General features: G+C 69.6%; 119 protein-coding genes and 1 riboswitch (2 of these 120 only partly in view). Of the genes, 64 read left to right on the top strand and 55 right to left on the bottom strand.

Annotation, left to right across the window (positions count from 1 at the left end):
• On the top strand, window positions 1-489 hold the end of the coding sequence (locus B7438_RS01715; RefSeq protein WP_256921829.1) for an MATE family efflux transporter. Its footprint begins 846 nt before the window's first position; the window shows 489 of its 1,335 coding nt (coding positions 847-1,335); the start codon falls outside the window, past its left edge; the stop codon is at window positions 487-489.
• A gap of 21 nt (window positions 490-510) precedes the next feature.
• Here the strand turns inward: B7438_RS01715 and B7438_RS01710 are convergent, their stop codons facing one another.
• Both B7438_RS01710 and B7438_RS01705 read right to left on the bottom strand, forming a co-directional pair.
• Complete coding sequence (locus tag B7438_RS01710; RefSeq protein ID WP_085367592.1) at window positions 511-1,719, bottom strand: amidohydrolase; 1,209 nt, start codon at window positions 1,717-1,719, stop codon at window positions 511-513.
• An 81-nt stretch (window positions 1,720-1,800) separates the two neighbouring features.
• Window positions 1,801-2,886 (bottom strand): LacI family DNA-binding transcriptional regulator, encoded by a 1,086-nt coding sequence (locus B7438_RS01705; protein ID WP_085367591.1) that lies wholly within the window; start codon window positions 2,884-2,886, stop codon window positions 1,801-1,803.
• Between the two features lie 78 nt (window positions 2,887-2,964).
• Here B7438_RS01705 and B7438_RS01700 point away from each other — a divergent pair, with 78 nt between their 5' ends.
• Entirely contained in the window at window positions 2,965-4,221 is a 1,257-nt protein-coding gene (locus tag B7438_RS01700) for an MFS transporter (protein ID WP_085367590.1), read from the top strand.
• Window positions 4,222-4,243: 22 nt separating this feature from the next.
• On the opposite strand, the gene B7438_RS01695 is transcribed toward B7438_RS01700, so the two are convergent.
• Complete coding sequence (locus B7438_RS01695; RefSeq protein WP_085367589.1) at window positions 4,244-5,296, bottom strand: lactonase family protein; 1,053 nt, start codon at window positions 5,294-5,296, stop codon at window positions 4,244-4,246.
• Window positions 5,297-5,329: 33 nt separating this feature from the next.
• On the opposite strand from B7438_RS01695, the gene nucS reads away from it, so the two are divergent.
• From nucS to B7438_RS01675, 4 genes are all read left to right on the top strand, one after another.
• Window positions 5,330-6,025, top strand: a complete 696-nt coding sequence (gene nucS, locus B7438_RS01690) for an endonuclease NucS (protein ID WP_085367588.1) — start codon at window positions 5,330-5,332, stop codon at window positions 6,023-6,025.
• Window positions 6,025-6,444 carry an SseB family protein gene (locus B7438_RS01685; RefSeq protein WP_085367587.1) on the top strand — a complete coding sequence of 140 codons (420 nt, stop codon included), beginning with the start codon at window positions 6,025-6,027 and terminating at the stop codon, window positions 6,442-6,444. The genes nucS and B7438_RS01685 overlap by 1 nt, the downstream gene beginning before the upstream one ends.
• 37 nt (window positions 6,445-6,481) lie before the next feature.
• On the top strand, window positions 6,482-7,162 hold the full coding sequence (locus B7438_RS01680) for an HAD hydrolase-like protein (RefSeq protein ID WP_085367586.1): 681 nt from the start codon (window positions 6,482-6,484) through the stop codon (window positions 7,160-7,162).
• Between the two features lie 98 nt (window positions 7,163-7,260).
• Window positions 7,261-7,671, top strand: a complete 411-nt coding sequence (locus tag B7438_RS01675; protein ID WP_085367585.1) for a hypothetical protein — start codon at window positions 7,261-7,263, stop codon at window positions 7,669-7,671.
• Between the two features lie 91 nt (window positions 7,672-7,762).
• Here B7438_RS01675 and B7438_RS01670 read toward each other — a convergent pair whose 3' ends face one another.
• The gene (locus B7438_RS01670; RefSeq protein ID WP_085367670.1) at window positions 7,763-9,673 is read right to left on the bottom strand and encodes a transcription antiterminator; all 1,911 of its coding nucleotides are present in this window, start codon (window positions 9,671-9,673) and stop codon (window positions 7,763-7,765) included.
• Between the two features lie 164 nt (window positions 9,674-9,837).
• Here B7438_RS01670 and B7438_RS01665 point away from each other — a divergent pair, with 164 nt between their 5' ends.
• From B7438_RS01665 to B7438_RS01640, 6 genes are all read left to right on the top strand, one after another.
• On the top strand, window positions 9,838-10,146 hold the full coding sequence (locus B7438_RS01665; protein WP_085367584.1) for a PTS sugar transporter subunit IIB: 309 nt from the start codon (window positions 9,838-9,840) through the stop codon (window positions 10,144-10,146).
• Window positions 10,147-10,212: 66 nt separating this feature from the next.
• Window positions 10,213-10,479: an HPr family phosphocarrier protein gene (locus B7438_RS01660; protein WP_085367583.1), complete on the top strand. Its 267-nt coding sequence runs from the start codon at window positions 10,213-10,215 to the stop codon at window positions 10,477-10,479.
• A 2-nt stretch (window positions 10,480-10,481) separates the two neighbouring features.
• A complete protein-coding gene (ptsP, locus tag B7438_RS01655) occupies window positions 10,482-12,167 on the top strand; it encodes a phosphoenolpyruvate--protein phosphotransferase (RefSeq protein WP_085367582.1) in 1,686 nt (561 codons plus the stop codon).
• A gap of 25 nt (window positions 12,168-12,192) precedes the next feature.
• Window positions 12,193-13,806, top strand: a complete 1,614-nt coding sequence (locus tag B7438_RS01650) for a PTS mannitol transporter subunit IICB (RefSeq protein WP_085367581.1) — start codon at window positions 12,193-12,195, stop codon at window positions 13,804-13,806.
• Complete coding sequence (locus B7438_RS01645; RefSeq protein ID WP_085367580.1) at window positions 13,803-14,240, top strand: PTS sugar transporter subunit IIA; 438 nt, start codon at window positions 13,803-13,805, stop codon at window positions 14,238-14,240. Before B7438_RS01650 ends, B7438_RS01645 begins: the two co-directional genes overlap by 4 nt.
• Before the next feature lie 16 nt (window positions 14,241-14,256).
• Window positions 14,257-15,417, top strand: a complete 1,161-nt coding sequence (locus B7438_RS01640; RefSeq protein ID WP_085367579.1) for a mannitol-1-phosphate 5-dehydrogenase — start codon at window positions 14,257-14,259, stop codon at window positions 15,415-15,417.
• 76 nt (window positions 15,418-15,493) lie between these two features.
• On the opposite strand, the gene B7438_RS01635 is transcribed toward B7438_RS01640, so the two are convergent.
• From B7438_RS01635 to B7438_RS01600, 8 genes are all read right to left on the bottom strand, one after another.
• Complete coding sequence (locus B7438_RS01635) at window positions 15,494-16,564, bottom strand: hypothetical protein (protein ID WP_085367578.1); 1,071 nt, start codon at window positions 16,562-16,564, stop codon at window positions 15,494-15,496.
• On the bottom strand, window positions 16,564-17,163 hold the full coding sequence (locus tag B7438_RS01630; RefSeq protein WP_085367577.1) for an ATP-binding cassette domain-containing protein: 600 nt from the start codon (window positions 17,161-17,163) through the stop codon (window positions 16,564-16,566). The genes B7438_RS01635 and B7438_RS01630 overlap by 1 nt, the downstream gene beginning before the upstream one ends.
• Window positions 17,154-18,260, bottom strand: a complete 1,107-nt coding sequence (locus B7438_RS01625; RefSeq protein WP_085367576.1) for a peptidoglycan-binding protein — start codon at window positions 18,258-18,260, stop codon at window positions 17,154-17,156. Before B7438_RS01625 ends, B7438_RS01630 begins: the two co-directional genes overlap by 10 nt.
• A 2-nt stretch (window positions 18,261-18,262) precedes the next feature.
• Window positions 18,263-18,883 (bottom strand): hypothetical protein, encoded by a 621-nt coding sequence (locus tag B7438_RS01620; RefSeq protein WP_143465510.1) that lies wholly within the window; start codon window positions 18,881-18,883, stop codon window positions 18,263-18,265.
• 9 nt (window positions 18,884-18,892) lie between these two features.
• The gene (locus B7438_RS01615) at window positions 18,893-19,171 is read right to left on the bottom strand and encodes a hypothetical protein (RefSeq protein ID WP_085367574.1); all 279 of its coding nucleotides are present in this window, start codon (window positions 19,169-19,171) and stop codon (window positions 18,893-18,895) included.
• Window positions 19,172-19,236: 65 nt separating this feature from the next.
• Window positions 19,237-20,874, bottom strand: a complete 1,638-nt coding sequence (locus B7438_RS01610) for an amidohydrolase family protein (RefSeq protein WP_085367573.1) — start codon at window positions 20,872-20,874, stop codon at window positions 19,237-19,239.
• Window positions 20,871-21,518 carry a bifunctional 4-hydroxy-2-oxoglutarate aldolase/2-dehydro-3-deoxy-phosphogluconate aldolase gene (locus tag B7438_RS01605; RefSeq protein ID WP_085367572.1) on the bottom strand — a complete coding sequence of 216 codons (648 nt, stop codon included), beginning with the start codon at window positions 21,516-21,518 and terminating at the stop codon, window positions 20,871-20,873. The genes B7438_RS01610 and B7438_RS01605 overlap by 4 nt, the downstream gene beginning before the upstream one ends.
• Before the next feature lie 92 nt (window positions 21,519-21,610).
• Complete coding sequence (locus B7438_RS01600; RefSeq protein ID WP_256921828.1) at window positions 21,611-22,861, bottom strand: alanine racemase; 1,251 nt, start codon at window positions 22,859-22,861, stop codon at window positions 21,611-21,613.
• Between the two features lie 142 nt (window positions 22,862-23,003).
• Between B7438_RS01600 and B7438_RS20760 the strand changes: the two genes are divergently transcribed.
• The 9 genes from B7438_RS20760 (at window position 23,004) to B7438_RS20450 (ending at window position 31,117) form a co-directional block, all read left to right on the top strand.
• The gene (locus B7438_RS20760; RefSeq protein ID WP_256921827.1) at window positions 23,004-24,011 is read left to right on the top strand and encodes a sugar kinase; all 1,008 of its coding nucleotides are present in this window, start codon (window positions 23,004-23,006) and stop codon (window positions 24,009-24,011) included.
• Window positions 24,008-24,811, top strand: coding sequence for an IclR family transcriptional regulator (locus B7438_RS20755; protein WP_143465508.1), 804 nt, complete (start codon window positions 24,008-24,010; stop codon window positions 24,809-24,811). Before B7438_RS20760 ends, B7438_RS20755 begins: the two co-directional genes overlap by 4 nt.
• Window positions 24,804-25,208, top strand: a complete 405-nt coding sequence (locus tag B7438_RS01590; protein ID WP_085367571.1) for a RidA family protein — start codon at window positions 24,804-24,806, stop codon at window positions 25,206-25,208. Before B7438_RS20755 ends, B7438_RS01590 begins: the two co-directional genes overlap by 8 nt.
• Window positions 25,209-25,309: 101 nt before the next feature.
• The gene (locus tag B7438_RS01585) at window positions 25,310-27,115 is read left to right on the top strand and encodes an SLC13 family permease (protein ID WP_085367570.1); all 1,806 of its coding nucleotides are present in this window, start codon (window positions 25,310-25,312) and stop codon (window positions 27,113-27,115) included.
• 26 nt (window positions 27,116-27,141) lie between these two features.
• Window positions 27,142-27,951: an ABC transporter ATP-binding protein gene (locus tag B7438_RS01580; protein WP_256921826.1), complete on the top strand. Its 810-nt coding sequence runs from the start codon at window positions 27,142-27,144 to the stop codon at window positions 27,949-27,951.
• 67 nt (window positions 27,952-28,018) lie between these two features.
• Window positions 28,019-29,137 (top strand): type III polyketide synthase, encoded by a 1,119-nt coding sequence (locus B7438_RS01575; RefSeq protein ID WP_085367569.1) that lies wholly within the window; start codon window positions 28,019-28,021, stop codon window positions 29,135-29,137.
• A complete protein-coding gene (locus tag B7438_RS01570; protein ID WP_085367568.1) occupies window positions 29,134-29,658 on the top strand; it encodes an isoprenylcysteine carboxyl methyltransferase family protein in 525 nt (174 codons plus the stop codon). Before B7438_RS01575 ends, B7438_RS01570 begins: the two co-directional genes overlap by 4 nt.
• The gene (locus B7438_RS01565) at window positions 29,655-30,719 is read left to right on the top strand and encodes an NAD(P)/FAD-dependent oxidoreductase (RefSeq protein WP_085367567.1); all 1,065 of its coding nucleotides are present in this window, start codon (window positions 29,655-29,657) and stop codon (window positions 30,717-30,719) included. Before B7438_RS01570 ends, B7438_RS01565 begins: the two co-directional genes overlap by 4 nt.
• A gap of 65 nt (window positions 30,720-30,784) precedes the next feature.
• Window positions 30,785-31,117, top strand: a complete 333-nt coding sequence (locus B7438_RS20450) for a hypothetical protein (protein ID WP_247597232.1) — start codon at window positions 30,785-30,787, stop codon at window positions 31,115-31,117.
• On the opposite strand, the gene B7438_RS01555 is transcribed toward B7438_RS20450, so the two are convergent.
• Window positions 31,114-31,482 (bottom strand): META domain-containing protein, encoded by a 369-nt coding sequence (locus B7438_RS01555; RefSeq protein ID WP_085367566.1) that lies wholly within the window; start codon window positions 31,480-31,482, stop codon window positions 31,114-31,116. The genes B7438_RS20450 and B7438_RS01555 overlap by 4 nt on opposite strands.
• 98 nt (window positions 31,483-31,580) lie before the next feature.
• Here B7438_RS01555 and B7438_RS01550 point away from each other — a divergent pair, with 98 nt between their 5' ends.
• From B7438_RS01550 to B7438_RS01530, 6 genes are all read left to right on the top strand, one after another.
• Window positions 31,581-32,078, top strand: coding sequence for a pyridoxamine 5'-phosphate oxidase family protein (locus tag B7438_RS01550; RefSeq protein WP_085367565.1), 498 nt, complete (start codon window positions 31,581-31,583; stop codon window positions 32,076-32,078).
• Window positions 32,079-32,177: 99 nt separating this feature from the next.
• Window positions 32,178-32,510 (top strand): hypothetical protein, encoded by a 333-nt coding sequence (locus tag B7438_RS20150; RefSeq protein ID WP_143465505.1) that lies wholly within the window; start codon window positions 32,178-32,180, stop codon window positions 32,508-32,510.
• Between the two features lie 68 nt (window positions 32,511-32,578).
• The gene (locus tag B7438_RS01545; RefSeq protein WP_085367564.1) at window positions 32,579-33,178 is read left to right on the top strand and encodes a hypothetical protein; all 600 of its coding nucleotides are present in this window, start codon (window positions 32,579-32,581) and stop codon (window positions 33,176-33,178) included.
• 44 nt (window positions 33,179-33,222) lie between these two features.
• The gene (locus B7438_RS01540) at window positions 33,223-34,218 is read left to right on the top strand and encodes a hypothetical protein (RefSeq protein WP_143465503.1); all 996 of its coding nucleotides are present in this window, start codon (window positions 33,223-33,225) and stop codon (window positions 34,216-34,218) included.
• On the top strand, window positions 34,209-34,814 hold the full coding sequence (locus B7438_RS01535; RefSeq protein WP_085367562.1) for an ABC transporter ATP-binding protein: 606 nt from the start codon (window positions 34,209-34,211) through the stop codon (window positions 34,812-34,814). Before B7438_RS01540 ends, B7438_RS01535 begins: the two co-directional genes overlap by 10 nt.
• A complete protein-coding gene (locus B7438_RS01530; protein WP_143465501.1) occupies window positions 34,775-35,884 on the top strand; it encodes a hypothetical protein in 1,110 nt (369 codons plus the stop codon). The genes B7438_RS01535 and B7438_RS01530 overlap by 40 nt, the downstream gene beginning before the upstream one ends.
• A 28-nt stretch (window positions 35,885-35,912) precedes the next feature.
• On the opposite strand, the gene B7438_RS01525 is transcribed toward B7438_RS01530, so the two are convergent.
• Together B7438_RS01525 and B7438_RS01520 are read right to left on the bottom strand one after the other, a co-directional pair.
• Window positions 35,913-36,854 carry a Gfo/Idh/MocA family protein gene (locus B7438_RS01525; protein WP_256921824.1) on the bottom strand — a complete coding sequence of 314 codons (942 nt, stop codon included), beginning with the start codon at window positions 36,852-36,854 and terminating at the stop codon, window positions 35,913-35,915.
• The gene (locus B7438_RS01520; RefSeq protein WP_085367560.1) at window positions 36,851-38,050 is read right to left on the bottom strand and encodes an ROK family transcriptional regulator; all 1,200 of its coding nucleotides are present in this window, start codon (window positions 38,048-38,050) and stop codon (window positions 36,851-36,853) included. The genes B7438_RS01525 and B7438_RS01520 overlap by 4 nt, the downstream gene beginning before the upstream one ends.
• Before the next feature lie 204 nt (window positions 38,051-38,254).
• Here B7438_RS01520 and B7438_RS01515 point away from each other — a divergent pair, with 204 nt between their 5' ends.
• From B7438_RS01515 to B7438_RS01485, 7 genes are all read left to right on the top strand, one after another.
• Window positions 38,255-38,983, top strand: coding sequence for an amino acid ABC transporter ATP-binding protein (locus tag B7438_RS01515; protein ID WP_179150697.1), 729 nt, complete (start codon window positions 38,255-38,257; stop codon window positions 38,981-38,983).
• Window positions 38,984-39,052: 69 nt separating this feature from the next.
• Window positions 39,053-40,000, top strand: coding sequence for a glutamate ABC transporter substrate-binding protein (locus B7438_RS01510; RefSeq protein WP_085367558.1), 948 nt, complete (start codon window positions 39,053-39,055; stop codon window positions 39,998-40,000).
• Between the two features lie 120 nt (window positions 40,001-40,120).
• Window positions 40,121-40,765, top strand: a complete 645-nt coding sequence (locus tag B7438_RS01505; RefSeq protein ID WP_085367557.1) for an amino acid ABC transporter permease — start codon at window positions 40,121-40,123, stop codon at window positions 40,763-40,765.
• Window positions 40,762-41,691, top strand: coding sequence for an amino acid ABC transporter permease (locus B7438_RS01500; protein WP_085367556.1), 930 nt, complete (start codon window positions 40,762-40,764; stop codon window positions 41,689-41,691). The genes B7438_RS01505 and B7438_RS01500 overlap by 4 nt, the downstream gene beginning before the upstream one ends.
• A complete protein-coding gene (locus B7438_RS01495) occupies window positions 41,684-42,697 on the top strand; it encodes an asparaginase (protein ID WP_085367555.1) in 1,014 nt (337 codons plus the stop codon). Before B7438_RS01500 ends, B7438_RS01495 begins: the two co-directional genes overlap by 8 nt.
• The gene (locus B7438_RS01490) at window positions 42,694-43,446 is read left to right on the top strand and encodes a copper homeostasis protein CutC (protein WP_085367554.1); all 753 of its coding nucleotides are present in this window, start codon (window positions 42,694-42,696) and stop codon (window positions 43,444-43,446) included. The genes B7438_RS01495 and B7438_RS01490 overlap by 4 nt, the downstream gene beginning before the upstream one ends.
• Window positions 43,443-44,435 carry an ROK family protein gene (locus B7438_RS01485; RefSeq protein WP_085367553.1) on the top strand — a complete coding sequence of 331 codons (993 nt, stop codon included), beginning with the start codon at window positions 43,443-43,445 and terminating at the stop codon, window positions 44,433-44,435. Before B7438_RS01490 ends, B7438_RS01485 begins: the two co-directional genes overlap by 4 nt.
• Before the next feature lie 54 nt (window positions 44,436-44,489).
• Here the strand turns inward: B7438_RS01485 and B7438_RS01480 are convergent, their stop codons facing one another.
• From B7438_RS01480 to B7438_RS01470, 3 genes are all read right to left on the bottom strand, one after another.
• A complete protein-coding gene (locus B7438_RS01480; protein ID WP_247597230.1) occupies window positions 44,490-46,232 on the bottom strand; it encodes a hypothetical protein in 1,743 nt (580 codons plus the stop codon).
• A gap of 83 nt (window positions 46,233-46,315) precedes the next feature.
• Window positions 46,316-47,362, bottom strand: coding sequence for a hypothetical protein (locus tag B7438_RS01475; RefSeq protein ID WP_247597229.1), 1,047 nt, complete (start codon window positions 47,360-47,362; stop codon window positions 46,316-46,318).
• Between the two features lie 40 nt (window positions 47,363-47,402).
• Window positions 47,403-48,635 (bottom strand): MFS transporter, encoded by a 1,233-nt coding sequence (locus tag B7438_RS01470; protein WP_085367552.1) that lies wholly within the window; start codon window positions 48,633-48,635, stop codon window positions 47,403-47,405.
• Window positions 48,636-48,754: 119 nt separating this feature from the next.
• On the opposite strand from B7438_RS01470, the gene B7438_RS01465 reads away from it, so the two are divergent.
• Both B7438_RS01465 and panD read left to right on the top strand, forming a co-directional pair.
• Window positions 48,755-49,204: a MarR family winged helix-turn-helix transcriptional regulator gene (locus tag B7438_RS01465; RefSeq protein WP_085367551.1), complete on the top strand. Its 450-nt coding sequence runs from the start codon at window positions 48,755-48,757 to the stop codon at window positions 49,202-49,204.
• Between the two features lie 95 nt (window positions 49,205-49,299).
• On the top strand, window positions 49,300-49,713 hold the full coding sequence (gene panD / locus B7438_RS01460) for an aspartate 1-decarboxylase (RefSeq protein WP_085367550.1): 414 nt from the start codon (window positions 49,300-49,302) through the stop codon (window positions 49,711-49,713).
• A gap of 15 nt (window positions 49,714-49,728) precedes the next feature.
• Here panD and B7438_RS01455 read toward each other — a convergent pair whose 3' ends face one another.
• A complete protein-coding gene (locus tag B7438_RS01455; protein ID WP_085367549.1) occupies window positions 49,729-50,226 on the bottom strand; it encodes a hypothetical protein in 498 nt (165 codons plus the stop codon).
• Between the two features lie 46 nt (window positions 50,227-50,272).
• On the opposite strand from B7438_RS01455, the gene B7438_RS01450 reads away from it, so the two are divergent.
• Window positions 50,273-50,635 (top strand): nuclear transport factor 2 family protein, encoded by a 363-nt coding sequence (locus tag B7438_RS01450; protein ID WP_085367548.1) that lies wholly within the window; start codon window positions 50,273-50,275, stop codon window positions 50,633-50,635.
• Window positions 50,636-50,956: 321 nt separating this feature from the next.
• Here the strand turns inward: B7438_RS01450 and crcB (B7438_RS01445) are convergent, their stop codons facing one another.
• The 3 genes from crcB (B7438_RS01445) to B7438_RS01435 form a co-directional block, all read right to left on the bottom strand.
• Window positions 50,957-51,331: a fluoride efflux transporter CrcB gene (gene crcB, locus B7438_RS01445; RefSeq protein WP_085367547.1), complete on the bottom strand. Its 375-nt coding sequence runs from the start codon at window positions 51,329-51,331 to the stop codon at window positions 50,957-50,959.
• Window positions 51,328-51,753: a fluoride efflux transporter CrcB gene (gene crcB / locus B7438_RS01440; RefSeq protein WP_085367546.1), complete on the bottom strand. Its 426-nt coding sequence runs from the start codon at window positions 51,751-51,753 to the stop codon at window positions 51,328-51,330. Before crcB (B7438_RS01440) ends, crcB (B7438_RS01445) begins: the two co-directional genes overlap by 4 nt.
• Window positions 51,754-51,774: 21 nt before the next feature.
• Window positions 51,775-51,857, bottom strand: a riboswitch (Fluoride riboswitch).
• A 31-nt stretch (window positions 51,858-51,888) separates the two neighbouring features.
• On the bottom strand, window positions 51,889-52,413 hold the full coding sequence (locus tag B7438_RS01435; RefSeq protein ID WP_085367545.1) for a universal stress protein: 525 nt from the start codon (window positions 52,411-52,413) through the stop codon (window positions 51,889-51,891).
• A gap of 104 nt (window positions 52,414-52,517) precedes the next feature.
• On the opposite strand from B7438_RS01435, the gene B7438_RS01430 reads away from it, so the two are divergent.
• From B7438_RS01430 to B7438_RS01415, 4 genes are read left to right on the top strand one after another with little or no spacing between them, the layout of a single operon-like run.
• A complete protein-coding gene (locus B7438_RS01430) occupies window positions 52,518-52,949 on the top strand; it encodes a phage holin family protein (protein WP_085367544.1) in 432 nt (143 codons plus the stop codon).
• On the top strand, window positions 52,946-53,191 hold the full coding sequence (locus B7438_RS01425; RefSeq protein WP_085367543.1) for a DUF3618 domain-containing protein: 246 nt from the start codon (window positions 52,946-52,948) through the stop codon (window positions 53,189-53,191). Before B7438_RS01430 ends, B7438_RS01425 begins: the two co-directional genes overlap by 4 nt.
• A complete protein-coding gene (locus B7438_RS01420) occupies window positions 53,181-54,233 on the top strand; it encodes a YihY/virulence factor BrkB family protein (protein ID WP_085367542.1) in 1,053 nt (350 codons plus the stop codon). The genes B7438_RS01425 and B7438_RS01420 overlap by 11 nt, the downstream gene beginning before the upstream one ends.
• Window positions 54,234-54,242: 9 nt before the next feature.
• Entirely contained in the window at window positions 54,243-54,932 is a 690-nt protein-coding gene (locus tag B7438_RS01415; protein ID WP_085367541.1) for an NUDIX domain-containing protein, read from the top strand.
• Window positions 54,933-54,938: 6 nt separating this feature from the next.
• Here B7438_RS01415 and B7438_RS01410 read toward each other — a convergent pair whose 3' ends face one another.
• The 12 genes from B7438_RS01410 to B7438_RS01355 form a co-directional block, all read right to left on the bottom strand.
• Window positions 54,939-56,360, bottom strand: coding sequence for a glutamate decarboxylase (locus tag B7438_RS01410; protein WP_085367540.1), 1,422 nt, complete (start codon window positions 56,358-56,360; stop codon window positions 54,939-54,941).
• 55 nt (window positions 56,361-56,415) lie between these two features.
• Window positions 56,416-57,915 (bottom strand): arylsulfotransferase family protein, encoded by a 1,500-nt coding sequence (locus B7438_RS01405; RefSeq protein ID WP_085367539.1) that lies wholly within the window; start codon window positions 57,913-57,915, stop codon window positions 56,416-56,418.
• Between the two features lie 85 nt (window positions 57,916-58,000).
• Entirely contained in the window at window positions 58,001-58,444 is a 444-nt protein-coding gene (locus B7438_RS01400) for a YdeI/OmpD-associated family protein (RefSeq protein ID WP_085367538.1), read from the bottom strand.
• A 105-nt stretch (window positions 58,445-58,549) separates the two neighbouring features.
• Complete coding sequence (locus B7438_RS01395; protein WP_256921823.1) at window positions 58,550-59,569, bottom strand: hypothetical protein; 1,020 nt, start codon at window positions 59,567-59,569, stop codon at window positions 58,550-58,552.
• 268 nt (window positions 59,570-59,837) lie between these two features.
• Complete coding sequence (lepB, locus tag B7438_RS01390) at window positions 59,838-60,575, bottom strand: signal peptidase I (protein WP_085367537.1); 738 nt, start codon at window positions 60,573-60,575, stop codon at window positions 59,838-59,840.
• A gap of 42 nt (window positions 60,576-60,617) precedes the next feature.
• Window positions 60,618-62,351 (bottom strand): hypothetical protein, encoded by a 1,734-nt coding sequence (locus tag B7438_RS01385; RefSeq protein WP_085367536.1) that lies wholly within the window; start codon window positions 62,349-62,351, stop codon window positions 60,618-60,620.
• Between the two features lie 17 nt (window positions 62,352-62,368).
• Window positions 62,369-63,031 (bottom strand): response regulator transcription factor, encoded by a 663-nt coding sequence (locus B7438_RS01380; protein WP_085367535.1) that lies wholly within the window; start codon window positions 63,029-63,031, stop codon window positions 62,369-62,371.
• Between the two features lie 115 nt (window positions 63,032-63,146).
• Window positions 63,147-66,215, bottom strand: a complete 3,069-nt coding sequence (locus B7438_RS01375) for a glycoside hydrolase family 38 C-terminal domain-containing protein (protein ID WP_085367534.1) — start codon at window positions 66,213-66,215, stop codon at window positions 63,147-63,149.
• 26 nt (window positions 66,216-66,241) lie between these two features.
• Complete coding sequence (locus B7438_RS01370) at window positions 66,242-67,078, bottom strand: carbohydrate ABC transporter permease (RefSeq protein ID WP_085367533.1); 837 nt, start codon at window positions 67,076-67,078, stop codon at window positions 66,242-66,244.
• Window positions 67,078-68,037, bottom strand: coding sequence for a carbohydrate ABC transporter permease (locus B7438_RS01365; RefSeq protein ID WP_085367532.1), 960 nt, complete (start codon window positions 68,035-68,037; stop codon window positions 67,078-67,080). The genes B7438_RS01370 and B7438_RS01365 overlap by 1 nt, the downstream gene beginning before the upstream one ends.
• Before the next feature lie 7 nt (window positions 68,038-68,044).
• A complete protein-coding gene (locus B7438_RS01360) occupies window positions 68,045-69,394 on the bottom strand; it encodes an extracellular solute-binding protein (protein ID WP_085367531.1) in 1,350 nt (449 codons plus the stop codon).
• A gap of 177 nt (window positions 69,395-69,571) precedes the next feature.
• Window positions 69,572-70,813, bottom strand: a complete 1,242-nt coding sequence (locus B7438_RS01355) for an ROK family transcriptional regulator (protein WP_085367530.1) — start codon at window positions 70,811-70,813, stop codon at window positions 69,572-69,574.
• Window positions 70,814-70,965: 152 nt separating this feature from the next.
• Here B7438_RS01355 and B7438_RS01350 point away from each other — a divergent pair, with 152 nt between their 5' ends.
• From B7438_RS01350 to B7438_RS01340, 3 genes are all read left to right on the top strand, one after another.
• Window positions 70,966-71,619 (top strand): hypothetical protein, encoded by a 654-nt coding sequence (locus tag B7438_RS01350; RefSeq protein ID WP_085367529.1) that lies wholly within the window; start codon window positions 70,966-70,968, stop codon window positions 71,617-71,619.
• Window positions 71,620-71,706: 87 nt separating this feature from the next.
• A complete protein-coding gene (locus B7438_RS01345) occupies window positions 71,707-72,432 on the top strand; it encodes a YcnI family protein (protein WP_085367528.1) in 726 nt (241 codons plus the stop codon).
• Window positions 72,429-73,112, top strand: coding sequence for a copper resistance protein CopC (locus B7438_RS01340; protein WP_085367527.1), 684 nt, complete (start codon window positions 72,429-72,431; stop codon window positions 73,110-73,112). Before B7438_RS01345 ends, B7438_RS01340 begins: the two co-directional genes overlap by 4 nt.
• Window positions 73,113-73,199: 87 nt before the next feature.
• Here the strand turns inward: B7438_RS01340 and B7438_RS01335 are convergent, their stop codons facing one another.
• Entirely contained in the window at window positions 73,200-74,093 is an 894-nt protein-coding gene (locus B7438_RS01335; RefSeq protein ID WP_085367526.1) for an SDR family oxidoreductase, read from the bottom strand.
• A gap of 77 nt (window positions 74,094-74,170) precedes the next feature.
• Here B7438_RS01335 and B7438_RS20750 point away from each other — a divergent pair, with 77 nt between their 5' ends.
• The gene (locus B7438_RS20750; RefSeq protein ID WP_256921822.1) at window positions 74,171-74,299 is read left to right on the top strand and encodes a hypothetical protein; all 129 of its coding nucleotides are present in this window, start codon (window positions 74,171-74,173) and stop codon (window positions 74,297-74,299) included.
• 36 nt (window positions 74,300-74,335) lie between these two features.
• Here the strand turns inward: B7438_RS20750 and B7438_RS20445 are convergent, their stop codons facing one another.
• Window positions 74,336-74,506, bottom strand: a complete 171-nt coding sequence (locus tag B7438_RS20445; protein WP_168688287.1) for a hypothetical protein — start codon at window positions 74,504-74,506, stop codon at window positions 74,336-74,338.
• Window positions 74,507-74,660: 154 nt separating this feature from the next.
• Here B7438_RS20445 and B7438_RS01330 point away from each other — a divergent pair, with 154 nt between their 5' ends.
• The gene (locus B7438_RS01330) at window positions 74,661-75,848 is read left to right on the top strand and encodes a MarP family serine protease (RefSeq protein WP_085367525.1); all 1,188 of its coding nucleotides are present in this window, start codon (window positions 74,661-74,663) and stop codon (window positions 75,846-75,848) included.
• Between the two features lie 71 nt (window positions 75,849-75,919).
• The gene (locus tag B7438_RS01325; RefSeq protein WP_085367524.1) at window positions 75,920-76,939 is read left to right on the top strand and encodes an NADPH:quinone reductase; all 1,020 of its coding nucleotides are present in this window, start codon (window positions 75,920-75,922) and stop codon (window positions 76,937-76,939) included.
• Here the strand turns inward: B7438_RS01325 and B7438_RS01320 are convergent.
• Window positions 76,923-78,179, bottom strand: a complete 1,257-nt coding sequence (locus B7438_RS01320) for an MFS transporter (protein WP_085367663.1) — start codon at window positions 78,177-78,179, stop codon at window positions 76,923-76,925. The two genes, B7438_RS01325 and B7438_RS01320, sit on opposite strands and share 17 nt — an antisense overlap.
• A gap of 89 nt (window positions 78,180-78,268) precedes the next feature.
• On the opposite strand from B7438_RS01320, the gene B7438_RS01315 reads away from it, so the two are divergent.
• The 5 genes from B7438_RS01315 to B7438_RS01295 all read left to right on the top strand — a co-directional run bounded on the left by B7438_RS01315 (window position 78,269) and on the right by B7438_RS01295 (window position 80,915).
• Window positions 78,269-78,823 carry a TetR/AcrR family transcriptional regulator gene (locus tag B7438_RS01315; protein WP_085367523.1) on the top strand — a complete coding sequence of 185 codons (555 nt, stop codon included), beginning with the start codon at window positions 78,269-78,271 and terminating at the stop codon, window positions 78,821-78,823.
• Between the two features lie 66 nt (window positions 78,824-78,889).
• Window positions 78,890-79,630, top strand: a complete 741-nt coding sequence (locus tag B7438_RS01310) for an AzlC family ABC transporter permease (protein ID WP_085367522.1) — start codon at window positions 78,890-78,892, stop codon at window positions 79,628-79,630.
• Window positions 79,627-79,932 (top strand): AzlD domain-containing protein, encoded by a 306-nt coding sequence (locus B7438_RS01305; RefSeq protein WP_085367521.1) that lies wholly within the window; start codon window positions 79,627-79,629, stop codon window positions 79,930-79,932. The genes B7438_RS01310 and B7438_RS01305 overlap by 4 nt, the downstream gene beginning before the upstream one ends.
• Before the next feature lie 81 nt (window positions 79,933-80,013).
• A complete protein-coding gene (locus B7438_RS01300; RefSeq protein WP_085367520.1) occupies window positions 80,014-80,412 on the top strand; it encodes a hypothetical protein in 399 nt (132 codons plus the stop codon).
• Window positions 80,409-80,915: a DUF6328 family protein gene (locus B7438_RS01295; RefSeq protein WP_085367519.1), complete on the top strand. Its 507-nt coding sequence runs from the start codon at window positions 80,409-80,411 to the stop codon at window positions 80,913-80,915. The genes B7438_RS01300 and B7438_RS01295 overlap by 4 nt, the downstream gene beginning before the upstream one ends.
• On the opposite strand, the gene B7438_RS01290 is transcribed toward B7438_RS01295, so the two are convergent.
• Window positions 80,890-81,648, bottom strand: coding sequence for a GntR family transcriptional regulator (locus B7438_RS01290; protein WP_085367518.1), 759 nt, complete (start codon window positions 81,646-81,648; stop codon window positions 80,890-80,892). The genes B7438_RS01295 and B7438_RS01290 overlap by 26 nt on opposite strands.
• A 260-nt stretch (window positions 81,649-81,908) precedes the next feature.
• On the opposite strand from B7438_RS01290, the gene B7438_RS01285 reads away from it, so the two are divergent.
• A complete protein-coding gene (locus B7438_RS01285) occupies window positions 81,909-82,565 on the top strand; it encodes a GntR family transcriptional regulator (protein WP_085367517.1) in 657 nt (218 codons plus the stop codon).
• A gap of 169 nt (window positions 82,566-82,734) precedes the next feature.
• Here the strand turns inward: B7438_RS01285 and B7438_RS01280 are convergent, their stop codons facing one another.
• The 6 genes from B7438_RS01280 to B7438_RS01255 all read right to left on the bottom strand — a co-directional run bounded on the left by B7438_RS01280 (window position 82,735) and on the right by B7438_RS01255 (window position 89,293).
• Complete coding sequence (locus B7438_RS01280; protein ID WP_143465499.1) at window positions 82,735-83,370, bottom strand: hypothetical protein; 636 nt, start codon at window positions 83,368-83,370, stop codon at window positions 82,735-82,737.
• A gap of 109 nt (window positions 83,371-83,479) precedes the next feature.
• Window positions 83,480-84,571 (bottom strand): sugar-binding protein, encoded by a 1,092-nt coding sequence (locus B7438_RS01275; protein WP_085367515.1) that lies wholly within the window; start codon window positions 84,569-84,571, stop codon window positions 83,480-83,482.
• A gap of 72 nt (window positions 84,572-84,643) precedes the next feature.
• Entirely contained in the window at window positions 84,644-85,984 is a 1,341-nt protein-coding gene (gene mmsB / locus B7438_RS01270) for a multiple monosaccharide ABC transporter permease (protein WP_085367514.1), read from the bottom strand.
• Window positions 85,984-87,531, bottom strand: a complete 1,548-nt coding sequence (mmsA, locus tag B7438_RS01265; protein ID WP_085367513.1) for a multiple monosaccharide ABC transporter ATP-binding protein — start codon at window positions 87,529-87,531, stop codon at window positions 85,984-85,986. The genes mmsB and mmsA overlap by 1 nt, the downstream gene beginning before the upstream one ends.
• Window positions 87,532-87,671: 140 nt before the next feature.
• Complete coding sequence (locus B7438_RS01260; RefSeq protein WP_085367512.1) at window positions 87,672-88,862, bottom strand: ROK family transcriptional regulator; 1,191 nt, start codon at window positions 88,860-88,862, stop codon at window positions 87,672-87,674.
• Window positions 88,863-88,945: 83 nt separating this feature from the next.
• On the bottom strand, window positions 88,946-89,293 hold the full coding sequence (locus tag B7438_RS01255; RefSeq protein WP_085367511.1) for an L-rhamnose mutarotase: 348 nt from the start codon (window positions 89,291-89,293) through the stop codon (window positions 88,946-88,948).
• Between the two features lie 105 nt (window positions 89,294-89,398).
• On the opposite strand from B7438_RS01255, the gene B7438_RS01250 reads away from it, so the two are divergent.
• Together B7438_RS01250 and B7438_RS01245 are read left to right on the top strand one after the other, a co-directional pair.
• Window positions 89,399-90,250: a fumarylacetoacetate hydrolase family protein gene (locus tag B7438_RS01250; protein ID WP_085367662.1), complete on the top strand. Its 852-nt coding sequence runs from the start codon at window positions 89,399-89,401 to the stop codon at window positions 90,248-90,250.
• Between the two features lie 17 nt (window positions 90,251-90,267).
• Window positions 90,268-91,017 carry an SDR family NAD(P)-dependent oxidoreductase gene (locus tag B7438_RS01245; RefSeq protein WP_085367510.1) on the top strand — a complete coding sequence of 250 codons (750 nt, stop codon included), beginning with the start codon at window positions 90,268-90,270 and terminating at the stop codon, window positions 91,015-91,017.
• A 28-nt stretch (window positions 91,018-91,045) separates the two neighbouring features.
• Here the strand turns inward: B7438_RS01245 and B7438_RS01240 are convergent, their stop codons facing one another.
• The 8 genes from B7438_RS01240 to B7438_RS01205 all read right to left on the bottom strand — a co-directional run bounded on the left by B7438_RS01240 (window position 91,046) and on the right by B7438_RS01205 (window position 100,215).
• On the bottom strand, window positions 91,046-92,338 hold the full coding sequence (locus tag B7438_RS01240; RefSeq protein WP_085367661.1) for an enolase C-terminal domain-like protein: 1,293 nt from the start codon (window positions 92,336-92,338) through the stop codon (window positions 91,046-91,048).
• A 263-nt stretch (window positions 92,339-92,601) separates the two neighbouring features.
• Complete coding sequence (locus B7438_RS01235) at window positions 92,602-93,315, bottom strand: GntR family transcriptional regulator (RefSeq protein ID WP_085367509.1); 714 nt, start codon at window positions 93,313-93,315, stop codon at window positions 92,602-92,604.
• A 55-nt stretch (window positions 93,316-93,370) separates the two neighbouring features.
• Window positions 93,371-94,357 (bottom strand): aldo/keto reductase, encoded by a 987-nt coding sequence (locus B7438_RS01230; protein WP_256921821.1) that lies wholly within the window; start codon window positions 94,355-94,357, stop codon window positions 93,371-93,373.
• A gap of 14 nt (window positions 94,358-94,371) precedes the next feature.
• Window positions 94,372-95,571, bottom strand: coding sequence for a mandelate racemase/muconate lactonizing enzyme family protein (locus B7438_RS01225; protein ID WP_247597222.1), 1,200 nt, complete (start codon window positions 95,569-95,571; stop codon window positions 94,372-94,374).
• Window positions 95,571-96,443 (bottom strand): carbohydrate ABC transporter permease, encoded by an 873-nt coding sequence (locus B7438_RS01220; RefSeq protein WP_085367507.1) that lies wholly within the window; start codon window positions 96,441-96,443, stop codon window positions 95,571-95,573. The genes B7438_RS01225 and B7438_RS01220 overlap by 1 nt, the downstream gene beginning before the upstream one ends.
• The gene (locus B7438_RS01215) at window positions 96,433-97,425 is read right to left on the bottom strand and encodes a carbohydrate ABC transporter permease (RefSeq protein WP_085367506.1); all 993 of its coding nucleotides are present in this window, start codon (window positions 97,423-97,425) and stop codon (window positions 96,433-96,435) included. The genes B7438_RS01220 and B7438_RS01215 overlap by 11 nt, the downstream gene beginning before the upstream one ends.
• Window positions 97,426-97,429: 4 nt before the next feature.
• On the bottom strand, window positions 97,430-98,677 hold the full coding sequence (locus B7438_RS01210; protein WP_256921820.1) for an ABC transporter substrate-binding protein: 1,248 nt from the start codon (window positions 98,675-98,677) through the stop codon (window positions 97,430-97,432).
• A gap of 173 nt (window positions 98,678-98,850) precedes the next feature.
• Window positions 98,851-100,215: an alpha-L-fucosidase gene (locus tag B7438_RS01205; RefSeq protein WP_085367504.1), complete on the bottom strand. Its 1,365-nt coding sequence runs from the start codon at window positions 100,213-100,215 to the stop codon at window positions 98,851-98,853.
• 103 nt (window positions 100,216-100,318) lie between these two features.
• Here B7438_RS01205 and B7438_RS01200 point away from each other — a divergent pair, with 103 nt between their 5' ends.
• From B7438_RS01200 to B7438_RS01180, 5 genes are all read left to right on the top strand, one after another.
• On the top strand, window positions 100,319-101,662 hold the full coding sequence (locus tag B7438_RS01200) for an alpha-L-fucosidase (protein ID WP_256921832.1): 1,344 nt from the start codon (window positions 100,319-100,321) through the stop codon (window positions 101,660-101,662).
• 2 nt (window positions 101,663-101,664) lie between these two features.
• Window positions 101,665-102,492, top strand: coding sequence for an amidohydrolase (locus B7438_RS01195; RefSeq protein ID WP_085367502.1), 828 nt, complete (start codon window positions 101,665-101,667; stop codon window positions 102,490-102,492).
• Window positions 102,493-102,509: 17 nt separating this feature from the next.
• Window positions 102,510-103,325 carry a shikimate 5-dehydrogenase gene (locus B7438_RS01190; RefSeq protein WP_085367501.1) on the top strand — a complete coding sequence of 272 codons (816 nt, stop codon included), beginning with the start codon at window positions 102,510-102,512 and terminating at the stop codon, window positions 103,323-103,325.
• Between the two features lie 65 nt (window positions 103,326-103,390).
• On the top strand, window positions 103,391-103,642 hold the full coding sequence (locus B7438_RS01185; protein WP_085367500.1) for a DUF6458 family protein: 252 nt from the start codon (window positions 103,391-103,393) through the stop codon (window positions 103,640-103,642).
• A gap of 47 nt (window positions 103,643-103,689) precedes the next feature.
• The gene (locus B7438_RS01180) at window positions 103,690-104,127 is read left to right on the top strand and encodes a MarR family winged helix-turn-helix transcriptional regulator (protein WP_085367499.1); all 438 of its coding nucleotides are present in this window, start codon (window positions 103,690-103,692) and stop codon (window positions 104,125-104,127) included.
• Window positions 104,128-104,161: 34 nt separating this feature from the next.
• On the opposite strand, the gene B7438_RS01175 is transcribed toward B7438_RS01180, so the two are convergent.
• A complete protein-coding gene (locus tag B7438_RS01175) occupies window positions 104,162-104,371 on the bottom strand; it encodes a hypothetical protein (RefSeq protein WP_055897053.1) in 210 nt (69 codons plus the stop codon).
• 101 nt (window positions 104,372-104,472) lie between these two features.
• Between B7438_RS01175 and B7438_RS01170 the strand changes: the two genes are divergently transcribed.
• Entirely contained in the window at window positions 104,473-104,841 is a 369-nt protein-coding gene (locus tag B7438_RS01170) for a MerR family transcriptional regulator (RefSeq protein ID WP_085367498.1), read from the top strand.
• 23 nt (window positions 104,842-104,864) lie between these two features.
• Here the strand turns inward: B7438_RS01170 and B7438_RS01165 are convergent, their stop codons facing one another.
• The gene (locus tag B7438_RS01165; RefSeq protein ID WP_085367659.1) at window positions 104,865-106,688 is read right to left on the bottom strand and encodes a glycoside hydrolase family 2 protein; all 1,824 of its coding nucleotides are present in this window, start codon (window positions 106,686-106,688) and stop codon (window positions 104,865-104,867) included.
• Window positions 106,689-106,768: 80 nt separating this feature from the next.
• Window positions 106,769-107,779: a LacI family DNA-binding transcriptional regulator gene (locus B7438_RS01160; RefSeq protein ID WP_143465497.1), complete on the bottom strand. Its 1,011-nt coding sequence runs from the start codon at window positions 107,777-107,779 to the stop codon at window positions 106,769-106,771.
• A 154-nt stretch (window positions 107,780-107,933) separates the two neighbouring features.
• Here B7438_RS01160 and B7438_RS01155 point away from each other — a divergent pair, with 154 nt between their 5' ends.
• The 3 genes in view from B7438_RS01155 to B7438_RS01145 are tightly spaced (each overlapping or abutting the next) and all read left to right on the top strand, a layout consistent with a single transcriptional unit that may run on beyond the window.
• Entirely contained in the window at window positions 107,934-109,244 is a 1,311-nt protein-coding gene (locus B7438_RS01155) for an ABC transporter substrate-binding protein (protein WP_085367497.1), read from the top strand.
• Window positions 109,234-110,214: a carbohydrate ABC transporter permease gene (locus B7438_RS01150; protein WP_085367496.1), complete on the top strand. Its 981-nt coding sequence runs from the start codon at window positions 109,234-109,236 to the stop codon at window positions 110,212-110,214. Before B7438_RS01155 ends, B7438_RS01150 begins: the two co-directional genes overlap by 11 nt.
• On the top strand, window positions 110,211-111,060 hold the 5' portion of the coding sequence (locus tag B7438_RS01145; protein WP_085367495.1) for a carbohydrate ABC transporter permease. 62 nt of this gene lie beyond the right edge of the window; the window shows 850 of its 912 coding nt (coding positions 1-850); it begins with the start codon at window positions 110,211-110,213; the stop codon falls past the right edge of the window. The genes B7438_RS01150 and B7438_RS01145 overlap by 4 nt, the downstream gene beginning before the upstream one ends.

The raw sequence follows: 111,060 nt of genomic DNA, 5'->3' as shown, positions 1-111,060 counted from the left end.
GCGCTCGCCATCGCCGCGCAGGCCCTGGTCGGCAAAGGACTCGGCGCCGGTGACCTCGACGGGGTGCGTGCGGTGCTGCGGCGGTGCATCCAGTGGGGAATCGGGGCAGGCGTGGTGCTCGGCGCCGTGGTGCTGCTCACCAGCCCGGTCGCGGCCGGGCTCTTCACCGGCGACGCGACGGTCGCCGCGCTGCTGCCGCCCGCGCTCGCGATCGTGGGCATCGGCGCACCGCTCGGCGGGTACGTGTTCGTGCTCGACGGCGTGCTGATCGGCGCGGGCGACGCGCGCTACCTGGCGCTCACCGGCCTGGCGAACGTGGCGGTGTTCGTGCCGCTCGCGGTGGCCGTGGTCGTCTGGGGAAGCCACGACGCCGCCGGGCTGGCGTGGCTCACGGCGGCGTTCGCGTTCGGGTACATCGGCGCCCGCGCCGTGACGCTCGGACTCAGGGCGCGCACCACCCGATGGATGCGCGCCGGAGCGGTGGTGTAGCGGAGGCCGCTCCGTCCGCTGCTACGCCAGCCACTCCCGCGCAGCCACGACCAGGGCGCGCACGCCGGTGTCGATGGTCGGCTGGGCGAGCGGCGCGAAGTGCGGGGAGTGGTTGGACGGGATGTCCGTCTCCGCCGTGCCCGCCGCCATCGCCGCCGCGACCTTCTGGGGGTCGCCGCCGCCGAGCATCCAGTAGACCAGCGGGACGCCGACCGCGGTCGCGAGGTTGCCGACGTCCTCGCTGCCGGAGATCGCGCCGGGGTCGAAGATGCGGTCCTCGCCGAACTCCGCGGCGAACGCGCCGTTGGTGCGGGCGGTGGCCTCCGGGTCGTTCACGGTGACCGGGTAGCGCTCCCCGTACTCGATGTCAGGCGGCACGTCGGCACCGGATGCGGTGGCCTCCGCCCGGATGATGCGCTCCACCGACGAGAGCACACGGCCGCGCACCTCCTCGCTGAAGCTGCGGATGCTGATGCCGAGGGCGGCCTCGGCGGCGATGATGTTGTTCGCCGTGCCGGCGTGCAGCGAGCCGACCGTGACCACCGAGGTGTCCTGGGCGGCGACCTCGCGCGACACCACCGTCTGCAAGCGCATCACGGTCGCCGCGGCCATGACGACCGGGTCGATGGTGGTCTCCGGGCGCGAGCCGTGGCCGCCGCGGCCGTGCAGGACGACCTGCATCGTGTCGACCGCCGCCATCGCCGGGCCGGAGTGGGCTCCGAGCATCCCGGCGGGAAGGGGGGTGACGTGCTGGCCGAGCACGATGTCGGGCGTCGGGACCTTGTCGTAGAGGCCGTCCTCGACCATCACCTGCGCGCCGCCGCCGTGCTCCTCGGCCGGCTGGAAGACGGCGACCAGCGTTCCCGACCAGTCCGCGCGGTCGGCGACCAGGCGCTCGACGGCTCCGAGGAGGCAGGTGATGTGGATGTCGTGGCCGCACGCGTGCATGACGGGGACGGTCGCGCCGGTGTGGTCGACGCCGGTCTGGGTGGACGCCCACTCGAGGCCGGTGTCCTCCAGCACGGGCAGCGCATCCATGTCGGCGCGCAGCAGCACGGTGGGGCCGTCGCCGTTGCGGAACACCCCGGCCACGCCGGTGACGCCGATGCCGGTGACGACCTCGACCCCCAGGTCGGTGAGCGCGTCGGCGACGACACCGGAGGTGCGGTGCTCGGCGAAGGAGAGCTCAGGGTGGCTGTGCAGGTCGCGGTACAGGGCTTCGAGATCCATGAGGCTCAGCCTAGGCGGGGAGGGCGGCTGCGCAGGAGGTTCGACGCGCGATGGGTGCGCCCGGTTCGGGATGCGCGCCCATCAGTGCGCGCGCGGAGCCGCCGTGGTGTTGCCCAGGTGGAAGACGCTCGTGAACGTGGCGGGGTGGGCGACGCCGCCCTCCAGCATCTCCACGATCGCCGCCCCCGCCGCCCTGCCCTTGTCGATGGCGGGCTGGACGAGGGTGGTCAGGTCGTACGGCCAGAGTCCGTCGACGCGGACACCGTCGAAGCCCACCACGCTGAGGTCGGCGGGCACAGCCAGCCCGACCTCCTCCGCCGCGCGGATCACCCCGGCGGCGAGCAGGTCGCTCTGGGCAATGATCGCGGTGGGGCGGCCGGCGGGATCGTCGAGCAGTGCGTGCCCGGCGATGCGGCCCTCCTCCACGAAGGAGCCGCGGGTGACGTAGCCGCCAGCATCCGGGAACACGTCGCGGACGCCGGACAGACGCTCCAGGGTGGTGTTCGAGCTTCCGGCGGCGAGACGCTCGTCGGTGAGCGGGCCGCGGGCGCGGTCGCGGGTGAGCGAGAGTGTGACCACGGCGACGTCGGTGTGGCCGAGGTCGGCGAGGTGCTGTGCGGCCACGCGGGTGGCCTCGCGGTTGTCCTGCGCGATGGTGAGGACGTCGTCGGCCGGATCGCCCTCGATCGCGACCAGCGGGATGCCGCGCTGGCGGAGCATCGCGACCGACTCGTCGAGCCGGGGGCTGCAGCCGATGAGGACCACAGCATCCATCGGGGCGTCCTCGATGCGCTGGGCGGCCTCGCCGGCGTCGGTGAGGATGAGGAGTCCGGCGTCGATGGCGGCGATCTCGTCGGAGATGCCATCGAGGAGGGCGATCTTGATCGGGTCGCGGAAGGCGTCGCCGACGCGCTCCTCCATCACCACGCCGACGATGCCGGAGCGACCCCGCCGCAGGGAGCGGGCGCGCGGGTCGGGGCCCGCGTAGTTGAGCTCTTTGGCGGCGGAGAGGACGCGCTCCCTGGTGGCGTCGGAGACCGGGCCGGTGCCGCTGAAGGCGAGGGAGGCCGTCGAGTTGGAGACGCCGGCCAGCCTGGCGACGGCGGCGAGCGTCGGACGGACGGTGCCGGCCGCTCCTGCTTCGGGGGTCGTGCTCGTGTCGTTCACGTGTGGTAGCTTAGTCGAATCGTTTCGATCGAAACGATTCGAGCACCATTTCGCCCCTCTCACCCGCAGGATAAGCCGATGTCGCAGACGACCCCGACCAGCACCAGAAGCCGCCGCGAACTGCTCGCCTGGCGCAATGCAGTGTTCGTGATCTTCATCCTCAGCGGCCTGTCGCTGGCCAGCTGGGTCGCCCGCATCCCGGGAGTGCGCGACGGCCTCGAACTCGGCAAGGACCCCTCGGCGGTCGGGCTGCTCATCCTCGGGATGTCCATCGGCGCGATCGTCGGCCTCGCCGCGTCGTCGCCCATCCTGATCCGCTTCGGCCCGCACAAGGGCATGGTGGCCGGCCTGTTCATCGTCTCGGTGGGACTCGTGCTCGTCGGCGTCGGCGCATCCGTCGCCCACTCGGTGCCCGTGGTGGCCATCGGGCTGATCCTGCTCGGCTTCGGCAACGGGATGGTCGACGTGATGATGAACGTCGAAGGCACGGCCGTCGAGCGCGAGATCGGCAAGACGCTGATGCCGCTGATGCACGCCTGCTTCAGCCTCGGCACGGTCATCGGCGCTGGCGTGGGAGCCGCGGCCGCCGCGCTCGGCATCGACGTGTCCTGGCACCTCGCCGTCATCGCCGTGGTGGTCGCCGTGTCCATCGTGATCGCCGTGCGCTACGTGCCGCGCGAGGCCGATCTCGGCGACGAAGTGGCGGAGAAGCCCGCCGTGCCGTTCCGTCAGCGGATGCGCGACGGGCTCGCCGTGTGGGCGGACTGGCGGCTCATCCTGATCGGCGTCGTGATGCTCGGCATGGCCTTCGGCGAAGGATCGGCCAACGACTGGATCTCGCTCGCCGTGGTCGACGGACACGACCAGAGCAACTCGACCGGTGCCCTCGTCTTCGGGTTCTTCGTGGCGGCCATGACGCTCGGCCGCGTGCTCGGCGGACCGATCGTCGACCGCATCGGCCGCGTCCTCGCCATCCGCATCACCGCGGGCCTCGGTGCGGCGGGGCTGCTCATCTTCATCCTCGGCGGGCCGCTCTGGCTGGTCGTGATCGGCACGGTGCTGTGGGGCTTCGGCGTCTCGCTCGGCTTCCCGCTCGGGATGTCCGCCGCGGCCGACGGCGCAGCCAACCCGGCCGCCCGCGTCTCCGCCGTGGCGATCATCGGCTACTGCGCGTTCCTGGTCGGGCCGCCGGTGATCGGCTTCCTCGGCAAGGAGTTCGGGCTGCTCAACGCGCTCTACCTGGTGCTGGTGCTGCTCGTGGCGGCGTTCGTCGCCGCGGGCGCCGTGCGCCCCTCCACGACCGCGGCGCCCGCCGCCGCAGACCCCGCCGCCTGACCCTCTCCGCCGCCCCGCTCGACTATGCGGGGAGGACGTGGAGGGAGACGGGGGTGGGGACGGGCGTGGTCGCGAGGTGCGTGAGGGCCCGGGAGTCGGGGTCGTAGGCGAAGACGGAGACGTCGCTGCTGTCCTGGTTGGCGACCAGGATGCGCGACCCGCCGGGGGCGACCACGAGGTCGCGCGGGGCGCGGCCTGCGGTGGAGACCACATCCACGAGGGCGAGGGTTGCCGTCTGCTCGTCGAAGGCCAGCACGGCGATCGTGTCGTCTCCGCGGTTGCTGACGAACACCGTGCGGCCGTCCTCCGCCACGCGCACGGCTGCCGGGCTGTTGGCACCGGATCCGCCGTCCGCCCGAGTGGATGCGCTCGAGGCCACCTCGAACCGGTCGCCGGCGCGACGCAGCACGGCGACGGTGCTGTCGAGCTCGTTCACCACGAACGCGTGCCGCGCATCCGGCGCGAACGCCAGGTGACGCGGCCCGGACGAGCCGAGAACGATCGTCGCGTCCGCGCGGAGGGTCAGCGTGCCGTCGTCGCCGAACGCGTACCAGCGCACGTCGCCCAGCCCGAGGTCGACCACCACGAGATCGCCGGTCACCGGGTCGAAGCTCAGCTGGTGCACGTGCGGGCCCTCCTGGCGGGAGGCGTTCGGTCCGTTGCCCTCGTGCTGCACGAAGGCGGTGCGGGCGCCGAGCGACCCGTCGGCGGCGAGCGCGAACACCGACACCGACCCGCCGCCGTACGTCCCGGCCACCAGGTAACGGCCGGACGGGTGCAGCGCGAGGTGGGCGGGCGTCGCCCCTCCCGACGACGCGGACGAGAGCAGCGTCAGCGCGCCGTCCGCTCCGCGCGCGAAGGCCTCGACCGCGCCATCCGGCTCCGTCTCCCGCACCGCGTACACGCGCGTGCCGTCGGTGGACGCCGTGACCCAGGACGGGTTCGTGCACTCGCCGACGAGCCGCGCATCCCGCACCGTGGTCCCGTCGAAGTCCGCCTGCAGGATGCCGCGGGCGCTCCCGGAGACGTGCGGGAGGATTTCGGTATACGTGCCGATGAGGAGTTGGCGGGTCATGTGCCCATCCTGCCAGCGCCGTAGGATGATCCGGTGCGTCTCGTCATTGCCCATTGCTCCGTCGATTACGCCGGTCGCTTGAGCGCTCACCTGCCGCTCGCGAACCGGCTCCTCATGCTCAAATCCGACGGCAGCCTCCTCGTCCACTCCGACGGCGGCTCGTACAAGCCGCTCAACTGGATGAGCCCGCCCTGCACCCTCAGCGTCCTCGAGCCGGACGACGCGCAACGGGATGCGGGTGTCACCGAGGTCTGGAAGGTCACCCAGGCGAAAACGGCGGACATGCTCGTCGTCTCCATCCACGAGGTGCTGCACGACTCCGCGCACGACCTCGGCGTCGACCCCGGCCTGCAGAAGGACGGCGTCGAAGCCCACCTGCAGAAGCTGCTGGCCGAGCAGATCCACCTCCTCGGCGACGGGCACACCCTCGTGCGCCGTGAGTACATGACGGCGATCGGCCCCGTCGACATCCTGGCCAGGGATGCGGCGGGCGGCTCCGTCGCCGTCGAGCTGAAGCGCCGGGGAGACATCGACGGCGTCGAGCAGCTCACCCGCTACCTGGAGCTGATGAACCGCGATCCGCACCTCGCCCCGGTGCAGGGCGTGTTCGCCGCGCAGGAGATCAAACCGCAGGCGCGCACCCTCGCAGAGGACCGCGGCATCCGCTGCCTGGTGCTCGACTACGACGCCATGCGCGGCCTCGACGACAGCGACAGCAGGCTGTTCTGATGAAGCAGCCCCGCTTTCCGCAGAGCTACGAGAACGTCGCCGTCCGCACGGCGCTGGCCGCCATCGCAGCGGAGCCGACCCTCGAGAACCTGGATGCACTGCTCGCCGCCGCGGTGAAGGGCGGCCTGGTCGTCGACGTCACCGGCTCCACCCCGCAGGACACCCGCCTGCGCACGCTCACGTCCACGAACGGCGAGCCCGTGCTGCCGCTGTTCACGTCGATGAAAGCTCTGCGGGATGCGGTGGGCGCCACGGAGGAGGGCGCGGGCACGCAGGTGCAGGCCGTGATCGTGCCGGCGACCGAGGCGCTGGGCTTCATCCGGTCGGCCGAGTTCGTGGCCGTGCAGTTCAACCCGGGCACCGAGCAGACGATGGTCGTCGCCCGCTCCCACATCGAGTCAGCTCTCAGCGAGCACTGAGACGTTTCTGAAACACCTCACATACCATAGGACAGCTATGACCAACCCGACCCCCACCACCGTCACCCGCACCTGGACCTGCGTCCTGTTCGACCTCGACGGCACCCTCACAGACTCGGCACCCGGCATCACCTCCTCGCTCGTCACCACCTTCGAGACCCTCGGCCTGCCCGTGCCATCCCCCGCCAAGCTCGTCGAGTACGTCGGCCCTCCCCTCCTCGAATCCCTCCAGGAGTTCGCCGGGATGACCGAGCAGGAGGCGCGTGACGCCCTCACGGTCTACCGTGCCGACTACCACGAGAACGGCGCGTTCGACTCTGCAGTCTTCCCGGGCATCCGGGGGCTGCTCACCCGGCTGCAGGCCGCGGGCATCCCGCTGGCCGTCGCGACGAGCAAGCCCGAGCTGCAGGCCAAGCGCATCCTGGAGCACTTCGACCTCGCACAGTACTTCGACGTGATCACCGGCGCATCGGAGGACGAGACGCTGAGCGCGAAGGCCGACGTCGTCGCCGAGGCGCTGCGCCGCCTGACCGCGCAGGGCGTGGACCTGGCGCACACCGTGATGGTGGGCGACCGGTCGTTCGACGTGGAGGGCGCAGGCGAGAACGGACTGCCGACCATCCTGGTGGAGTGGGGATACGGCTCCCCCGCCGAGGCTGCCGGCGCCATCGCGGTCGTGCACTCGAGCGACCAGCTGAGCGCGCTCCTGCTCGGCTGATCCCCTTTCCTTCTGCTGTGGGCAGACCAGCTGTCAGCCCTCGCGAGTAAGCTGAATGTTTGCAATTCCGGACACACATACAGCACTAGGAAACAAACATGCAGTCACGTAAGAAAATGCTCGTTCCGGCCGTCATCGCGGCGGCCCTCACCATCGGTTCCCTCGCAGGCTGCGCCAGCGGCAGCGGGAACGACACGTCATCCAGCCCCTCGGCTTCCGAGACCGCCGCAGCTTCGGCCACGCTCCCCGCGAGCTTCCCGAAGAAGGACGTCCCGCTCGTCGACGGGATCCTGCTCGTCGCCCGCGGCGACGAGGCCAACGGCTGGTCGGTCACGGTCCAGCCGAAGAACACGACAGGCTTCGCCGACGCGAAGTCCGCCCTCGAGAAGGCCGGATACACCATCCAGTCCGGCGCAACCGACTCGAAGGCCGTCTTCACCAACGACAAGTACACCGTCGCCGTCGGCACCCCCGGCGTCTCGGTGACCTACGCGGTCACCGCCAACTAGCGACACCATCGAGTCCGGACTTGTTCACGGGCGCGCTCGGCGCGTCGCGTGAACAGGTCCGGACTCGATTCTTTGCGAGGCGGGGCGGCGCTCACGAGTCGATGATGCGGACGAGCTCGTCGATGAAGGTGGGGAACGTCGCGGTGCGGCGGATGAGGGAGAGCACCGTCTCGCGGTCGGAGAAGACCTCGACGAACTGGTCGAAGACCGTCTGGAAGGATGCCCGGCCGCCCGCGTCGAACGCGATGTATGCGATGACGTTGACCCGCGCATCCCCCCAGTCCATCGCGGTGTCGTTGACCACGATGGCGATGGCCGTGCGCTTGGCGCTCATCGTCATCGCGTGCGGCACCGCCAGCGAGTCGGTGAACGCCGTCGACGACATGTGCTCGCGCTCGATGGTCTGGTCGACGTAGTCCTGGTCGATCGCGCCGGCCGCGATCATCCTGTCGCCGAGCGCCCTGATCATCGAGTCGGGGTCGCGGGCGTAGAAGTTCCGCAGGAAGAGCCGCTCGTCGAAGTACTCCAGCAGGTCGTTCTTGATCCGCGCCCGGCGACGCTGACGACGGATGCGCGCGATGGCCTGGCGTGTGTGCTCGATGTCCGCCTCGGTCAGGAACGGCTGCACGATCACCGTGTTCTCCCTGCGCCCGCGCGGCTCGATCGTGCTCAGCACGAGGTCGGCGTCGATCGCATCCCAGTCGGCCTCCGTCGAGGTGATCACGCTCGTCACGTCGAGTTCGTCGCCGAGCGCGCTCTCCAGCCGCTCCCTGAGCAGGATGTGCATGTCGTAATAGTTGGGGCAGATGACCGCGCAGGTGACCGCATCCCTCCGGCGTGACTGCTGCTCCAGGTATGCGCCGACGTGCATCGCGATGTACGCGATCTCGTCGTCGTTGACCACGATGTCCTCCGCGGCCTGCAACCGGCTCGCGATGTAGACGGCCAGCTCGTAGATCATCGGGTACGAGCTCTTGATCGAGCGGGTCAGCGGGTTGCGCGAGTACGTCTTCTCGTGGGCGCGCGCCACCAGGTTCTGCACGTGCAGCGTGAGGCGCACGATGAAGTTCTCGTCCCGCAGGTCCACCAGGTACTCGGTGGATGCGCGTGCCACGATCCCGCGCACCACCTCCAGATCGTCGTCGCTCACGAACTCGGCGACCGTGTCGGATCCCGCCCCTGGCGCGATCACCCTGGTGCGCAGCAGGATCGCCAGGTACCGCAGCTCCGTGGGGTCGAGCACCACGTCGAAGTGCGTGGTGACGAGCGTGCCGAGGTCGTCGGCGAGGGTGCGGATGGTCTCGCTCACCTCCGGATCGGCTGCGGCGGGGAGCACCCGGTTCTTGGCGACGCGGTCGAGCGCGACCGCCATGTGCAGCAGCACGTCGTTGATGCCGTACTCGTTGACGAAGAAGCCCCGGGCATCCAGCATCTCGACCAGGTCGGACTTGAAGCTCGCCAGCCCCTCGGACGCGAACGCCTCCTGGATGCGCGCGATGTCGACCACCCCCTGGCGCATCTCGTCACGGAACAGGCGGCTCAACAGCTTGCGCCGGGCGATCTCCGGGCCGGCCAGTTGCACGACGGGGCCCCTGCGCGTGAGCGTGAGCTCGGTGTCCGCGAGGAGGCCGCGCATCCTGGTCAGGTCGGACTCGATGGTGGAGTCGCTGACGAACAGGCTCTCCGCCGTCTCGAACACGTCGATGCCGTCCGGCTCGTCGAGCAGGCGGCGCACGAGGAAGACGAGCCGCTCCTGCGGCGAGTCCGCGGTCTCGCCGCTGCCCGCTCCCGCTGCCGCGTCGGCGAGGAAGGCGTCGTATGCCTCCCGGTCGAGCCGATAGCCGCTTGCGCCGGACTCGACCAACTCCTTGAGCGCGGCGGTGTAGCTGCGGATGCTGCGGGTGGTCACACCGAGTTCGCTCGCGAGGTCGGCGGCCGTCACCCAGGCAGCACGGCGCGCGAGAATGTCCAGCATTCTCGTCTGCTTCGCCGAGAGGGCCACCGCGACCACCTTTCTCCCCGAGTCAACCACCTCCTGACCGCACGGTGGCCGCTCCCCGACGATCTTTCCGCACAGGAGGAAGAAACGCTGCTGGCACGACCGGTGGATGCGGACAAGCATCGAAGAGGCTCCATCCGCACCATCTCGAAAGGCAAGGCAGGTCAATGAAGATCCTGGTCGTCTGTGGCGCCGGCGCGTCGAGCACGTTCGTCGCCCTGAAGCTGCGCACAGCAGCAGCCGCTCGTGGTGTCGACGCGAACGTCGTCGCAGGGAGCGCCAGCCAGCTCGAGTCGTACGCGGGCGTCGACGTCGTCCTCGTCGGTGCGCACCTCTCGCCGCAGCTCCCCGCCCTGCAGGAACTGGCGGCATCGTCCGGCGCCGCCGTCGCCGTGCTGCCCGCCGTCTCCCCCGCTGCGATCGACGGGTCCGCGGCCCTCGACCTGGCTCTCGACGCACAGGCTGCGGCCCTGTGAGCAGCGAGACTATGAATATGGGAAGCCGGGAAACGTTCCCGAGCGACACCGAAGGAGCACAGAATCATGGCTGAGCGGATCATCACCGTCGGATCGACCCACGGGCTGCACGCGCGCCCGGCGAAGCTGTTCGTCGAGGCCGTCGGCAAATCCGGCGCGCAGGTGAAGCTGACCAAGGAGGGCGGCAAGACCGTCGACGCGGGAAGCATCCTGGGCGTCATCTCCCTGGGCATCGACCACGGGGACAAGATCGTTCTCACCACGGACGCGCCGGGCGGTGAGGCCGTGCTCGACGACCTCGCCGAGATCCTCGCGACGGATCACGACGCCTGATCATGTCCGACACCACCGCAACCGACATCCTCACCGGGGCAGGCATCGGCCAGGGCATCGCCATCGGCCCCGTGCTCCGGATGTCCGACCCGCTTCCCGAGCCCGCTGACACCCCGAGCACCAGCACCCCGGACGAGGAGCGCGCACGCTTCGCGTCCGCGGTCGCCGCCGTCGCAGACGACCTGCGCGCCCGCGCCGCGAAGGTGGATGGCACCGCGGCCGACGTGCTCGAAGCCCAGTCGATGATGGCGGAGGACTCCACCCTCGCCTCCGACGTCTCCGACCGCATCGATTCCGGCAAGACCGCGGAACGCGCCGTGTTCGAGGGTTTCGCCGTCTTCCGCGACATGCTCATCGGCCTCGGCGGATACATGGGAGAGCGCGCGACCGACCTGGACGATGTCGCCCAGCGCGTGATCTCCGCACTGTCCGGCCGCCCGGCGCCCGGCGTGCCGCAGTCCGACACCCCGTACATCCTGGTCGCGCAGGACCTCGCGCCGGCCGACACCGCCCTGCTCGACCTGACCAAGGTGCTCGGCCTGGTCACCCGCGAGGGCGGACCGACGTCGCACACCGCGATCCTGGCGCGCGAGAAGGCCATCGTCGCCATCGTCGGCGTGGCAGGGGCGGACGCCATCGCCGACGGCACCGAGATCGTGGTGGACGCCGCATCCGGAACCGTCACGGTCGCACCGGACGCCGAACGCCGCGCCGATGCAGAGCGCCGCATCGCCGACCGCGAGGCCGCCCTCAGCGGGGGAACCGAACCGGGCACGCTCGCCGACGGCACCGCCATCCCGCTGCTCGCCAACCTCGGTTCGGCAGACGGCGCACAGAAGGCAGTGGATGCGGGTGCCGAGGGCGTCGGCCTGTTCCGCACCGAGTTCCTCTTCCTCGACCAGCGCATGGCCCCGACCGTCGAGCAGCAGCGGGCGGAGTACATCCGGCTGCTGTCGGCGTTCCCCGGCCAGAAGGTGGTCGCGCGTGTGCTGGACGCGGGCGCGGACAAGCCGCTCGAATTCCTGAACGACGCTCACGAGGACAACCCGGCGCTCGGCCTGCGCGGCCTGCGCGCGCTCCGCGCCAACGAGGACCTGCTGCGCGAGCAGCTGACGGCCCTCGCCGAAGCCGACGCCGCGACGGACGCCGACCTCTGGGTGATGGCGCCGATGGTCGCGACGGTCGAGGAGACCCGCTACTTCGTGCAGCTGGCGTCCGAGTTCGGGCTGAAGACCGTCGGCGTGATGGTGGAGATCCCGTCGGCAGCGCTGACAGCGGACCGCATCCTGCGCGAGGCGGCGTTCGCCTCCATCGGCACCAACGACCTCACCCAGTACACGCTCGCCGCCGACCGCCTGCTCGGCTCCGTCGCCGGGTTCCAGGACCCGTGGCACCCGGCCGTCCTCCGCCTGATCGGCGAGGTCGGCAAGGCGGGAAGCGACCTCGGCAAGCCGGTCGGCATCTGCGGAGAGGCCGCGGCCGACCCGCTGCTCGCCGTCGTGCTCGTCGGCCTCGGCGCGACGACCCTCTCGATGTCGCCGGCGGCGATCGCCGACGTGCGCATGTCCATCAAGCGCTTCACCCTCGACCAGGCGAAGAACCTGGCCGGGATCGCACTGGCCGCCGATGGCGCGGCAGAGGCCCGGGATGCGGTTCGCGCCGCCATCTCCGGGCGCCCCCCACAGTAACCCCGACAAGAAACGAGGCACCACAATGTCCACGGCGTCAGAGACGACGACACGGAAGCCGAACGGCGCGCGCGTTCACGTGCAGCGCTTCGGAACCTTCCTCTCGAACATGGTCATGCCGAACATCCCTGCGTTCATCGCCTGGGGGTTCATCACGGCACTCTTCATCGCGACCGGCTGGCTGCAGAGCACCAACTGGGCGATCAGCGGCATCCTCGGCGGTTTCGGGGACCAGGCGAAGATCGGCTGGGAAGGCGCCGCCACCGTGCTGGCGCAGGACCCGAGTGGTCACACTTTCAACCAGTACGTGGGCCTCGTCGGCCCGATGATCACCTACCTGCTGCCCCTGCTGATCGCGAACACCGGTGGCCGCATGGTCTACGGCGTGCGTGGCGGCGTGGTCGGCTCCATCGCCACGATGGGTGTGATCGTCGGCAGCAACATCCCGATGTTCATCGGCGCGATGATCATGGGCCCGCTCGGTGCATACGTGATCAAGCAGGTGGACCGCATCTGGGACGGCAAGATCAAGGCCGGCTTCGAGATGCTGGTGAACAACTTCTCGGCCGGCATCGCCGGCATGCTGTTGTCGATCGGTGCGTTCTTCGGCATCGCACCGATCGTTGAATGGCTGAGCAGCGTGCTCGGCGGTGCGGTGAACTGGCTGGTGTCCCTGCACCTGCTGCCGCTCGCGAGCATCCTGATCGAGCCGGGCAAGGTGCTGTTCCTCAACAACGCGATCAACCACGGCGTGCTCACCCCGCTCGGCATCGAGCAGGCGCAGCAGACCGGCAAGTCGATCCTGTTCCTCCTCGAGGCGAACCCCGGCCCCGGTCTCGGCATCCTGGCCGCGTACTCGTTCTTCGGCCTCGGCGTCGCCCGGGCGAGCGCACCCGGCGCGATCATCATCCAGTTCTTCGGTGGCATCCACGAGATCTACTTCCCGTACGTGCTGATGAAGCCGATCCTGATCATCGGCGCCATCGCCGGCGGTATGACCGGTGTCGCGATCAACGCCGCGTTCCAGACCGGCCTCCGCGCTCCGGCCTCCCCCGGCTCGATCATCGCCGTGCTGCTGCAGACCCCCGGCCCGAGCCTCGTCGGCGTGGTGCTCTCGGTGATCGGAGCGGCCGCCGTTTCGTTCATCGTCTGCTCCGTCATCCTGCGTGCGAGCCGCAAGCGCGACCTCGCTGCGGGCAACGCCGGTGACATGACGGCGGCCGTCGCCGCGACCCAGGCCAACAAGGGCAAGGAGTCGAGCGTGCTGCAGAGCCTCGTCAACGAGGGAGAGCACGACACCGGTGACGCCCAGGGCGACGCGACGTCGCGGCTCGTGCGCAACATCGTGTTCGCGTGCGACGCTGGGATGGGGTCGAGCGCGATGGGCGCCTCCGTCCTCCGCAACAAGATCAAGAAGGCGGGCATCGACGGGGTGACGGTGACGAACCAGGCCATCAGCAACCTCGACGGCACCGCCGACCTCGTGATCACCCAGCGCGAGCTGACCGACCGCGCGAAGGGCCAGTCCCCCGCGTCGCAGCACGTCTCGGTGGACAACTTCATGAACAGCCCGCGCTACGACGAGGTGGTCGACCTCGTGAAGGCGCAGCAGAACACTCCGGAGGACGCGAACCGATGACAGACACAATTCTCGACAGGGCCAACGTGGTGGCGGCGGGGACCGCATCCACCAGGGAGGACGCCATCCGCGAGGCCGGCGCCCTGCTGGTGGCCGCCGGAGCGGTGGAGCCCGCGTACGTCGACTCGATGCAGGACCGCGAGAACACCGTCTCGACCTTCATGGGCAACGGCCTCGCGATCCCGCACGGCACCAATGAGTCCAAGGACGAGATCAAGCGGTCCGCCCTGTCGTTCATCCGGTACTCCTCCCCGCTCGACTGGGGCGGCGAGGAGGTGCGGTTCGTCGTCGGCATCGCCGGGCAGAACAACGAGCACCTGGAGATCCTGTCCAAGATCGCGATCCTCTTCTCGGAGGAGGACGACGTGCAGAAACTGCTCGACGCACCGGATGCGGACGCCCTGTTCGCGCTCCTCGGCGACGTGAACGAATAGGACGGGTGAGGAACGCATGAAAGCCGTCCACTTCGGTGCGGGCAACATCGGCCGCGGCTTCGTGGGGCTCCTGCTCCACGAAGCCGGATACGAGGTGGTGTTCGCGGATGTCAACGCCGAGCTGATCGACGCCCTGGCCGCTGCGGACTCGTACAGCGTCCACGAGGTCGGCGAGCAGTCGAAGACCACCGTGGTGGACGGCTTCCGTGCGATCAACAGCGCGACGGACGAGGCGGCACTGGTCGAGGAGATCGCGTCGGCCGACATCGTCACGACTGCGGTGGGCCCGCGCATCCTGCGCTTCGTCGCGCCGGTGATCGCCGCCGGGCTCGCCGCCCGCCCCGACGACGCCCCGCGGCTCGCGGTGATGGCGTGCGAGAACGCGATCGGCGCGACCGACCTGCTCGCCGCCGAGCTGTTCGACGGCCTGCCGGACGACGAGACCCGGGATGAGCTGGCCGCGAAGGCGATCTTCGCCAACACCGCCGTCGACCGCATCGTGCCCGCCCAGGCGCCCGATGCCGGGATCGACGTGACGGTCGAGGCGTTCTACGAGTGGGTGGTCGACCGCAGCCCGTTCGCGGGGGCGGAGCCGAGCATCCCCGGCGCACACTTCGTCGACTCGCTCGCGCCGTACATCGAGCGCAAGCTGTTCACGGTGAACACCGGGCACGCGACCGTGGCGTACACCGGCTTCCTGGCGGGAGCGACGACGATCAGCGAGGCCATCGCGATCCCCGCCGTGCGCTCCGCGGCCGAGGCGGCACTGGAGGAGACGTCGGCGGCGCTGGCGGCCAAACACGGCCTCGACGCAGCCGACCTGGCAGCGTACCGGGCGAAGATCCTGGACAGGTTCACGAACCCGTACCTGGTCGACGAGGTGACCCGCGTCGGCCGCGAGCCGCTGCGCAAGCTCGGCCGCGACGACCGCTTCATCGGCCCGGCCGCCGACTACGTGCAGTACACGGGAGGGATCCCGGATGCGCTGCTCACGGCCGTCGGCGCCGCCCTGCGGTTCGACGTTCCGGAGGACACCCAGAGCGTCGAGCTGCAGCAGCTGCTGCGCGAGGCGTCCGCGGAGGACATCGTGCGCGAGATCACCGGGATCACGGACGACGAGCGCCTGTTCGCGCCGCTGGTCGCGACGGTGCGCGGTGTGCAGGAGTCTGCCAGATAGGTCCTGCGACCGTGAGTGACGACGGCGCTGGCGGCGAGGTTTGCCGTCAGCGCCGTTTGCCTCAGCGCCGTCTGCCTCAGCGCCGTTTGAAGTAGACGAAGAGCTGCTTCTCTCGCGCGAGCAGCACCGCGGCGATGGCGCCGACCAGGGTAGCGGCGGCCCCGGAGACGATCACCCGGGCGGCGAGCTCGGTGAGCGCCGCGGGGTCGCCCGCTCCCGCGACGATGACCGCCGTAGCCCCGGATGCCCAGAGCCCGGCGAGAACTGCCCAGAACGTCGTCTCGATGACGACCTGCACGGCCAGGTCTCCCCCACGCACGCCGCTGTGCCTGGCCGCAGCGAACTCCAGCCGTCTCCGCCACGCGGCGATGAACGCGAGCGCGGCTGCGACGACAGCGGCAGCCGGGGGTGCGAACCGGGTGACCCGGACGTCGAACCGCCCTGCCCCATCGAAACGGACGCCGAGCGTCGAGTTGAGCTGCTGCAGCTGCGGCGCTCGTGAATCGCTCGTGCCGGTATTCGAGCGAACCGTCGTCGGCAGCAGCCTCTCCACGGCGGCCGACTGGGGCCAGACTTCCAGCCAGCACTGATCGAACGCACGGTCGTCGCTCGTCGGCATCAGGATGGCGTAGCCCAGGCCGGGCATCCGGCCGTCGGCGGCGTAGTCGTACACGCCGCCGACCACCGTCGAGCCCTCCCGCATCATCAGCGGGTCGCCGACCCGGGACCCCAGCGTCTCCGCGACCTCGGCGGACACCAGCACGCCTGCGCCCGGCCGCGCGCTGCCCAGCGACTCGAACCCGCCGAATCTCGGACTCACCGCGAACGCCGGGATGCGCGACCCCGGCAGCCGGTCGACGGTCACCTTTTCCGCTGCCCGGATCGCGCCGGCGGCGCGCACCCCGTCGACGTCGGCCAGGCTCTCGCAGACCGCGCCGTCGATGCGCCCGTCGGCAACGTAGACGATGGTCGCGGCGCCGGATGCGCGATAGCGGCGCCCCTCATCCTGCAGCGCGGCGACCGTGCTCACCTCCACCGCAGCGAGTGCCACCAGGATCACGCAGAGCACGGTCCCGAAGATCCCGCCCTTGGTCGTGCCGGAGCGGAGGTTGAGCAGCGCCTCGGTGAGGATCGCGAGCGGGCGCATCAGTGGGCCGCCAGGTCGATGGCGGCGGTGCACGCATCCCGGGTGCGGGCGTCGTGGGTCGCGACGACCACGATGGTCCCGTCCTCCGCGAGGGTGGACAAGGCCTCGTTGACCGCGTCGGACGACGTCGTGTCGAGCTGGGCCGTCGGTTCGTCGACGAGCAGAAGGTCGGGCGCCGCCGCCATCCCGCGCGCCAGCATGAGCCGTTGCGCCTCGCCGCCGGAGAGCTGGTGGAACGGCGCGGACGCGACCGCCGTCAGCCCGACTCGCGCGAGCCTCTGCCGGGCTTCGGCGCGGGCCTCAGCGTGCAGCATCCCGCGGGCGAGGAGCGGAAGGCCGACGTGATCCTCGGCCGTTCTCCCGGGAACGCCGTGCGGATTCTGGAACACCCAGGCGGTGGATTGGATGCCGTCGCGCTCCACGGTCCCGCCTGTCGGCTCGGTCCATCCGGCGAGGATGCTGAGCAGCGTGCTCTTGCCGGAGCCGGACGGTCCGGTGAGGGCGTAGACGTTGTTCGGCAGGAGGCTGAAGCTCACGTCGGCGAACAGAGGCGCGGCGTCGCCGAAGCGGTGCGTGAGCCCGGTGGCCACTACCTGCACGCCGGTGCACCCCGCACGCCGAGGTCGACGCGCGTCACTGTCGCCGGGGCGACGAGCTGGACGAACGTCTTGCCGAGCTGCGAGCCGATCAGCCGCACCGCGTGCGGCGTGCCACCGCTCAGGATGCACGCATCCTCCTGCTCGATCGCGTACAGGGCCGCGGGCGGTACGACGAGCGTCGCGACGGGTTCGGCGAGCCGGAAATCCACGGACACCGTCACGGCGCCGTCCTGACCCCCGGCGTCCTGCTGTCCCTGCCCCTGCCCGCCGCCGAGCGCTGAGCGATAGGACGGGGTGTCGGCCAGGATGCGCAGCGACTCCTCCGCGACGACGGCACCGTTCGCATCCACCGGGATGGTCGCGTCGTCGACGGCGATGACGCGCTCCCCGGGAACCGTCTCGGCCGGGATGGCCTGCACAGTCGCGGACGCGACAGCACGCGTCAACGTGGCCAGAGGATCGCCGACGGTGACCTGGTCGCCCACCTGCGCGTCGCAGGACACGGCGGTGACCACCGGAGCAGGCAACCACACGAACAGGTCGGCCGGCACGGTCTGCCAGTCCGCCGACTGATGGCCGAGCCCCTTGGCCAGCGCGCGCACGGCCGAGAGCGAACCGCGGCCGAGCGTCCCGTCCGCGACGACATCGTGCCCGAGCCGGGCCAGCTCGGCCTGCAGCGCAGACACATCCGGGCCCTTGTCTCCCACCGCCAGGTCGCGCCACAGCGGCTGCCCCGTGGCGAGCAGGATGAGCGCTTCGTCGTTGACGGACACGGCAGAGCTCCCGGACGCCAGCTCACCGCCACCCACGCAGCTCATCGCGGTCACACGCCCCTCCCGCGGGAACGCGAGGGTGCGCTGAGCGCCGGGGGCGACGGCGAGACTCAGCTGTCGCCCGTCGGCGAACTGCTGCGACGAGACGGGCACGGTGCCGGTGCCCGTCGAGCGCGCGATGTCGGCCGGGGTGCTCGCCGGAGCGATGGCGACCCCGATCGACAGGCCGACGCTGAGCGTGGCGGCACCCACCGCCACCAGCAGCGAGACACGGCCGGGGATGCGCCGCCGTGCGGCGCCCGGGGTGCGGCGGCGGAACGCCACCGTCAGCCCGCCCGGTCGTTGAGTTCAAGAGGGTCGCTGAAGCACTCACCGGCCTTCATCGAGTCGTGGCCGAACGGAAAGCTCCAGTCCTCCAGGTCGCGCGCATAGTCCTTCGCGGTGTACCCCGGATCAACCAGGCCCTTCTTGACCAGACACGCTGCGACGATCGTGTTCTCGTCCAATCGTTCAGGGTTTCGAAGCATTTGCGCTCGCAGACCGCTGACAGCATTGAAGCCAGACGCGCAGGCCGTGTACGCAGCCTTCAGTACGGGGTCCTCCCCGTCGAAGCTGTTCGTGACGGAGAACGCGCCATATTCGTCGTCGATCGTCACGGTGAAGTTCTTGGCGGCCATACAGGCCACGAACGTGTCACTGATCTCGGAGTAGTCGGCGTCGGTGATTGATTCCTTGGCGAGGATGGTCCGTGCTGTCTCGTCGTCGGTCTCTCGATAGTTCTCGGCGAACTCGGCGGCCCAGGGGCCAGTGAATGTCGGCACCTCCTCGGAGGACACACCTGATGCTTTCGGCACACTCTCCGAGGCCGTAGCGCAGCCGCCGAGAAGGAAGAGAGCTGTGCCGGCCCCGAACCAGACGACCGTAGCCCGCACGCTCAGCTTGCGCACGCCGGGCACCTAGATCTGGAATCCGTACCCGGTCATGCCGGCCCAGCACACGTTCTGCTTCGACGTGCCACCCTTCGCCGCCCATGCCGCGTACTTGACCCCGCTGGTGGTGCTATTGAAGTGACGGATCTTTCCAGCGGAGTCGGGGTAGTTGTATGCCTGCCAGGTAGAGAGACCGACGTGATAGGTCGCGGCCTGCGCGGGCGCTGCGAAGGCCAGGCCTGCCCCGCTCATGATCCCGGCGGCGACAGCGATCCCTGCGATCTTCTTAGTGATTCCGTGCTTCATTGCAGTTTCCTTCCGTCGTGTCTGCTGCGACACTTCCTAGGAAATTAGCATTAATATGTGAAGCCTCAAATGTTTGTAATCAACGCCTTCCGCAGGGCACGACCCGGCGTCTCGCCGGTGCGCCTCCCGTCCGCGATCACCGGCCGCCCCGCGACGAACACCCACGGGATGCCCGCCGCCTGCTGCCTCGGGTCGTCGTAGGTCGCGCGGTCGGCGACGGTGGCCGGGTCGAAGATCACCAGGTCGGCAATCATCCCGGGCGCGATCCGCCCGCGGTCGGCCAGCCCCAGCCGTGCTGCCGGGCGCGCGGAGAGGTGCACGATCGCGTCTTCGAGGGTGAGCACGCCCTCCTCCCGCACGTAGTGGCCGAGGTAGCGCGGGAACGTGCCCCACGACCGTGGATGCGGCTTCGCGCCGACCAGGATGCCGTCGCTTCCGCCGGCGTGCCGGGGGTGGCGCATCATCGTGCGGACGTTCTGCTCGTCGCCGACGTGCTGCAGGATGCTCGTGCCGAGCCGGTCGGCGACGAGCAGGTCGAAGTACGCCTCGGTGGGCGGGACGCCCTGGTCGGCGGCGATGGCGGCGACGGTGCGGCCGACCGCAGCGGAGAGCGCGGGGTCGCGCACACCGGAGATCTCGATGGTGGCCCAGTCGACGGGCACGCCGTGGCAGCCGTCCGTGCCGACCACCTCCAGCTCGTGGGCGACACTGGCCCGCACGGCCGGGTCGGCGAGGCGGGCGATGGTCGCCTCCGGGCCGCCGACCGCCGACCAGCTGGGTAGCAGCGCGGCGAGGGTGGTGGAGCCCGCGAGGTATGGATAGGTGTCGATGGTGAGGTCGACGCCGTCGGCGATGGCGCCGTCGATCAGGTCGACCAGGTCGGCGGCTCTCCCCCGGTTCACGCCGAAGTTCATCGTCGCGTGGGTGAGGTGGAGCGCGCATCCCGTGTCGCGGGCGATGGCGACCATCTCGGCGTAGGCGTCGAGCGCTCCCGCGCCGTACGAGCGCTGGTGCGGCGCGTAGAAGCCGCCGTGCTCGGCGACGACGGCGCAGAGGGCGGCGAGCTCGGCGGTGTCGGCGAACATCCCCGGCACATAGGTGAGGCCGGAGGACAGGCCGAACGCTCCGTCGCGCATCCCGGCGGCGACGATCGCGCGCATGCCGTCCAGCTCGGCAGGGGTGGCCCGGCGGTTCTCGGTGCCGACGACGGCCATGCGGACCGAGCCCTGCGGGATCAGGTAGGCGACGTTCGCGGCGGTGCCGCGTGCATCCACGGCCGCGAGGTAGTCCGCGACACTGCGCCAGGAGAAATCGAGGCCGTCCGGGACGCCGTTCCAGCCGGCCAGCTGCTCGCGCAGGATCGGCATCGTCTCGTCAGTCGCCGGGACGTAGGAGAGGCCGTCCTGGCCGAGAACCTCGGTCGTGACGCCCTGCGAGACCTTGGCGAGGTGCGCGCTGTCGGTGAGCACGGCGAGGTCGGAGTGCGCGTGCATGTCGATGAAGCCGGGCGCGACGGCCAGCCCGGATGCGTCGATGATGCGGGCGCCGGGAGCGGTGAGGTGCCGGCCGACCTCCGCGATCCTGTCGCCGTGCAGCAGCACGTCGGCGACCCGGCCGGGGCTGCCGGACCCATCGAGCACCAGGCCGCCGCGGAGGAGAGTGGATGCGCCAGTGGATGCGCCGGGCGCGGCTTCCCCGCTCACGGCCGGAGTGCCGCCGCCCGGAACTCCGCCGCCCGCTCGGTGATCGCATCCCAGTCGGCGGCCTCGATGGTCGCGGCGGAGACCACGCTCGATCCAGCGGTGACGGCGAGCGCCCCCGCCTGCACCCACGCGGCCGCGTTGTCGGCACGCAGGCCGCCGGACGGCACGAACTCGACGCCGGGGAACGGGCCGCCGAGGTCTTTCAGGTAGCCGGGGCCGACGAGCGTCGCCGGGAAGATCTTCACCGCGGCGGCTCCGGCCTCGACGGCGCGCATCACCTCGGTCGGGGTCAGCGCGCCCAGCAGGAACGGGATGCCCGCCTCGCGGCAGATCGCCGCGACCCCGTCGTGCAGGCCGGGGGTCACGATGAAGCGCGCTCCTGCGGCGATGGCGGCCTCGGCCTTCGCCTCGTCGGTGACGGTTCCGGCCCCCACCAGCGCTCCGTGCTCGGACGCGGCCGCTGCGGCCTCGGCGACGATCCGCTCGACGCCCGGGGTGGTGAAGGTGAACTCGACGGCGCGGATGCCCCCGGCGGCCAGGGCGGCGCAGAGCGCGGAGGGGTCGTCGATGCGCGGGGCGCGGACGACGGTGATGGCGCGGTCGGCACGGAGGGTGTCGAGGAGGGCGGGGTCGGTGTGGCTCATGGGCTCCTGCGCTGGGGTGGTCGGGTGGTCGGTGGCTGGGTGGCGGCGGATGTGCGGGTCGTCGGTGGCCGCGGTGGGGTGACGGGGCGGGGTCAGCCGAACGCTGTCTCCAGCAGGCCGATGACACGCGGCGTCTCCGCCGTGACGTCGTCCAGCACCGGCAGCGCCCGCCATTTGTCGAAGGTGGTGCACGGGTGCGAGAGGCCGAAGCGGATCACGTCGCCCACCTGGACAACCGCCGACTCCGGAACGCGCACGAAGGTGTGCTGGTCGTTCATCGCGGTGGCGACGGCGTCGGGGAACGGGGTCACGGTGCGCTCGCCGAACCGTCGAAGTGCCTGCGGCACCGGCAGCCCCTCGTCGTACGGGAAGTCGCGCTTGCCCGCATCCGCCAGCACCAGGCCGGGCTCCGGACGGGAGACGACGGTCGCCCAGCCGTGGATCGCCGAACGGAACTCGCCCCCCGGGCCGCGGCCGAGCGGAGTGATGCCGCTGTAGAAGCCGTCGTCGTGGGTGATGTACGCGCCGGAGCGCAGCAGCACGTCGACCGCCCGCCCGCGCTCCCCGGCCAGGTCGCGGCGGGGCGCGAGCACCTCGGCGACCACGTCGAAGTATGCGCTGCCGCCCGCCGTGAGAATCGTCGGGGCGTCGTCCGGGTAGAGTCCGGCGGCCTCGATCGCGTCGTGCAGGGCGAGCATCCGCTGGAGGTAGGAACGCACGACCCCGAGCGCGGCGTCCGTGCCGTCGTGCGCGAGAGCGCCCTCGTACCCGGCCACCCCCGCCAGCCGCAGGCCGGTGGATGCGGCGACCGCCTCGGCCACGGCCAGCGCGTCCTCCACGCTGCGCGCCCCGGTGCGCCCTCCCGGAGCGCCGAGCTCGACCAGCACGCCGAGCGGCGAGGTTCGGTCGTCCGCCGTCGCCAGCACGGCATCCATGATCTCCACCGCGCGCACCGAGTCCGCCCACACCAGCACGCGCTCGGCGTGCGGAGCCACGAAACGCAGCGCATCCGGTTGCACCAGGGCGTTGGCGAGCATCACCCGCGGGATGTCCCACTCCAGGGCGACCGACAGCTGCCAGGGGGTCGCGACCGTGATGCCCCAGGCGCCGGCGTCGAGCTGGCGCTGCCAGAGTTCGCGGTTCATCGTGGTCTTGCCGTGCGGGGCGATGCCCACTCCGGCCGCCGCGCACCAGGCGGCCATCGTGTCGAGGTTGTGCTGCACGGCGGCCTCGCTCACCGTGACGAGCGGCGTGGGGAAGTCGGTCAGCGGCGGACGGCGCTCGGCAAGGGCGGCGACCTCGTCCGCGGTGGATGCGAGCGGCATGGCCTTGCTGGCGAGCACACAACTCCTTCGCGTTGCACAGGGCGCAACGTAGATTGCATAAACTGTTCTCCCTGTTCTAGCATGACGACCATCCCCGGCGAAACCCCGGCGCAGCGCCGACCATCCCAGACGGCACGGGACGACACGAGACGAGGTGCGCGTGGGCAGACTGGTGACCATCGGAGAGGCCATGGTCGTCCTCTACCCGGACGCGCACCGGCCGCTCGCCGAGGCGGAGACGTTCGGCTCCGACGTCGGCGGGGCCGAGTTCAACGTCGCCACCTCCCTCGCCAGGATGGGCATCCCCACCGCGTGGATCTCGCGCCTCGGCGACGACGGCTTCGGCGAGCGCATCCGCGCCACCGCGACCGACGCCGGCCTCGACCTGTCCGCGGTCGAGACGGACGACAGCCGCCCGACCGGCATCTACGTCAAAGAGACCACAAGCGGCCCGCACGGGGCAGGCACCAGGATGCACTACTACCGCAGCGGGTCCGCCGCGTCCGCCATCGGGCCGGGCACCCTCGCAGCCGACCCGGCGGCGAGCATCCTCCGCGACGCCGCCATCGTGCACGCCAGCGGCATCACCGCCGCCATCTCGGACAGCGCAGCACAGGCGGTCGCGGCCCTCCGCGAGACGACGGGGCCGGCCACCACCATCAGCGTCGACCTCAACCACCGGCCGCGGCTCTGGCAGGGCAGGGACACGGCGCCGCTCGACGCGCTCGTCGGGCAAGCCGGGACGCTGTTCGTCGGCGCGGACGAGGCGGAGGCATATTTCGGGCACAGCGACCCGCAGCGGCTGTTCGACGCGCATCCACTGCTCGAACGGGTGGTGCTCAAAGACGACTCTCGCCGCGCATCCAGCTACCTGCGGGAGGGGGAGGAGACGCACGTCGCCTGCCTCACGGTCGAGGTGGTCGAGCCGGTCGGGGCGGGCGATGCCTTCGCCGCCGGCTACCTCGCCGGGCTCTCCGAGGGCAGGTCGGCCGCCGCGTGCCTGCGGCTCGGCCACGCCCTCGCGGCGCTGACGCTGATCGGCCACGGCGATCGCCCGCTGACGGTCCCGGATGCGCGAGAGCGCGACCTGCTCGCGGACGCACCGGACGCCACCTGGTCGGCGTGGCACGTGCATCCCGGCGACATCCCCTGGCGGACGGCGTCGTGAGCCAGTCCCTCTCCCGCGCTCTCGACCTGCTGGACCTCGTCTCGAACGGCACCCGGACGCTCGACGCCCTCGCCGAGGCTGTCGGCGTGCACAAGACCACGGTGCTCCGGCTGCTCAGGACGCTCGAAGAGCACGGGTACGTCACCCGCGACTCCGAGTACCGATACCACGTCGGCTCGACGGTGTTCACGCTGGCGCAGACCGCGCTCGACACCCGGGATGTGCGGGGCGTGGCCTCCCCGGTGCTGCGCGCGCTCGGCGCCGCCACCGGCCAGACCGTGCACCTCGCCGCATACGACGGCGGGACGGTGACCTACATCGACAAGGTCGAATCCCGGCAGCCGCTGCGGATGTACTCGCGGGTGGGGCTGCCGGCCGCGCTGCACGCCACGGCGGTGGCCAAGGTGCTGCTCGGCGGGCTGGACGATGCCGAGCTGGCGCGGGTCGCATCCACTGTCGACTTCGAGCGCTTCACCGGCAACACCATCGGGTCGGCCGCCGAGCTGATCGACGAGGTGCGCCGCAGCGCAGAACGCGGCTGGGCGCAGGACCACGAGGAGCACGAGACGTTCATGAACTGCGTCGGCGCCCCGGTGTTCGGCGCGGACGGGCGCATCGCGGCCGCCGTGTCCGTCTCCGTGCCGAATGTCGTGCTGCCGTACGAGGGCGTCCTCGGCCTGCTTCCTGCGCTGCACGACGCGACCGCCCGCATCTCGGCGGAGCTCGGCTTCACCGGCGATTCCCCTTTCCTTCCTCCGACCACCCCATCTCGACCGTCTCGAAAGGACACCGATGACTGACCGCACCGCGATCTCCACCACCGACGCCCCCGCCCCGGCGCACACCTTCTCGCAGGGGGTGAAGCGCGGCCCGTTCGTGCAGGTCTCCGGTCAGGGTCCCGTCGACCCTGCGACGAACGAATACCTCTTCCCCGGCGACGTGGCCGCGCAGACCACCCGCACGCTGCAGAACGTCGAGGCGATCCTGGCGGCGGGCGGCGCGACCTTCGACGACGTGATGATGCTGCGCGTCTACCTCACCACCCGCGACGACTTCGCCGCGATGAACGACGCATTCGGCGCCTTCATCGCCCCGCGCGTCGCCTCCGGCGTCCTCCCGGCCCGCACCACCGTCTTCACCGGGCTCCCCCGCGCCGAGATGCTCGTCGAGATCGACGCGCTCGCCGTCCTCGCCTGAGCTGAGCTGAGCTGACCTGACCCGTCCCGCCCCGGGCCCGGTCCGCGCCCGGCTGAAATGCATGCATTTGCGGGGGCGGGGGCGGGCAGTATGGTCGGGGTGTGAACGACATCGCGGTGACGATGGTGATCCTCGGCGTCACCGTGGTCGCCTTCGTGAGCGGCAAGGTTCCGACGGGACTCGTGGCGGTCGGCGCGTCGCTCGCGCTCCTGGCCACCGGGATCCTCGATCTCCACGAGGCGTTCGCCGGATTCGCCGATCCAGCCGTCGTGCTGATCGCCGCACTATTCGTGGTCGCCGAAGGCCTCGACGCCTCCGGACTGACCGGATGGGCCGGGCAGCAACTCGTCGCCCGCGGCGGCACCAAGACGGCGGTGCTGACCGTGCTCGTGATGCTCGTGGTCGCCGTGCTGTCCGCCCTGATCAGCGTGAACGGCGCGGTCGCCGCCCTGTTGCCCGTCGTGGTGGTCGTCGCCTCCCGGATCTCTGTCGCCCCATCGCGCCTGCTGCTGCCGCTCGCGTTCGGCGCCCACGCCGGTTCGCTGCTCACCCTCACCGGCAGCCCGGTCAACGTCATCATCTCCGAACTGGCGGCGACCACCGGGCACGGAGGGTTCGGCTTCTTCGACTTCACCGCCATCGGCGCCGTGCTGGTGGTCGGCACGGTGCTCATCACCGTGCTGTTCGGCCGCTGGCTCATCCCGGATCGCCGCCCGGCGACCATGCCACGCGACCTGAGCGACCACGCCAGGACGCTGCTCGGCGAGTACGCGTCCCCGCAGCCGTTCGCCAGGGTACGGGTGCGCGGCGGCTCTCCCCTGATCGGCCGCCCGACGGCGACGCTCAGCCTCGGCGACCAGTCGGCCGTGCAGCTGATCGCCGTGCAGGGCACGGACCACCGCCCGGCCGGGGACGTCGTACGCCCCGGCGACCGCCTGCTGCTCCGCGGTGACACCGCGAGCATCCGCATCCTGAAGCACGACAACAAGCTCGCGGGCCTGGGCGTCAACGGCGCGCTCGGGCGCACGGACGCGCTCATCGACTCCACGTACGGTGTGGCGGAGGTGGTCGTCGCCCCGCGGTCGAGCATGGTCGGCGAGACCGTGTTCCCGGGGATGGTCACCGAGAGCGGCGACCTCGTCATCCTGGCCGTGCAGCGCTCCGGCGAGCCGATCGACGCGCAGACCATCGTGCTCGAATCGGGCGACACCCTCCTGGTGCAGGGCCGCTGGGACAAGCTCGACCTCAACCTCGCCGACCCGGCAGTGCTCGTCGTCGACGAACCGGACCAGCTGCGCAGGCAGGCCGCCCCGCTCGGCGCCCGCGCCTGGATCGCCCTGGCCGTGCTCGTGCTGATGGTGGCGGCGCTCGCCACGGGCGTCGTGCCACCCGCCGTCGTCGGCCTCCTCGCCGCCGCCGCGATGGTGCTCACCCGCGTCGTCACCGTCGAGCGCGCGCACCGCTCCATCTCGTGGACCACCCTGCTGCTGGTGGGCGGCATGATCCCGATGTCGACGGCCATCACCAAGACGGGCGCGGCCGAGCTGATCGCCAACGGCCTGGTCTCCGCGGTCGGGAGGTACGGCCCTCTGCTGGTGCTGGCGTCGCTGTGCGTGGTGGCGCTCATCTTCGGCCAGCTGATCAGCAACACGGCCACGGCGCTCATCATCGCTCCGATCGCCGTCTCCGTCGCCGGGGAGCTCGGCGTCTCCCCCCTTCCTTTCCTGATGGCCGTCGCCGTGGTCTGCGCCGCCGCGTTCCTCACCCCGGTCGCGACTCCGGCCAACTTCATGATCATGGGACCGGCCGGCCTGCGCTTCGGCGACTACTGGCGCTACGGCCTCGCCCTCGTCGCCCTCTTCCTCGCCGCCGCTGTCTTCCTCGTCCCGCTCATCTGGCCGTTCTAGCCCGCGATTGCTGCCACGATGGAGGCGTGGAAGAGCGAGTCGTGTTGCAGGTGGACGGTGTCGGCTTCGTGCGCGGGGGCAGGACGATCCTCGACGACATCGGGATGCGCGTGCACGCCGGAGAGCACTGGGCGCTGATAGGTTCGAACGGCGCAGGCAAGAGCACCATCCTGAGCATGCTCGGCGCCGTCGTGCACCCCACCCGCGGCACCGTGGAGGTGCTCGGCCGGCGCCTCGGACGCGTCGACCTGCGCGAGCTGCGCGGCCTGATCGGGCACGTGAACCCGCGCCACGAGGTGCGCTCGCCGCTCACCGTGCGCGACGTCGTGCTCACCGGAGCGACGGGCACCACCGAACGCATGATGCGCTGGGAGCCGACCGCCGAGCAGGAGCGCAGAGCGGACGACCTCGTCCAGCTGCTCGGGATGCGCGACCTCGCCGACGCCGTCTGGCCGGTGCTGTCGCAGGGAGAGCGCGGTCGCGCCCTGATCGCCCGCGCCCTCCTGCCCGACCCGCACCTGCTGCTGCTCGACGAACCGAGCACCGGACTCGACATCGCCGCGAGGGAGCACCTGCTCGACAGGATCGACGGTCTGCGCGCCGAGCATCCCGACCTGGCGAGCGTGCTCGTCACGCACCACCTCGAGGAGCTTCCGGCGACCACGACCCACGCGATGCTGCTGCGCGACGGCCGCATCGTCGCGCAGGGCGCCGCCGACGACGTGCTCACCAGCGAGCTCATCTCGGAGACCCTCGACTACCCGCTCTCGCTCACCAGGACCGACGGCCGGTGGGCGGTGCGCACCGCGGCGCGACGGGCCGTGATCACCGGCTGACCGCAGCCAAAATGGGAATAGTCCGCAACCCGGTCTCGCGGCCTCCACGCGGTGGTACGTTGCGCTTGTGAGCCGCATCGTGTCGGTGGCTCCGGTCGTGCCCGACCGGAGTTACAGCCAGAGCGAGATCACCGCGGCTCTGCTCGCGATGATCACCGCCGATCCAGGGCGCCAAGCGGTCATGCGCCGCATCCACGCATCCAGTGGGGTGGAGACGCGGAACCTCGTGATGCCGCTCGAACGGTACAGTTCGATCGCATCTTTCCAGGAGTCGAACGACTTCTTCATCGCCGAGGGCACGACGCTCGCCGAGCGCGCGCTCACCGGGGCCCTCGCCGCGGCCGGGCTGCAGCCGACGGATGTCGACTTCCTGCTGTTCACCTCGGTGACCGGCATCGCGGCACCGTCGATCGACGCGCAGCTCGTGCAGAGACTCGGACTCCGCAGCGACGTCAAACGGCTGCCGAGCTTCGGGCTCGGCTGCGTGGCCGGCGCGGCCGGGATCGCCCGGGTGAACGACTACCTGGTCGGCCATCCGAACGAGGTGGCCGTGCTGCTGTCCGTCGAGCTCTGCTCGCTCACGGTGCAGGCCAGCGACGACTCGATGGCGAACATCGTCGCCAGTGGCCTGTTCGGCGACGGAGCCGCCGCCGTGATCATGGTGGGCGACCAGCGCGCGAAGCAGCTGGGTCTACCCGGCCCCGAGGTGGTCGACACCCGCAGCCGCATCTACCCGGACACCGCGGACGTGATCGGCTGGGACATCGGAGGCACCGGGTTCCGCATCGTCCTCAGCGCCGGTGTTCCCGAGGTGATCGACCGCAACTTCGCCTCGGATGCCGAGGGCCTGCTGGCCGCGCACGACCTGACCATCGGCGACGTGGGGGCCTGGGCGGCGCATCCGGGCGGCCCGAAGGTGCTCGAAGCGTTTTCGCGGGCGCTCGACCTGCCGGACGGCGCGCTCGACGCCAGCTGGCGGTCGCTGGCGCGCGTCGGCAACCTGTCGTCCGCCGCGGTCCTGCACGTGCTGGCCGAGCTGATGGATGCGCACCACGCGCCGGGCACGAACGGCCTGCTCTTCGCGCTCGGCCCCGGCGTCACCGCCGAGCTGGTGCTGCTGCGCTGGTCGGACGACGCCATGCCTGACGCCGCGCCCGCCGCCCCGGCGATCGGCGCCGCGGCGTGATCCTCTACACGATCCTGGTGCTCGCCACCGGCGGCGAGCGCATCGCCGAGCTGATCGTCTCCTCCCGCAATGCCGCCTGGTCGTTCGCGCGCGGAGGGGTCGAGTTCGGCCGGGGGCACTTCCCGCCGATGGTGGGGCTGCACACCGGCCTGCTGCTGGCCTGCCTGGCCGAGGTGTGGTTCGGCGACCGTCCGTTCATCCCGTGGCTGGGCTGGCCGATGCTGGTGCTCGTGCTCGCCAGCCAGGCGCTGCGCTGGTGGTGCATCGCCGCGCTCGGGCCGCGCTGGAACACGCGGGTCATCATCGTGCGCGACCTGCCGCTGGTGACGCGCGGGCCGTACCGCTGGCTGAAGCACCCCAACTACGTCGCCGTGGTGGTCGAGGGCTTCGCGCTCCCCCTCGTGCACACGGCGTGGATCACGGCCATCGCCTTCACCGTGCTGAACGCCGTGCTGCTGCTGGCCGTGCGCATCCCGTGCGAGGACAAGGCACTGGCCTCGGTGGAGCCGGCGCGGGCATGAGCGACCGGCCCGGCCTGATCGTCGTCGGGGCGGGCCCTGTCGGGCTGGCGTGTGCGATCGAGGCACGCCTGGCAGGCATCGAGGTGCTGGTGATCGAGGCGAGGGACGACCCGATCGACAAGGCGTGCGGCGAGGGCCTGATGCCGGGAGCGCTGGCCGCGCTGCACCTGATGGGGGTCGACCCCGCCGGCCATCCGCTGTCCGGAATCGCCTACCTGGACGGGTCGCGCAGGGTCGAGCACGCGTTCGCCCAGCGGACGGGCCGCGGCGTGCGCAGGACCGTGCTGCAGCAGGCGCTCGCCACCCGCGCCGTCGAGCTGGGCGCGACCGTCGAACGGGCCCGCGTCGTCGGACTGGACAACGGCGCGGACGCGGCCACCGTGACCATCGCGACCGATGCGGCGCACCCGTCCGGCGGCACCCGCACGGCCCCGTGGCTGATCGCGGCGGACGGCCTGCACTCCCCGCTGCGCCGCCTGGCCGGCCTGGAGGGCAGGCAGCAACCGGATGCGCGCCGCCGCTTCGGCGTGCGCCGCCATTACGCGATCCCACCGTGGACCGACCTGGTCGAGGTGCACTGGGCCGACGACGTCGAGGCGTACGTGACGCCGGTCGACGACAATCTCGTGGGCGTCGCCGTTCTCGGCCCCCGACCGCTCGACCAGGATGCGGCCCTCGCGAGCATCCCGCAGCTGGCCGACCGGCTGGCGGGGGTAGATGCCGTCAGCTCCGTGCGCGGCGCGGGCCCGCTCCTGCAGCGCACCACGAGACGCACCTCCGGTCGCCTGATGCTGGTGGGAGACGCCTCCGGATACGTGGATGCGCTCACCGGCGAGGGGATGCGCGTCGGCTTCGCACAGGCGCGCGCCGCCGTCGGCGCCGTGCTCGCTGCAGACCCGTCGCAGTACGAGAGGGCCTGGCGAACGACGACACGCGACTTCCGGATGCTCACCTCCGCCTTGGTCACCGCCGCCCGCTCCCCGCTGCGCGGCCGCATCGTGCCGATGGCCGCGACGCGCCCGCGGCTCTTCGGGTCGATCGTGGAGCGGCTTTCACGCTGACCCCGGGATTCCGTATAGTATGTGACACGGTCGATAGTCAGATGCGGTATTTTGCGAGGTGCGCGGTGGTCGATGCGGTCCAGTCCGACGGGGATGAGACGGACGACAGCGCGGCGGACGTCACCTCCGAGTTCCGGCTGCAGCCCACCACCGTCGCCGGGGTGACCGGGCTGTCGCGTCGCACCACGATCACGTTCTACCTCACCGAGGGTCTGCGCAACCGCGCGAGGACGGCATACCGGGCCACCTCGTTCGAGGAGAAGGACAGCAGCTGGTCCGAGATGCTCAACAAGGCGCTGGTCGCCGAGATCGAGCGCCGCGAGGTCGCGTACAACGAGGGCGCGGAGTTCGCCGGAAGCGACGAACCGCTCACTCCCGGCCGGCCGATCGGGTTCTAGCGCTTGTCGAGCGTTCCCAGCTTGTCGCCGCCGTTCTTGTAGACGGTGAGCGTGTCGCCATCCACCTTCGCGGTGTGCGCGAGGTTCAGCCACGGCGTGACGCCCTCGCAGGCCTTCAGCGTGGAGGCGAACGGCCCGAACGTGAACGTGTCGCCCGAGATGGTGCCCTTGCCGCTCATATCGTTGCACCCGTCGTTCCCGTGGAACGTGCCGTCGGACTCGATCGTCAGGGACGGCTTGCCCGCCGTGTCCTCTCCCCACGAGCCGGTGAACGATGAGCCGGACGACGAGCATCCTGCGAGGGCGGTCAGCACCAGTGCGGCGGCGACGGCGATGGCGGGGTGGACGAACCTGACGGTCTTCATGGCTAAAACCTAGTGGTGGTGAGCTTCCAGCGGAATGCTTGCGCACTCTCGTTTCCGTACCGATTGCGTCGCGCCGCTGCGAGGGTAGCGTGACGGCAATGACAGACGACCAGAGCACGCACGAGGACGACCTCGCCACCATCGCCGAACTCATCTCGGCGTCGCGGGTGGCGCTGCTGACCACGCAGACCGCATCCGGGGCATTGCACTCCCGCCCACTCGCCACCCAGAAGGCCGAATTCGATGGCGACCTGTGGTTCTTCACGCAGGATCCGAGCCCGAAGGTGGCCGACATCCACGCGCATCCCCAGGTGAACGTGTCGTACGACACCGGCAAGGGCTACCTGTCGCTGGCCGGCACAGCAGAGCTCGTGCACGACAGGGACAAGGTCGACGAGCTGTGGACCCCGGCGATGGACGCCTGGTTCCCCGACGGCAAAGACGACCCGTCGGTGGCACTGCTGCATGTGAGCGCAGAGTCCGCCGAATTCTGGGCGTCGCACGAGCCCGGCATCGTGAAGGTGTTCAAGATCGCCAAGGCGACCGTCACCCGTACCCGCCCGGACATCGGGGAGAACAAGACGGTCGAGCTCTAGACGCTGCTTTGTCTTAGACTAAACAATCTGAAATTACATCTTCTGATTCTTAATGCTACTGTCGTTTCTGCTCCACACACGAGAACGATCGGAATAACGATGACGAATCAGAGGTTTGCGCGCGCCCGCGTGGTTGCGGCAGTAGCGATGGCTGTGGGATTGGGCGCGGGCAGTGTAGCCGCCGCGGCCCCGGCTTCGGCGGCAGACTATTCCCCTCCGTGCGGCAAGGTCAGCCTGGCGACATGGTCAGCGAAGAACATCAGTTGTTCCAAGACGATCCGCCACGTCAACTACGTCAAAAACGACGGTTACTACTACCACGCCTGGGTTTCCAAAGGCGCCACATCCACGGCTTCACGCTGCTACATCGGCGCCAATAAGACGAGCTTCCAGGTGAACGGCGACGGCGGCCTGACCGGCTACGGAATCTAGCGATTGCATGTCGTTGTGCCGGGGCGCTGAGCGCCCCGGCAGAACGGCTGACTAACGAGGTTAGATCCATGAGAAAAGCCCTTGCATTGGCCGTTGCGAGTATCGGCCTCCTGTGTTTCAGCGGCTGTTCGGCTGAGCAAACCGGCCCTGCCCGGACTGCGGACGGGTCGCCCACGTTCCGTGGTCCGTGGTCCGCGGCCTTCGCCGAGGCGTGGTCGAACTCGAACAATCAGCTCCAGCGCAGAATCCTGAGCGATGAAGAGATCTCGGAACGCGAGAATCAGGAACTGCAGGACCGCTTCGTCTCCTGCATGGCTCGCTTGGGTGCAGCTGTCACGTGGGACACCGACGGAGGCTTCCACATCGCTTCACACGACGACGCCGACCGGAGTTCAGAGACGACCGAGTCTGTGACGAGATGTGAATCGGAAACAACCGGTCCGATCAGCCCCCTCTTCTACCAGGTGAGGAGCAACCCGGACAATCGCGATATTTACGAGCTCATCGCCTCGTGCCTCGTGTCCAAGAAACTGGTCGAATCGACGTACAGTGCCCGCGACTATCAGAGCGATTTCGAGTCGGACACCTTCCCATTCTCACCGACGGATGAAGCGTTCAAAAAGTGCAACGTGGATCCGTTGGGTTTGAATCCACAAGCTCCTCGCTGATGAGTCGGCTGAGACGCAGCGCAACCCTCCTCTCCCTCGCGGGGGTGGGCGCAATCGCTATCGGCGCGACAGTCGGCGTCGCACTCACACCGCAACAACGCCCGGCCACGCTCGCAAGCCCCAGCCCGCACGACCACATCGATGTGACCTCCGAGGAGTTTCTGGATTCCGCCCCCGTCGAGATCGAAGTCACGACATCTGCATCCGGCGATGCACGCATCCCGCGAGCGGGAGTGCTTTCCCGAGCCGATTGCCGATCGGGCTCGGCGCTCGAGTCGGGCGTCAACGCATTCTCAATCGAGGGCGAGCCGCTGCTCAACCTGGTGATGCCGCTACCGTTGTGGCGCGACCTTGAACTCGGGGAGGCAGGAGCGGACGTGGATTCGCTGCGTGCGGGCCTCCGGGCGCTCGGGGACGATCTGGATGAACACGGCCCGGTGACGACGATGCTCGTGAATGCCCTGAACAACAGGTTGGCGTCCATCAACGCTCCCGGTCGCGTGTCCGGTGTGAGTCACGAATCGATTGTCTGGCTCGGCTCGGCCGTTGCTGTCGCTTCCTGCCCGGTGACCGTCGGAACGCACCTCCAAGCGGGCGATGTGATCGCCGAATTCGTGCCAGCGGTCGAGTCAGCGCGGGTGACGCGACTCCCCGGCGGGCTGGCGGAGCGTCGGTATGTCGTCGAGGTCGACGGGCAGGTCTTCGACCTCGACAAAGACGGAACGCTCGCAGATCCGGCGCGGCTTGCGACAGATCCCGCCCTCAACCGCGTTCGAGACACTGCAGCAGGCGGTCCCGACTCGCCCTCGCGCACGGTTCACGGCGAGTATCGGCTCGCTGAGCCGCTTGACGTGCTTGTTGTCCCCCCGAGCTCCGTGATCCTTGCGGCCGGCACAGCCGGCTGCGTGATTTCGGGCGACAGGCAGGTGAACGTCCGCATCGTGGGGTCTGAGCTGGGAAAGACGATGGTGGTTCCAGCGGCACCAACGCGACTCCACTCGGTCCGCGTACAGCCCGAAGCATCGTGGAAATGCACGTAGAACTGGAGCAGGTCGGACATCGCTTCAATCGTTCAGCGTGGCTTTTCCACGACCTTTCTCTCTCTTTGCATCCGGATCGCCTCTATGCCCTGACCGGGCCGTCCGGATCCGGCAAGAGCACGCTGCTCAGCATCGTTTCCGGACACGTGGCCCCGGCGGCAGGACGGGTCCGCCGGATCGGCGTCAGTCGCGTGCAGTGGGTGTTCCAGAACCCGTTCGGCGATCCACGACGATCAGTGCTGGATCTGGTGTGCCTTCCGCTCCTGTCGCTCGGGATGCCCCGGAGGGATGCGAGGATCGCCGCTGCGACGCTGCTCGATGAGTTCGGCCTGGCTGGGCACGCGATGAGTCGCTTCTCGACGCTCTCCGGCGGACAAGCTCAGAGACTCATGCTCGCGCGGGCGATCTCCGCACAACCGGACCTGCTCCTCGTCGATGAGCCGACCGCTCAACTCGACTCGCAGACGGCGGAGACCGTGATCGGCGCATTGGGCAGGCTCGTGAGCAGGGGCGCAATCGTTGTCGTCGCAACCCATGACGAGCGAACGGTCCGAGCGTGCACGGAATCGATCGAACTGGCGCGGTCAACGCGATGAGGCTCGGTGACATCGTCGGCGAGGCTCTGCGCAATGTCGCCACCGGGACCGCGCGAACCTTCCTGCTGGCCTTGATGTTGAGCGCGCTCTGCGTGTCCCTCGTATGCTTCGACGGTCTCATCGCCCGGAACGCGCTCGAGAGGGCCACCGCATTCGTCGCCTCAGGGGGCTCGACGCTCGTTCTCAACTCGAAGAACGGCATTGATGGCCGGCGATGCGACAATCTCTCCTCCCTCAGCAACGTTCAGGCCTCAGGTGCCACACGGGCAAGGGACTCCAAGGTCGTCGCGCGAGCGTTGCCATCGTCAGGCATCCCCACGTTCGAGGTGACGACGGGGTTCCTTCGCGTTCTGAATGCGGAACCGACCGCGGGGCGAATGGGTGTGTACGTGTCGTCGCAGGTGTCCGACGAACTGGCGCTACATGGCGGAGACAGGTTGCCGTCGACGAAAGGCGACATCCCCGTGGCCGGCACGTTCACCCATCCGGACGATGGACGCCGGGGTGGGTATCAGTATTCAGTCCTCTTTCCGTCCGTGCCTTCCGGGGGATACGACGAATGCTGGGTGTCAGTCTGGCCACAAGACGGGTCGATCGCCTCGCTACTGTCGCTCGTCGCCTTGACGCCGACGACCGACAGCGAACCTCCGACGCTCTCCCAGCTGAATTCGACGGGCGGGGTTCGCTTCGACGGGGGCGACGACTACCAGGAGCGGCCGTCGCGGTTCTCCGATATCGCCGCCGCAATCGGTGCGCTCCTTCTCGGAGTCGGTGCGATCAGACTGCGAAGGCTCTCGCTGGCCTCTGCCAGGCACCTCGGCATGGGCGCCACCGCGCAGACGCTGATGCTCGTGATCGAGTATCTTCTGTGTGGGCTTGTTGCAGTCGTCCTCACAGCTCAGGCCCTTGTGTGGTGCGTGTCGGGCCTGAACACGGCGGATGTCCCTGCAGTGCTCGCAAACCTTGTCCGCATTCCCATCGCGGGACTCATCGGCGGCTTGGCTGGAACCGTGATCGGCGTCACACTGGTGCGCGAGCGCCAGTTCTATCGCTACTTCACGACCCGGTAGACATCGGGGAGAACAAGACGGTCGAGCTCTAGAGCACGACCCTGGTGGATGCGCGCAGCGACTCCCGCGCGGCCAGCGCGACCCGGAGCGCGTCCACCGCTGCGCTCGTCGGGCAGCGGTCCGGGGCGACTCCCGCGCGCACGCAGTCGAGGAAGTATGCCGCCTGCGCGACGAACGGTTCGCCGTCGGCGGGGAGCAGCGCATCCACCCCGTCGGTGCCGACGATGTCGAGGCTGGTGCTGAACGCGAAGCCCTCCGGCAGGTCGCCGACGGTGAGGACGGTGGCGATGCCGCCGCCGGCGTACTCGATCGTGGTGGAGACGGGGGCGCCGTAGCCGCCGGGCGAACGCACGGCCGTCACGGCCAGCGGGGTGCCGAGGTGGAGGTTGGCCTGGTCGAAGTCGTGGATGGCGAGGTCGACCACCAGGCCGCCGGACCGCTCCTCGTCGGCCATCCACTCCGGCCGGTGCGGCGACGAGGTCATCCGGGTCGCCCGCAGGGCGCGCACGGTGCCGACCCCTCCGGCGGCGATCCGCCCGGCGAGCGCGGCGTATGCCGGGAAGAATCGCACGACGTGCGCGACCATCAGCACCCCGGATGCGCGGGACGCGGCCTCCTGCACGGCCAGCGCGTCGTCCAGGGTCAGCGCGATCGGCTTCTCGAGCAGCACGTTGCGGCCGGACGCGAGCGCGCGGATGGCGAGGTCGGCGTGCGTCGGCGTCGGGGTGCAGACCGACACGATCGTGACGGCGGGATCGGCCAGCGCGTCGTCGAGGGTGGTCGCCCAGCGCGCATCCGGAGCTGCGGCGAGCGACGGGCGGCGGCGGGGCGACACCACGGAGAGCACCGGGATGCCGAGCGCGGACCAGGCGCGGGCGTGGGCCTCGGCCATCCGCCCCGCGCCGACGATCGAGACGCCGTGCGCAGCAGCGCTGTGCGCCTCAGCGCCGGTCACCGCAGGGCCGGTCACCGCACCACGCGGTTGATCTCGGCGGCGTCGAACAGCTTGTCGAGCACCAGGCGTCCTGCACCCCGGATACCTGCCCTGTCCTTCGCCACCGACACCGCGATGTCGAGGTCGTCCGTGACCATCGGCAGGCACTCGAAGTAGATGGTCGAGCGCACGCCGGCGACGAACGCCTCCGCCTCGCCCAGGATGCCGCCGAGCACCAGCCGCTGCGGGTTGAAGAAGTTCATGATCGTCGCGAGCACCCCGCCGACCCGGCTGCCGGCCTCGCGCAGCATCTGGGTGGCCAGTGGATGCGCATCCCGCGCCAGCGCCAGCACCTCGCTCGTGTCGGCGACCTCCACCCCCGCGTCGCGCAGGGCCTGGACGATCGCGGCGCCACCGGCCACCGCATCCAGGCAGCCGGTGCGGCCGCAGGAGCACAGCACGGGCGGAGCGCCGGGCACGCTGACGTGGCTGATGTCGCCGGCCATGCCGTGGTAGCCGTGGTACAGGCCGCCGAGCGCGATCACGCCGCAGCCGATGCTGGATCCGGCCTTGACGAAGACGAGGTGCTGCACGTCGTCGCCGAGGCTGTCGTGCTCGCCGAGGGCCATCAGGTTGGCGTCGTTGTCCGTGGCGGAGGGGAGGCCGCTCAGCTCGGTCATGGCGGCGGCGACGTCGACGCCGTTCCAGCCGGGCATCCTGGACGGGGAGACCATGCGGCCGGTGGTCGAGTCGACGGGGCCGGGGAGGCCGATGCCGTAGCCTCGGAGGCGCTGGCCGGGTTCGGCGTGCTCTGCGACGAGTTCGTCGGCCACGGCCATGATCCAGGTGAGGATGCGCTGCGGCCCCTGGCCGATGTCCATGTTCTCGTTGCGCACCGCGATGAGGCGGCCGGAGAGGTCGATCAGGCCGAAGGTGGCGTGGTGCGAACCGAGGTCGACCGAGCAGACGACGCCGCTGCTCGGGTCGACTTCGAGGGTGCGCGGGCGGCGGCCGCCCTGCGAGACGCCCTCCCCCGCCTCCCGGATGTATCCGGAGGCGATCAGGGCGTCGATGCGCTGGGCGACCGTGGACGGGGACAGTCCCGTGCTGCGCGCGATCTCGGCCCGGGAGCGGGAGTGGCCGGAGCGGATCAGGTCGAGGATGACACCCGCGTTCGAGCCGTGGCCGGGCTGTGCGTCGATCGTGCTCGTCGCGTCAGTGATTCTGCTCATGGCGCCGATCGTTCTCCTCTGAAGACGTGTGAGTTGAGGATACTGTACCGACTTTCTCCGAATTTGGATTAAGTAATTCCAATATTGCGTAAAAGCAGGATTACTTAGTACGCTTTCCGCAACCCGACCGCCAGGCCACTCGACCAGGCCCCATCAATGACGACGCGAGGAACCCGCATGACAGCAGCACCCGAACAGCAGCTCATGGTGAGCCTGCGTGCCGTCGACAAGCACTTCGGCGAGCTGCACGTGCTGCAGAACATCGACCTCGACGTGCAGAAGCGCGAAGTCGTCGTGGTCGTCGGTCCCTCCGGCTCCGGCAAGTCCACCCTGTGCCGCTCGATCAACCGCCTCGAGACCATCGACTCCGGCGAGATCCGCGTGGACGGCGAGCTGCTCCCCGTCGAGGGTGCGGGGCTCGCCCGCCTCCGCGCCGACGTCGGCATGGTCTTCCAGTCGTTCAACCTGTTCGCCCACCGCACCATCCTGGACAACGTGACCCTCGCCCCGATCAAGGTGCGCGGCACGAAGAAGGCGGAGGCGGAGAAGGAGGCGATGGTCCTCCTCGACCGCGTCGGCATCGCAGACAAGGCGCACAGCCACCCCGCCCAGCTCTCCGGCGGCCAGCAGCAGCGCGCCGCCATCGCCCGCGCGCTCGCCATGCACCCCAAGGTCATGCTCTTCGACGAGCCGACCAGCGCCCTCGACCCCGAGATGGTCGGCGAGGTCCTGGATGTGATGACCTCGCTCGCCAAGGAGGGCATGACGATGATCGTCGTCACCCACGAGATGGGCTTCGCCCGCCGCGCAGCCGACCGCGTCGTCTTCATGGACCGCGGGCAGATCGTCGAGCAAGCCGCACCCGCCGAATTCTTCGACTCGCCGCGCTCCGAGCGCGCCAAGTCGTTCCTCGCTTCCGTCCTCTCGCACTAGCGAACGGAAGGCTTCGCCCTGCACCACCCGATCGCATCCCGATCGAACCCATTGGAAAGGACGCACCACATGATCCGCAGCATTACCCGCAGGAAGGCAACGGCCGCCGGAGTCCTGCTGGCCGCTGTGACGCTCGCCGTCACCGGCTGCTCATCCGGCACCACCAGCCTCCCCGGCAGCAGCTCGAGCAGCAGCTCGTCCAGCGCAGACTCGCCCTTCGCCGACGCCCCCGTCGCGAAGGCCGACCTCATCCTCCCCGGATCCACGATGGAGAAGATCAAGAAGCGCGGCAAGCTGATCGTCGCAGAGGCGCTCGACGCCCCGCTGCTCTCGCAGCAGGACCCGACGAACCCCGACCAGGTGACCGGCTTCGACGCCGACCTGGCCAAGCTGCTCGCCACGTACATCCTGGGCAAGCCGAACGTCGAGATCGTCCCGCCGGCGTCCGAGACGCGTGAGGCGATGCTGCAGAACGGCACCGTCGACGTGGTCTTCAACACGTACACGATCACCGAGGAGCGCGCGACGCAGATCGACTTCGCCGGACCGTACTTCGAGTCCGGCCTGGCCGTCGCCGTGAAGAGCGACAACACCTCGATCAAGTCCGTCAAGGACATCGACGGCAAGAACGTCATCGTCGGCGCGAACACCCCCGCCGTCACCGAGGTGCCCAAGGTCGCCCCGAAGGCCAAGGTGACCGCGTTCGCCACCGACCCCGCCGCCGTCCAGGCGCTCATCCAGGGCCGAGGAGAGGCGTACGTGCAGGACTACACGCTCCTCGCCAGCGACGCGGCCAGCGAGAAGCAGATCAAGGTCGTCGGCGAGCCCTTCACGAAGGAGCCGTACGGCATCGGCCTGCAGCACGGCGACTCGGACTTCAAGTCGTTCATCAACGACTGGCTGAAGACCATCCAGAAGGGCGGCCAGTGGGGCAAGGCGTGGAAGACCACGCTCGGCACCGTGACCGACTCGGCCATCCCGACCCCGCCGGAGATCGGTTCCGTCCCCGGCTCCTGACCGGAGCCCCCGGGTTCCCCCGGCTCGGGGACTCCCTCAGCTCGGGATGCGCGCGGTACGACCACACACGCCCGCGCGCATCCCGACCCACCATCCCCTCTCCTGCGCAGTGAGTGAGCAATGAATCCCCTGAACGACAACCTCGGAGCGATCGTTCAAGCGCTCGGCACGACGCTGATGATGGCGCTCATCGCCGGTGTCTGCTCGATCGTGCTCGGCGTCCTCGTGACCGTCGCGCGGGTCAGCCCCATCCCGATCCTGCGCGCCGCTGCGTTCCTGTACGTGCAGTTCTTCATCAACGTCCCGCTGCTCGCCCTGCTGCTGCTCGCCGTGTTCGCGCTGCCGGATGCGGGCCTCCTCCTCCCCCTGACGCCGACGGCGATCATCGTGCTCACCGTCTATGAGGCCGCGTACGTCGCCGAAGCCGTGCGCTCGGGCGTCAACACCGTCTCGGTCGGCCAGGTCGAAGCGTCCAGAGCCCTCGGCTTCACGCTGAGCCAGTCGCTGCGGTTCGTCGTCATCCCCCAGGCGCTCCGCGCCGTCGTGCAGCCCATCGGCAACGTGATGATCGCCCTCGCGATGAACACGGCGCTCGCGGCGGCCGTCGGCGTCGTCGAGCTGACCGCCGAGGTCAACAAGATCAACCTCATCGCCGCGCAGCCCATCCTGATCTTCTCCGGCGCAGGCATCATCTACATGGCCATCGCCCTGGCGATCGGCCTCGCGGCCGGCTGGGTCGAACGAAAGGTGGCGATCGTCCGATGACCGCTCAGCTCATCCCCGACCGTCCGGCTGCGCGTCCGGCGAAGGCGAAGCGCGCGAAGAAGCGCACGTACGCCGCCTCCTTCATCTACGACCAGCCCGGCCCCCGTGGCCGCAGGAACATCCTGATCGGCTCGATCGTGAGCAGTGTGGTCTTCGCGCTGATCATCGGCGCCGGCCTCTGGCAGTTCGCGGCGCACGGTCAGCTCGATCCGGCGCGCTGGCAGCCGTTCACGGACTGGGCGATCTGGCAGTACCTGCTCGTCGGCCTCCTCGGGACGCTCCAGGCCGCTGCCATCGTCGCCGTGCTCGGCGGAGCGCTCGGCGTGCTGCTCGGTCTCGGCCGGATGAGCCACCAGCGCTGGCTGCGCTGGCTCTGCTCCGCGTACATCGAGATCGCGCGCACCATCCCGGTGCTGCTGATGATCTACCTGATGCTGTTCGGCCTGCCCCAGATCGGCATCAACCTGCCCACCCTGTGGAAGCTGGTCGTGCCGCTCACCATCGCCAACTCGGCCGTCTTCGCCGAGATCGTCCGCGCCGGCGTCGGCAGCCTCCCCCGCGGCCAGCGCGAGGCGGCACTCAGCCTCGGGATGCGCGGGGCGCAGGCCATGCGCTTCGTGGTCCTCCCCCAGGCGTTCCGCAACGTGGCGCCGTCGCTGATCACCCAGCTGGTCAGCCTCCTCAAGGACACGTCGCTCGGCTACATCGTGGCGTTCACGGAGCTGCTCTACCGTGGGCAGGTGCTCGCCTCCTTCCTGCACCTCCTCATCCCGACGTACATCGCCGTGACGTTCATCTACCTGGTGGTCAACGGCAGCCTCTCCGCTCTGGCGTCGCGTCTGCAACGCGGCTCACGCCGACGCCCTTCGACACAGCCGGCGCTGCCCGGCCTGCCCGCAATCGATACGAAAGCCGCGAATGTCTGAGTCACCCACCGCCGTCCACACCGCCCCCACCGTCGGTTCGCTCGCCGAGCTGGCGACCGTCACCCGCTCCGGCCTGATCGAGAGCCGCCACTTCGGCAGCCTGGTCGCCGTCGACCCGTCCGGCGCGACGGTTCTCGAACTCGGCACCCCGGATGCGGCGATCCTGCCCCGCTCGACGGTCAAGCCGCTGCAGGCGCTCGCCTGCCTCACCGCGGGCGCCCCGCTGTCCGGTCCTGAGCTGGCCATCGCAGCCGGCAGCCACACCGGCGAGGACGAGCACGTGCGGGTGGTGCGCGCGATCCTCGACCGCGCAGGACTCGACGACTCCGCTCTCGGCTGCCCCGTCGACCGCCCGGAGGACGAGGCGACGTTCGAGCGCCTGGTCCGCGCCGGCGAGCCGCGCGCCCGCGTGCGGATGAACTGCTCCGGCAAGCACGCCGCGATGCTGCTGGCCTGCGCCGTGAACGGCTGGTCGACCCACGACTACCTGGGCACCGCGCATCCCCTGCAGCAGCACGTGCGGGCCACGATGGCCGAGCTCACCGGCGTGCCGGTCTCCCACGACGCGATCGACGGATGCGGCGCCCCGCTTTTCGGCACCACCGTGCGCGGCGTCGCGCAGTCGTTCCGCGCCCTCGTGCAGGCCGAGGAGGGGACCCCGGCCGCGCAGGTCGCCGCCGCGATGCGCGAGCACCCGTTCTACGTCGGAGGCTCCGGCCACCAGAACTCGGCCCTGATGGAGACGGTGCCCGGCGCCCTCGCCAAGGGCGGAGCCGAGGGCGTCATCGGCGTCGCGGCCGCGGACGGCACGGCCGTCTCGATGAAGATCGTCGACGGCAGCCCGCGCGCCACCACCCTGCTCGCCCTGCGCGTGCTCGAAGCGCTCGGCACCGACATCTCGGGCGCCACCGCGCTCACCGCGCTGCCGGTGCTCGGCGGCGGAGTGCCGGTCGGCGCCATCGGCGTCGGCAGCGACCTCGCGGCAGCGCTGGAGCGCGTCGCGTGACCCTGGTCGAGATCTGCCTCGACGACCTCGACGGCGTCGCGGCGGCCGAACGCGGCGGAGCCGACCGCATCGAGCTGTGCTCCGCGCTGAGCGAGGGCGGCATCACGCCGTCGCTCGGCACGGCCGCGGCCGCACTGCGCCAGGTGACGAGCATGGGGATCAACGTGCTCGTGCGGCAGCGCGGGGGCGACTTCATCTTCAGCGAGGCCGAGGTGTCCGCGATGGTCGACGACATCGTCGCCATCCGCGGTCTGCCCAACCCGTCCGGTGTTCCGCTCGGGTTCGTCATCGGCGCGCTCCGGCCGGACGGCACCATCGACGTCGCGGCGACGGCCAGGATGCGCGAGGCCTGCGGCGACGCGCCCGTCACCTTCCACAAGGCGTTCGACCAGACCCCGGACCTGCCGGCCTCGCTGGACGAGCTGATCGGCCTCCGCGTCGACAGAGTGCTCACCTCCGGCGGGGTGGCGACCGCCGCCGACGGCGCGGAGAAGCTGGCCGAACTCGTGGTGCGCGCGCGCGGACGCGTGACCATCCTCGCGGGCGGCGGTGTACGCCCGGCCAACGTTGCCGAGCTGATCCGCCGCACCGGCGTCCCCGAGGTGCACCTGCGGGCGAGCGAGGCCAGGCCCAGCGCATCCCGGGCTGCCGGTGGTGCTGCGACCGTGTACGACTCCGGATTCCGGATGGTCACGTCCTCCGCCGTGGTCTCCGCCGTGGTGGCCGAGCTGGAGCAGGTGACGGCATGAGCGCATCCACTGCCGCGCAGGTCGAGGGCGGCCCCGTCGAGGCCGTGCTCGCCGTCGACCTCGGCGGCACCGCGATGAAGGGCGCCGTCGTCACGGCGAACGGTGACGCCATCGCCGAGCTGACCATCCCCACCCCCGCCACCGACGTCGTCGACGCGCTGGTCGCCCTGTTCCATGCCCTGCGCTCCCTGGCCGACGACGCCGGATGCACGGTGATCGGCGCCGGAGTCGCCACCCCCGGCATCGTGGATGAGGAGCGCGGCGTCGTGCTCTACGCCTCCAACCTGGACTGGCGGGACGTCCCCCTCCTCGACACCCTCCGCGCCGAACTCGACGTCCCGGTCGCCCTCGGCCACGACGTGCGCGCCGCCGGGATCGCCGAGCGCCTGATCGGTGCTGCGCGCGGCTCGGACGACTTCGTCCTCGTGCCCATCGGCACGGGAGTGGCCGCCGCGTTGATCACCCGCGGCGGAACGGTCACCGGGGCGACGGGCGCCGCAGGCGAGTTCGGCCACATCCCGGTCATCCCCGGCGGCGAGGAGTGCACCTGCGGTCAGCGCGGCTGCCTGGAGGTGTACGTGTCCGGCGCCGGGCTGGCGCGCCGATACGCGGCGGCAGGCGGCGACGACCTCAGCTCGCGCGAGATCGTCGCACGGCTGGGCACGGACCCGACCGCCGACCGCGTCTGGTCGGAAGCCGTCGACGTGCTCGCTCAAGGCCTCAACATCATGACCCTCCTGCTCGACCCTGCTGTGATCGTCCTCGGCGGCGGGTTCTCCCGCGCCGGCGACGCCCTGATGGTGCCCCTCACGGAGCGGATGAGCGCCGGGCTCGCCTGGCGCTCCCGCCCCCGCGTGGTGCGCAGCGAGCTGGGAGGCGACGCCGGACGGACCGGCGCCGCCATCCTCGCGTTCCGCGCGGCAGGCCGCAGCGACCTGCCCGCATCCTGGGCCGAGAGGTTCGAGAAGCAGCCCGTCCTGTCGGACTAGGCGGCCTCCCGAACCCCGTCGGCCTCAGGGATGCGGCGGTGGTGCTCCGCAGCCTCAGTGGATGCGGTGGTGGTGCGCAGCAGCCTCGCGGTTGCGGCGGGCGAACAGCAGCACGACTCCGGCCAGCGCGAGCAGCGCGGCCAGTGCACCGAGCCCGCCCAGCCCCGACACGTCGGAGCCGGTGGATGCGAGCATCCCGGCGGCGGTCGATGCGGGCCCGGCCAGGGCCGTCGCCGAGCCGACGCCAGCGGCGACGGTGGTCCCGTTGCCGTTACCGGTCGACGGGGTCGTTCCGGGCGTTCCCGGGCCGGTGGGCGTCACCGGGGTGCCGGGGTCGGTCGGGCCGGTGGGCCCGGTCGGCGTGGTCGGTCCGGTCGGGGTGGTCGGGGTGGTCGGGCCGGTCGGCGTGGTGGTGGCGCCGGTGGTGCTGGTGTCGCCGATCACGCTGATGGCGTTGCCGCCGAGGGTCACCGGGATCCCGAGATCCACCGGCAGCTGGATGCCGCCGAGCAGTCCCCCGTCTCCGGTGGTCGTCGAGCCGCCGGTCGAGCCGGTCCCGCCGCTTCCGCCGGTGGTGGCTGCACCCGTGGAGCTGCTGTCACCGACCACGCTGATCGCGTTGCCACCCGCGGTCACCGGAACCCCGGCGCCGATGGGGAGCTGGATGCCCGAGAGCGCGCCGTTCGCGCCCGTGGTGCTGGGCGCCCCGCCTCCGGTGCTGCCAGCGGCCGGGGCGGTCGCGGTGGAGCCGGAGCTGGTGGAGTCACCGAGCACGCTGACGGCGTTGCCGCCGGCGGTCACAGGAACAGCGGCGCCGATGGGCGCCTGGATGCCCGAGGCGATGCCGTCAGAACCCGTGGTGGTCGGCGCTGAACCGCTGCCCGAGCCGGCCACAGGAGCGGTCGTCGTCGAACCGGAGGTGGTGGAGTCACCGAGCACGCTGATCGCGTTGCCACCGGCGGTCACCGGCAGCGCGGCGTCGATCGGCGCCTGGATGCCTGAGGCGATGCCATCGGCACCGGTCGTGGTCGGCGCTGAACCGCTGCTCGTGCCCGCCGCAGGAGCTGCGGCGGTTCCGCCCGAGCTGGACGAGTCGCCGAGCACGCTGATCGCGTTCCCGCCGACCGTCACAGGCACAGCGGCATCCACCGGCACCTGCGCACCGGAAGCGATGCCGTCGGCACCCGTCGTGGTCGGCTCGGAGCCGGCAGCACCGGCACCGGCTGCGGGAGCGGCGACAGCCCCCGAGCTGGACGAGTCACCGAGCACGCTGATCGCGTTCCCGCCGACCGTCACCGGCACAGCAGCATCCACCGGCACCTGCGCCCCGGACGCGATGCCGTCCGAGCCGGAGGTCGTCGCACCGGTCGGCGCTGCGGCCTCGGGAGCGGCGGCTGCCGGAGCGGCGGTCGTCGAGTCGGCGCTGGCCGTGTCCCCGACCGCGCTGATCGCGTTGCCGGTGACCGTCACCGGCACGTTCACGTCCAGGAGTGCCTGCGTGCCCGAGAGCACGCCGCCCACTCCGGATGTGTCGACCGTGGCCGACGGGGCCGGTGCGGCAGCCGGAGCGGCAGCGGGTGCAGCGGTCGCCGCGTCCGCGCTGCTCGAGTCGCCGAGCACGCTGATGCCGTTTCCGCTGATCGTGACGGGGACCGTCAGGCCGACGACGGCCTGGGTCCCGGAGGCGGTGCCGTCAGATCCGCTGGTCTCGGCCGCGTTCGCGACACCGACACCCGCCAGTGACAACCCGCCGAGGAAGAGGGTGAACCACAGCCCCCTCGACACGTACTTGTTCATGGTCTTGCCTTTCGATTGAGTGGTGTGCTCCCTCACGGGAGACTTTGGTCGCGTTCTGCCGCAGAAGGGCAGAGGCGACCCACTCAGTCGGGGCTGATGTCGTGGTCGGCGACGGGCGACGCCGGAAGACGGTCGTCGCTGTTGGCACCCAGCGGACCGCCGATGGCGGCCACGGGTGCGATGAAGCTCTCGGGGATGGCCGCACCCGGTGCGGCACCGCCTGCTCCGGATGCGCCCGCCCCGCTGCCCGAAGACGGCGCGAGAGGCGCGGCAGGAGTCGGCCCGTACGGGTCGGCAGGGTCGACCGGCGCACCGTCAGGAAGCGTCGCAGAGCCAGCGCTCGCGAACGCCACGACCAGTGGATGCGCGCCGCCGCGTCCCGCAGCGAACGCGCCGAACCCACTACCGTCACCGAGGGCGGCGGCGTCGGCGGGAATCCCGCCCGGCCGACCACCGGCATCCACACCGGGAACGCCCGGAAGACCGGGCTCCCCCGGACCGCCGGCACCGGGCACGCCAGGACCGCCGGGCAGGCCGGGTCCCCCGGGAGTTCCGGGGAGTCCCGGCGGCAGCACGATGGGCGTCCCGACCACCGGGTCGACCGCCTTCGTGGTGCCGTCGACCACCGTGGTGACCGTGTCGTCGACGGTCTTCGTGACCGGCGTGACGACGGTGGCGACCGGGTCGTCGCCGAGAAGATCGTTGGTGAGCGGAACCGAGTTGAGCACGTCGTCCACGACGCCGACGACCGGCGTGACGGTGGACGTCACGGGCGCCTGGTCCGCGATGCTGTCGAGGGTGTCCGTCACCGGCGTCGTCACGGTGGCGACCACATCCTGCACGGGGGCGGGAACCGCAGGGGCGACCGCCTGGGTCACCGACGCCGCCGTGTCCGTCACGCCGCCGACCACCTCGCCGACCGACTCGTCGACGCCGGAGACGAGGCCGCCGACCGCTCCGAGCACCGAGTGCACGGGCTGCGGAGGTGCAGGCTCGGCGGCGGATGCCTGCGACGAGCCGAGGAAGAAGCCGAGGATCGCGAGACCGGCACCGCCGATCAGAGACCCGATCAGGATGCGGGCAGGGGAGAAGGCGGTGGGCTGTTCAGCCGTGCGTACCAACCCGATCACCCCCTGACCGTTCGAGACAATCGGGACTGTACTCCCCCGTCTACCCGATCGGAAGAGTTTCTGTCGAGGATTCTTTCGAGGGGACTCCGGCCGCATCCAGGGCATCGGTGCGCGAACGCCGCGCCGCCAGCCCGGCGAACACCATCACCACCACGGCTCCCAACGTGATCGCGGCCCCCGCCCAGAGCGGGGATGTGTAGCCGAGACCGGCCGTGATCGTCACCCCGCCGATCCAGGCGCCGAGCGCGTTTCCGACGTTGAACGCGGCGATGTTCGCGCCGGACGCGAGGGTCGGAGCATCCGGGGCGTAGTTCATCACCCGCATCTGCAGCCCTGGCACGGTCGCGAACCCGAACGCGCCCATCAGCACCAGTGCGATCACCGCAGCGACCGGGTTGCCTGCGACCAGCGCGAACACCGCGAGGATCACCGCCAGCCCGGCGAGCACCACGGTGAGCGTGAGGTCGAGCGCGCGGTCGGCGAAGCGGCCGCCGAGCGCGTTTCCGGCGAACAGGCCGACGCCGAACAGGATCAGCAACCACGGCACAGCACCGGATGCGAACCCGCTGACCTCCGTGAGGGTGAACGCCATGTAGGTGAACGCCCCGAACATCCCGCCGAATCCGAGGATGGTCACGACGATCGAGAGCCAGACCTGCCCGGAGCGGAACGCCCGCAGTTCGCTGCGGAGGCTGGGTGCTGCGTCGTCGGACGGGGCGCGAACACCCGTCCCGGACGGCACGAGAACGGCGACGCCGATGGTCGCGACCACCCCGATCACCGCGATGGCCCAGAACGTGGAGCGCCAGCCGAGCGCCTGCCCGAGCAGGGTGCCGAACGGGACGCCGAGCACGTTCGCGGCGGTGAGCCCGGTGAACATGATCGCGATGGCGCGCGCCTTCTTGTCCGGGGCGACCATCCCGGCCGCGACCACGGAGCCGATGCCGAAGAAGGCGCCGTGCGCGAGCGCGGCGAGCACCCGGCCGGAGAGCATGAACGCGTAGGTCGGCGCGAGGGCGGAGGCGGTGTTGCCCACGATGAAGAGCACCATCAGGCCGAGCAGCGCCGCCTTCCTGGGCAGCCGGTTGATCGCGGCGGTGAGGAACAGCGCCCCGACCACCACGCCGAGCGCGTATCCGGAAATGAGCCAGCCCGCCGCCGCTTCGTTCACGCGGAAGTCGGCCGCCACCTCCGGCAGCAGACCGGCGATGACGAACTCGGTGAGGCCGATGCCGAAGCCGCCGAGGGCGAGGGCGATGAGGCCGATGGGCATGAGAACTCCTGTGCTGGTAGTCTGATAGTTGCAGGCGCGTCATAAATAGTTGCACATGCAATTACTTTCTGCAACCCGTGGATGCGCGCGCCGCCACCACAGAACAGGGAGGCCCGCCGATGGGAATCACCGACGACGCCGTCGAGGTGCGCGCCCAGGGCTGGCGCACCCTCGCAGCGCTGCACAACTTCATCGAGAGCGAACTCGAACGCGCGCTCACCAAAGAGGTGCAGCTCTCCGTGGTCGAATACACGGTGCTCGACGCCCTCAGCCGCCAGGACGGCTGGCACATGCGCATGCAGCAGCTCGCCCGCGCGAGCGCCCTCAGCCCGAGCGCGACCACCCGCCTCGTCAACCGGCTCGAAGAGCGCAGCCTCCTCACCCGGGTACTCTGCGACGACGACCGCCGCGGCATCTACACCGAGCTCACGGCCGCCGGCCACCACCTGCTCGACGCGGCCCGGCCCATCCACGACGCCGCCCTCGAACGCGCGCTCGCCGAGGCGCACGACGTGCCCGAGCTGGCCGGGCTGATCTCGGCGCTGCCGCAGCTCGCACTGGTGCACTGACCGCTGGTGCACTGACCGCTGGTGCACTGACCGCTGGTGCACTGACCCTCGCGGCACTCGCCGCCCCGAACCCCCTTTCGACGAAAGACCCTCCGATGCTCCGCACCATGTTCAAGTCCAAGATCCACCGCGCGACCATCACGCACTCCGACCTGCACTACGTCGGCTCCCTCACCGTCGACCTCGACCTGCTCGACGCGGCCGACCTCCTCCCCGGCGAACAGGTGAGCGTCGTCGACATCGCCAACGGCAACCGCTTCGAGACCTACCTCATCGCCGGCGAGCGCGGCAGCGGCGTCATCGGCGTCAACGGCGCGGCAGCCCACCTGGCCGAGGTCGGCCACCTGGTGATCGTCATCTCCTACGCCCAGCTGACGGACGAGGAGGCCCGCGCCTTCGAGCCGACGGTCGTCCACGTGGATGCGCAGAACCGCATCGTCGCGGTCAACTCCGACCCGGCCTCCGCGATCACCCCCGGCGTCGAGACCCCGCCGTTCGCGGTGCGCTGAGCCGGGCACAAGCCGTCAGCGCAGGATCTCCACCAGCGCGATCCAGCTGAACAGCGCAGCGCCCAGCAGTGCCACGATCGTCCCGATCGCCACGAGGTAGAGCGCGGCGGGCAGCGACAGCACCCCAAGCACGCCTCCGACCGCGAAGATCACCAGCGGCAGCACGAACGACACGATGTGCTGCACGTCGTACCGGTGATACTCCGCTCCCCCCGGATCGTGGACGATCGCCCGCGACGCCATCACCGCGATCACCACCCCGATCGCCGTGCCGACCAGCGTCACGATCCCGTACCCCCACAGCGCCTGACCGGGGATGAGGGCCACGCACGCCAGCACGATGCCGAGGATCAGCGCGGCGACGGCGGCACCCGCCCGCGCGGCGAGTCCGCGCGATTCGGCGATCTGCTTGATGTTGACGGACAGCGCCACGATCAGCAGCCCGCCGAGGGCAGCACCCGCCCCGGCGATGGCCACGTTGAACTCCGCCCACGGCTCGAGCTGCGCATCCATGCCCACATGCTAGCCAGGGGACGCGCCGGGGGCGTATAAAGAGGCCATGAGCGAACCGATCGAGCAGTGGGTGGAACTCTATCGGCGGGCCTGGGAGTCCAACGATCCGGACGACATCCGGGCGCTGTTCACCGAAGAGGCCAGCTACCGCACCGAGCCGTTCGCCGAGCCGTGGGACGGCCACCTCGAGATCGTCGAGGGCTGGCTGGATGCGCAGGACGATCCGGGAGCAGCCACCTTCGAGTGGCGCGTGGCGGGCCGCGACCAGCACACCTACTTCGTCGAGGGCGTCACCGACTATCGCGACGGCCCCATCTACAGCAACCTCTGGGTGGTGAAGCTCGCCCCGGACGGCCGGGCAGAAGAGTTCACCGAGTGGTGGATGGAGCAGGAGCCCGCGCAAGACTGACCCGCCTGCGAGACACTCGGCGTCGGCGGGCCACCTCCCGCACGTCCCGCCGCCTTCCGCTCAAGCGGAGAAATCTCCACCAGCGCGCGCGAACTCCGTTCGGGCGGAGGGACGCGCCGCGCTGACGCTCAGACTTCCGCTGAAGCGGAGCCGCCGGGCGGCGGGCCGGTTGAGCCGGAGTTTCCGGCCGACACGCCGCCAGGATCTCCGCTCAACCGGAGCATCCCGAAGTCGCGGGCTGGATTTCCGCTTAGACGGAACCTATGGAGTGCTGGATGGAGCAGGAGCCCGCGCAGGACTGAGCGGCACCCGACGAACGGCCTAGAGCGCGCCGAGCCAGAGGCCGAGGCCCGCTGCGGCGAGCGCGAGCAGCATCATGCCGAACGCGTTGAAGGCGGCCGCCCGGTAGCGGCGCTGCTGGGCGAGGCGGACGGTTTCGTAGCTGGCGGTGCTGAAGGTGGTGTACCCGCCGAGGAAGCCCGTGCCGATGATCGCGCGCCATTCCGGCGGCAGCCCGTTGGCGATGGCGAGTCCCGTGACCAGGCCGAGGAGGAACGAGCCCGTCACGTTGATCACGGTGGTGCCGAGCGGGAAGGCGACAGCGATCCGGCTGCGCAGCACCCCGTCGAGCACGAGACGTGCGACGGCGCCCAGGCCGCCCGCGACGGCCACCCCGACCACCAGCAGCGGCGTCACCGCGTCCGCCCGATGCGCGCGCCGAGCGCGATCCCGGCCACCGACGCCACCGCGCCGACCAGGATCGTCGCGATGGCGTAGAGGATGCTGCCGCCGAGGTTCTGTGCCGCGATCAGGCCGTCCGCATCCACCGCGAACGCGCTGTACGTGGTGAAGCCGCCCAGGATGCCCGTCCCGGCGAACAGGCGCACGCTGCGGCGCATCCCGTGGTCCGGTCCGCGCCTGGCGAGCGTTTCGAGCAGCCAGCCGAGTAGGAACGCACCGACCACGTTGATCGCGAACGTCGCCACCGGAAGCCCGGCCAGCGGGGGGATCGCCGCCGAGATCAGGTACCGGGCGGTCGTGCCGAGCGCCCCGCCGACGAAGACCAGCCCGAGGTACTGCCAGCGCAGGTGCACGGGAGCTTGTCCGGTCGCGGCCATGCGGTATCCACCCTTCGGTCAGGAAGCGTAGGAACTATCAGCGGACGACGCGGTTCGGGCGCGAAGCGGTCGCGGCCCCGGCGAGATCCATCGCCGTTCGCCCACTATACCGGCGGCCAATACCGCACCGGCGGGCTATACCGGCGGGTCCTCCCACGGCAGCGCGCCCTGCCCGGGCACCGGCGCGAGCGGCACCACGATCACCGGGCGGTGCTGCCGGTGTGCCAGGTGCACCGCCACCGAGCCGTTGAAGAACTCCCGGATGCTGCCCCGCAGCCCGGCCTCGCGCGTCCCGACCACGATGTAGCGCGCATCCACCTCGTCGGCCAGCCGGGTGAGCGCCCACGAGGGGTCGCCGGCCAGCTGCTTCAGCTGGTACGGCACGCCCGTCCCGTTCAGCACCGACCGGATGCGCTCCTCCAGCTCGGGGTCGAAGGTCTCGTCTTCGACCTCCGGGAGGTCGGGGTCGTACGGCAGTGCGACCACGGTGCCGTCCACGTAACTGGACACCAGGTAGCGGTTCGGGTCGACGTTCGCGCAGATCAGGGGAACGTCGAGGTCGTCGGCGAGGGTGAGTGCGTGCTGCAGGACCGCCACCGGCTGGCCGGGGACGACCGCGACGAGGATTCCTCCGCGCAGAGTGCTGTCATTGCCGCTCATGTCCCTAGTGTGCACCACGCCTGCCCTCGACGGCTGCAGGATGCTGGGGTACCGTCGCGGTAACGCGGCCGTACCGATCGCCGTGCAGAGAGAACGGGAGCCTGATGAGTTTCGACAAGCCGCCGCTTCCCCGCGAGCGACGCAGGACCACGAAAGGCTTGCGGCCTCTGCCCGAGCTGACGAAGGACCTCGTCGCGCAGCTGCGGAGACTGGTGGCGAGCGAGCTCGCCCTGTTCAAGTCGGAGATGGCGGCGAAGGCGAAGGCGGCCGGTGTCGGCGCCGGGCTGCTCGTCGCCGCGCTGATGTTCGTCTTCTTCGCGCTCTGCGCGCTGGTCACGACGGCCGTGCTCGCGTTCGCGCTGATCGTGCCGGCCTGGCTCGCTGCCCTGATCGTCGCCGGCATCCTGCTCGTGCTCGGCATCATCGCCGCCCTGATCGGACGGGCGAGCCTGAAGCGCGGCGTCCCGCCCGTGCCGGACGACCTCAAGCAGGAACTGGGCGACGACCTGCGCGCCCTGAAGGGAGAGCGACCGTGACCGACCGCCGACCCGAGCGGCCGCCGCTCCCCCAGGGCGCAGGCATCCCCACGATCAAGCTCGACCTGGAGCAGACCAGGGACGAACTGGCGTCGACCCTCGACGACCTGTTCGCCACGTTCAACCCCGGCGTGCAGATCCGGTCGCATCCCGTGCTGTTCGCCGGCCTGTTCCTCGGCGCCGTCGCCGCCGCGGCCGGTGCCATCGCCCTGCTGACGCGAGGCCGGTCGCGTGGCCGCTGAGCGCGGCGCTGTCGGGGTCGGCGTCGGTTCGTCGCGCGCGGAGGCGGTGGGCCGGATCGAGCGGATGCACCACGTCTCGTGGTTCCGTCTGCCGTGGGGGTTCATCCTCAAGCGCACGTTCCGCAGCTTCTCGCTCGACGCCTGCACCGACCTCGCCGCCGGCCTGACCTACTTCGCCGTGCTGTCGCTGTTCCCGGCGATGATCGCGCTGGTGAGCATCCTGGGCCTGATCGGTCAGAGTCAGGCGGGGATCGACGCGCTCTTCCAGGTGGTCGAGGAACTGGCGCCCGGCACCCTGGATGCGGTCAAGGGCCCGATCGAGAACCTGGCGGCCTCCCCGGCGAGCGGGTGGGGTCTCGTGGTCGGCATCGTGGGCGCCATCTGGTCGGCGTCCGGATACGTCGGCGGTTTCGGGCGAGCGCTGAACCGGGTCTACGGAGTGCGTGAGGGCCGCACGGTCTTCACCCTGCGACCGGTGCAGCTCGGTGTCACCGTCGCTGCCCTGGTGCTGATCGCGCTGATGGCCGTGATGCTCGTGGTGTCCGGCCCGGTCGCCACCGCCATCGGCAACGCCATCGGCGTCGGCACGACGGTGGAGGTGGTGTGGTCGATCGTGAAGTGGCCCATCATGATCTTCGCCATCGTGCTGCTGGTCGCCCTGCTCTACTCGGCGACGCCCAACGTCAAGCAGGCGAGGTTCCGCTGGCTCACCACCGGATCGTTCGCCGCGATCATCGTGCTCGGGATCGCGTCGGCGCTGTTCGCGTTCTACGTCGCCAACTTCGGCAGCTACGACAAGACGTACGGCGCGCTCGCCGGCATCATCGTGTTCCTGCTGTGGATCTGGATCGCGAACGTCGCCCTGCTCCTCGGCGCGGAGCTCGACTCCGAGATCGAGCGCGCCCGCCAGCTGGTCAGCGGCATCGAGGCGGACACCGTGCTGCGCCTGCCGCTCAAGTCGGACCAAGCCATCGTGAAGGCACGGGATGCGGAGTCCACCGACATCCTCGCCGCCAGGGAGATCCGCAAGCGCTACCGTTAGGCTCGCGCCATGAGCGAGGAACGACCGGCAGGGGAACGGACAGCAGAGCAACGATCAGGCACGAGCATCCCGGACTCCCGCGGGCGGACGGGGCTGCACCGGGTGGGCGCCGACCTCGACCGCAATCCGGATGTGCGCATCCGGAGCGTGGAGGTCACCTCCGACGGCTGGCACGTGCTGCGCCGCACCACCTTCGACTACCGCGGCCGCGACGGCACGTGGACCACCCAGGCGCGAGAGACGTACGACCGCGGAAACGGCGCCACCATCCTGCTCTACGACCCGGATGCGCGCACCCTGCTGCTCACCAGGCAGTTCCGCTTTCCCGCTTATGTGAACGGCCACCACGATGGGATGCTCGTGGAGGCCGCCGCCGGTCTGCTCGACGACGACTCGGCCGAGGAGGCCATCCGGCGCGAGGCCGCGGAGGAGCTCGGCGTGACCGTCGGCGAGCTGACGCACCTGTTCGACCTCTACATGAGCCCCGGATCGGTCACCGAGCGCGTGCACTTCTTCGCCGCGCCGTACTCGGCGGGCGAGGTGCGCGGCGGCGGCGGCGTCGAGGAGGAGGGCGAGGAGATCGAGCCGGTGACCATCGGCTACGACGAAGCGCTCGACCGGATCGCCGACGGCACCATCGTGGACGGCAAGACCGTCATCCTGCTGCAGTGGGCGGCGCTCACCCTGTTCAGGGCGTGACGCCGGTCAGTGCGTGAAGCTCGACACCTGGCCCTCGGTGGGCATCGGGGCTTCGAGCGCATCCAGGTAGTCCGTGGCCTCCCGGATGTCGATCACCAGGCTCTCGGCGAGGTTGCGGCTCAGGCCGTTGCGCACCACGATGCGCTGCACCACCAGGTCGGAGAGGTCGTCCGGCATCGGGTACGCCGGGATCAGCCAGCCTTTCAGACGCAGCCGCTCCGACAGGTGGTAGAGGTTCCACTTGTCGGTGTGGCCGGGGGTGAGCTGCCAGGCGAACACGGGGATGTCCGTTCCGTCGTTCCAGAGGGTGAACGCATCCATCGCCGCGATCTCACCGGACAAGTAGACCGCCACGTCTTGGCAGGTCTTCTGCACCCGGTAGTAGCCGTCCCAGCCCAGGCGGAGGAACAGGTAGTACTGCAGCAGCACCTGCGCCCCCGGCCGGGAGAAGTTGAGCGCGAACGTCGGCATGTGGCCGCCGAGGTAGGTGACGTCGAACACCAGATCCTTCGGCAGGTCGTCCACCGACCGCCAGATCACCCAGCCGAGCCCCGGGTACACCAGGCCGTACTTGTGCGCTGAGGTGCTGATGGACGCGACGCGCTCCACCCGGAAGTCCCACGCCAGGTCGGGCTGCAGGAAGGGTGCGATCATGCCACCGGATGCGCCGTCGACGTGGATCGGGATGTCGAGCCCCGTCTGCTCCTGGATGCGGTCGAGGGCTTCGGCGATGGCGGCGACGGGCTCGTACATCCCGGTGTACGTGACGCCCATGATCGCGACGACGCCGATGGTGTTCTCGTCGACGTACTTCTCCAGCTCGAACCCGTCGAGCACGCGGTGCTCGTCGCTGATGGGGACGAACCGCGGCTCCACATCCCAGTAGTTGCAGAACTTCTCCCAGCACACCTGCACCGCACTCGACAGCACCAGGTTCGGCTTGTCGGTGGATGCGCCCGCCGCCCGACGGGCGTGCTGCCAGCGCCGCTTGAGCGCGAGACCGCCGAGCATGCACGCTTCGGACGACCCGATGGTGGAGGTGCCGATCGCCTTGTCCCGGTCCGGCGCGTTCCACAGTCCGGCGAGCATCGTCCAGCAGCGTTTCTCGATCGCGGCGGTCTGCGGGTACTCGTCCTTGTCGATCATGTTCTTGTCGGCGGACTCGGCGTAGATCCTGTCGGCCTGCTCGTCCATCCAGGTTCCGACGAACGTCGCCAGGTTGAGCCGGGAATTGCCGTCGAGCATCGCCTCGTCGTGCACGATCTGGTACGCCGTCTCCGGAAGGGACTCGCTGGGCGGGAAGTTGTTCAGCGGGAAGTCGGTCGCCTCCCCCGCCCGCGCGAACACCGGATTGAGCTGGTCCTGGTCGCTGATTCCGGTGTGCGCGTGATGCGTCTCGCGCGGCGTGCCGGACGCCGAAGTGGTCATGGGGCCACGCTAGGCCCGTCGCGCGGCGAGCACCAGAGCCCCGGGGGGTGTGTGGTCAGGCGCTGATGGTCCTGGATGCGCCGAGAACTTCGCCGTCCGCATCCAGTGCCTGAACCGCGACGCGCTGCGCCCGCTCGATCAGGAGGGAGGTCTCGAACCCGGAGCGCTTCACGGTTCCCACCGGCACCGGCTCGCCCGAGGTGGAGGCGAGCACGCGCCACGATCGCACCTCTGTCGCGCCGTTCCAGCTGGCGAACACGCGCGTCTTCTCGCCCTCGTCGCGCACGGCGACCGCGGGCGCGGTGGTGGGATGCGCCGTCCAAGTGTGCCGCGAGGCGCGGTATGAGATGGCGCCGAGCGTTGCCTCGTACACCGCGTCGCCCGCTGCGGTGAACTCCGTGACCGATGGGTCGGTGCCCCAGCCGACGATGACGTTCCCGTTGGGCAGCACCTCGACGCTGCCCATCGCGGTCCCGAGGTGGCCGTCGTAGCTGTACGACTGTTCCAGGGTGGCCGTCGTCTCCGTCGCGTCGAGCGAGAACCGCATCCCCCTGGATGCGCCGTCGGTGCCCGAGTAGAGGTGGTTGTCGAAGAGGGTAATGCTGCCGTCCTGGTGCCTGCGCACGTCGTGCTGCCAGGCGAACACCGCATCCTTCGCCACGGCGATGTCGCTCCTCCTGCCACCGAACCGCCATTTCACCTCGCCGGTCACCCGGTCGATCGAGTAGATCGTGTGCGTGTGCCTGGCGGAGACGAGGATGCGGTCGCCGTCCTCCTCCACCGCGTTCAGGTGGTAGGCGTCGAACGCGCGGCCGGCGGTCTTGCCGTCGTGCCCAGGATCCTGCGTCAGCCCGAGGTAGGTCTCCGCGACCGGGATGTGGTCGAGCGCCGACCAGTCGAGCAGCACCTTTCCGGTCTCCACGTCGATCTCCTGCACGTGGCAGTCGAAGACGTAGCCGTTCTTGGGGCCGCCGATCGAGCTGAGGTCGGCGGGCTTCGTCACGTAGACGGTGATGAGGGCGGTGCCCCGGTCGGTGAGGTTGAACTCGTGCAGGTCGACGTCGAGGTCGTTTCCCGCGGAGACCGTAGCGATGGTCGCGTAGGTGGAATCGAGGATCCTGCCGGTGCCGGAGCCATGCCCGCCCGTGCTGGTGCCCGTCCAGTACGTGAGCACGGGTTCGCCCTTGTAGGTCTGCACCTTGAGGTCGGTGACGTTGGCCTTGGTCGGCTCGATCCAGACCGGCTCGCCGCTCTCCCGCACGATCGCTCCGTTGAAGCCCTTCACCTGCTGCGTCACGAACAGGAAGCCGGGCGCGGTCGTGCCGGTCTTCCAGGAGGTGATTGCGGGGACGGTGAGGTCGGTGCTGACGAACGAGCGGAGCACCGGCTGAGCGGTGGCCGTCGGCGACGGCGTGGCCTGGCGCGTTGCGGCGGACGAGCCGGAGCCCGGCCGGGTGGCGGCGAAAAGACTCGCGGCGACGCCGACGCCGAGCATGCTGCCGCCGGTGATCAGCGCGCGGCGAGAGAGCGCAGGTGTTTTCTGATCGGGGGTCACCCCTCCACTATCCGCGCGGAAATCGGCGGACGCTAGGCCGCAGCTATGAGCGGGCTGGACGCCCGTGCCCGGCCCCCCGGCCGCGCTACGCGTGGAGCGCGTCGATGACGCCCTGCACGCGCCTGGCCCTGGTGTCCGCGCTCTTGGCGCCGTCGATGGAGAGCGCGTGCGCACGCTGCTTGCTGTACGACAGGGCTGCCCACGCCTGCGCCGCCGCCGGATCGGCCTCGAACGCTGCGGCGAGGTCGGCCGGCACCTCGACCGTGCGCGGTGCGTCGTCGACCTCGAGCGTGACCTCGACCTCGTCGCCCGCGCCGCGGCCCGTCGCCGCCCTGGTCTCGGAGTTGAACGAGATCAGATAGCGGCCGCCCATCGACGCGATGGTGTTCCGGTAGCTGTACCCGCCGTCGATGGTCACCACGACGGGGACGCGCTTGCCTCGGTCGAAGCCGAGCACGACCTCTTCTGGCACGACGATGCCGACGTTGTTCCCGCCGCCGGCCGACAGGGTTGTTCGGAAGCTGACCACGGGTGTCCTCTCGCTGATGCCGGTGCCGTGCCGGCTACGGCCAGCGTAGAGGACGGCGCGCGGTGAGGCGAGGGCGCGATCGGCTGCGGCGATCAGCGGCGGCGATCAGCCTCCGGCGAGCGTGGGCCCTGTGGCGTTGCCGAAGTCGATGTGCAGGTGGTTGCAGGTGTCGTCGAACGGCTTGAAGTTCTCGACGCTGATCGACGACCGGCAGTTGATCTGGCCGAGGCCGGAGCCGTTCGGCACCAGCGGGTCGAGCAGGCGGATGAGTTCGAGAGAGCGCGAGTCGCCGCCGGTGAGCGGGGCGCCGTCGAGGAGGTAGAAGTCGACGGCGTGGCCGCCGCCGTTTGCGTAGTGGGACGATTCGGTCCCGGCGCCCTCGATCTGGCCGGTGCAGCGGCGGTTGATGTCGCTGACGCCCACCTGCGAGAAGTGCTGCAACGCCACGGAGATGCTCTGCAGGACGCGGTAGTCCACACCGCATCCCGGAACGGCGTTGCCTTCGGCGAGGTCCGCGATCTCCGGGATGTGGTTGGGGGTCGAGCCGACGAGCCGACCGGATGCGACAGCGCCCATGAGCTGGACGGCCAGCGCTTCGACGCTCGGCGACACCGAGGTGTTCATGGTCGAGTCGAGCATCTGCGGCGACTCGGCGATCTGCAGCCCGTCGCGGGAGACGACCTGTGCGGTGACGTCTCCGCTGGTGAGGGTCTGCACGGCGAGGGCGGTGCGGGCGTTGCCCATCGGCGACGCCTCGTTGGTGCTCGCGTATGCGGGCAGGGCGGCGGTGCCGAAGAACGCGGTCAGCGCGAGGAGCACGGCGGCGTGGAAGCCGAACCGCTTGCGGTGCGTGACGTGCACCGTGCGGAAGATGCCGCGCGTGGGAGCGGGCGCGGGGCCCGGCTGTGCGGCAGCGCGCGCGGCGGCGGCGGCAGATCGCCTTGTCGGCTTGACCACGATGCGCTCGCGCTTCGCGGGCCGCTGACGCTCATGCTCGACGCGTGCACGACGGCTCACGAACACCTGTCCGGGGTCCGTCGAGAGCTCCGCCGGCTCCTGGACGTCGACGACGACCGGAGCCCGATAGGTGCGGCGAGACCGCGACGGGGCACTGGACTGGGGCAAACCGTAGGCTTTCTGAGCGGGGGTAATGCGCCGGGCCTGGCGCAAACGCGTACTGACTAGTTTTACCCGATTTCGCCTGAAGGTTCCATCAACATGCATGGATTTCCCGGCCGCAGGGGCCCGTCCCGCGCGTTCGGGTCACGCAGGAATGGGCCCCTGACCGGGGGTTTCAGCACGGATCGCTCCGCGTTGATGCATCCAAATCTACGATGTCCGCGTTTTGGAGGACCGGCGGGGTACGGCTGTTACGACAGAGGCGCGTTCGCCCCTATTTCCTCGGCGGCGGAACGTGCGCGAAAACGGACGGATAGTCGTCGAGCCAGGACCATCGGTCAACCGGCCACGTGATGACGAAGGCCCGACCCACGACGTCAGAGCGCGGGATGGAGCCACCGCCGGGGGCATCCATGTGATAGCGGGAGTCGCCCGAACTATTGCGATTGTCCCCCATCACCCAGTAGGCGTTTGCAGGGACGGTTGTCGAGAAGGGTATTGCCGACGCCGGCAGCGTGGGCGCGAACAGGTACGGCGTCTCGTTGATCGCTTCGCCATTCACTGTCACCTGACCGATGGCGTTGCAGCACGCAACCGCGTCCCCAGGGAGACCGATGACGCGCTTGATCAAATGATCGTTCTCTTTGGCCGACGGGATCCCGATGAAGGAGAGGATCGCTTCGCCGGGGTTGAGCTGCTCGCTCGACGAGGTCGCACCTCCCCCGAGCCATCCCCCAGGATCCTTGAACACGACCACATCGCCTCGATTGATGGGAAAGAGGGCAGGCGGGAGTTCATTGACGACCACGCGGTCGTTGATCATGAGCGTCTTCTCCATCGACGCGGAGGGGATGTAGAACGACCGTGCCACGAAGGTCTTGATCAGGAACGAGGCCAGCACGGCGACGACGGCGATGACCAGAACGTCCCTGAGCAGCTCTTTTGCACCCCGGCTCACCCGTGGATTGACGGTCGTGTCCGATTCCAGCGCGCGCGCCTGTCGTCTTGTCATACATATTCTTTACCTTGGATATGACAGAGCGCCAAGTCCGTGTCAGCGGATCGCGACGGCCAGTTCGACGCCGCCCGCGCGTTCGCGCAGCGCGACCTCTGCGCGGCCCGCGAGGTCTTTCAGCCCGATGCCCGCGCCCGGCGAGGCGAGTTCGCCGCCGGAGGTCACGAGCACCAGTACGCCGTCGTCCTCGCCGCGTTCGAGCTCCAGGGTCACCGGGGATCCGTCGCCGTGCCGCACCGCGTTGGCGAGGCCCTCGGACATCGCATCCACCACCGCCTCGCAGCGGCGGTGGTCGCCGTCGAGGCGACCCCAGACCTCGTCGTCGATGCGCACGTCGAGGGTCATCGCCGAACGCCAGCTGTCCGCGAGCATCCGGATGCGGGTGCGCGCGTCCGTCCTCGGCCGCGCGCCCCGCAGTTCGCTCCGGATGCGGTCGACGGCGTCGCGCACGGCGGCGGACGCGTCCGCGGGGGTGCCGCCGCTCATTCCGACCGCGAGGGCGCTGGCGATCAGCTCGGACTGCACGCCGGAGTGGAGCAGCCGGGCGATGCCTTCGCGCTCGTGGTCGTATTCGGCCCGCGCTCGAGCCGCGGAGTCGACCGCAGCCTGCATCGACTCCTCGATGGCGCTCTGGTCGGCGCGCACGCGCACGGAGAGCGACGACACCAGGGCGACCGCTGCCGCGACCACCGGGTAGACGAAAGCCTGGAACGCGATCAGCGTGGTCGAGTACCCGGCCGCGCGCAGGAACAGGGAGCTCTCGAGCGTCAGCAGCACGCCCACCGCGATGTAACCGGTCAGCACGGTTGCAACCCGGGCTCCCGCACGCTTCACCCGCGAGGAGAGTTTGGCCACGGCGATGTTGCCCAGGAGCAGGATGATCAGGGAGGCGGGCGTCTGCCCGAGAGCCACCCCGATCCCGTACTCGCCGACGGCGAACGGCGCGACCATCCCGACGAACAGCACCGCGGTCGGCAGCGCGGGAGCCGGCCGGATGCCGCTGACCACCGAGCGCAGCCAGCCGATCCGTCCCGGCGCCGGCGGCTCAGCCGCAGCCTCCGCGCGCGACTCCGGACCAGCCTCCTGGCGCGCGGGCTGCGCCTCCTCGGCGACGTACAGCTCGTGGCTCGCCGGACGGACGATGTCGTTCGCCAGCGAGCGCAGCAGCCGCGAGGCGTCCGCCGGTTCGATGCCGGCGAGCATCGCAGGGGCTGCGGCGTCCTCGATCTGCGCGAGCACCGCATCCACCGACACCGCCCGCAGGTTCCGGATGCGGTCCAGGGCAGCCAGCTCGTCGGCCTCCGCCGCCTGCCGCACGGCGTTGAGACGCCGGAACACGCCGCGGTGGTCGCGCACCAGGTCGACGCCGATGGCGATGAGGGAGAACACCGACAGGCAGGTGACGACGTTGATGGCGACGCGGACGCCGAGTTCCCCCTGCGTGACCGGGATGCCGAGAAGCGCGGCCGACCCGAGGAACACGAACGGCCGGGCGGCTCCGACTGCCGCGAACAGCAGCAGCGCGACGACGGCGCGCATCCGGTCGGGCGTCACCTGCAGGACGCCGTACGCCGCCGCCAGGAGCACGCCGATGGCGATGTGCTCGATGCCCGCGACGGCGGCGGCGCGCCCGAGCGACCGGCCGCCGTCGACGTACTGCAGGCCGGACATGACCGTCATGGCGAACGGGAACGTGATGATCCAGGTCCACCAGGTGATGGCGTTGCGTCCGGTCGCCCTGGCGAGCAGGCGACGGGTGGAGACGAGGTTCATCGGACGCTCACCCGCCCTCAGCCGAGGCCCGTGCGCGGGTCGCCGAACGTGGCGGTGTAGAGCGTCGCCGCCGCGACCCTCGGGGTCACGCGGTCGTCGCCGGAGACGCCGAGCGCACTGAAGATCCGCTCGACGCTCTTCTCGACGGCGCGCACGGTCACCCCGCGGCGGCGCGCGATCTCGGCGTTCGAGAAGCCCGCGGCGAGCAGCCGCGTGGTCTCCAGCTGCGCTTCGCTCAGCCGCAGCATGGCGGCCCGGCCGTCGCCCTCCGGCGCCTCCCGAGAGAGCGGACGCTCGGCCAGCGCCGCCTCGGCGGCGGCGACCAGTTCGTCGATGTCCTCGATGGCGCCCTTGTTCACGAACGACGCGCCTCCCACGGTTTCGCGGGCACGCGCGACCGCCGCCTCCCTCGACAGGTTGCTGAGGAACACGATGGCGATGTGCGGCGCGCGCTCGCGGAGGATGGTCGCCAGCTCCAGGCCGTTCGGCCGCTCCCCCAGGTCGATGTCGGTGACCAGTAGATCGGGGTCAGCCGTGTCGGCCAGGCGCAGCGCTTCGGCGGCGGACGCGGCGGGCGTGACGTCGAACCCGCGCCGTTCGAGCGCCTCGGCGACGAGGGAACGCATCAGCGCGTGGTCCTCGACCACCAGCGCTCTGCGTCTCCACCCGTTGATCGTCATTTCCGACAGGATAACCGGGCGCGGAGGGGGCTTCGGACCGCCCAGTGCACCCCAGTTCGGGGACGTGAGGATGCCCGCCCCGGGGTTCGCGCGGCCCGGGGCGGACAGTCTGGGGTCAGCCTCGCGCGAAGCGGAGGGTGACCAGCTGGAAGGGCCGGAGGGTCAGCTCGACCCGGCCGTGACCGGCGCCGTCGCCGCTCGTGCCGACCACCGCATCCCTGGCCGTCTCGCGTTCGAGGAGGTCGGTCTCGGTCACCCCGGCGTGCGGGAAGTGCACGCCGATGCTCGCCGTGGTGCGGCTGCCGTGCGCCTCGTACAGTCGCACGACCACGTCGCCGGAGCCGTCCTCCGCCAGCTTGACCGTCTCGATCACCGCTGCGGGGCTCGACGACGACACCAGCGGCTCGACCGCTGGCGCCTGCCCGGCGCGCACGGGGAGGTTGAGCCGGTAGCCGGCCTCGATCGCCGCATCCAGACCGCCGACGACGATCGAGGTGCGCAGCGTGTGCTCGCCCTGGTCCGCATCCGGATCGGGGAACATCGGCGCCCGGAGCAGCGTCTGCCGCACGAGCGAGTACGTTCCTCCCCCGTCGCGGGCGTGGCGGGTGATGTCGTGGCCGTACGTCGCGTCGTTCGCGACGCCGACCCCGAATCCGGCCTCGGCGACGTGCACCCAGCGGTGGGCGGGCGTCTCGAAGCGGGCGGTGTCCCAGCTGGTGTTCGTGTGCGTCGGCCGGTCGATGTGGCCGAACTGGATCTCCGACCGGGCGGATGCGGTGTGCACGTCCACGGGGACCGCGAGCTTCAGCATCCGCTGCTTCTCGTGCCAGTCGACGTGCGTGACGATGTCGAGCGCGGCCGAGCCTGCGTCGAGCGTGACGGTCTGGGTGACCACCGACGACCCGAAGCTGCGCACGATCCGCAGCCCGACGCTGTCTCCGCCGTTGCTCCCGCCGTCGGCGACCACCTCGAGGCTGTCGAGAGCGGTGAGGTCTTCGCCGAACCGGCGGTATTCCACATCCACGTCCCAGGCATCCCACTGCGTCGGGGTATCGCGGAACAGCTGCAGCAGGTTGGCCCGCGTTCCGGGAGGCAGCACCTCGCGGCCGGACGCCGCATCGACGATGGAGGCCACCAGGCCGTCCCCGTCGACCGTCACGGTGAGCAGCGCGTTGGCGAGCACGTAGCCGTCTCCGGAGCGCTCGATCCGCGCATCCCCCGTCCGAGATGCTGCCCCTGCACCGAACGCCGGCACGCCGTCCACCAGGAACGGCGAGGCGTTGAACACCACGTCGCCTCCGGATGCGGCACCGGATGCGCCCCCGGATGCGCCGCCCAGCGCCGCCACCGAGCGCGCGATCACGCCCTCCAGCGCCTCAGCCACCGCCGCGTAGTTCTCCACGGCCTGGTCGTGCACCCAGCCGATCGACGAGCCGGGCAGGATGTCGTGGAACTGCTGAAGCAGGACCGTCTGCCACGCAGCGCGCAGCTCGTCCACCGGGTAGTCGGCCCCTGCCCGCACGGCGGCTGTGGTCGCCCACAGCTCTGCCTCGTGCAGCAGGTGCTCGCTGCGGCGGTTGCCGTGCTTGGTGCGCGCCTGCGAGGTGTACGTGCCGCGGTGGAATTCGAGGTACAGCTCGCCCGCCCACACGGGAGCCGGTGAGAACTCGGCCGAGGCGGCCTCGAAGAACGCGGCCGGGGTGGCGACGCGCACGATCGGCGAGCCCTCCAGGTCGGCGGTGCGCTTGGCCGCAGCGACCATCTCCCTGGTCGGGCCTCCCCCTCCGTCGCCGAACCCGAACGGCACGAGCGACGTGTTCGCGCTGCCCTTGTCGGCGAAGTTCTGCTCGGCGTGCGCCAGCTCGGCCCCGGACAGCACGGAGTTGTACGTGTCGACCGGCGGGAAGTGGGTGAAGATCCTGGTGCCGTCGATGCCCTCCCACTCGAAGGAGTGGTGCGGGAACTTGTTGACCTCGTTCCAGGAGATCTTCTGCGTGAGGAAGTAGTCGGCGCCCGCCGCGCGCGCGATCTGCGGGAGCGCGCCGGAGTATCCGAACGAGTCGGGCAGCCACACCTCTTTCGGCTCGAAGCCGAACTCCTCGAGGAAGAACCGCTTGCCCTCCACGAACTGCCTGGCCATCGCCTCCGACCCCGGCATGTTCGTGTCCGACTCCACCCACATGCCGCCGACCGGCACGAACCGCCCTTCGGCCACCCGCACCCGGATGCGCTCGAACAGCTCGGGGTAGTACTGCTTCATCCACGCGAACTGCTGCGCCGACGAGCACGCGAACACGAAGTCCGGGTCCTGGTCCATCAGGTCCAGCACGTTCGAGAACGTGCGGGCGCACTTGCGGATGGTCTCGCGCACCGGCCACAGCCAGGCCGAGTCGATGTGCGCGTGGCCGACGGCGAACACCTTGTGCGCCGTCGCCGCCGCCGGGGAGGCGAGCACCTCGGCGAGCGCCGCGCGGCCGTCCGCCGCCGTGCCGTGCACGTCGGTCGGGTCGACGGCGTCCACCACCGCATCCAGTGCGGCGAACAGGGATGCGCGCCGCGGCGACTGCTCAGGCAGCACGGCGGCGAGGCCCCGCGCCGTCCACACGTCCTGCACCAGCTCCCACACCTCGCGGTCGCGGTGCACGACAGCCAGGCGGCGCAGCGCGTAGATGGGATGCTGCGGCGCCGTGGACTTGCGGCCCAGCTTGGTGGGCACGAAGTCGACGAACTCGCTTCCCACATCCGGGTTGGCCGCGGCCTCGATGTACAGCTCGAACGGCTGACCTGGTGCCAGCCGCAGCCGCACGTAGCCGTTGAGCGGTTCGATCGCCTTGATGATCGTGCCGTCCGTCGCCCAGACCAGGCCCTCCGCCTGGAAGCCGACCTGACCGGCGGTGAAGCCGAGGTCGACCACCAGCTCGACGTCGTCCGGCGCAGCATCCCAGTCGGCGGGCACCGTCCCCGTCACGCGGAACCAGACGGTCCCCCACGGCCGTCCCCACGCCTGCCCGATCTCGAACGGCGCGAACGTGTTCGTGACGGCCTGCGCGAACGGCACCGGCTCATCCGGCACCTCCCACGCCTCGATCGTCACGGGCGCCGAAGCGAACTCCAGGGCGGGTGCGAGACGCTCGCGCACGAAACGGTCGACGCGCATCTCGACGAGCTGGTTCTGCTGATACAACGAGACTCCTTATATAAGAGGAACGGTTAGCCCTTGACGGCCCCGGCGAGGGCGGACGAACCGCCGAGCACCCGGGAGACGAGGACGTAGAGGGCGATCACGGGCACGGAGTAGATGAGCGAGTACGCCGCCAGCTGGCCGTATGCGACCGCGCCGTACTGCCCGAAGAAGGTGAAGATGCTGACGGCGGCCGGCTGGTTCTCCGGGCTCAGCAGCAGCACGAACGGGACGAAGAAGTTGCCCCATGCCTGCACGAACACGAAGATGAACACCACCGCGATGCCGGGTCGGACCAGCGGAACCACCACCGTCCACAGCGTCTTCATGCTGGATGCGCCGTCGACCCACGCCGCCTCCTCCAGGGAAAGCGGCACCGAGTCGACGAAGTTCTTCGTCATCCAGATCGCCATCGGAAGCGATGACGCCGCCATGAACAGGATCGTCCCACCGATCGAGTCGATCAGGTTCAGCGACACGAACAGGCTGTAGACCGGCACCATCATGGCGGTGATCGGCAGGCAGGTCCCGAACAGGATCGCGTAGAGGAACGGCTTGTTGAACCGGTTGCGGTAGCGGGACAGCGGGTACGCGGCCAGGATGGCGACGATCACCGTGATGAACGCGCATCCGGCGGACAGCAGCAGGCTGTTCCACAGCGGGAGGAACGCCAGGTCGGGCGTGAGCACCTTCTGGAAGTTCTCCAGCGTCCACTGCTTCGGCCAGCTGACGGCGAGCGTGGCAGACCCGTCGAACGACGCGAACACCACCCACACCATCGGCAGCACGAAGATCAGCCCGATGAGGAGCAGCAGGATGTTGGCGGTCCATTTGAGGGCCAGACCGCTCGGCGATGACAGGCGCATCAGTCCACCTCCGTCTTGAGGGCGCGCACGTAGACGATGGCGAACACCGCACCCACGAGCAGCAGGATGGTCGCGATGGCGGTGCCGTAGCCCAGCTCGGAGAACTTGAAGGCCTCCTGGTAGGCGAGCACGGGGAGGGTCATGGACTTGTTGCCTGGCCCGCCTCCCGTCATCACGTAGATGAGGGTGAAGACCGAGAGGGTCTGCAGGGTGATCAGCATCAGGTTCGTGGAGATGCTGCGGCGGATCATCGGCAGCGTCACCAGGAAGAACCGTTTGACGCCGTTGGCGCCGTCGACCTCCGCCGCCTCGGTGATCTCCGGAGGCACCTCCTGCAGCGCCGCCGAGTAGACGAGCATCGAGAAGGCGGCGCCCCGCCAGGTGTTGGCGAGGATGACGGCGAGCATCGGGAACGCGAACAGCCACGACGGCCCGGTGATCCCGATGGCGCCGAGCATGGCGTTGAGCGTGCCCTTCTGGCTGAAGAACGCGTACGACGCGAACGCCGCCACGATCTCCGGCAGCACCCACGCGCCGACGACGAACGTCGAGACGATCGCGCCGACGACGCGCCCGCCCGCCCGCATGAGCAGCGCCAGGACCATCCCGACGATGTTCTGCCCGATGACGGCGGAGCCGATCAGGAAGACCAGGGTGAGGACGACCGCGACGGGGAAGTCCGGGCTGTTGAAGAGGTCGATGTAGTTCTTCAGGCCCACCCATTCGCTCGACGCCGCGGCGGCGCCGGTGAGCGACGAGTTGGTGAACGACCCGTAGAAGGAGGAGAGGATCGGACCGACCAGGAACACGACCAGGAGGCCGATGGCCGGGATGAGCGGGACGGTCCGTGCAACGGAACGGCGCACTCTGCGCGAACGTGCCGTGCGCTCCGGGCGCGGCGGCCGGGGGGTTCCCCGGCCGCGCACGCCCTCGGCGACGGCGTCGACTGTCGACGTCACTGTCTCGTTACTCCGACTTCGTCTTGTCCTTGCCGACGATGCCGACAACCGTGTCGTCGTAGGCCTTGGCGGCTTCTGCCGGCGACTGCTGCCCGGTCATCACCGACTCCATCGCCACCTGGATGCCGTTGGAGATCTTGGAGTAGTCGGGAGTGGCAGGGCGGAACTTGGTCACATCCACGAGCGAGGCGAAGAACGTGGAGGTGGGGTTCGACTTGGCGTACGACGGGTCGGCCGCGACATCCTTGCGCACCGGGATCTGGCTGAGCGAGATGTCGAAGTCGAGCGAGTTGGCCTTGTTGAGCGCGTAGGAGATGAACTTCCACGCCTCGTCCTTGGCCTTGCTCTTCGACCCCATCGAGAGGGTCCAGCCGCCCGACATGCTCACGCTGCCCGGCTCCTGCCCGTTCTGGGTGGGCATCGGTGCGACGCCCATCGTCTTGTCCCACTCCGGCCAGTTGGTGTCGCCGGTGGACTGCCAGGTGCCTGCGACCCACGAGCCGTCGAGGTTGATGGCGAGCTTGCCCTGCGGGATGAGCTGGCTGGTGACGATGTTCTGGTAGTTGGTGTCGCTGGTGATCTCCTGTGACGGGCCGAGGCCGCCCTGGTAGACCTCTTTCAGCACATCCAGCGAGTCGGTGAACGCCTTGGACCCGGTGATCCACTTGCCGGAGGAGGCGTCGTAGAGGCCGTCCTTGCTCGCGCCGTAGAGCAGCATCTCGAAGCCCTGCATCGAGCTGGCCTCACCGCCGGCCTTGCCGGAGAAGATGTTGATGGGCGTGACGCCGGGAACCTTGTCTTTGATGGTCTTGGCCGCATCCAGGACGTCGTTCCAGTCCTTCGGCTTCCAGTCGGCCGGCAGCCCTGCCTTGGCGAAGATGTCCTTGTTGTACCAGAGGGCGCGGGTGTCCGTGCCCATCGAGACACCGTAGATCTTGCCGTCGTCTCCCTTGCCCGCATCCTTGGCGTTGTCGTAGAACTGCGACCACTCATCCCACTTCTTGACGTACGGGTCGAGCGGTTCGAGGTAGCCGGCCTGCGCGTCCGAGCGGATGAGGAAGGTGTCCTCGTAGAGCACATCCGGTGCGGTGCTCGCGCTGCGGTTCATCAGCGACAGCTTGGTGTAGTAGTCGTTCTCGGCCGCCTTGATGGGGACGAGCGTGACCTTCTCCCCCGGATTGGCCTTCTCGAACCCGGCCTTCGCCTTGGCCATGAACTTGGCCATGAGGTCGGTGCCGAAATCCTGGTAGGCGACCTTGATGGTCTTGCCGTCATTGGACCCGGACGACGAACATCCGGCCAGTGCGACGAGAGTGGATGCGGCCACCACGGCGGCCAGAACTCTGCTGCGTTTCATCGATGCTCCCTTGCTTCGACGTCCGGTGGGCGCCCTTCATGCCCCTGCGGTGCCGGACCTTGGGTAATTTATAAATCAATTTGATTTATTTGGCAATGCTTGCAAGGAAAATGGCTGATGAGACCCGTGTGGGGGTCGACCGGGATGGGGCTGTCGAGCGGGTACGAGCGACGCCCGCTACACCCCGCCGCGCGGCGAGAACGTCGCGTCGAGCACCAGGCAGGCTGCGCCGACGGCCGCCACGTCCTCGCCGACCGCGCTCGATTCGGTGATCACCGGGTGGGTGAGGATCTCCATGTCGAACTCGCGCAGCCAGCCGCGGAGGCGGTCCGCGTAGAAGGGTTCGACGCGGGCCCAGGATGGGCCTCCGAAGACGACGCGGTCGATATCGAGGAGGGCGGAGAGGTTGGAGAGATAGTAGGCCGTGTTGCGGATGGAGCGGTCGAGGATGCTGATGGCGGTCTCGTCGCCTGCCGTCGCCGCGGACGTCAGTTCGGTGAACAGGTCGTCGATCGTCTCCACGTCGAGGCCGAGGTCGACGCCGTCCGGCACTTTCTCGCCTCCCGGGGCGGTGAGGACTCCGGCCCAGATGGCCTGCATCACCAGGCGGTACGGGCGCACGGATTCGCCGTAGCAGCCGCGGCGGCCGCAGGCGCAGAGGGCGCCGCCCGGGTCGACGATCGCGTGGCCGACGTCGCCGGCGTTGTGGGAGGCGCCGGTGTAGACGTCGCCGTCGAGGACCATCCCGACGCCGACGCCCGTGCCGTAGTAGACGAACACGTAGTCGCGGCTCGCGCCCGCCGGATCGTGCCAGCGTTCGGCGACCGCCGCCGCCGTGACGTCCTTGGCCACGAGGGCGGAGAGGCCCGTCGCCGCCGTCAGCTCGTCGCGCAGGTGGAAGTCGTTCCAGCCCGGGATGAGCGGAGGGCGCACCACGACGCCGGTGTCCGTGTCGATCGGGCCGGGCGCAGCGACGCCGACGCCGCTGACCTTGGCGCGCTCGACGCCGGAGTCCGCCAGGACCGTGTCGATCGCCTCGACCACGATGTCCAGCGTCTGCATCGCGTCGCCGGAGACCGGGGAGTGGCGGCGCACGTCGGCGACCACTTCGCCCTCCAGGTCGAGCAGCACGCAGGTGATCACCGTCGGGTCGAGGTGCACGCCGACCGCGTACGAGCCCGTCGGCTCCAGCTGCAGGATGGTGCGCGGCTTGCCTGGGCCGTCGATGCGTTTGCCCGCCTCGCGGATGAGGCCCTGCTCGATCAGCCGCCTGCTGACGTTCGACACCGTCTGCGCGGACAGGCCGGTCTCCCCGGCGAGTTCCACCCTGCTGAGACCACCGGAGGAACGGCGCACGGCGTCCAGCACGACCGTGTCGTTGAATGCGGCGATCGCGGGGAGGTTCGCTCCTCTGGGCATACGCCTCCTTCAGTGTGCGCCGGGTCGCCTTCGTAGGATACATACCGAGCCGCACTCGGCCGGGCGGCTCGGCACCAGCGCGGTACTGCGGCGCCCGGCGCCCATCCGTTCCGTAGACTTGCTCCGAACCACGGACGACGGAGGGACACAGCATGGGATCGAGGTGGGCTCGCGTCGCGCGCGGGTTGCTCGCATCCGGTGTCGCCATCTTCGTCGCCGCCCTGTTCCACGTGGCCGGCGGCGGCGCGGCGCCGGGAGTCCTCCCGCTCGCGCTGAGCCTCGCGTTCTCGACCATCGCATCCATCGCCCTCACCGGCCGGTCGCTGTCGCTCTGGCGGCTGACCGTCGCTGTCGGCGCCAGCCAGTTCCTGTTCCACCTGCTGTTCGGGCTCGGCACGGGCGCCGCGACGTTCACCGCGCCGGCCGGCACCACCCACCTGCACGCGGGGTCGCACCTCACCATGAGCATGTCCGGCTCGATGCCGACCGCCATGCCCGCCGCCCACGACGAGTTCAGCCTCGGGATGTGGGGAGCCCACCTCACCGCCGTGCTGGTCACCGTGATCGCGCTGCGCTTCGGCGAGCAGGCCTTCTGGGGACTGTTCGACACGGCCAGGATGCACGTGGCCCGGTTCGCCGACCGCCGCATCCTGAGCAGCCTCGCCGTCCTCCCCACGACGCTCGCGCACTCCGCTGCGGCCTCCGCCGCCAGCGCGTTCTCCCGGGAACCGGTGCGTCTGCTCGATCTCGGCGTTCCGCTTCTCCGGCTGCGTCACCGCGGTCCACCGCTCGCCGCCGCGTTCTGACGGAGCGTTCCACGAGTCTGCGTGGCGCCGTCCGTCTGCGCGCACCAGCACTCATCGAACGCTTCCGAACAAGGACGAAGAACTCCCATGAAGAAACGCACCATCGCCGCGTCCATCGCGGCCGCATCCACCGCCATCCTGCTGCTGTCCGCACCGCTCGCCGCCAGCGCGCACGTACACGTCACCCCCGACCAGGCCGAGCCGGGCAGCTACGCAACGCTCACCTTCAAGGTGCCGACCGAGTCCGCGACCGCGGGCACCGTCAAGCTCGTGGTCGACCTGCCGACGGCCGACCCGTTCACTTCGGTCAGCTACCTTCCGCTCCCCGGCTGGACCACCGCGGTCGACACCGAGAAGCTGGCGAAGCCGGTCAAGACCGACGACGGCACCATCACCCAGGCTCCCGTGCGCGTGACCTGGACGGCCGACAGCGGCGTGCAGGTGGCTCCCGGCCAGTTCCAGGAGTTCACGATCTCGGCCGGCGCCGTGCCGAAGACCGGCCAGATCCTGCTCCCCACCCACCAGTACTACAGCGACGGCAGCGTGGTCGACTGGAGCGAGAAGACCCCGGCATCCGGCGCGGAGCCCGAGCACCCGGCGCCCACCGTATACGTCACGGACCCCGCTCCGACGGAGGGCGGCGGCCCGCTCGTCGTCGACTCGACGCCTGCCCCGGCGGCAGCATCGTCCGGGATGGCGGCGGACGCGCTCTCGATCGGCCTCGGCATCGGCGGTCTCGCCCTCGGCGCCATCGCGCTCGTGGTCGCGGTCTTCGCGGCCACCCGTCGCGGGCGTGGGAAGGTGGAGGCATGACGCACCGTCTGCGCACCGCATCCATCGGGCTGCTCGCCGCCGTCGGGCTGGCGCTGCTGCCCGTGGCGAGCGCCTCCGCCCACGACTACATCATCAGCACGGACCCGGCGAAAGACGCGACCGTGACCACCCCGCTGCAGACGGTCTCGCTCACCTTCAACGACCGCGTGCTCGACTACGGCGGCAACAACCTGGTGACGGTCACGGGCCCGGATGCGGCAACACGCCACTTCGAGACCGGATGCACGACGGTCGCCGACACCGTGGTGTCGGTCCCCGTCGCCCTCGGCGGTGCCGGGAAGTACACGGTGAGCTACCAGGTCGTCTCGGCCGACGGCCACACGGTGTCCGACCAGTACGCGTTCACCTACCAGCCGCCGGCGGGCACGGCGGCGGCGGAGGGCACGGAGAAGACGGCGTGCGGCGCGAGCACCGCAGCGCCCGGCGGAGAGTCGACCACCGGGCCGACCACGCAGGCGACGCAACCCGCCGGTGCCCAGCCGACGGAGACCGCAGGGTCCCCGAAACCGACCGCAGCCGCATCCACGACCGACGTGGGCCTGGTCATCGGCATCGCGATCGGCATCGTGGTCCTCGCGCTGATCGCGGTGGTCATCGTCATCCTCACCGCCCGCCGCAAGCCCAAGCCCAAGTCCGACTCCGAGCCGAAGTCGGACTGACCCCGGCCAACGGCGCTATCGAGCCGGGACTTGTGTACGCCATCGCCCGGCGTGTCGCGTACACAAGTCCCGGCTCGATGTTTGGGGTCAGGGGGTGGGCATGCCGCCGTTGACGTTGAGGGTGTCGCCGGTGACGTAGCTGGACTCCGGGGAGGCCAGGAAGACGTAGGCGGGCGCGAGCTCGGTGGGCTGACCGGCACGGCCCATCGGCGTCTGCTCTCCGAAGTCGGGGAGCGCATCCTTCGGCTGGCCGCCGGACACCTGCAGCGGCGTCCAGATCGGGCCGGGCGCCACCGCGTTCACCCGGATGCCCCGCGGCGCGAGCTGCGCGGCGAGCGCCTTGGTGAACGTGTTGATCGACGCCTTCGTGGTGGCGTAGTCGACCAGGATCTCGCTCGGCGCGTACGCCTGGATGGACGTGGTGTTGATGATGCTCGACCCGGGAGCCAGGTGCGGAAGGGCGGCTTTGGTGATCCAGAACATCGCGTACACGTTCGTGCGGAACGTCTCATCGAACTGCTCGTCGCTCAGGTCTTCCAGCCGCTCGCAGAACTGCTGCTTGCCCGCGTTGTTCACCAGGATGTCGAGGCCGCCGAGCGCCTCGACCGCGTCGGCGACGAGGGTGCGGCAGGCCTCGGCGGTGGTGATGTCGTACGCGAGCGTCGCGACGGTCGAGCCGCTGTCCTCGAGCACGGCGGCGACGCGGCGGGCGTCCTCCTCCTCGTCGGGAAGGTAGGCGATGGCGACGTCGGCGCCCTCCCTGGCGAACGCGATGGCCACGGCGGCGCCGATGCCGGAGTCTCCCCCGGTGACCAGCGCCTTGCGGCCGGTCAGCCTGCCTGTGCCCCGATACGACTTCTCGCCGTGGTCGGCGTGCGGAGCGAGGTCGGCATCCAGACCGGGCGCATCCTGGTCCTGCTTGGGCGCGTCGACCGGATCGAAGCGGTCGACGGGATTCTGGAAAGTCAGTTGATCGGTCATGCCGGGGACGGTACGCGTGCCCGCCAGCGTTCCGAAGGGGGTTTACGGCCGCCTGGCAGGGGGCGTAACGTCGCCGCATGGACAAAGACGCCCAGAATCAGCCGGCCGCGGTCCCCACCGAGCAGATGGACCCGGACATCGTGCCCGCCCCGCTCCCCGACCCTGCCGCCGTCGACGACGGGGACGAGGAGGACGGGCGCGCCTGACGCCCGGCCGGCGCACCCGCTCCGTCGCGCACCCGCTCAGTCGGGAGCGCCGCCCGACGCGGTGTCCTCTTCCGTCTCCGCGTTGTGGTGCTGCTGCTGCGACGGCTCGGACTCCTTGCCGTGGTCAGGATCGGACGCGGTGAAGTCGTCGTTCGTCATCTCCCGCTCGCCGTCGTCGAGGTCTGGGCGGTTCTGCTGGTCGCTCATCCGGTGATCCTTTCGTCGTCTGGACGCGGCTGCGTCCCTCTGGCAACGGACGGTAGCCCTCGCATCCACCCGGTGGAAGGGGGCGACGGGATGATGGGGAGGACACACACGTGGGGTTGAGCCCGCGCACAGCCTGGTGGGGCATGGTGGGCGGGTGGAGATCGTTGTCGACGTGGTGCTCGTGGTGCTCGCCGTCGTGGCGATCGCCGCCGGCTGGAGCAACGGCGCGATCCGCGCTGCCGGTTCGCTCGTCGGTCTCGGCCTCGGTCTCTGGGGCGGACTGACCCTCGCCCCTGTCGTCGTCACCTGGCTGGCGGACGCCGGATGGGGCAGCGTCACCGAGCGCTCCATCGTCGCGGCCATCGTCATCCTGGTCTGCGCTGCCGCCGCGTACGCCATCGCCGCCGGCATCGCCTCCGTTAACGGCAAGCTCGTGCGGCACGGACCGATCCGCTGGCTCGACTCGCTCGTCGGCGCCGTGCTCGGGCTGCTCACCTGGGCCGTGGTGGTCTGGCTCATCGCCGGATTCGCGATGGCGACCAGCCTCGCCACGGTCGTACAGGCCGCGAGCTCGTCGCGCGTGGTCGCGGCCCTCGACAGCATGGCCCCCTTCCCCGCCAGCACGGTGCTCGGTGCCGTCGACGACGCCCTCGCGGGCGCCGGACTGCCCCAGGTCTTCGAGGGCGGGGAGCCGATCAAGACCATCCAGGCGCCCGACCCGTCCGTCCCGGCCGCCGTGGCAGCGTCCCAGGCCTCCGTGGTCACGGTCCTTGCGTCGAAGCCCGCCTGCGGCGTCGACTCGGAGGGCAGCGGGTGGGTGGTGCAGAGCGGACGCGTGGTGACGAACGCGCACGTCGTCGCCGGCGCATCCAGCATCGTGGTGCGGGAGCCGGGCGACGACAGGGCGGAGCGCGCCACCCTCGTCGCGTTCGATCCGGAGCGCGACCTCGCAGTGCTCGACGTGACGGACATCACGGCGCCGCCGCTCGACATCGGCAAAGACGTCACCGCCGGAGCGCAGACCTACGCCGCCGGCTACCCGGGCAACGGACCGTTCACGATCAGCCCGGAGCGCGTGCGCGACCGCATCATGGCGCGCGGCACCGACATCTACCAGAGCGGTTCGGTCGAGCGAGACATCTACTCGCTGCGCGGCAGCGTGCGGCCCGGCAACTCGGGCGGCCCGCTGCTCGACACGTCGGGGGATGTGGTCGGCGTGGTGTTCGCGCGCTCGACGGTCGACCCGGACACCGGATACGCGCTGACGCTCGCAGAGCTGCGTCCCGTGCTCTCGTCGGTGAGCGCCGCGCCGATCAGTTCGGGCGCCTGCTCCACCGGCTGACGCGCGGCGAGTCAGCGACCGCGAACGACATTCGTGGAAGAGATTCGGGCGACGGGTGGTTTGCTGGTCACATGAAGGCTGTCACCTATAGCTCCACCGGATCATCGGACGTTCTGCAGTACGGCGAGCGCGAGGAGTCGCACGCCGGACCGGGCGAGGTGCGCGTGCGCATCCGGGTGTCGGGGGTGAACCCCACCGACTGGAAGGCGCGTCGCGGCAGTGGCGACGATCAGCTGCCGCGCCCGCAGGTGCCGAACCAGGATGGCGCGGGCACCGTGGACGAGGTCGGCGACGGCGTCACCGGGTTCGCCGTGGGCGACAGGGTCTGGGTCTGGGATGCGGCCTACCAGCGTCCCGACGGCACGGCGCAGGAGTTCGCGGTGCTTCCCGCGCGCCAGGTGGTTCCACTTCCGGATGGCGCGTCCTTCGATGTCGGCGCCTCCCTCGGGATCCCGGCACTCACCGCGCACCGGGCGCTCACCGTGCACGAGGGCGGCCCGTCGGAGCTCTCGCCCGGCGCACTCAGCGGTCGTACGGTGCTGGTCGCCGGGGGTGCGGGAGCGGTCGGGCACGCGGCCATCCAGCTGGCCGTCTGGGCAGACGCCACGGTCATCGCCACCGTCAGCAGCCACGAGAAGGCCGAGCTGGCGAGGGCGGCCGGCGCGCACCACGTCGTCAACTACCGCGACGGAGACACCGCCCAGGCCATCGGAGCGCTCGCCCCGCGCGGCGTGGACATCGTGGTCGAGGTGAACGCCACCGCCAACGCCGAACTGGATGCGCGGATCGCGGCCCCCAACGCCTCCATCGCCATCTACGCCGACAGCCCCGGCGAACCGGCCGTCACCATCCCGGTGCGCCCGAGCATGGGCAAGAACCTGCGCTTCCAATTCGTCCTCACGTACACGACGACGGCGGAGTCCAAGGACGCCGCCGTGCGTGCCGTGTCCGCTGCCGTCGCCGACGGAGCGCTGCCGGTCGGCGCGGAGCACGGGCTGCCGCTGACGCGGTTCCCGCTCAGCGAGACGGCCGCTGCCCACGACGCCGTCGAGGACGGCATCGTGGGCAAGGTGCTCATCGACGTGGAGTGACCGCGCGGGCCCGCCCGACCTGCACCACCAGGGCGATCACCGCGGCGAGCGCGATCGCCACCGTGTAGCCGAGCGCTGTCGGCAGCAGGCCGACCACGCTGATCAGCTCGCCGGCGACGAGCGCTGGCACGCCGTACGCGATGTAGCTGACCAGGAAGATCCCGGCGAACAGTTCTGCGCGCTGGTTGTTCGGGGCGAGCGGGGCAAGCATCCTGAGCATCGAGGAGAACCCGGCGCCGAACCCGGCGCCCGCGATCACCGCTCCGGCGAACAGCAGCCAGAGCACCGCGAACCCGATGCCGGCCGCGGCGACCGCGATGCCGACGATGATCGCGCCCATCGAGACGATGGCCGTGGTGCGGGCGGGCGCCCGGGTGAGCAGCAGCCCCGCCGTCGCTCCGACGGCGGGCGGCACGGCCACGATGGCGCCGTTGAGCAGACCGCTGTCGAGGTGGAAGACGCCGCTCAGGATGGACGGCGAGAGTCCGATGAACAGCCCGGCGAGCATCCATGTAGCCACGAACAGCGGGATGGCGCCGACGAACTCCGCGCGGGCGGCCCGGGGCACGACGAGCCGCGGGATGAGCGAGTTCACCGCTCCTGGCCGCCGCGTCACCGTCTCGCGGGAGCCGATCACCACGAGGAGACCGGCCACGAACAGCACGACGAGGCTGACGAAGACGAGCGTGGTCGGCTGCGGCACGAACTGCACGGCGAGCCCGGTGAAGAACGCCCCGAGGGCGATGCCGCCGACCGGGGCGGTGCTGCCGATGGTCGCGCCGAGCTTCTTGTGGCGCTCGGGCGCCAGCTCGACGATCGCGGCAGTGAAGGTGCTCATCGCCGCGCCGGTCGCGACGCCCTGCACGGAGCGGGCCGCGATGATCCAGCCGATGTCCTGCGCGAACAGGAACATCAGCATCGCGACCACCTGCAGCGCGAGCGCCCCGATCAGCACGGGTCGCCGGCCGATGTGGTCGGAGAGCGAGCCGGCGACCAGCAGGGTCACGAGGAGGGTGATCGCGTAGATCGCGAAGGCGACGGTGAGCAGCCACGGGGCGAAGCCCCACTCGTGCTGGTAGAGCACGAAGAGCGGGCTGGGGGCGCCGACAGCGAGGGCCACGGCGACGAACGCCAGGGACGTGCCGACGAAGGCGGGCATGGGGCCCAGGCCGCGCCGGGAGGCGCGGGTGGCGGGGATCGCTGCGACCGGGATGGTGCGCGTCTCTTCGGCTGTCGTCATCATTCCTCCAAAAGCAAATCTGATTGCTTTAGGGATGCTAGCCCCATGCGCACTTCAAAAGCAACAGTTTTTGCTTTAAGCTATTCCGTATGGAAACAACGACCACACCGTCGAGGCGGACGGGCGGACGCAGCGCCGCGGTCATCCACAGCGTCAGGACGGCCGTGGAAGAGCTCGTCAAAGAGCGCGGCCAGGACCGCGTGACCGTTCCGATGATCGCCGAGCGCGCCGGCGTCAACCCCACGAGCATCTACCGCCGCTGGGGAGACCTGCCCACCCTCATCAACGACATCGCCACCTACCGGCTCGACCCTGAGCGTCCGCTGCCCGCCAGCGGCAGCCTGCGCGACGACCTCACCGCCTGGGCGAGCGAACTGGTCGCCCACTACCGCAAGCCGGTGAACGCCGCCCTTCTCCGCGGCGGGGCGGGCGCGGCGGGTGAGCGCACCTCCGACTGTCTCCGCAACCGGCGCGAGGAGGCGACCATGTTCGTCGGACGCGCAGCAGAGGAGGGCCTCACGGCCGACGACATCGTCGACGGCGTCGTCGCGCCCATCGTCTACCGCGCCATCTTCCAGCCCTGGCGGCTCGACGACGACACGGCCGGCGAGCTCGTCGCCCGGCTCTTCCGCCACGCGGCCTGAACCGCCACGCATCTGAATCCGCACGCCCCCTGAACCTCCGGCACACCACGGGCTAGGGTCGGGAGGGTGAGTCGGGAACGCAGCCAGGACGAGCGCGCCGCTGCGCGCTCCGGCTGGGCCGTCGGCATCGCCACGGCGGCGTATGGGGTCTCGTTCGGGGCACTGGCGACCGCATCCGGGCTCGACGTCTGGCAGGCGTGCGTGCTCAGTCTGCTGATGTTCAGCGGGGGCTCGCAGTTCGCGCTAATCGGCGTGCTCGCCTCCGGTGGCGTCGCGGCCGGCGGTTCGGCCATCGCCGGGGCCGCGCTGCTCGGCGTGCGCAACTCGTTCTATGCGCTGCGCCTCTCCCGCATCATCGGGCCGGGCTTCTGGCGGAGGGCGGCTGCGACGCAGTTGACCATCGACGAGTCCACCGCCGTCGCGACCGCCCACCAGGAACCGCGGGCACAGCGCATCGGCTTCTGGACCACCGGCCTCGTCGTCTACATCGGCTGGAACCTGACCACCCTCGCGGGCGCCCTGCTCGGCAACCTGATCGGCGACGTCAAGGCGTACGGGCTGGATGCTGCTGCGGCCGCCGCGTTCCTCGGCCTGCTCTGGCCGCGGCTCAAGGCCCGCCAGACGCAGGCCGTCGCCGTCGCGGCCGGGTTCGTCGCCACCCTGCTCACGCCCTTCCTGATGCCGGGCCTTCCCGTACTGGCCGCCGCGGCGGTGGCGATCCTCGTCGGAGTCTTCAACCTGTTCGGGCAGCGCTCGGACCCACCGCATCCCGAGGCCATCCCGATGGAGAGGGAGGTGGAGCCGTGACCACGTGGAACATCATCCTGCTGGCGTCGATCGCGGTCCTCGCCCTCAAGGCGGTGGGCTGGCTGGTCCCGCCGAAGGCTCTCGACCACCCGACGGTCGCCCGCGTCAGCGACCTTCTGACGGCCGCACTCCTCGCCGCCCTGATCTGCGTGCAGACGTTCGGTGCAGGCCAGGCCCTCCAACTGGATGCGCGCCTCCCGGCCGTCGCCATCGCCGCCGGCCTCTACGCCCTCCGCGTGCCCTTCATCGTCGTCGTCCCCGCCGCTGCGGTCGTCGCCGCGCTCATCCGCCTGCTCACCTGACCCCATCGCGCCCGCGGTGTCGGCGGCGGTTCGTATGCTCAGGACGCAGCGGGCCGGGCTGCGGACCCGAGAAGGAGAGCAGTGGGCGCGTGGCACCCGGTGACGAACGCGCAGGCGAGCGAGTGGCTCCTGCGGCAGGGGACGCTCGGCGGCCCGTACGCGGTGGTGCGGCGGTTCGCGTTCGGCGACCCGAACCGGCCGGACGTGTGGTTCCGGGTGGTCACCTGGGCGCCGACTTCGGAGGGTCGCGAGCTGATCGGCTGGTGCCGCACCCTCGAGGCGGCGGCCGCGGCGGGCTGGGACTTCCGCTGCGCCGAGGAGTCGTGGCGCCACCACCTGGCGGCGAAGCGGGTGGATGCGGCGTCGATGGCCCGCCAGCGTCCTCCGGCTTCGGAACTGGTCAGGTTCTATCGCGCGGCATTGCGACGTCGGCCGAGCGAGAGCACGATGGACCGCACACCATCCGGAAGGCGGACATGAGCGAACCCGACGACGTCGACCCGGCCGACGGCAGAACCGAGAGCGCACCCCAGCGTGCAGATCGCAACTGGGTGGAGATCCTGCAGGAGCTGCGCGTGACGCAGACCGGCACGCAGATCATCAGCGGCTTCCTGCTGACGATCGTGTTCCAACAGCGTTTCAGCGAACTCGACGGCTTTCAGGTGAGCTTCTACCTGGTGCTCGTGGTGCTCTCCGCGGCCTGCACAGCGCTCGGCCTGGCGCCGGTCGCGCTGCACCGCCAGCTGTTCCGCCACCACGAGAAGGTGCAGACCGTCGCGATCGCGAACCGGCTGCTGCGGACGACCCTCGCCCTGGTGGCGCTGCTCACGAGCGGTGTGGTGTTCTTCGTGTTCGACGTGACGGTCGGCCCGACGGCCGGGATCGTGGCGGGCGGCGTCGTGCTCGCCGTGCTCGTCGTGCTGCTCTACGTGTTCCCGCGGGCCGTGCTCCGCCGGGTCAGCCCGCGGCAGCCATCGGAGTGACACCCCTGACCACGGCTCCGACCGGGGCGACCGCGGCGGCGGCGGCAGCGGCCCCCGGGGAAGCCGCGGGCGTCACGTCACCGATCACCGCGGCCACGTCGTCGAGCACCGTCTCCACTGTGCGCACGGCGGCATCGTCGCCCGACGCCACGGCACGCGCGAAGTCGAGCACCCGCTCGCGGCAGAGGATGTGCTGCGCGTCCGGGGTGAGGTAGAGGTAGCGCAGCACGCGGAGGTGCACCGTCTCGATGGCCTCGGCCAGCACCTGATTGTCGATCGACGCCAGCGCGATCAGCAGCACGCGCTGGAACGTCTCGATCGGCGAGACACCCTCGTCGCGCTCCAACCGCCCGGCCACCAGGCGCAGCTCCAGCTCGTCGCCGTCCGTGCGCAGTCTCAGGGCCTCGGCGATCGCATCCGGATAGAGCCTCCTCAGCACCATGATGGCGTCGGCGATCTCGGCATCGACCAGCGGAGCGACACAGGTGAAGCGGTTGGGCGCCGTCTTGACCAGTCCCAGCGTGACCAGACGGCTGAGCGCCTCGCGGACCGGGGTGCGGGAGACACGCAGCCAGGAGGTGAGCTCGGCGTCTTTGAGTCGTTCGCCCGGAACGAAGCCGCCGTTCAGGATGCGCGTGAGCAGCACCTCGAAGACATCGTTGCGCAACAGCCTGCGGTCGGCCGTGAGCGCCGGCATACCGGTCGGGAAAGTCGAGACCTCGTCAATTGTCATGGGTTGGTTGATTCTTCCTGTTCACGGATACAGAGGAGAGCCACTGCGGTCAGAGGGTCGGGTTCTCTGGTTTTGAATTGGGCCCCGGCCGGTAACAGCCGGGGCCCACCGCGGCCACGAGGGGGGAGTCGCAGCCGCGCACTGGCCGGATACCCGAATCACGGCCAGAGTCTAGGAGTGGCGAGCTATCGCCAGGTTATATTTATAGTTTATCATTGAGCATCTAAGCTTCACAACCTCTTATTGAATAAGGAGCTCCCATGCCGATGCCGACAGATCACGTCGCCCGGGTTTCCCTCTCCGACGAGGCGTATACGCGCATCGAGGCGGCGATCATGGACGGCACTCTCGAGCCGGGCGAGCGCCTCCGCGATCCCGAGCTCGTGCAATGGCTGGGAATTTCGCGCACCCCCATCCGGCACGCGCTCGACCGCCTCCTCGAGCAGGGCCTCGTCGAGATGGAGCGCAACCGGTACACGAGGGTCGCCGCCTTCGACGTCGACGGCGTGCGCTCCGCCATCGAGGTGGCGGGCGACCTCTGGGCCGGCGCTGCTCTCCGCAGCCACGGGTTCTGGCCGGACGACGACCTCCACCTCCTCGACGACATCGCGGAGACCCTGGTCGAGGCGGCAGGAGACAACGACACCAGCCGCTACGTACGCGCCTTCGAGCACCTGGCCACCATGTATGTGCGGGTGGAGGGCAATCCGGTGCGGCTGCGCGCCCTCTCCAACGTCATGCCGCAGGTGCGCCGCATCGCCCGCAAGCTCAACAACCAGGTGAACACCGAGGCCGTCCGCGAGTTCGTCGGCGGCCTGAGCACCGCGACCAGGGCAGGGGACGGCCCGGCGGCCGCCGCGCAGGTCAGTGCGTACATCGCCCGCATCGGCGGCGTGCTCGGCACCTTGAAAAGCTGACACGCGCATCCCGGGCTGGCACGGTCGGGAAGATCCGTGCCAGCCCCGATGCCTCGGCTGCACACCCCCGAATAGCCTGGCGTCAGACGTTCGACCGGGGGCGAACATCCGGGGGGAACCAGAGATCGAGGTCGGAGCGGGAAACCGCACCGGCCTCGATCTTCGTCTGCTAGCGCTCGACCACGAATGCGACGTGACGCCGGAGCACGGTCATCGCGTTCCGCAACGCCCTGTCCGTTCCGCAACTCGCCTGCGCGACGAGCCCCACTCCCGCACCGGCGAAGACGCGCACCAGCGCTGCGTCGTGCCGGGTGACGCCGGAGTCGACCGGCGCGAAGACGATGCGCAGCACATCCATCGTCGCGCCAGCACCGGATGCTGCGGTGTCGTTGAGCGCGACGACGGAGCGGGCGCGCAGGGCCCGGTTCTCGTGCAGGTCGCTGGTCGCGTCCACGAGGGCGGCGGAGGAGCGGGCGTCGTCCCCGTCGATCACGTAGTCCTCATCGGCGACGTCGAAGCGGTCCAGGCTGACCAGGCAACCGGTGCCGCGCTGCCGGTATTCGATGTACTCGGCGTCCCCGCCGGGCTCGACCGCCCATCCGGAGACGCGGTCGAGGTCGGTGTAGAAGGAGATCGCGCCGGCGTCGGCCTCGCTGAGAGCCGAGCCGTCCGCGAAGGTGAGGGACGCGGGGCGCCCGGCCATTCCTGGCATGCAGCCTGCCAGCAGCACGGCGACGGCGACGGCCCCGGCGCACGCCGCCACGACCCGGGATGCAGCACGACGGGATGCGGTTCTCGCGAGCACGTCCACCCCCCTTCCACTCGTCCCCATCCTCGCACGCACCGCCCGCGGCGGACAGCACGAAGGCCGGACCCCGATCGGGGTCCGGCCTCGTGTGTCTCGCTGCTGGTGACTACTTGGTCAGCGGCTCGAGGGTCGGGTCGTTGGCGTACGCCTTCGCCGCGTTCTCCTTGGTGACGACGACCGGGGTGAGCAGGTAGGCCGGGACGACCTTCACGCCGTTGTCGTACGACTTGTCGTCGTTCGTCTCAGGCTTCTTGCCCTGCTGCAGGTCGGAGACCATCGCGATGGCCTGCTTGACCAGCGCGCGGGTGTCCTTGTTGATGGTCGAGTACTGCACACCGGCCATGATCGACTTGACCGACTCGGCCTCGGAGTCCTGACCGGTGACGATCGGGACCGGCTTGCCTGCGCCCTGCACCGAGGTGATGATGGCGCGGGCCAGGGTGTCGTTCGGCGACAGGACGCCGTCGAGCTCGGTCGAACCGTAGTTCGCGGCGAGCAGGGTGTCCATGCGGGTCTGCGCGTTCGCCGGCAGCCAGCCCTGGGTCGAGGTCTGCTTGATGTCGGTCTGCTTGGAGACGACCGTCAGCGTTCCGTCGTCGATCTTCGGCTTGAGGATCTTCATGGCGCCGTCGAAGAACACCTTCGAGTTCGCGTCGTCCGGCGAACCGGAGAACAGCTCGATGTTGTACTTCGTCTTGTCCGGGTACTTGGCCTTCATGCCGTCCAGCAGGGCCTGGCCCTGGAGCTCGCCGACCTTCTCGTTGTCGTACGCGACGTAGTAGTCGACGTTCGGCGAGTTGAGGATGAGGCGGTCGTACGCGATGACGGTCGCGCCGGCGTCGTGCGCGGCCTTGGCCTGCGCGGCGAGCTGGCCACCGTCGACGGCGCCGATGATGACGACCTTGGCGCCGTTGGTGATCATCGACTGGATCTGCGACTGCTGGTCGGAGACGCCAGAGCCACCGGCGTACTGGACGTCGCCCTTGAAGCCGGCGTCCTTGAGCCCGTTGGTGAACAGGTCACCGGCGAGAACCCAGTTCTCCGACGTCTTAGTCGGGAGGGCGACGCCGATCGTGGCGCCCTTGTCGAAGCCGGCGGCTCCGGTGGAGTCGCCCGACGAGCCACGGCTCGAGCAGCCCGAGAGGGCCAGCGCGGCGGCAGCAGCGACGGCCACTGTCGCGAGTGCGATTTTGCGCATCTGTGTATTTCGCTTTCTCTTGTTGAGGTGGTGCAGGGATGGAACAGACGGGTAAGTCTTAGGGGGGATGGATCAGTTGGTCAGCGAGCGCGAGCTCGCTTCGGCGGAGTCGGCGTCCGGCACGACGGCCGGCTGGTCGGCTCCGGCGGCGTCCACGCCCTTCTCGCGGCGCTGCGTGAGTCTGCCGATCAACGACGGACCCCCTCGGCGCTTCGAGTAGACGTCGATGCCGACGGCGATGAGGAGCACGAGGCCCTTAATGATCTGCACCTTGTCGGAGGTGACGCCGAGCAGCTGCAGGCCGTTGTTGAGGACGGCGATGACGAGACCACCGACGATGGAGCCTGCGACGGTTCCGATACCACCGGAGACCGCTGCACCACCGATGAACACAGCGGCGATGGCGTCGAGCTCCCAGCCGAGGCCGTCCTGCGGTCCGGACGAGATCGAGCGGGCGACCGAGATCATGCCGGCCAGTGCTGCGAGCACCGACATGTTCATCATCACGAAGAAGTTGATCCGCTTGATCTTGACGCCGGACAGCTCGGCAGCGTGCCAGTTGCCGCCGACCGCGTAGATGTGACGGCCGAAGATCGTGCTGCGGGTCACGAACGAGTAGACGATCACCAGGATGCCCAGGATGATGCCGGAGACGGGGAAGCTGGTGCCGATGCGGCCGCCGGCGAAGAGGAACGCGGCGTAGATGACGACGGCGTCGAGCACGAGCACCTTGAAGACGCTGACCCAGAGCGGCGCCTTCTCGGAGCCCATCTTGGTCTGGTTGCGGCGGGTGCGCCACTCCATCACGGCGATCACGATCGCGATGATGAGGCCGAGCAGCAGCGTCGAGTTGTTGTAGCCGAAGTCGGGTCCCCAGTCGGGCAGGAAGCCGCCGCCGATGAAGGTGAAGCCGTCGGGGACCGGGATGGTGTTCGCGTTTCCGATCAGCTGGTTGAGGCCACGGAAGATGAGCATGCCGGCCAGGGTCACGATGAACGCGGGAACGCCGACGTATGCGACCCACCAGCCCTGCCAGGCGCCGATCGCGACACCGATCAGGAGGCCCAGGATGATCGCGAGCGGCCACGGAACGTGCCAGTCGGTCATCGACTTGGCGACCACGATGCCCACCACGGCGGCCACGGAACCGACCGACAGGTCGATGTGGCCGGCGATGATCACCATGACCATGCCGATCGCCAGCACGAGCACGTATGCGTTCTGGTTGACCAGGTTGATCAGGTTCACCGGCTCGAGCGTCTTGCCGCCGGTCAGGATCTCGAACAGGATGATGATGACGACGAGGGCGCCGAGGATGCCGAACTGGCGTCCGGTCGACTGGCCGCTTCCGAACATCTTGCCGAGGTCGCGGATACCCCCGGACTTCTTCTTTTCGGGAATCTGTGTGGTCATTATCGGGCAACCCTCTTCTTGGCGGATGTCATGCTTTTCAGGAGCGTTTCTGGGGTGGCCTCCGCGATCGGAAGCTCATTGGTGATCTGGCCCTCGAAGATCGTGTAGATGCGGTCCGAGATGCCGAGCAGCTCCGGCAGTTCGGAGGAGATGACGATGACGCCCTTCCCCTGCGCTGCGAGCTGCTGGATGATGCCGTAGATCTCGAACTTGGCGCCGACGTCGATGCCGCGGGTGGGCTCGTCGAGGATGAGCAGGTCGGGGTCGGTGAACATCCACTTGGCCAGGACGACCTTCTGCTGGTTGCCGCCGGACAGCGTGCTCACGCCGCGTTCGACATCCGGGGTCTTGATGCGCAGGCTCTTGCGGTACTCCTCCGCGATCGCGAACTCCTGCTGGTCGTTGACCACGTTGAAGCGCGAGATCTTCTTGAGCTTGGCGGAGACGATCGACTCCTTGATGTCGTCGAGGAGGTTGAGGCCGAGCACCTTGCGGTCCTCGCTCACGTACGCCATCCCGTTGTCGATGGCGTCGCTGACGTTGCGGACCTGGATCTGCTGGCCGTCCTTGTAGAGCTCACCGGAGATGAAGTTGCCGTACGAGCGGCCGAAGATGCTCATCGCGAGCTCGGTGCGTCCCGCGCCCATCAGCCCGGCGAAGCCGACGATCTCGCCGCGGCGGACGAAGAACGACGAGTCCTTGACCACCAGGCGCTCAGCGACCTGCGGGTGCTGCACGACCCAGTTCTTCACCTCGAAGAACTTCTCGCCGATGTTGGGCGTGTGCTCGGGGAAGCGGCTCTCGAGCGTGCGGCCGACCATCCCGCGGATGATGCGGTCCTCGTCGACGCCGTCCGCCTTCACGCTGAGGGTCTCGATGGTGCGGCCGTCGCGGATGATCGTGATCTCGTCGGCGACGCGCTCGATCTCGTTGAGCTTGTGGCTGATCATGATCGAGCTGATGCCCTTGCTCTTCAGCCCCAGGATGAGGTCGAGCAGGTGGGCGGACTCCGCCTCGTTGAGCGCGGCGGTCGGCTCGTCGAGGATGAGGAGCTTGACCGACTTGTTCAGAGCCTTGGCGATTTCGACCAGCTGCTGCTTGCCGACGCCGATGTTCTTGATCGGGGTGTCAGGGTCGTCGCTGAGGCCGACGCGCGCGAGCAGCTCGGTGGCGCGGGTCTTGGCTTCCTGCCAGTTGATGACGCCGCCGCGGCCGGGCTCGTTGCCGAGGAAGATGTTCTCGGTGATCGACAGCTCCGGGATGAGCGCCAGCTCCTGGTGGATGATGACGATGCCCTCGTGCTCGCTGGACCGGATGTCCTTGAAGCGCATCTCCTGGCCGTTGTAGACGATGTCCCCGGTGTACGTCCCATACGGGTACACGCCGGAGAGGACCTTCATCAGCGTGGACTTTCCTGCACCGTTCTCGCCGCAGATCGCGTGGATCTCATCGGCCTTGACGGTGAGGGAGACATCCTCGAGTGCCTTCACACCAGGGAACTCCTTGGTGATCGCGCGCATCTCCAGGATGACTGCGTTCGACGGCATCGTCGCTCCTTCGGGTTGTTGCTAACTGCGAACCATCTGCCTAAGTAGTAAACGCTAAGTTCGGGCTTGGCGTCAAACAGTGAACACAACAAGTAAATAACGGTCTGGATGTTTGCGGCGCGGTCTGCGTCGGTCGCGCGTCAGTCTCGCCCGGCGAGCGAGGCCTGGATCACCAGCGCGGCAGCCCCCAGCGACTCCGCCCTGTCGCCGAGGGACGACATCCGGACGGTGGTGGTCTCGCCGATCACCGGGATGGCGTTCTGCAGGATCCCGTGCCGGATGGGGTCGAGCAGCGCATCCCCGAGCCCGGCGAGCGGGCCGCCGATCAGCACCAGCTCCGGGTTGATGACGTTGGCGATGTTGGCGATGGCCTGGCCGATCGCCGAGCCGGCGTCGCCGACGACGCGCAGGGTGGCCGGATCGCGCTGGAGGCCCTTGCGGAGGATGTCCTCCGTGGTCACCGGCGTCTCGGACCCGCGGCCGAGGGATTCGAGCATCACCGTGGTGGACGCGACCGTTTCGAGGCAGCCGCGGTTGCCGCAGCGGCAGATCACGCCGTGCTCGGTGACCGGTGTGTGCCCGAGCTCTCCGGTGATCCCGAGGTAGCCGTAATACGGCTGGCCGTTGAGGATCAGCCCTGCACCGATGCCGGAGCCGATCTTCACGAAGATGAGGTTCCGCACGCCCCGGTTGGCGCCCCAGGTCACCTCGGCGAGCGCTCCGAGATTGGCGTCGTTGTCCACGACGACGGGGAAGCGGAAGGCGTTCTCGAGGTCGCGCAGGTTGACGCCGACCCACTCCGGCAGGATCGCGCCCTGCAGCACGGTGCCCGTCCTGCGGTCGATCGGGCCGGGGATGCCGACCCCGACGGACAGGACCGACTCGCGCTCCCAGCCGTTGGCGGCGAGCATCCTGTCGATGAGGTCGGAGGCGGCCTGCAGGCTCTCGTCCACGTCGTAGCCGAGCGGGAGGGCGATGGCCTCCTCGGCGAGCACCTCGTAGCCGAGCGTCGTGAGCACGATCCTGACGTGCCTGCGACCGAAGTCGACGCCGACGGCGATGTCGCCGGTGTCGGTCAGCTGCACCAGCAGGGCGCGCCGGCCGCCGCTGTTCACCGGGGAGGTGGCGACCACGCCTTTGGCCGCCATGTCCCTGACGATGTTCGAGACGGTGGCGGTCGACAGTCCCGTTCCGCGCGCAAGCTCCGCCTGGGTCGAAGGGCCGTTGGCGAGGAGGAACTCGAAGAGTCGCTCCTGGTTCAAGTGCCTCAGTGCGCCTTGCGACCCGGGGTTGCGTGCGCCACGTACGAGAGAGCCCGAAGTGGCGGTCATGCGATAAGGGTGCAGGAGAGGAGTGTTGTAGTCAAGTTGTGAACGTAACCCCACGGTTGGGGCACAACGTGACTTCAGCTTTCTCAGACGGTGGGCGCGCGGGATGCCTCCCGTTGCTCCGCCAGATTCCAGACCTCGCCGACGACCATCCCGCCCGGGCCATCGCCGGTGGTCACGAAGTGGTCGACGTACGGGCCGATGAACGCCTGCCAGCGGGCGTTCGCCTCGTCGTTGTCGAGCGCATCCATCGCCGCGGCGAAGTCGTCGCAGTCGACCAGGTGGAAGAGGTCCCTGCCGCTGCGCCAGATGGTCCAGTCGTGGATTCCTACCCGCGCGAACGACGCGACCAGGTCGTCCGGGATCGTGGCGTGCGCCTCCTCGTAGCCGGATTCGTGGCCGTCGCGGACGACGGAGTGGAGGGCGACGCGCATAGTGTTCTCCGTGTTCTCCTGCAGTGTTGGAATACTATAGGAAATAGTAATAGGGTTCATGGACGAGCGAAAGGACCCTCGATGCCCACTCTGCCGACCCCGACGATGCGATTCCAGAGACTCGGCCAGCCAGGAGCGGAGATCCCCGTCGTGAGCGACGGGACCACCACCTGGGATCTGCGCCGGCTCACGGCCGACATCGACGGCGCCTTCCTTGAAGCAGACGGCCTCGCTCGTGCGGCGGAAGCGGCCGCCGCGGGCGAGCTGCCGACGGTCGACCTCGCCGGGATGCGCGTCGGCGCGCCGATCGCCCGGCCGACCGCCGTCATCTGCATCGGGATGAACTACGCGGCCCACGCGCGCGAATCCGGCTCCGAGCCGCCCAGCGACATCGTCGTGTTCTACAAGCACCCCAACACGGTCGTCGGGCCGGACGACGCCGTCATCATGCCACCGGGATCGACCACCACCGACTGGGAGGTGGAGCTCGCCGCGGTGATCGGGAAGCGCGCCAGCTACCTCTCGTCGCCGGCCGAGGCGCTCGACCACGTGGCGGGTTTCACTGTCGCCAACGACGTGTCCGAGCGCGAGTACCAGCTGCAGCGCTCGCTCGGGCAGTGGAGCAAGGGCAAGAGCTTCGCGACGTTCAACCCGCTCGGTCCGTGGCTGGTGCCGACCGCATCCATCGGCGACGGCTCGGGACTCGGCATCTGGTCGACGGTCAACGGCGAGCAGCGCCAGAAGTCGACCACGAGCGACCTGATCTTCAGCGTGGCCGAGATCGTCTACCGGCTCAGCCAGTTCACGGTGCTGGAACCGGGCGACCTGATCAACACGGGGACCCCGGAAGGCGTCGGACTGTCCGGCCGGTTCCCGTACCTCGCGCCCGGCGACGTGGTCGAGCTGGGCATCGACGGACTCGGACAGCAGCGCACGACCGTGCGCGCGGCCGACTGACGCAGGGAGAGACGACGATGTCGCAGAACTTCGCAGGACTCGTGGCCGCGGTCACGGGAGGCGCATCCGGGCTCGGCAGGGCGATCGCCGACGAGCTCGCATCCCGGGGGGCACGGGTGTTCTGCCTCGACCTCGACGCCGCGGCCGTCTCGGCGCCGCACACGGGCATCCGGTGCGACATCGGCGACGACGCCAGCGTGCGCGACGCGATAGCCGCCGTGGTGGCCGACGCAGGGCGATTGGACGTGGTGGTCGCCAACGCGGGCATCGGAGCGCAGGGCGACGTGCTCGCCAACGACGACGACGAGTGGATGCGCGTGCTCAACGTGAACGTGATCGGCTCGGCCCGCACGATCCGCCACGCGCTGCCGCACCTGCAGCAGTCACCGTCCGCCGCCGTGGTGCTGACCAGCTCGATCGCGGCGTGGGCCGGGCTCCCCCAGCGCGTGCTGTACTCGGCGTCGAAAGGCGCGGTCTCGGCGATGACGCTCGCCATCGCCGCCGACTGCCTGCCGCTCGGCATCCGCGTCAACGCGGTCGCCCCCGGCACGGCCGACACCCCATGGGTGGGCCGCCTGCTCGACGCAGCCACCGATCCGGATGCGGAGCGCGCAGCCCTCGCCGCCCGCCAGCCGAACGGCCGCCTCGTGCAGCCGCAGGAGGTCGCGGAGGCGGTCGCGTACCTCGCGTCGCCGACCTCGGCGTCGACGAACGGCGTCATCCTGGCGGTCGACGGCGGCATGTACTCCCTGCGCCCGCGGCGCTAGCGGCTGCGCCGGACCGGCTGCCCGAGGGCTAGACGACGGCCGGGACGGCGAAGGTGTGGGCGGCGAGAGAGGCCTCGTGCATCTCCATGCCGATGCCGGGGGTGAGCGGGGCGCGGTAGCGGCCTCCCGTGACGTCGACCGGCGAGACGAAGTGCTCGTGCAGGTGCTTGGTGTACTCGATCATCCGGCCGTCCTGGCTGCCGGAGACCGCCACGAAGTCGAACATCGAGAAGTGCTGCACGGCCTCGCAGAGGCCAACGCCGCCCGCGTGCGGGCAGACCGGCACGCCGAACTTGGCGGCGAGCAGCAGGATCGCGATGTTCTCGTTGACGCCGGCGACGCGGGTGGAGTCGATCTGCACGATGGAGGCTGCTCGCGCCTGGAGCAGCTGCTTGAACAGCACCCTGCTCATCCCGTGCTCCCCCGTCGCGACCGGCACCGGGGCGATGGCCGCGGCGATTGCGGCGTGGGCCAGGATGTCGTCGGGGCTGGTCGGCTCCTCCACCCAGGCGAGGCCGAACGGTTCGAGGGCGTGGATCCACTCGATGGCCTGGTCGCGGTCCCAGCGCTGGTTGGCGTCGATGGCGATCCGGATGTCCTGGCCGACGGTCTCGCGCGCGATGCCGAGGCGCCGGATGTCGTCGTCCAGGTTGTCGCCCACCTTGAGCTTGATCTGCTCGAAGCCCTCCTCGACGGCCTCGCGCGCCAGGCGGCGCAGCTTGTCGTCGGAATAGCCGAGCCAGCCGGGCGTGGTCGTGTACGCGGGGTAGCCGACGGCGAGCAGGTCGGCCTCGCGCTCTGCGCGGCCGGGGAGCGCATCCCGGAGGATCGCGATGGCTTCGTCGCGGGTGAGCGCGTCGCTCAGATAGCGGAAGTCGACCAGGCCGGCGATCTGCTCCGGCGTCATGCGGGAGAGGAGCTGCCAGAGCGGGAGGCCGGCGCGCTTGGCCTTGATGTCCCAGAACGCGTTCACGACGGCGCCGATGGCCATGTGCATGACGCCCTTCTCCGGGCCGAGCCAGCGCAGCTGCGAGTCGTAGACGAACTCGCGCCAGAAACCGCCGAGGTCGTCGAGGATCGCCTCGACGTCCCGCCCGATCACCCGGTGGGCGACGGCGTCGATCGCCGCGACCTGCACATCGTTCCCACGGCCGATGGTGAACACGAACGCGTGTCCTTCGTGGCCGTCCGGGGCGTCGGTGGTGACCCGCAGGTATGCGGCCGAGTAGTCCGGGTCCGGGTTCATCGCGTCGGAGCCGTCGAGCATGGCCGACGTCTCGAACCGGACGTCCAGTGTTTCGAATCCTGTGACGATGCTCACGCGCATCCCTTTCCATCCATCGCCGAGCACCCTCGCGTCGACTGATAGACAACATCCTATTGGATATAGGTGGATATGCGCGAATTTGCCATCGCTGGACGTGGTGGCTTCGTGCGGAGAACGCGCGCGCAGGCCCGGCGTGTCCTCCGTTCGAGCGGAGTTTTCGGGCGCGACCGTGATGAACTCCGCTGGAACGGAGATCCGAGGCGCGGACGTCCGGCGCGGGATGGGAGTGCGACGGAGCTCGGGCGCGGCCCTGCGGGTCAGCTGTGCTGGTCGGCGTGTGCCAGGCTGGCGGAGATGCGCGTGTACGACTTGGTGATGTGGTCGAGCATCGCCCTCTCGGCGGCCTCGGCGTCACCGGCGCGCAGTGCTTCGAGGACGGCCTCGTGCTCGCCGGAGGTCTCCTCGACCACGCCGTGCTTGAAGTAGACGCGGTACTGGTGCATGTGCGACCGCAGCCGCGCGATGGCGTCGGAGAGCAGCGCGTTGCCGGAGTGCTCGGCGATGATGCGGTGGAAGGCCGCATCCTGGTCGGCGAAGTCGCGGTAGTCGCGGAACCGGTCGTCCCCGCTCTGCGCCGCCTCTCCGCTGGCGTGCATGGCGTCGCAGAGCTCTTCGAGTTCCGCGAGCGTCTCCGTGGTGAGCTCGCCCACCGCCTTGCGGGTGGCGTACGGCTCCATCAGACGCCGCATCTCGAAGAGCTGGCGCAGGCCCTCGCTGTCGAGCAGCGGCGCGGCGGTGTAGCCCTTGAGCGCCTGCTTGACCACCAGGCCCTCCGATTCGAGGCGTGCGAGGGCCTCGCGGACCGGGGTCGGGGAGACGTTGAGCTGGCGGGCGATGCCGTCGATGCTGGCCCGGCTGCCCGGCTCGATGATCTGGTCCATGAGCAGGCCGAGGACGGCGTCGTACACGTCGTCGGCGAGCGCCCTCCTCGCGGGGAGGAAGTGCGCGCCTGGTGCTGATTCGGTGCTCATGCAGACATCGTATGGCTTCGTCGGAGGGAAAGAGAGGATAGAGGATGCAGGATTCTCACGGCAGAAGTCCCGCCTCGGAAAGCTCCGCCCAGAGCGCATCCGGCACGGGAACTGCGGCCAATCCGGCGTTTCTGGTGATCTGCGCTGCCGAGTCCGCGCCGAGCACGACCGTGGCGACGGCCGGGTGGCGCAGCGGGAACTGCACAGCCAGCTGCGGCACGGTCACGCCGTACGGCGCGGCGATATCGGCGATGCGGGAGACGCGCGCGAGCAGCGCATCCGGGGCGGCGCCGTAGTCGTACGTCGCGCCCGCCACCGGGCGGTCGGTGGCCAGGATGCCCGAGTTGAACACCGCGGCGACGGCCACGGACACCCCGCGCTCCGCGGCGGCCGGCAGCAGGTCCTGCTCGGCCGACGGGTCGAGCAGCGTGTACCGGCCGGCGCACATCACGATGTCCAGGTCGGTCTCCCGCACGAACCTCGTCAGCATCGCCGACTGGTTCATGCCGGCGCCGTACGACTGGATGACGCCCTGGGCGCGCAGCTCGTCGAGTGCGGGGAACGCGCCGTCCAGCGCCTCCCGCTCGTGCTCATCCGGATCGTGCACCAACACCACGTCGATGCGGTCGAGGCCGAGCCTGGTCAGCGAGTCCTCGATGGACCGCAGCACGCCGTCGCGCGAATAATCCAGCCGGCGGCGCAGGGTCGACGGCACCGCGAACAGGTTTCCGAGGTCGGTGTCCCCCTCGCGATAGTCCGGGTTGGGCTCCAGCACGCGACCGACCTTGGTCGACAGGACGAACGCATCCCTCGGGTACTCTTGCAGACCGGCGCCCAGCCGCTTCTCCGCGAGGCCGAGGCCGTAGTGCGGGGCCGTGTCGAAGTACCGGATGCCCGCCTCCCACGCCGCGGGCACGATGCCGGGCCACACGTCGTCGCCGAGCGGCCGGTAGAGGTTGCCGAGGGCTGCGACGCCGTAGCCGATCGGCCCGACCGTCAGGCCGCCCCGGCCGAATGTCCGGGATGCGGTGGCCGTGTTCACAGTGTCCATTCTGGTCAGCTCACCCTCAGATCGTCGATCGCGTCGAGGTCCCACTCGATGCCGAGCCCCGGCGTGGTCGGCGCGACGCCCGCGCCGTCGCTGACGGTCATCTCGCTGCGCGTCACCGCGCGCAGCTGCGGGATGTGCTCCAGGTAGAGCGCGTTCGGGATGGCGCAGCACAGCGAGACGTGCAGCTCCATCAGGAAGTGCGGGGCGACAGCGACGTTGAACGCCTCGGCGAGGTGCGCGACCTTCAGCCACGGCGTGACCCCGCCGACCCTGGCCACATCCACCTGCACGATCGACGCCGCACCGGACTGCAGATACTCGCGGAAGTGCCCGACCGAGTAGATCGACTCCCCCACGGCCACCGGCAGACTGGTCGCCTCCGCGAGCCTGCGGTGCCCTGCGACGTCTTCGGCGGGCAGCGGTTCCTCGAACCAGAAGATGTCGAGCTTCTCGAACAGGGCCGCTCGACGGATGGCCTCGGCGGCGGTCATCGACTGGTTGGCGTCGACCATGATGTCCATGCCGGGGCCGACGGCATCCCGCACGGCGGCGAGGCGTTCGAAGTCCTCGTGCCCGCGCGGCTTGCCGACCTTGATCTTCACCCCGTGCATCCCGCGCGCCTTCGACTCGACGGCCTGCGCCACCAGCTCCTCCGCGCTGAAGTGCAGCCAGCCGCCCTCGGTGTCGTACAACGGGATGCTCGGCCGCGCTCCACCCGCCGCCACCCACAGCGGCAGGCCGGCGGCGACGCAGCGCGCATCCCAGACGGCGGTGTCGACGGCGGCGAGCGCGAGCGACGTGATCGCACCGACCGTGGTGGCGCGGGTGGACGAGAAGAGCGCGTGCCACACCGCCTCCGGACGGTTGGCGTCCATCCCGAGCAGCACGTCGAGCAGGCCGGATCGCAGCAGGCTGAGCACGGCGCCGCCTCCGGTGCCGATCGTGTAGCTGTAGCCGATCCCCTCCACGCCGCCCGCTGTCCGGATGCGCACGAAGATCGTCTCCTGCTTCACGAACGACTGCACGGCGTCTGTGCGGACCGTCTCCACTTCGAGGTCGCTCAGCCAGGCCTCCGCGAAGACGATGGTGCCGTCCACGGCGATGCGGTCGATGGGCGGTGCGAAGGTCATCTGCTCTGCTTTCGGGGTGGGGTGGGTGCCGGAGGGGCCGGTGCCGGCGGTGCCGGTGCGTGCGACGACGGCCATCACCGGCCGCCGAAGCCGCCGAGCGCGACGCCCTTGATGAGCTGGCGCTGCAGCACGGCCACGATGATCAGCGACGGGATGATCGCCAGGGTGGATGCGGCCATCATCAGGCTCCACTGGGTGCCGTGCTCTCCGGTGAACATCGACAGGCCGAGGGGCACGGTCGCGAGCTCCTGGCTGTTGATGATGATCAGCGGCCACAGGTAGGAGTTGTAGTAGCCGACGAACGAGAACACGCCGAGCACGGACAGCGGTGCCGTGAGCTGCGGCAGCAGCACCGACCAGAGCGTGCGGAACCGGGAGGCGCCGTCGATCAGCGCGGCCTCCTCGAACTCGATCGGGATGGTGAGGAAGAACTGCCGGAGCAGGAACGTGCCGAACGCGGTGAACGCGAACGGGATGATCAGCGCCGCGTACGTGTCGACCAGGCCCAGCTGGTTCATCATGATGAACAGCGGGACGACCAGCACCTCCTGCGGCAGCACGAGCGTGAGCACGTAGAGCAGGAACAGGCGGTCGCGATACTTGAAGCGCAGCCGGGAGAACGCGTACGCGGACAGCACGGCGACGATCACCGACAGCAGTGCGCCCATGATCGCCACGAAGAAGCCGTTGAAGATGAAGCGCCCGAACGGCACCAGGGTCCACGCATCCACGAAATTGGACCACTTCACCTCGGAGCCGATGAACGACGGCTTCGCCGAGAACACCTCGGACTCCGGCTTGAGGGCCGAGAAGAACATCCAGATGAACGGGAAGGTGAACACCAGCGCCACGACGGCCATCACCAGGGTGTTCAGCCAGGTCTTGGCGGCCGTGACCTTCTGGGCGCGGCGCAGGCGGGGCTTGCGGGTCAGCGTCTCACTTGTCATAGTTCACCCACTTCTTCTGCCCGGCGAACTGCAGGGCGGTGATCAGCATCACGACGATGAACAGGATCCACGCCAGCGCCGACGCGTAGCCGAGCCTGTCGAAGACGAAACCGTTGCGGTACAGGTAGAGCACGAACGTGTTGGTCGACTCCCCCGGACCGCCCTGGGTCAGGATCTGCGGCTGCACGAACACCTGGAACGCACCGATCATGGTCATCGTCATGGTGAAGAACAGCGACGGGGAGATCATCGGCAGGATGATCGACCGCAGCCGCTGCCAGGCGCTCGTGCCGTCCATCCTGGACGCCTCGAGGATTTCCTTCGGGATGCTTCCGAGACCGGCGGAGAGCACGATCACGTTGTAGCCGAACGACTGCCACACCGACATCGCGATCACCGAGAACAGGGCGAACGACGCGTCCGACAGCCAGCTGGGACCCTGGATGCCGACGGATGCGAGCGCCGAGTTCACGAGGCCGTTGTCGCTCAGCAGCAACCGCCAGACCAGGGCGTTCGCCACCATCGGCGTGATGGCGGGGAGGAAGAAGATCACGCGCCAGAAGCCGGAGAACTTGATCCTCGTGTTCAGCCACAGCGAGACGGCCAGTGCGAGCACCAGGTTGAGCGCTGTGTAGACGAACGCGAAGATCACCGTGTTGATCAGGACCGTGTAGAACGTGGGGTCGGAGAACAGCTTCTGGTAGTTGGCGAACCCGACGAACGTCGGCGAGCCGAACAGCGGCCACTCGAACAGGCTGATCACCAGCGAGCCGAGCAGCGGCACCAGGATGAAGAACGTGAACCCCGCGAGGCCGGGCCACAGGTATGCGAGGGCGACGAGGCCGTCGCCCTTCCGCTTCCTGGTGCCCCGCGGCGGGGTGGGGTGGGGCACGCCGAACGGGCGCGTCTCCGTCGATTCGGGCGCGGCGGACGCCGCCGTCTCCTTCGAGACGACGGCGCCCGAGATCAGCGGGGAAGCCATGCGGCTACTGCCCCACCGAGTTCTGGATCGTGTTCATCACGTCCTTGGCCGTCTTGTCACCGCGGTACCCTTCGACGCCGTACTGGGTGAACAGGGTCTCCACCTGGTTCCAGGTGGGCGTGGTGAGCTGCGCGGTGGCGTTGCCGAGCAGCGCCTGCACGGCGGCAGCGGCCTCGGGCGTCTTGCCCTCCGCCCAGGCGGACTGTGCGTCAGCCCTGGACGGGACGATGCCGCGCTTCTCCGCCTGGCCCTTGAGCACGCTCGTGTCCGTCATCGCCTGGATGGCCTTGAACGCGCCGTCCGGGTCCTTGCAGTTCTTCGCGATGCCGAAGCCGGAGCCGGCCGTCATGCCGTGCGCCTCGCCCGACGTGCTCGGGACGATGGTCACGCCCATCTGGAACTTGGCCGCCGAGGCGAAGGTGCCGTACATCCACGGTCCCTCGATCAGCATGTCGGTCGAGCCACCGGTGAACGCGGCCTGCGCCACATCGGAGCCGTCCGCCGCGTTCGGCGCAGCCGCGATGCCCTCCTTGCTGACCAGGTCGAAGTACGACTGCACCTGGTCGACCAGCTTGGAGTTGGTCAGGTCGAGCTTCCCGCCCTTCACGGCCTCTGCACCGTCTGCGATGGCCCAGGCGTTCGGGATGAAGAAGCCCGGCTCGATCGCGAGCGCCTTGTGGTCGCCCGTGGTGAGCTTCTTCGCGTCGGACAGGAACTGCTCGCGCGAGTACGTCGTGCTCGGCAGCTCCAGGCCGGCCTTCTTGAACGCATCAACGTTGTAGTAGAGGACGATCGGCTCTGCGTCGTACGGGATGGCGCGGATCGTGCCGTCGACCGTCATGCCCTTGAGCATGGACGCGTCGAACGCCGAGGTGTCGAGCTTGTACTTCTTGATCAGGTCGTCGAGCGGCATGAGCAGCCCGCCGAGTTCCTGGGCCCGCGCGGCCTGCGTGGTGAGCAGGCAGGGCGGGTTGGAGCCGCTGAGGCGGGTCTTGACCTTCGTCCAGTAGTCGTTGAAGCTCGGGCCGTCGATGGTCACGTCGAGCTTCGGGTCGACCTTCTTGCCGAGGTCGATGAAGCCTTCCCACTGGTCGCGGTCGCTCTGACTGCTGACCCAGGTGTACATCGAGATGGGGCCGCCGGAGGCGTTGCCCCCGCCTCCGCCCGCACATCCTGCGAGCGCCGTGAGGGCTCCTGCCAATACGATTGCGGTTCCGATACGTCCCGCCGCGCGCGTGGTTCGTGGTGTCACTTGCTGTGCCTCCTCCATTGGATTCATCAAATGTGATCGCCTACTGAGCCTGCTGTTCCGCGGTCTCGCTCCGAGGGGCGGATCCGCGATCCTATAGGGTCTTTGATATAGGTTATGGGGAGCATAAGCTGCTGCGCCCCGGCCGGTCAAGTAGTCGACCCGGTCTGTGCCGGTCAGGCGAAGTCGATCGCGATCACGTCCACGACGGCACCGGATGCGGCGGGCGCGGGGATCAGCAGCTCGCCGAGCGGCTCGGCATCCCGCGACGCCTGCTCGTGCACCTCGTAGTTGACCTCGTACGGCAGCTGCTCGCCCGTCGCCAGCAACCGGATGCCCGTGACCCGGCCCACCGGGATGCCCCGCACGATCACCTGCTCGATCGGCCGCATCACCAGGTGCAGGTAGATCGTCCCCGGCCGGGCGGTAGACGGCCCGTAGTAGTCGACGCCGACGGTCGGCGAGACGCCGACGACGCTCTCGGCATGCGCATCCATCCACTGGCCGATCTCGTCCAGCGTCTGCACCTGCGACTCGTTGAGGCTGCCGTCGCCCTTGGGGCCGATGTTGAGCAGCAGGTTGCCTCCGCGGCTCGCCACCTCGATCAGTGTGGTCACGAGCGAGGTGGTGGACTTGCTCTTGGTGTCTCCCGGCCGCCACGCCCACATCTGGCCGATGGTCAGGCACAGCTCCCACGGACCGGTCGGCGCCGTGACAGGGAAGCCCTGCTCCGGCGTTTTGTAGTCGCCCTGGCCGAGCAGGCGGTCGTTGATGACCACATCCGGTTGCAGCGACTTGATGAGGGCGCGCAGCCCCGCGCTGTCCCATTCCTGCTCCGAGCGCTCCCACTCTCCGTCGAACCAGAGCAGGTCGATGGTGCCGTAGCCGGTGAGCAGTTCGGTGAGCTGCCCGCGCAGGTAGTCCTGGTAGCGCGCCCAGGCCTCCGGCGTCGGCCGGCGGTGCTTGTCCTCCGCGACAGGGGTGCCGGCGTTGGCCGGGTCTCCCGCGGCGGGCCAGTGCTCCAGCGGGTACGGGCGGTCGCTGTCCTGGAAGGCCGGGTAGTCTGCGTGGTTCCAGTCGGGGAGGCTGTAGTAGATGCCCACCCGGATGCCCTCGGCGCGGATCGCCTCGACGAACTCGCGGGTGATGTCGCGCCCGAACGGCGAGTGCTCGATGCCGAAGTCGGAGTGCGCGGTGTGGAACATCGAGTATCCGGCGTGGTGGCGGGCGGTGAACACGACGTAGCGGGCACCGGCGCGCTTGGCCAGGCGGGCGAGGGCGATCGCATCCCAGTCGACCGGGTTGAAGGTGGGCGCCGTCGACTGGTACTGCTCGACGCTGACGGTGTCCTCGACCGCGTCGGAGCCGGGGATGATGGACCGGCCGACCAGCGGCCAGGAGATCTCGATGCCCTGCTGGCTGGCGTGGTCCCAGTGCACGAAGAGGCCGAATCCTGCGCCGATGAACCACTCCCCGCCTGGCAGCTGGAAGTCGGCGCGACGCACGAACGAGTCGGGTAGAGCGGTGAGGGTCGAATCCACGGGGAGAACTCTCCTTTGAGTAGGGATGCTATTGCCTATAGGATATGGACTTGGGATGCGTCCCACAATCCATTCAACGAAGAAGGAGAATCTCAGCGTGGCCATGTTCACTGACGACCCCGTCCGCCCCGAGAACTACCAGCGGTTCCAGCACGAGCTCCCGTCCTGGTTCAGCGACGCCAAGCTCGGCATCTTCGTTCACTGGGGCCCGTACTCCGTTCCGGCCTGGGCTGAGCCGATCGGCGAACTCGGCACCATCGAGAAGCAGTACTGGTTCGCTCACAATCCTTACGCAGAGTGGTACTTCAACACGATCCGCATCGAGGGCAGCCCGGCTGCCCAGCACCAGAAGGACGCGTTCGGCGACGCTCCGTACGACGACTTCCTCGACGCCTGGAACCCCGACGAGTTCGATCCGGAGGCGTTCATCGCCCTCGTGAAGAGCACGGGAGCAGGCTACTTCGTCCCCACCACCAAGCACCACGACGGCGTCACCCTGTGGGATGCGCCGGGCACCGACGGCCGCAACACGGTCGCCCGCGGACCGAAGCGCGACCTGATCGGCGCGTTCGAGAAGGCCACCAGGGATGCCGGCCTCCGCTTCGGCGTCTACTACTCCGGCGGGCTCGACTGGCACTTCTCGCAGCTGCCGCCGATCACCGACGAGGGCCAGGAGTTCGGCCGCCCCGTCGACGCCGCATACGCCGAGTACGCGTACAAGCACGTCGAAGACCTGATCGAGCGGTACTCCCCCGACGTGCTCTGGGGCGACATCGAGTGGCCGGACGCCGGCAAGCCCTCCGGGCCGTTCTCGATGGAGAACCTGTTCGAGAAGTTCTACGCCACCACCCCGGACGGCGTCGCGAACGACCGCTGGGGCACCACCCACTGGGACTTCCGCACCAGCGAATACCAGCAGGGACTCAGCGTGGAGGGCGACGGCGGCTGGGAGAACTGCCGCGGCATCGGGTACTCGTTCGGCCACAACACGCTCGAAGACGAGACCCACCTGCTGAGCGGCCCGGATGCGGTGAAGACGTTCGTCGACATCGTCTCGCGCGGCGGCAACCTTCTCCTCAACGTCGGTCTCACCGCCCGAGGGACGGTCCCGGACCTGCAGCGACGCACCCTGGAGCACCTGGCAGCGTGGAACGCCGTCAACGGGGATGCGGTGTTCGGCTCGACCACCCTGGACACGTCGATCGCGGCGTCGCGCTCCGACCCGTGGGTGCGCTGGACGCGCAGCGGCGACGTCGCGAACGCGTTCGTCGACGCATCCGGGGCCGTCACCATCGGCGGGGTGTCCGCAGCGGTCGACGCGGCCTCCGCCCGCCTCGCCGACGGAACCCCCGTCGCCGTGACGCGCGACGGCGACACGCTCGCGGTGACCCTGCCGGACGCATCCATCGCCGGTCCGACGCTCATCCGCTTCGACCTGGCGGCCTGAGCATGACCGTCGACGCCCACCTGCACCTCTGGGATCTCGAGAGGGTCGCGTACCCGTGGCTCACCGACGCGCTGGCGCCGATCAACCGCACGTTCGCGTTCGCCGAGGTCGAGCCGCAGCTGCGTGCGGAGGGCGTCGACGGCGCCGTGCTCGTGCAGGCGGCGAACTCGGTGGAGGACTCCGAGGCGATGTTCGCCGTCGCCGCCTCCTCGCCGCTGGTCGCGGGCGTCGTCGCCTGGGTCGACCTGCTCGACCCTGCCGCGACCGCCGCCCAGCTGGAGACGTGGTCGGCGCATCCCGGGTTCGTGGGGGTGCGCCACCTCATCCACGACGAGCCGGACGCCGACTGGCTGGCACGGGATGCGGTCCGCCGCTCCCTCGCCGTCGTCGCCGCCCACGGCATCGCCTTCGACGTGATCGGCGTGCTTCCGCGCCACCTTGAGCTCGCCGTCTCGCTCGCGGAGGAGCAGCCGGAGCTGCGCATCGTCGTCGACCACCTCGGCACCCCGCCGGCCGGCTCGGCGAGTTCCGCGGCAGGGTGGGAGCCGTGGGCGTCCCTGATGACCGCGCTGGCCGCGCACCCCAACGTCTCCACCAAACTCTCCGGCCTCACCACCATCGGGGACGACCTGCAGCCGTACGCCGAGCACGCACTCGACGCGTTCGGCGCATCCCGGGTGCTGTTCGGCGGCGACTGGCCGGTCTCCACCCTGGCCGGAACGTATGCGGAGACCACCGCGGTCGCCCGCGCACTCACCGCGGGGCTCAGCGAGCAGGAGCGCTCCGACGTGTTCGGCGGGGCCGCACGCCGGGCGTACCGCCTGGACTGACCTGCGAGAATTGCCTCATGCCCATCCTGAACAAGGACATGCAGGTCTGCATGTCGCTCGCAGCGCGGCCGAGCAACATCGGAACCCGGTTCCACAACTTTCTCTACGACGAGCTCGGCCTGAACTTCATCTACAAGGCGTTCGCCACCACCGACCTCGAGGGCGCCGTGCGCGGCATCCGGGCTCTCGGCATCCGCGGCTGCTCGGTGTCGATGCCGTTCAAGGAGGCCATCATCCCGCTGGTCGACGTGATGGAGCCGTCCGCTCTCGCGATCGAGTCGGTGAACACCGTGGTCAACGACGACGGTGTGCTGACCGCGTCCAACACCGACTACGAGGCGGTCGCCGCACTGCTCGCCGAGCACGAGGTCGACCCGGCGCAGCGCGTGCTGCTGCGCGGCTCCGGCGGCATGGCGAAGGCGGTCGTCGCGGCGTTCCGCGGCGCCGGCTTCGACGACCTGACCATCGTCGCCCGCAACGAGGAGGCGGGCTCCTCGCTCGCCGAGAAGTACGACTACGCCTGGGTGGCCACCGACCCGGAGCCCGGCTTCGACGTGATCGTCAACGTCACCCCGCTCGGGATGCGCGGCGAGAGCGAGAGCGTGACGGCGTTCGGCGACGACCACATCGCCGCGGCCTCCACGGTGTTCGACGTGGTGGCGTTCCCGTCGGAGACTCCGCTGATCGTCGCCGGGCGCGCATCCGGTGCGAAGGTCATCACCGGCGCCGAGGTGATCGCGCTGCAGGCCGCGCGCCAGTTCGAGCGCTACACGGGCGTCACCCTCACGGCCGACCAGGTGGCCAGGGCGTCGGAGTTCTCCCGCGCTGAATAGTCGGCGTCGCCCCGCGAAGCCGACCGGAGTAACGTGAGCCGCACGTCGACCGAAGGGAAGCGCTCATGGGCATCGGCAGTGGCATCTTCTTGGTGGTGGTCGGCGCCATCCTCGCGTTCGCGCTGAACGTGCAGGTGTCGTGGATCGACGTGCAGCTCGTCGGCTACATCCTGATGGGCGCCGGTGTGGTGGTGTTCATCCTGTCGCTCATCTTCATGCTGCGCAGACGGCAGACCACGACCATCCGGCGCGGTGGGGTCGACCCGGCGACGGGCGAGCGCATCCAGGAGCAGCGCACGCGCTCCGACGACTTCTGAGCCGCCCGAACGCGAGGACGCGCCGCCGCCGGACGTAGACTCGAATCGTGTCCGATGACCTGCTCGCCCTGGAGAACCAGGTCTGCTTCGGCCTGGCCGTCGCCGCTCGCAGCGTAATCGCGCTGTATCGTCCCGTGCTCGAACCGCTGTCGCTGACGCATCCGCAGTACCTGGTGATGCTGGCGCTGTGGGAGCGGGACCCGCGGTCGGTGAAAGAACTGAGCGAGGCCATCCAGCTGGAACCCGCCACCCTTTCGCCACTGCTGAAACGGCTCGAAGCCACCGGCTACGTGGAGCGGAAGCGCAGCACGACCGACGAGCGCACGCTCGAGGTGACGCTCACCGACACCGGCAGGGCGCTGCGGTCGGAGGCGGAGAAGATCCCGGGCCAGATCGTGGCGAAGCTGGGGCTGCCGGTCAGCGAGCTGGAGCACCTGCGCGAGGGGCTGCACGCGATCATCGCGGCGGCGCTGCGCACGGCGTAGGCGCGTCCGCGGAAGGCGCGAGGCGCGAGCCGCGTTACGGGCAGACGAGCCGCGTGGCGTCGCGCTGGCCTTCTGGCCGGAGCACGGTGTGCTCGGTCATCGGGCGGCCGCAGATGGGGCAGGGCGACGCGGCGGAGCGGTGATCTGGACCTTCCGGGTGACCTGCGCCGAGCTGCGCTGGGCCGGCGACGCTGATCAACTTCTCGTTCATCCGCGTGTACCAGCGCATGAAGCTTCCGGACATGATCTCCTCAATTCGTTAGTGCACTAACTAGTGTACGCCCGATTGACCTTGACCCGCGGGTCAGGGTTTACGCTGTGGGCGGAGGAACGCGGAGGAACACCATGCAGATCAGCGAACTCGCCGAACGCGCCGGGGTCACGGTGAAAGCCGTGCGCTACTACGAGAGCCTGGGCCTCGTGCTCCCCGACCGCCTGCCCAACGGCTACCGCGACTACACCGACGACCAGCTGCGTGCCGTCGCCGAGATCCGCGAGCTCGCCGACTCCGGCATCTCCCCCAGCAAAGCGTCGCCGTTCATCGACTGCCTCGGCACCGGACACGCGTACAGCGACGAGTGCCCCGCATCCGTCGACGCGTACCGGGACAGCATCGCCGACCTCGACAGGACCATCGCCGCCCTCACCCGCCGCCGCGAGACCCTCGCGCACCGGCTCGACGCGAGCGCCTCCCGGGGCTCAGCCCAGGACTGACCCGGCCGAGCGGAAGGCACGCGTCAGGCGTGCCGCCCCTGCACCATCTCCCGGATGCGCTCGATCGCGACCTTCGGGCGGCGGTCGTCCGTCACCAGGCCGTTGGTCTCCTGGCCGGTGTCGGCGAGCTGGGTGTAGCAGAACCCGGCGAGCACCGAACTGGCCAGCGTCGCCTCCAGCAGGGCGCCGACGCGCTCGGCGAAGTCCTCCGGGCTGGAGGCGGCCGAGTATCCCCACGCGCCGTCCACCTCGTGCGCGCGGTCCACGAACGAGACGCCGCCGAACTCGGTCAGCATCACCGGCGCCTGCCGGTCGCGTTCGCCGCGCACGAGCATCCGGCGCCCGGCCGGTCCGAGTCCGTCGAACAGCCGGTCGACCGCCTCCGGCGTTCCATAGCGCGCGGCGACGACCTCTCCGGACGCCTCGTAGTCGTGCACGGAGAGGATGTCGGAGTCGACGTGCTCCCAGCCGTCGTTCGAGATGACGGGACGGGTGGGGTCGAGCGCCTTGGTCAGCGAGACGAGCGCCGCGGCGTAGTCGCGCATCCGGCCGTCGTGGGCGAGGTGCTGCACCCCCCAGCTCTCGTTGGTCGGCACCCAGGTGACGATGGAGGGATGCGAATAGTCGCGGTCGACGATGTCCGCCCACTCCCTGGTCGTGCGGGTGATCGCGGTCGGCGTGAACTCGTATGCAGCGGGAGACTCGCCCCAGATCAGCAGGCCGAGCGAGTCTGCGAAGAACAGGAAGCGCGGGTCCTCGTACTTCTGATGCAGCCGCGCCGCGTTGAAGCCGAGGTCTTTGATGAGCTGCGCCTCCGCGCGCAGGCCGTCGACCGACGGTGCGGCGAGGTGCGACTCCGGCCAGTAGCCCTGGTTGAGCACAGAGCGCACGTAGTACGGCCGGTCGTTCAGCAGGAACCGCCCGCCGGCGACCGCCGCCGAACGCAGCCCGAGGTAGGAGCGGACGGTGTCTGCGCCGACGGTGACCACCGCATCCACCAGTCGCGGGTGCTCCGGCGACCAGAGCAGCTCCTCGTACGCCTGCCCGTTGCGCTGCTGCGGCAGCGGCACCGTCGCCTCGATGGTGCGCCCGACCGCCGGCATCGTCACCGAGCCGAGCGCTCGCCCGTCGTGGCTCAGAGAGATGGCCAGCGTCTCTCCGTCGCGGGCCGGACGGTTCAGCCGGATGCGCGCCGCCACCGTTCCCGAGATCAGGTCGGGGGTCCAGTGGATGCGCTCGATCGCCACCACCGGCACCGCTTCGAGCCACACCGGCTGCCAGATGCCTGTGGTGCGGTGATACCAGATCGAGTGCGGCTCGCGGTGCCAGTCCTGCTTGCCCCTCGGCTGGGAGAGGTCGGCGGGGTCGTCCTCCGCGCGCACGACGATCGACACGTCCGTGACACCGGATGCGCCACCCGCCGCGAGCAGGTCGGTCACGTCGAACGAGAACGGCGACCCCCCGCCCTCGTGCTCGCCAGCGAACCGGCCGCCGACCCAGACGCGGGCACGGTAGTCCACCGCTCCGAAGTTGAGGATCACGCGCGGTGCGTCGTCGCTCGCGCCGATCGTCTCGAGCTCGGCGGCGCCGACGGTGCGCCGGTACCAGACCACCGGGTGGAAGCCAGTGTCGCCGATGCCGGATGCGGGTGACTCCGGGGGGAACGGCACCACGATCGAGCGGTCGAAGCGCGTCGCCTCAGCGTCCGAGTACCAGCCCTGCGCCTCGCCGGCGTCTGCGTCGTCGTACGCGAACGCCCACGTGCCGCCCAGGTCGCACCAGTGCTCCCGCACGAGCTGGGGGCGCGGGTATGTTCCATCGAGCGTGCCTGCGGCTGGAAAAGTCATGGTCACTATGGTGCACCAGAAATGCAGCGCTGTAAAACGGTGAGGCGAACACGGCGAGCCGAGCAGGCGGAGCGGGCGACTCAGAGCGTCGGCGCGCTCTCCCTGGTGACCAGCCGATACCCGACCAGCTCGTGCCTGCCCATCGAGGTCAGCCCGTCGATCCGCTCGCAGAGCATCGTGATGGCCCGCGTCGCGAGCGCCGTGAGGTCGGGCGCGATGGTGGTGATGCTCGGGAAGGTGACCGAGGTCATCAGCGTGTTGTCCCATCCGGAGATGGCGACGTCGTCCGGAACCCGGAGGCCGCGCTCCTGCAGGGCGCGCAGTGCGCCGATGGCGGCGAGGTCGTCGCGGCACATGATCGCGTCGAACCGCAGGCCCGCATCCAGTGCGGCGCCGATCGCCGCTGCACCGTCCACCGGCGAGATCGCGTTGCTCGGGATGAGCAGCCCGGGGTCCGGCGTCACCCCGGCGGCCTCGAGCGCGGCCTGGTACCCGGCGATGCGGAGCTCGGAGGTGCGCGAGATGCGCTCCGGCTCGTGACCGGCGAACGCGATGCGGCGGCGGCCGAGCGCGAGCAGGTGCGTCGTTGCCTCGCGGGCGGCGGCGACGTTGTCGATCATCACCCGGTCGATGCTGAGCGGGGCAGCCCCCTCGCCCAGGATCACCATCGGGAGGGAGCTCCTGGTCTGCGCCAGCTCGGCCGAGCTCATCACGCTGGGCTGGAAGATGATCCCGTCGACCATGCCGGCCTCGATGCCGGAGACGGCGGCCCGCTCCCCTTCGATCGTCGAGTCGGTCTGTTCGAGCAGCACGCGGTATCCCTGCTCCTCCGCCACGTCGGACACGCGGCGGGCCAGCTCGGCGAAGTACGGCAGGGTGACATCCGCGAACGCCAGCGCGATCAGGCCCGTGCGCCCGGTGGCCAGCCTGCGGCCGAGCAGGTTGGGCCGGTAGCCGAGCTCGTCAATCGCCTTCTGCACGCGTTCGCGCATCCGGTCGCTGACGTGCGGGTAGTCGTGGACCACGTTGGAGACGGTCTTCATCGACACCCCGGCCAACTCCGCGACATCCTGCAAGCGCACACCGGCCACAGCGTCTCCTTCCGTCGTGAGAACTCTACTTTGCGTCGCTGCTCCCGCCAGTCCACCACCGCTCACCGCTTGACAGCAAATTTCTAGCGCTGTAATTTCGAAGGGCGCGGCCCGGCCGCGCACTCGTGCCTGTCACTCAAGGGAGAGAAATCACATGAAGAAGCGATCTGCCGTGCGGGTCCTGGCCGCCGCGGTGGCCGTGGGCTTGGGCCTCGCACTGACCGCCTGCGGCAGCTCCGGCGGCTCGGGCGGAGAGGTGGCGTCCGGGGACTACTCGGGCCCCAAGGTCACCGTCACGTTCTGGAACGGCTGGACCGGCGGGGCAGCACCCGTCCTGGTCCCGAAGCTCGTCGACAAGTTCAACTCCGAGCACAAGAACATCGTCGTGAAGAACGTCCCGATGGAGTGGGCCGATCTCGCCAAGAAGATGCCGCTCGCCGTCAAGGCGGGCAAGGGCCCGGATGTGGCGGTCGCGCACGGCGACGACGTCGCCACGTACGCCGCCCAGGGCCTGCTGCTCAAGAGCGACTCGATCGTGAAGTCGCTCGGGTACAGCGCCGGCGACTTCCCCGAGGGCCTGATGAAGGCCGGCGAGTACAAGGGAGCCCAGTACGGCATCCCGTGGAGCGTCACCCCGCTCGGTCTCTACGTGAACAAGGACGTGCTCAAGCAGGCGGGCATCGACCCCACGACCATCCCCGCTGACAAGACCTCGTACATGGATGCGCTGGCCAAGCTCAAGACGGCGGGCATCCAGGGCGAGTGGGTCGACGGCTACGTCTTCACCGGCACGTTCGAGTTCCAGTCGCTGCTCTGGCAGTTCGGCGGCGACCTCTTCAACAACGACGTCACGAAGGCCACCTTCAACTCCGACGCCGGCGTGCAGGCGCTCACCCACATGACCGACCTCATCAAGCAGGGATACAGCCCGGCGAACGTCGCGCAGGACGGCAACATCAACGCCCTGATCGCCGGGAAGACGGCCTTCAACTGGAACGGCGTCTGGCAGACCACGAACACCGCGTTCGACAAGCTCGACTGGTCGGCCGTCGCGGTGCCTCAGATCGGCACGGAGAAAGCCGTCTGGTCCTCGTCCACGCACTGGATGTTCCTGGCCAACAAGGGTCAGGACAAGAACAAGACGTCGGCCGCGGCCACGTTCGTGAAGTGGATGAACGACAACTCGGCCAGCTGGCCGGACACCGGTGAGCTGCCCGCGAGCAACAGCGTCCGCAACGACCCGGCTCTGGTGCAGAAGTACCCGAACCTCAAGCCGTTCCTCGACGAGCTCCCGTACGCGCACTACGAGACCTCCGCCCCCGGCATCACCAACGTCACGGCCACCGTGACCACGGCCGTCAACGAGGCCATCACCGGCAAGAAGTCGCCGAAGCAGGCTCTCGACGACGCGGTCGAGAAGGCGAACACGCTGCTGAAGCAGAACAAGCAGACGTATGGCGAATGAGCTCGCAGTAGAGGCGGCATCACGGCGTAACGCCGTGGTGCCGCCTCGGCGCGCCCGGCGCAGCTCGAACCTGGCTGCGCCGCGCCGTACGAAGACGGCCTACCTGTTCCTGGCGCCGTTCCTCGTCCTCTTCCTCGTCTTCGTGGCGGGCCCAGCGGTCTTCGGCCTCTGGATCAGCCTCACCAACTGGAGCCCGTTCCGCGACACCCAGCAGTTCATCGGGCTCAAGAACTACATCGACCTCTTCACCCCGGACTCCGCGACCTCCGGCGACTTCTGGCAGTCGATGGGCGCCACCGGCATCTTCACGGTCGCCAGCGTGCCGTTCCTGCTGGTCATCCCGCTGCTGATCGCCCAGCTGCTCAACCGCAGGATCCGCGGCGGCACCGTCTTCCGCGCCGTGTTCTTCGCGCCGTACGTGCTCGGCGTCGCGGTCGTCGGCGTCATCTGGAAGTACCTGCTCGACACCCAGTCCGGCATCGTCAACCACGTGCTCGGGATGCTCGGCCTCCCCTCCGACATCCCCTGGACCGTCAACGTGCCCTGGGTCTGGGTCTCCCTGGTCGGCGTCACCGTCTGGTGGACCCTCGGCTTCAATACGGTGATCATCCTGGCCGGGCTCAAAGGCATCAACAACGACCTGTACGAGGCGGCCGCGCTCGACGGAGCCGGGCCCATCCGGAAGTTCTTCAGCGTCACGCTGCCGGGCCTCCGCCAGGTGATGACGTTCGTCGTCACCGTGACCATCCTCGCCTCGGCGAACATGTTCGGTCAGTCGTACATCATCACCAAGGGCGGTCCGGGCAACCAGACCCGCACGGCGATCATGTACATCTCCGACCAAGGCCTCTCGCAGAACAACATGGCCGCGGCGTCGGCCATGAGCTATGTGCTGTTCGTGTTCCTCGCGATCATCAGCATCGTCAACTTCCGCCTGCAGCGGGAGCGCACGGAAAGGGCACCCCGATGACCGCCGTCACCTCTCCCACGCAGAAGCCGACACCGGATGCCGACGGCGAGCGTCAGCTCGCCCGGGCACAGCGGCGCACGTCGCCACGCCGCACCGCCGGGCAGGTCGTACTCTACGTCGTGCTGTCCCTGGTCACGCTGCTGATCGTGCTGCCGCTGGTGTGGATCGTGCTCACCTCGTTCAAGACGGACAGCGACGCCATCCAGAACCCGTTCTCGGTGTTCCCGACGCCGTGGTCGATCGACGCGTACGTCACCCTGTCGAGCGGCCAGCAGCCGATCTTCCGCTGGTTCCTCAACAGCCTGCTCGCCGCGACGCTGCAGACGGCGATCATCCTCGTCACCGCCTCCGCCGCCGCGTACGCGCTGGCCCGCCTCGAGTTCTGGGGCAAGAAGATCGTGTTCGGCGCCATCGTCGCCACGCTGCTGGTGCCTCCGGTCATCTTCCTCATCCCGAACTACCTGATCGTGCAGAACCTGGGCTGGCTCGACACCATCTGGGCCATCTCCATCCCGGGAGCTGCGAGCGCGTTCGGCGTGTTCTTCCTCCGTCAGTTCTTCATCGGGCTGCCGGTGGAGATCGAGGAGGCCGCGCGCATCGACGGCGCGGGCGACATCCGGATCTTCCTGCAGATCGTCGTGCCGCTGGCGCGCCCGGCGCTGGCGACGCTCGCCGTGCTGAGCTTCCTCGCCAACTGGAACGACTTCCTCTGGCCGGTCTACGTGCTGCTCAGCCCGGAGAACCTCACGCTGCAGCCCGGCCTCGCCCAGCTGCAGGGCGCGTACTCGACGCACTTCGCCATCGTGATGGCCGGCGCGGTGATCGCATCCATCCCGGTGCTGATCC

Source organism: Leifsonia sp. NCR5 (genome assembly GCF_002105485.1).
In the GTDB taxonomy this organism is placed as follows: Bacteria; Actinomycetota; Actinomycetes; order Actinomycetales; family Microbacteriaceae; genus Leifsonia.
The sequence above is the reverse complement of the archived record's forward strand: the minus strand, read 5'-3'. Positions and strand labels throughout refer to the sequence as shown.

What these genes read in the sequence shown, in the direction of transcription:
- B7438_RS01165 (WP_085367659.1), bottom strand. Translation starts at nt 106,688, where the DNA reads ATGACTTTTCCAGCCGCAGGCACGCTCGATGGAACATACCCGCGCCCC.
- B7438_RS01500 (WP_085367556.1), top strand. Translation starts at nt 40,762, where the DNA reads ATGACCGCTCAGCTCATCCCCGACCGTCCGGCTGCGCGTCCGGCGAAG.
- B7438_RS01320 (WP_085367663.1), bottom strand. Translation starts at nt 78,179, where the DNA reads ATGACGACAGCCGAAGAGACGCGCACCATCCCGGTCGCAGCGATCCCC.
- B7438_RS01550 (WP_085367565.1), top strand. Translation starts at nt 31,581, where the DNA reads ATGACAGACGACCAGAGCACGCACGAGGACGACCTCGCCACCATCGCC.
- B7438_RS01215 (WP_085367506.1), bottom strand. Translation starts at nt 97,425, where the DNA reads ATGGCTTCCCCGCTGATCTCGGGCGCCGTCGTCTCGAAGGAGACGGCG.
- B7438_RS01605 (WP_085367572.1), bottom strand. Translation starts at nt 21,518, where the DNA reads ATGAGCCACACCGACCCCGCCCTCCTCGACACCCTCCGTGCCGACCGC.
- B7438_RS01170 (WP_085367498.1), top strand. Translation starts at nt 104,473, where the DNA reads ATGCAGATCAGCGAACTCGCCGAACGCGCCGGGGTCACGGTGAAAGCC.
- B7438_RS01335 (WP_085367526.1), bottom strand. Translation starts at nt 74,093, where the DNA reads ATGACCGATCAACTGACTTTCCAGAATCCCGTCGACCGCTTCGATCCG.
- B7438_RS20150 (WP_143465505.1), top strand. Translation starts at nt 32,178, where the DNA reads ATGACGAATCAGAGGTTTGCGCGCGCCCGCGTGGTTGCGGCAGTAGCG.
- B7438_RS01255 (WP_085367511.1), bottom strand. Translation starts at nt 89,293, where the DNA reads ATGCGCGTCGCCCTCCACTCCGTCGTCCGCGACGGCCACGAATCCGGC.
- B7438_RS01465 (WP_085367551.1), top strand. Translation starts at nt 48,755, where the DNA reads ATGGGAATCACCGACGACGCCGTCGAGGTGCGCGCCCAGGGCTGGCGC.
- B7438_RS01505 (WP_085367557.1), top strand. Translation starts at nt 40,121, where the DNA reads ATGAATCCCCTGAACGACAACCTCGGAGCGATCGTTCAAGCGCTCGGC.
- B7438_RS01565 (WP_085367567.1), top strand. Translation starts at nt 29,655, where the DNA reads ATGAGCGACCGGCCCGGCCTGATCGTCGTCGGGGCGGGCCCTGTCGGG.
- B7438_RS01700 (WP_085367590.1), top strand. Translation starts at nt 2,965, where the DNA reads ATGTCGCAGACGACCCCGACCAGCACCAGAAGCCGCCGCGAACTGCTC.
- crcB (WP_085367546.1), bottom strand. Translation starts at nt 51,753, where the DNA reads ATGGCCGCGACCGGACAAGCTCCCGTGCACCTGCGCTGGCAGTACCTC.
- lepB (WP_085367537.1), bottom strand. Translation starts at nt 60,575, where the DNA reads ATGACAAGACGACAGGCGCGCGCGCTGGAATCGGACACGACCGTCAAT.
- B7438_RS01480 (WP_247597230.1), bottom strand. Translation starts at nt 46,232, where the DNA reads ATGAACAAGTACGTGTCGAGGGGGCTGTGGTTCACCCTCTTCCTCGGC.
- mmsB (WP_085367514.1), bottom strand. Translation starts at nt 85,984, where the DNA reads ATGACCACACAGATTCCCGAAAAGAAGAAGTCCGGGGGTATCCGCGAC.
- B7438_RS01220 (WP_085367507.1), bottom strand. Translation starts at nt 96,443, where the DNA reads ATGACAAGTGAGACGCTGACCCGCAAGCCCCGCCTGCGCCGCGCCCAG.
- B7438_RS20750 (WP_256921822.1), top strand. Translation starts at nt 74,171, where the DNA reads ATGGACAAAGACGCCCAGAATCAGCCGGCCGCGGTCCCCACCGAGCAG.
- B7438_RS01380 (WP_085367535.1), bottom strand. Translation starts at nt 63,031, where the DNA reads ATGACGATCAACGGGTGGAGACGCAGAGCGCTGGTGGTCGAGGACCAC.
- B7438_RS01315 (WP_085367523.1), top strand. Translation starts at nt 78,269, where the DNA reads ATGGAAACAACGACCACACCGTCGAGGCGGACGGGCGGACGCAGCGCC.
- B7438_RS01495 (WP_085367555.1), top strand. Translation starts at nt 41,684, where the DNA reads ATGTCTGAGTCACCCACCGCCGTCCACACCGCCCCCACCGTCGGTTCG.
- B7438_RS20445 (WP_168688287.1), bottom strand. Translation starts at nt 74,506, where the DNA reads ATGAGCGACCAGCAGAACCGCCCAGACCTCGACGACGGCGAGCGGGAG.
- B7438_RS01640 (WP_085367579.1), top strand. Translation starts at nt 14,257, where the DNA reads ATGAAAGCCGTCCACTTCGGTGCGGGCAACATCGGCCGCGGCTTCGTG.
- B7438_RS01535 (WP_085367562.1), top strand. Translation starts at nt 34,209, where the DNA reads ATGCACGTAGAACTGGAGCAGGTCGGACATCGCTTCAATCGTTCAGCG.
- B7438_RS01545 (WP_085367564.1), top strand. Translation starts at nt 32,579, where the DNA reads ATGAGAAAAGCCCTTGCATTGGCCGTTGCGAGTATCGGCCTCCTGTGT.
- B7438_RS01200 (WP_256921832.1), top strand. Translation starts at nt 100,319, where the DNA reads ATGTTCACTGACGACCCCGTCCGCCCCGAGAACTACCAGCGGTTCCAG.
- B7438_RS01430 (WP_085367544.1), top strand. Translation starts at nt 52,518, where the DNA reads ATGAGTTTCGACAAGCCGCCGCTTCCCCGCGAGCGACGCAGGACCACG.
- B7438_RS01510 (WP_085367558.1), top strand. Translation starts at nt 39,053, where the DNA reads ATGATCCGCAGCATTACCCGCAGGAAGGCAACGGCCGCCGGAGTCCTG.
- B7438_RS01520 (WP_085367560.1), bottom strand. Translation starts at nt 38,050, where the DNA reads ATGAGCAGAATCACTGACGCGACGAGCACGATCGACGCACAGCCCGGC.
- B7438_RS01350 (WP_085367529.1), top strand. Translation starts at nt 70,966, where the DNA reads ATGGGATCGAGGTGGGCTCGCGTCGCGCGCGGGTTGCTCGCATCCGGT.
- B7438_RS01340 (WP_085367527.1), top strand. Translation starts at nt 72,429, where the DNA reads ATGACGCACCGTCTGCGCACCGCATCCATCGGGCTGCTCGCCGCCGTC.
- B7438_RS01635 (WP_085367578.1), bottom strand. Translation starts at nt 16,564, where the DNA reads ATGCGCCCGCTCGCGATCCTCACCGAGGCGCTGCTCAACCTCCGCTCC.
- B7438_RS01590 (WP_085367571.1), top strand. Translation starts at nt 24,804, where the DNA reads ATGACTGACCGCACCGCGATCTCCACCACCGACGCCCCCGCCCCGGCG.
- B7438_RS01260 (WP_085367512.1), bottom strand. Translation starts at nt 88,862, where the DNA reads ATGACCGCCACTTCGGGCTCTCTCGTACGTGGCGCACGCAACCCCGGG.
- B7438_RS01710 (WP_085367592.1), bottom strand. Translation starts at nt 1,719, where the DNA reads ATGGATCTCGAAGCCCTGTACCGCGACCTGCACAGCCACCCTGAGCTC.
- B7438_RS01360 (WP_085367531.1), bottom strand. Translation starts at nt 69,394, where the DNA reads ATGAAACGCAGCAGAGTTCTGGCCGCCGTGGTGGCCGCATCCACTCTC.
- B7438_RS01195 (WP_085367502.1), top strand. Translation starts at nt 101,665, where the DNA reads ATGACCGTCGACGCCCACCTGCACCTCTGGGATCTCGAGAGGGTCGCG.
- B7438_RS01410 (WP_085367540.1), bottom strand. Translation starts at nt 56,360, where the DNA reads ATGACCACTTCGGCGTCCGGCACGCCGCGCGAGACGCATCACGCGCAC.
- ptsP (WP_085367582.1), top strand. Translation starts at nt 10,482, where the DNA reads ATGTCCGACACCACCGCAACCGACATCCTCACCGGGGCAGGCATCGGC.
- B7438_RS01450 (WP_085367548.1), top strand. Translation starts at nt 50,273, where the DNA reads ATGAGCGAACCGATCGAGCAGTGGGTGGAACTCTATCGGCGGGCCTGG.
- B7438_RS01660 (WP_085367583.1), top strand. Translation starts at nt 10,213, where the DNA reads ATGGCTGAGCGGATCATCACCGTCGGATCGACCCACGGGCTGCACGCG.
- B7438_RS01275 (WP_085367515.1), bottom strand. Translation starts at nt 84,571, where the DNA reads ATGCGCAAAATCGCACTCGCGACAGTGGCCGTCGCTGCTGCCGCCGCG.
- B7438_RS01415 (WP_085367541.1), top strand. Translation starts at nt 54,243, where the DNA reads ATGAGCGAGGAACGACCGGCAGGGGAACGGACAGCAGAGCAACGATCA.
- B7438_RS01235 (WP_085367509.1), bottom strand. Translation starts at nt 93,315, where the DNA reads ATGAGCACCGAATCAGCACCAGGCGCGCACTTCCTCCCCGCGAGGAGG.
- B7438_RS01345 (WP_085367528.1), top strand. Translation starts at nt 71,707, where the DNA reads ATGAAGAAACGCACCATCGCCGCGTCCATCGCGGCCGCATCCACCGCC.
- B7438_RS01680 (WP_085367586.1), top strand. Translation starts at nt 6,482, where the DNA reads ATGACCAACCCGACCCCCACCACCGTCACCCGCACCTGGACCTGCGTC.
- mmsA (WP_085367513.1), bottom strand. Translation starts at nt 87,531, where the DNA reads ATGCCGTCGAACGCAGTCATCCTGGAGATGCGCGCGATCACCAAGGAG.
- B7438_RS01485 (WP_085367553.1), top strand. Translation starts at nt 43,443, where the DNA reads ATGAGCGCATCCACTGCCGCGCAGGTCGAGGGCGGCCCCGTCGAGGCC.
- B7438_RS01175 (WP_055897053.1), bottom strand. Translation starts at nt 104,371, where the DNA reads ATGTCCGGAAGCTTCATGCGCTGGTACACGCGGATGAACGAGAAGTTG.
- B7438_RS01385 (WP_085367536.1), bottom strand. Translation starts at nt 62,351, where the DNA reads ATGAACCTCGTCTCCACCCGTCGCCTGCTCGCCAGGGCGACCGGACGC.
- B7438_RS01325 (WP_085367524.1), top strand. Translation starts at nt 75,920, where the DNA reads ATGAAGGCTGTCACCTATAGCTCCACCGGATCATCGGACGTTCTGCAG.
- B7438_RS01185 (WP_085367500.1), top strand. Translation starts at nt 103,391, where the DNA reads ATGGGCATCGGCAGTGGCATCTTCTTGGTGGTGGTCGGCGCCATCCTC.
- B7438_RS01455 (WP_085367549.1), bottom strand. Translation starts at nt 50,226, where the DNA reads ATGGATGCGCAGCTCGAGCCGTGGGCGGAGTTCAACGTGGCCATCGCC.
- B7438_RS01285 (WP_085367517.1), top strand. Translation starts at nt 81,909, where the DNA reads ATGCCGATGCCGACAGATCACGTCGCCCGGGTTTCCCTCTCCGACGAG.
- B7438_RS01250 (WP_085367662.1), top strand. Translation starts at nt 89,399, where the DNA reads ATGCGATTCCAGAGACTCGGCCAGCCAGGAGCGGAGATCCCCGTCGTG.
- B7438_RS01355 (WP_085367530.1), bottom strand. Translation starts at nt 70,813, where the DNA reads ATGCCCAGAGGAGCGAACCTCCCCGCGATCGCCGCATTCAACGACACG.
- B7438_RS01615 (WP_085367574.1), bottom strand. Translation starts at nt 19,171, where the DNA reads ATGAAGCACGGAATCACTAAGAAGATCGCAGGGATCGCTGTCGCCGCC.
- B7438_RS01650 (WP_085367581.1), top strand. Translation starts at nt 12,193, where the DNA reads ATGTCCACGGCGTCAGAGACGACGACACGGAAGCCGAACGGCGCGCGC.
- B7438_RS01150 (WP_085367496.1), top strand. Translation starts at nt 109,234, where the DNA reads ATGGCGAATGAGCTCGCAGTAGAGGCGGCATCACGGCGTAACGCCGTG.
- B7438_RS01470 (WP_085367552.1), bottom strand. Translation starts at nt 48,635, where the DNA reads ATGCCCATCGGCCTCATCGCCCTCGCCCTCGGCGGCTTCGGCATCGGC.
- B7438_RS01645 (WP_085367580.1), top strand. Translation starts at nt 13,803, where the DNA reads ATGACAGACACAATTCTCGACAGGGCCAACGTGGTGGCGGCGGGGACC.
- panD (WP_085367550.1), top strand. Translation starts at nt 49,300, where the DNA reads ATGCTCCGCACCATGTTCAAGTCCAAGATCCACCGCGCGACCATCACG.
- B7438_RS01665 (WP_085367584.1), top strand. Translation starts at nt 9,838, where the DNA reads ATGAAGATCCTGGTCGTCTGTGGCGCCGGCGCGTCGAGCACGTTCGTC.
- B7438_RS01225 (WP_247597222.1), bottom strand. Translation starts at nt 95,571, where the DNA reads ATGGCCGTCGTCGCACGCACCGGCACCGCCGGCACCGGCCCCTCCGGC.
- B7438_RS01685 (WP_085367587.1), top strand. Translation starts at nt 6,025, where the DNA reads ATGAAGCAGCCCCGCTTTCCGCAGAGCTACGAGAACGTCGCCGTCCGC.
- B7438_RS01290 (WP_085367518.1), bottom strand. Translation starts at nt 81,648, where the DNA reads ATGACAATTGACGAGGTCTCGACTTTCCCGACCGGTATGCCGGCGCTC.
- B7438_RS01155 (WP_085367497.1), top strand. Translation starts at nt 107,934, where the DNA reads ATGAAGAAGCGATCTGCCGTGCGGGTCCTGGCCGCCGCGGTGGCCGTG.
- B7438_RS01295 (WP_085367519.1), top strand. Translation starts at nt 80,409, where the DNA reads ATGAGCGAACCCGACGACGTCGACCCGGCCGACGGCAGAACCGAGAGC.
- B7438_RS01370 (WP_085367533.1), bottom strand. Translation starts at nt 67,078, where the DNA reads ATGCGCCTGTCATCGCCGAGCGGTCTGGCCCTCAAATGGACCGCCAAC.
- B7438_RS01555 (WP_085367566.1), bottom strand. Translation starts at nt 31,482, where the DNA reads ATGAAGACCGTCAGGTTCGTCCACCCCGCCATCGCCGTCGCCGCCGCA.
- B7438_RS01515 (WP_179150697.1), top strand. Translation starts at nt 38,255, where the DNA reads ATGGTGAGCCTGCGTGCCGTCGACAAGCACTTCGGCGAGCTGCACGTG.
- B7438_RS01435 (WP_085367545.1), bottom strand. Translation starts at nt 52,413, where the DNA reads ATGAGCGGCAATGACAGCACTCTGCGCGGAGGAATCCTCGTCGCGGTC.
- B7438_RS01190 (WP_085367501.1), top strand. Translation starts at nt 102,510, where the DNA reads ATGCCCATCCTGAACAAGGACATGCAGGTCTGCATGTCGCTCGCAGCG.
- B7438_RS01695 (WP_085367589.1), bottom strand. Translation starts at nt 5,296, where the DNA reads ATGACCCGCCAACTCCTCATCGGCACGTATACCGAAATCCTCCCGCAC.
- B7438_RS01675 (WP_085367585.1), top strand. Translation starts at nt 7,261, where the DNA reads ATGCAGTCACGTAAGAAAATGCTCGTTCCGGCCGTCATCGCGGCGGCC.
- B7438_RS01245 (WP_085367510.1), top strand. Translation starts at nt 90,268, where the DNA reads ATGTCGCAGAACTTCGCAGGACTCGTGGCCGCGGTCACGGGAGGCGCA.